This window comes from Streptomyces sp. MGP-P1, from assembly GCF_057766565.1.
On record NZ_JBYMEM010000007.1, the window covers coordinates 55377 to 169947 of the forward strand.

97 protein-coding genes, 1 tRNA gene, 7 pseudogenes, 1 CRISPR repeat array and 1 riboswitch (2 of these 107 only partly in view) are annotated in these 114571 nt (G+C 71.2%); of the genes and pseudogenes, 51 read left to right on the forward strand and 54 right to left on the reverse strand.

Annotated features, from left to right (window positions below; translation table 11 throughout):
* Positions 1-1234, forward strand: the 3' portion of a protein-coding gene (gene galK, locus AC3CH1_RS22010) for a galactokinase (protein ID WP_488464513.1). 5 nt of this gene lie to the left of the window's left edge; the window shows 1234 of its 1239 coding nt (coding positions 6-1239); the start codon falls outside the window, past its left edge; it ends in the stop codon at positions 1232-1234.
* 21 nt (positions 1235-1255) lie between these two features.
* Here galK and AC3CH1_RS22015 read toward each other — a convergent pair whose 3' ends face one another.
* Positions 1256-1696: a GNAT family N-acetyltransferase gene (locus tag AC3CH1_RS22015; protein WP_488464514.1), complete on the reverse strand. Its 441-nt coding sequence runs from the start codon at positions 1694-1696 to the stop codon at positions 1256-1258.
* A 246-nt stretch (positions 1697-1942) separates the two neighbouring features.
* Here AC3CH1_RS22015 and AC3CH1_RS22020 point away from each other — a divergent pair.
* A pseudogene (locus tag AC3CH1_RS22020) lies at positions 1943-2720 on the forward strand (helix-turn-helix transcriptional regulator).
* Here the strand turns inward: AC3CH1_RS22020 and AC3CH1_RS22025 are convergent.
* Positions 2682-3171 (reverse strand): annotated as a pseudogene (locus tag AC3CH1_RS22025) (MarR family winged helix-turn-helix transcriptional regulator); the annotation flags it as partial. The pseudogenes AC3CH1_RS22020 and AC3CH1_RS22025 sit on opposite strands and share 39 nt — an antisense overlap.
* Before the next feature lie 89 nt (positions 3172-3260).
* Between AC3CH1_RS22025 and AC3CH1_RS22030 the strand changes: the two are divergent.
* Positions 3261-4076: a trans-aconitate 2-methyltransferase gene (locus tag AC3CH1_RS22030; RefSeq protein WP_488464515.1), complete on the forward strand. Its 816-nt coding sequence runs from the start codon at positions 3261-3263 to the stop codon at positions 4074-4076.
* 10 nt (positions 4077-4086) lie between these two features.
* Here the strand turns inward: AC3CH1_RS22030 and AC3CH1_RS22035 are convergent, their stop codons facing one another.
* The 3 genes from AC3CH1_RS22035 to AC3CH1_RS22045 form a co-directional block, all read right to left on the reverse strand.
* Complete coding sequence (locus AC3CH1_RS22035) at positions 4087-4692, reverse strand: Uma2 family endonuclease (RefSeq protein ID WP_488466699.1); 606 nt, start codon at positions 4690-4692, stop codon at positions 4087-4089.
* A 102-nt stretch (positions 4693-4794) separates the two neighbouring features.
* Positions 4795-5481 carry a TetR family transcriptional regulator gene (locus tag AC3CH1_RS22040; RefSeq protein WP_488464516.1) on the reverse strand — a complete coding sequence of 229 codons (687 nt, stop codon included), beginning with the start codon at positions 5479-5481 and terminating at the stop codon, positions 4795-4797.
* On the reverse strand, positions 5478-6464 hold the full coding sequence (locus AC3CH1_RS22045) for an acyl-CoA desaturase (RefSeq protein ID WP_488464517.1): 987 nt from the start codon (positions 6462-6464) through the stop codon (positions 5478-5480). The genes AC3CH1_RS22040 and AC3CH1_RS22045 overlap by 4 nt, the downstream gene beginning before the upstream one ends.
* A gap of 399 nt (positions 6465-6863) precedes the next feature.
* Here AC3CH1_RS22045 and ppc point away from each other — a divergent pair, with 399 nt between their 5' ends.
* Positions 6864-9593, forward strand: coding sequence for a phosphoenolpyruvate carboxylase (ppc, locus tag AC3CH1_RS22050; RefSeq protein ID WP_488464518.1), 2730 nt, complete (start codon positions 6864-6866; stop codon positions 9591-9593).
* 44 nt (positions 9594-9637) lie between these two features.
* Here the strand turns inward: ppc and AC3CH1_RS22055 are convergent, their stop codons facing one another.
* The 6 genes from AC3CH1_RS22055 to AC3CH1_RS22080 all read right to left on the reverse strand — a co-directional run bounded on the left by AC3CH1_RS22055 (position 9638) and on the right by AC3CH1_RS22080 (position 15419).
* On the reverse strand, positions 9638-10108 hold the full coding sequence (locus AC3CH1_RS22055) for a hypothetical protein (RefSeq protein ID WP_488464519.1): 471 nt from the start codon (positions 10106-10108) through the stop codon (positions 9638-9640).
* Between the two features lie 104 nt (positions 10109-10212).
* Positions 10213-10806, reverse strand: a complete 594-nt coding sequence (pth, locus tag AC3CH1_RS22060; protein WP_488464520.1) for an aminoacyl-tRNA hydrolase — start codon at positions 10804-10806, stop codon at positions 10213-10215.
* A 209-nt stretch (positions 10807-11015) separates the two neighbouring features.
* On the reverse strand, positions 11016-11600 hold the full coding sequence (locus AC3CH1_RS22065; RefSeq protein WP_488464521.1) for a 50S ribosomal protein L25/general stress protein Ctc: 585 nt from the start codon (positions 11598-11600) through the stop codon (positions 11016-11018).
* Positions 11601-11806: 206 nt separating this feature from the next.
* Complete coding sequence (locus tag AC3CH1_RS22070) at positions 11807-12784, reverse strand: ribose-phosphate diphosphokinase (RefSeq protein WP_015609053.1); 978 nt, start codon at positions 12782-12784, stop codon at positions 11807-11809.
* Positions 12785-12903: 119 nt separating this feature from the next.
* Positions 12904-14352: a bifunctional UDP-N-acetylglucosamine diphosphorylase/glucosamine-1-phosphate N-acetyltransferase GlmU gene (glmU, locus tag AC3CH1_RS22075; protein ID WP_488464522.1), complete on the reverse strand. Its 1449-nt coding sequence runs from the start codon at positions 14350-14352 to the stop codon at positions 12904-12906.
* A gap of 182 nt (positions 14353-14534) precedes the next feature.
* Positions 14535-15419, reverse strand: coding sequence for a hypothetical protein (locus AC3CH1_RS22080; protein ID WP_488464523.1), 885 nt, complete (start codon positions 15417-15419; stop codon positions 14535-14537).
* 156 nt (positions 15420-15575) lie between these two features.
* Between AC3CH1_RS22080 and AC3CH1_RS22085 the strand changes: the two genes are divergently transcribed.
* The gene (locus AC3CH1_RS22085) at positions 15576-16901 is read left to right on the forward strand and encodes a sensor histidine kinase (RefSeq protein WP_488464524.1); all 1326 of its coding nucleotides are present in this window, start codon (positions 15576-15578) and stop codon (positions 16899-16901) included.
* A gap of 810 nt (positions 16902-17711) precedes the next feature.
* On the opposite strand, the gene AC3CH1_RS22090 is transcribed toward AC3CH1_RS22085, so the two are convergent.
* Positions 17712-18212, reverse strand: coding sequence for an SUKH-3 domain-containing protein (locus AC3CH1_RS22090; RefSeq protein WP_488464525.1), 501 nt, complete (start codon positions 18210-18212; stop codon positions 17712-17714).
* 10 nt (positions 18213-18222) lie between these two features.
* The gene (locus AC3CH1_RS22095) at positions 18223-18747 is read right to left on the reverse strand and encodes a YwqJ-related putative deaminase (protein WP_073805023.1); all 525 of its coding nucleotides are present in this window, start codon (positions 18745-18747) and stop codon (positions 18223-18225) included.
* Between the two features lie 235 nt (positions 18748-18982).
* Between AC3CH1_RS22095 and AC3CH1_RS22100 the strand changes: the two genes are divergently transcribed.
* The 4 genes from AC3CH1_RS22100 (at position 18983) to AC3CH1_RS22115 (ending at position 25083) form a co-directional block, all read left to right on the forward strand.
* Positions 18983-19960, forward strand: coding sequence for an SMI1/KNR4 family protein (locus AC3CH1_RS22100; RefSeq protein WP_361878199.1), 978 nt, complete (start codon positions 18983-18985; stop codon positions 19958-19960).
* A 5-nt stretch (positions 19961-19965) separates the two neighbouring features.
* Positions 19966-22545, forward strand: coding sequence for an SUKH-4 family immunity protein (locus AC3CH1_RS22105; protein WP_488464526.1), 2580 nt, complete (start codon positions 19966-19968; stop codon positions 22543-22545).
* A gap of 271 nt (positions 22546-22816) precedes the next feature.
* On the forward strand, positions 22817-23707 hold the full coding sequence (locus AC3CH1_RS22110) for a cellulose-binding protein (RefSeq protein WP_488464527.1): 891 nt from the start codon (positions 22817-22819) through the stop codon (positions 23705-23707).
* Between the two features lie 224 nt (positions 23708-23931).
* A complete protein-coding gene (locus tag AC3CH1_RS22115) occupies positions 23932-25083 on the forward strand; it encodes a cytochrome P450 (RefSeq protein ID WP_488466700.1) in 1152 nt (383 codons plus the stop codon).
* A gap of 136 nt (positions 25084-25219) precedes the next feature.
* On the opposite strand, the pseudogene AC3CH1_RS22120 reads toward AC3CH1_RS22115, so the two are convergent.
* From AC3CH1_RS22120 to AC3CH1_RS22170, 11 genes and pseudogenes are all read right to left on the reverse strand, one after another.
* Positions 25220-26070 (reverse strand): annotated as a pseudogene (locus AC3CH1_RS22120) (IS5 family transposase).
* A gap of 41 nt (positions 26071-26111) precedes the next feature.
* Complete coding sequence (locus tag AC3CH1_RS22125; RefSeq protein ID WP_488464528.1) at positions 26112-27413, reverse strand: cytochrome P450; 1302 nt, start codon at positions 27411-27413, stop codon at positions 26112-26114.
* Entirely contained in the window at positions 27410-28024 is a 615-nt protein-coding gene (locus AC3CH1_RS22130; RefSeq protein WP_488464529.1) for a GTP-binding protein, read from the reverse strand. Before AC3CH1_RS22130 ends, AC3CH1_RS22125 begins: the two co-directional genes overlap by 4 nt.
* The gene (locus tag AC3CH1_RS22135) at positions 28005-28361 is read right to left on the reverse strand and encodes a DUF742 domain-containing protein (RefSeq protein ID WP_488464530.1); all 357 of its coding nucleotides are present in this window, start codon (positions 28359-28361) and stop codon (positions 28005-28007) included. Before AC3CH1_RS22135 ends, AC3CH1_RS22130 begins: the two co-directional genes overlap by 20 nt.
* Positions 28358-28774, reverse strand: a complete 417-nt coding sequence (locus AC3CH1_RS22140) for a roadblock/LC7 domain-containing protein (RefSeq protein ID WP_007447032.1) — start codon at positions 28772-28774, stop codon at positions 28358-28360. The genes AC3CH1_RS22135 and AC3CH1_RS22140 overlap by 4 nt, the downstream gene beginning before the upstream one ends.
* 113 nt (positions 28775-28887) lie before the next feature.
* Entirely contained in the window at positions 28888-31005 is a 2118-nt protein-coding gene (locus AC3CH1_RS22145; protein WP_488464531.1) for an ATP-binding protein, read from the reverse strand.
* A 535-nt stretch (positions 31006-31540) separates the two neighbouring features.
* Entirely contained in the window at positions 31541-31759 is a 219-nt protein-coding gene (locus AC3CH1_RS22150; RefSeq protein ID WP_488464532.1) for a hypothetical protein, read from the reverse strand.
* 99 nt (positions 31760-31858) lie between these two features.
* Complete coding sequence (locus AC3CH1_RS22155; protein ID WP_488464533.1) at positions 31859-32047, reverse strand: DUF433 domain-containing protein; 189 nt, start codon at positions 32045-32047, stop codon at positions 31859-31861.
* Positions 31965-32516 carry a hypothetical protein gene (locus AC3CH1_RS22160; protein WP_488464534.1) on the reverse strand — a complete coding sequence of 184 codons (552 nt, stop codon included), beginning with the start codon at positions 32514-32516 and terminating at the stop codon, positions 31965-31967. The genes AC3CH1_RS22155 and AC3CH1_RS22160 overlap by 83 nt, the downstream gene beginning before the upstream one ends.
* A gap of 70 nt (positions 32517-32586) precedes the next feature.
* Complete coding sequence (locus AC3CH1_RS22165; protein ID WP_488464535.1) at positions 32587-32712, reverse strand: DUF397 domain-containing protein; 126 nt, start codon at positions 32710-32712, stop codon at positions 32587-32589.
* Entirely contained in the window at positions 32669-33583 is a 915-nt protein-coding gene (locus tag AC3CH1_RS22170; protein WP_488466701.1) for a helix-turn-helix domain-containing protein, read from the reverse strand. Before AC3CH1_RS22170 ends, AC3CH1_RS22165 begins: the two co-directional genes overlap by 44 nt.
* Positions 33584-33750: 167 nt before the next feature.
* Here AC3CH1_RS22170 and AC3CH1_RS22175 point away from each other — a divergent pair, with 167 nt between their 5' ends.
* A complete protein-coding gene (locus AC3CH1_RS22175) occupies positions 33751-34293 on the forward strand; it encodes an ATP-binding protein (protein ID WP_488464536.1) in 543 nt (180 codons plus the stop codon).
* A gap of 11 nt (positions 34294-34304) precedes the next feature.
* Here the strand turns inward: AC3CH1_RS22175 and AC3CH1_RS22180 are convergent, their stop codons facing one another.
* The 4 genes from AC3CH1_RS22180 to AC3CH1_RS22195 all read right to left on the reverse strand — a co-directional run bounded on the left by AC3CH1_RS22180 (position 34305) and on the right by AC3CH1_RS22195 (position 39610).
* Positions 34305-34694, reverse strand: coding sequence for a VOC family protein (locus tag AC3CH1_RS22180; protein WP_488464537.1), 390 nt, complete (start codon positions 34692-34694; stop codon positions 34305-34307).
* Positions 34691-34993, reverse strand: coding sequence for an ArsR/SmtB family transcription factor (locus AC3CH1_RS22185; protein WP_488464538.1), 303 nt, complete (start codon positions 34991-34993; stop codon positions 34691-34693). Before AC3CH1_RS22185 ends, AC3CH1_RS22180 begins: the two co-directional genes overlap by 4 nt.
* Before the next feature lie 219 nt (positions 34994-35212).
* A CRISPR array of direct repeats spans positions 35213-35973; the repeat unit is 29 nt; unit sequence GGGACCACCCCCGCGTGCGCGGGGACCAC.
* Positions 35974-36268: 295 nt separating this feature from the next.
* Positions 36269-37378, reverse strand: coding sequence for a MarR family transcriptional regulator (locus tag AC3CH1_RS22190; RefSeq protein ID WP_488464539.1), 1110 nt, complete (start codon positions 37376-37378; stop codon positions 36269-36271).
* Between the two features lie 429 nt (positions 37379-37807).
* The gene (locus tag AC3CH1_RS22195; RefSeq protein WP_488464540.1) at positions 37808-39610 is read right to left on the reverse strand and encodes an MFS transporter; all 1803 of its coding nucleotides are present in this window, start codon (positions 39608-39610) and stop codon (positions 37808-37810) included.
* Between the two features lie 483 nt (positions 39611-40093).
* Between AC3CH1_RS22195 and AC3CH1_RS22200 the strand changes: the two genes are divergently transcribed.
* Positions 40094-40882: an ABC transporter ATP-binding protein gene (locus AC3CH1_RS22200; protein ID WP_488464541.1), complete on the forward strand. Its 789-nt coding sequence runs from the start codon at positions 40094-40096 to the stop codon at positions 40880-40882.
* Entirely contained in the window at positions 40879-43464 is a 2586-nt protein-coding gene (locus AC3CH1_RS22205; RefSeq protein ID WP_488464542.1) for an ABC transporter permease, read from the forward strand. The genes AC3CH1_RS22200 and AC3CH1_RS22205 overlap by 4 nt, the downstream gene beginning before the upstream one ends.
* 255 nt (positions 43465-43719) lie before the next feature.
* Here the strand turns inward: AC3CH1_RS22205 and AC3CH1_RS22210 are convergent, their stop codons facing one another.
* Complete coding sequence (locus AC3CH1_RS22210) at positions 43720-44397, reverse strand: helix-turn-helix transcriptional regulator (protein ID WP_488464543.1); 678 nt, start codon at positions 44395-44397, stop codon at positions 43720-43722.
* 684 nt (positions 44398-45081) lie between these two features.
* Between AC3CH1_RS22210 and mfd the strand changes: the two genes are divergently transcribed.
* Positions 45082-48615, forward strand: coding sequence for a transcription-repair coupling factor (gene mfd, locus AC3CH1_RS22215; RefSeq protein ID WP_488464544.1), 3534 nt, complete (start codon positions 45082-45084; stop codon positions 48613-48615).
* A gap of 304 nt (positions 48616-48919) precedes the next feature.
* On the opposite strand, the gene AC3CH1_RS22220 is transcribed toward mfd, so the two are convergent.
* From AC3CH1_RS22220 to AC3CH1_RS22230, 3 genes are all read right to left on the reverse strand, one after another.
* A complete protein-coding gene (locus AC3CH1_RS22220) occupies positions 48920-49684 on the reverse strand; it encodes a hypothetical protein (protein ID WP_488464545.1) in 765 nt (254 codons plus the stop codon).
* Positions 49685-49886: 202 nt separating this feature from the next.
* The gene (locus tag AC3CH1_RS22225) at positions 49887-50756 is read right to left on the reverse strand and encodes a nucleotidyltransferase domain-containing protein (protein ID WP_488464546.1); all 870 of its coding nucleotides are present in this window, start codon (positions 50754-50756) and stop codon (positions 49887-49889) included.
* A 203-nt stretch (positions 50757-50959) separates the two neighbouring features.
* Positions 50960-51547 (reverse strand): TetR/AcrR family transcriptional regulator, encoded by a 588-nt coding sequence (locus AC3CH1_RS22230; RefSeq protein WP_488464547.1) that lies wholly within the window; start codon positions 51545-51547, stop codon positions 50960-50962.
* A 114-nt stretch (positions 51548-51661) separates the two neighbouring features.
* On the opposite strand from AC3CH1_RS22230, the gene AC3CH1_RS22235 reads away from it, so the two are divergent.
* Positions 51662-52531, forward strand: coding sequence for an SCO6745 family protein (locus AC3CH1_RS22235; RefSeq protein ID WP_488464548.1), 870 nt, complete (start codon positions 51662-51664; stop codon positions 52529-52531).
* Positions 52532-52704: 173 nt separating this feature from the next.
* Positions 52705-53514 (forward strand): HNH endonuclease family protein, encoded by an 810-nt coding sequence (locus tag AC3CH1_RS22240; protein WP_488464549.1) that lies wholly within the window; start codon positions 52705-52707, stop codon positions 53512-53514.
* Between the two features lie 45 nt (positions 53515-53559).
* On the opposite strand, the gene AC3CH1_RS22245 is transcribed toward AC3CH1_RS22240, so the two are convergent.
* Together AC3CH1_RS22245 and AC3CH1_RS22250 are read right to left on the reverse strand one after the other, a co-directional pair.
* Positions 53560-54222 carry a hypothetical protein gene (locus tag AC3CH1_RS22245; RefSeq protein WP_488464550.1) on the reverse strand — a complete coding sequence of 221 codons (663 nt, stop codon included), beginning with the start codon at positions 54220-54222 and terminating at the stop codon, positions 53560-53562.
* 97 nt (positions 54223-54319) lie between these two features.
* Entirely contained in the window at positions 54320-54877 is a 558-nt protein-coding gene (locus AC3CH1_RS22250; RefSeq protein WP_488464551.1) for a GNAT family N-acetyltransferase, read from the reverse strand.
* Between the two features lie 111 nt (positions 54878-54988).
* Between AC3CH1_RS22250 and AC3CH1_RS22255 the strand changes: the two genes are divergently transcribed.
* The 16 genes and pseudogenes from AC3CH1_RS22255 (at position 54989) to AC3CH1_RS22330 (ending at position 73688) form a co-directional block, all read left to right on the forward strand.
* Positions 54989-55735: an N-acetyltransferase gene (locus tag AC3CH1_RS22255; protein ID WP_488464552.1), complete on the forward strand. Its 747-nt coding sequence runs from the start codon at positions 54989-54991 to the stop codon at positions 55733-55735.
* A gap of 95 nt (positions 55736-55830) precedes the next feature.
* On the forward strand, positions 55831-56361 hold the full coding sequence (locus AC3CH1_RS22260; RefSeq protein ID WP_488466702.1) for a cysteine hydrolase family protein: 531 nt from the start codon (positions 55831-55833) through the stop codon (positions 56359-56361).
* A 124-nt stretch (positions 56362-56485) separates the two neighbouring features.
* Positions 56486-57115: a hypothetical protein gene (locus AC3CH1_RS22265; RefSeq protein WP_488464553.1), complete on the forward strand. Its 630-nt coding sequence runs from the start codon at positions 56486-56488 to the stop codon at positions 57113-57115.
* Entirely contained in the window at positions 57112-58752 is a 1641-nt protein-coding gene (locus AC3CH1_RS22270; RefSeq protein WP_488464554.1) for a protein kinase domain-containing protein, read from the forward strand. Before AC3CH1_RS22265 ends, AC3CH1_RS22270 begins: the two co-directional genes overlap by 4 nt.
* 173 nt (positions 58753-58925) lie before the next feature.
* A complete protein-coding gene (locus AC3CH1_RS22275) occupies positions 58926-59582 on the forward strand; it encodes a SurA N-terminal domain-containing protein (protein ID WP_488464555.1) in 657 nt (218 codons plus the stop codon).
* A gap of 107 nt (positions 59583-59689) precedes the next feature.
* On the forward strand, positions 59690-60685 hold the full coding sequence (locus tag AC3CH1_RS22280) for a nucleoside triphosphate pyrophosphohydrolase (RefSeq protein ID WP_488464556.1): 996 nt from the start codon (positions 59690-59692) through the stop codon (positions 60683-60685).
* Positions 60686-60726: 41 nt separating this feature from the next.
* Entirely contained in the window at positions 60727-62673 is a 1947-nt protein-coding gene (locus tag AC3CH1_RS22285) for a tetratricopeptide repeat protein (protein WP_488464557.1), read from the forward strand.
* Positions 62670-63995: a cytochrome P450 family protein gene (locus AC3CH1_RS22290; protein ID WP_488464558.1), complete on the forward strand. Its 1326-nt coding sequence runs from the start codon at positions 62670-62672 to the stop codon at positions 63993-63995. Before AC3CH1_RS22285 ends, AC3CH1_RS22290 begins: the two co-directional genes overlap by 4 nt.
* A 175-nt stretch (positions 63996-64170) precedes the next feature.
* Positions 64171-65216, forward strand: a pseudogene (locus tag AC3CH1_RS22295) (transglycosylase family protein).
* A gap of 289 nt (positions 65217-65505) precedes the next feature.
* A riboswitch (cyclic di-AMP (ydaO/yuaA leader) is annotated at positions 65506-65688 on the forward strand.
* A gap of 5 nt (positions 65689-65693) precedes the next feature.
* Positions 65694-66413: a transglycosylase family protein gene (locus AC3CH1_RS22300; protein ID WP_488464559.1), complete on the forward strand. Its 720-nt coding sequence runs from the start codon at positions 65694-65696 to the stop codon at positions 66411-66413.
* A 322-nt stretch (positions 66414-66735) separates the two neighbouring features.
* Positions 66736-68016 (forward strand): phosphopyruvate hydratase, encoded by a 1281-nt coding sequence (gene eno / locus AC3CH1_RS22305; protein ID WP_007456034.1) that lies wholly within the window; start codon positions 66736-66738, stop codon positions 68014-68016.
* 93 nt (positions 68017-68109) lie between these two features.
* Positions 68110-68592 carry an FtsB family cell division protein gene (locus AC3CH1_RS22310; RefSeq protein ID WP_488464560.1) on the forward strand — a complete coding sequence of 161 codons (483 nt, stop codon included), beginning with the start codon at positions 68110-68112 and terminating at the stop codon, positions 68590-68592.
* 65 nt (positions 68593-68657) lie between these two features.
* A complete protein-coding gene (locus AC3CH1_RS22315) occupies positions 68658-69272 on the forward strand; it encodes a DUF501 domain-containing protein (protein ID WP_488464561.1) in 615 nt (204 codons plus the stop codon).
* Positions 69269-70210 (forward strand): Ppx/GppA phosphatase family protein, encoded by a 942-nt coding sequence (locus tag AC3CH1_RS22320; protein WP_488464562.1) that lies wholly within the window; start codon positions 69269-69271, stop codon positions 70208-70210. The genes AC3CH1_RS22315 and AC3CH1_RS22320 overlap by 4 nt, the downstream gene beginning before the upstream one ends.
* 443 nt (positions 70211-70653) lie before the next feature.
* Positions 70654-72039: an NAD(P)/FAD-dependent oxidoreductase gene (locus AC3CH1_RS22325; RefSeq protein ID WP_488464563.1), complete on the forward strand. Its 1386-nt coding sequence runs from the start codon at positions 70654-70656 to the stop codon at positions 72037-72039.
* A 335-nt stretch (positions 72040-72374) separates the two neighbouring features.
* Positions 72375-73688: a class I SAM-dependent methyltransferase gene (locus AC3CH1_RS22330; protein ID WP_488464564.1), complete on the forward strand. Its 1314-nt coding sequence runs from the start codon at positions 72375-72377 to the stop codon at positions 73686-73688.
* A 138-nt stretch (positions 73689-73826) separates the two neighbouring features.
* Here AC3CH1_RS22330 and AC3CH1_RS22335 read toward each other — a convergent pair whose 3' ends face one another.
* Together AC3CH1_RS22335 and AC3CH1_RS22340 are read right to left on the reverse strand one after the other, a co-directional pair.
* Positions 73827-76361, reverse strand: coding sequence for an ABC transporter permease (locus tag AC3CH1_RS22335; RefSeq protein WP_488464565.1), 2535 nt, complete (start codon positions 76359-76361; stop codon positions 73827-73829).
* A gap of 120 nt (positions 76362-76481) precedes the next feature.
* On the reverse strand, positions 76482-77252 hold the full coding sequence (locus AC3CH1_RS22340) for an ABC transporter ATP-binding protein (protein ID WP_097867229.1): 771 nt from the start codon (positions 77250-77252) through the stop codon (positions 76482-76484).
* A gap of 577 nt (positions 77253-77829) precedes the next feature.
* On the opposite strand from AC3CH1_RS22340, the gene AC3CH1_RS22345 reads away from it, so the two are divergent.
* From AC3CH1_RS22345 to AC3CH1_RS22355, 3 genes are all read left to right on the forward strand, one after another.
* Positions 77830-77915 (forward strand) — tRNA-Leu (locus tag AC3CH1_RS22345).
* A 205-nt stretch (positions 77916-78120) separates the two neighbouring features.
* A complete protein-coding gene (locus AC3CH1_RS22350; protein ID WP_018961323.1) occupies positions 78121-79002 on the forward strand; it encodes a Bax inhibitor-1/YccA family protein in 882 nt (293 codons plus the stop codon).
* 140 nt (positions 79003-79142) lie between these two features.
* A complete protein-coding gene (locus AC3CH1_RS22355) occupies positions 79143-79460 on the forward strand; it encodes a hypothetical protein (RefSeq protein WP_488464566.1) in 318 nt (105 codons plus the stop codon).
* A gap of 27 nt (positions 79461-79487) precedes the next feature.
* On the opposite strand, the gene AC3CH1_RS22360 is transcribed toward AC3CH1_RS22355, so the two are convergent.
* The 3 genes from AC3CH1_RS22360 to AC3CH1_RS22370 all read right to left on the reverse strand — a co-directional run bounded on the left by AC3CH1_RS22360 (position 79488) and on the right by AC3CH1_RS22370 (position 83076).
* On the reverse strand, positions 79488-80339 hold the full coding sequence (locus AC3CH1_RS22360) for a hypothetical protein (RefSeq protein ID WP_488466703.1): 852 nt from the start codon (positions 80337-80339) through the stop codon (positions 79488-79490).
* Positions 80340-80665: 326 nt separating this feature from the next.
* Entirely contained in the window at positions 80666-81886 is a 1221-nt protein-coding gene (locus tag AC3CH1_RS22365; RefSeq protein ID WP_488464567.1) for an acetyl-CoA C-acetyltransferase, read from the reverse strand.
* Positions 81887-82074: 188 nt separating this feature from the next.
* Positions 82075-83076 (reverse strand): SGNH/GDSL hydrolase family protein, encoded by a 1002-nt coding sequence (locus AC3CH1_RS22370; protein ID WP_488466704.1) that lies wholly within the window; start codon positions 83074-83076, stop codon positions 82075-82077.
* A gap of 159 nt (positions 83077-83235) precedes the next feature.
* Here AC3CH1_RS22370 and AC3CH1_RS22375 point away from each other — a divergent pair, with 159 nt between their 5' ends.
* Entirely contained in the window at positions 83236-84642 is a 1407-nt protein-coding gene (locus tag AC3CH1_RS22375; protein WP_488464568.1) for a cystathionine beta-synthase, read from the forward strand.
* Between the two features lie 473 nt (positions 84643-85115).
* Here the strand turns inward: AC3CH1_RS22375 and AC3CH1_RS22380 are convergent, their stop codons facing one another.
* Complete coding sequence (locus AC3CH1_RS22380; RefSeq protein WP_488464569.1) at positions 85116-85532, reverse strand: hypothetical protein; 417 nt, start codon at positions 85530-85532, stop codon at positions 85116-85118.
* A 200-nt stretch (positions 85533-85732) separates the two neighbouring features.
* On the opposite strand from AC3CH1_RS22380, the gene AC3CH1_RS22385 reads away from it, so the two are divergent.
* Together AC3CH1_RS22385 and AC3CH1_RS22390 are read left to right on the forward strand one after the other, a co-directional pair.
* Complete coding sequence (locus AC3CH1_RS22385) at positions 85733-86578, forward strand: MurR/RpiR family transcriptional regulator (RefSeq protein ID WP_361881704.1); 846 nt, start codon at positions 85733-85735, stop codon at positions 86576-86578.
* 168 nt (positions 86579-86746) lie between these two features.
* Entirely contained in the window at positions 86747-87316 is a 570-nt protein-coding gene (locus AC3CH1_RS22390) for a hypothetical protein (protein ID WP_488464570.1), read from the forward strand.
* A 58-nt stretch (positions 87317-87374) separates the two neighbouring features.
* On the opposite strand, the gene AC3CH1_RS22395 is transcribed toward AC3CH1_RS22390, so the two are convergent.
* From AC3CH1_RS22395 to AC3CH1_RS22415, 5 genes are all read right to left on the reverse strand, one after another.
* Positions 87375-87749, reverse strand: a complete 375-nt coding sequence (locus tag AC3CH1_RS22395) for a hypothetical protein (RefSeq protein WP_265601215.1) — start codon at positions 87747-87749, stop codon at positions 87375-87377.
* Positions 87750-87896: 147 nt separating this feature from the next.
* Complete coding sequence (locus AC3CH1_RS22400; RefSeq protein WP_488464571.1) at positions 87897-88361, reverse strand: roadblock/LC7 domain-containing protein; 465 nt, start codon at positions 88359-88361, stop codon at positions 87897-87899.
* 38 nt (positions 88362-88399) lie between these two features.
* Positions 88400-89209, reverse strand: coding sequence for a helix-turn-helix domain-containing protein (locus AC3CH1_RS22405; RefSeq protein WP_488464572.1), 810 nt, complete (start codon positions 89207-89209; stop codon positions 88400-88402).
* A complete protein-coding gene (locus AC3CH1_RS22410; protein WP_488464573.1) occupies positions 89206-89619 on the reverse strand; it encodes a hypothetical protein in 414 nt (137 codons plus the stop codon). The genes AC3CH1_RS22405 and AC3CH1_RS22410 overlap by 4 nt, the downstream gene beginning before the upstream one ends.
* Before the next feature lie 158 nt (positions 89620-89777).
* Complete coding sequence (locus tag AC3CH1_RS22415; RefSeq protein ID WP_488464574.1) at positions 89778-91160, reverse strand: APC family permease; 1383 nt, start codon at positions 91158-91160, stop codon at positions 89778-89780.
* A 135-nt stretch (positions 91161-91295) separates the two neighbouring features.
* Here AC3CH1_RS22415 and hutU point away from each other — a divergent pair.
* From hutU to hutI, 4 genes and pseudogenes are all read left to right on the forward strand, one after another.
* A pseudogene (hutU, locus tag AC3CH1_RS22420) lies at positions 91296-92953 on the forward strand (urocanate hydratase).
* A 230-nt stretch (positions 92954-93183) separates the two neighbouring features.
* Positions 93184-94392 carry an allantoate amidohydrolase gene (locus AC3CH1_RS22425; protein WP_488466705.1) on the forward strand — a complete coding sequence of 403 codons (1209 nt, stop codon included), beginning with the start codon at positions 93184-93186 and terminating at the stop codon, positions 94390-94392.
* Positions 94383-95749, forward strand: a pseudogene (locus AC3CH1_RS22430) (formimidoylglutamate deiminase). Before AC3CH1_RS22425 ends, AC3CH1_RS22430 begins: the two are co-directional and overlap by 10 nt.
* 302 nt (positions 95750-96051) lie before the next feature.
* Positions 96052-97223, forward strand: a pseudogene (gene hutI, locus AC3CH1_RS22435) (imidazolonepropionase).
* 37 nt (positions 97224-97260) lie between these two features.
* Here hutI and AC3CH1_RS22440 read toward each other — a convergent pair.
* Complete coding sequence (locus tag AC3CH1_RS22440) at positions 97261-97500, reverse strand: hypothetical protein (RefSeq protein WP_488464575.1); 240 nt, start codon at positions 97498-97500, stop codon at positions 97261-97263.
* A gap of 169 nt (positions 97501-97669) precedes the next feature.
* A complete protein-coding gene (locus AC3CH1_RS22445; RefSeq protein ID WP_488464576.1) occupies positions 97670-98662 on the reverse strand; it encodes an RNA polymerase sigma factor SigF in 993 nt (330 codons plus the stop codon).
* 285 nt (positions 98663-98947) lie between these two features.
* Between AC3CH1_RS22445 and AC3CH1_RS22450 the strand changes: the two genes are divergently transcribed.
* From AC3CH1_RS22450 to AC3CH1_RS22460, 3 genes are all read left to right on the forward strand, one after another.
* Complete coding sequence (locus AC3CH1_RS22450; protein ID WP_488464577.1) at positions 98948-99316, forward strand: STAS domain-containing protein; 369 nt, start codon at positions 98948-98950, stop codon at positions 99314-99316.
* A 202-nt stretch (positions 99317-99518) separates the two neighbouring features.
* Positions 99519-100010, forward strand: coding sequence for an ATP-binding protein (locus AC3CH1_RS22455; RefSeq protein WP_488464578.1), 492 nt, complete (start codon positions 99519-99521; stop codon positions 100008-100010).
* Positions 100011-100145: 135 nt separating this feature from the next.
* Positions 100146-100337: a hypothetical protein gene (locus AC3CH1_RS22460; protein ID WP_488466824.1), complete on the forward strand. Its 192-nt coding sequence runs from the start codon at positions 100146-100148 to the stop codon at positions 100335-100337.
* Between the two features lie 125 nt (positions 100338-100462).
* Here AC3CH1_RS22460 and AC3CH1_RS22465 read toward each other — a convergent pair whose 3' ends face one another.
* Entirely contained in the window at positions 100463-101947 is a 1485-nt protein-coding gene (locus AC3CH1_RS22465) for an oligopeptide:H+ symporter (protein ID WP_488464579.1), read from the reverse strand.
* A 487-nt stretch (positions 101948-102434) separates the two neighbouring features.
* On the opposite strand from AC3CH1_RS22465, the gene AC3CH1_RS22470 reads away from it, so the two are divergent.
* Both AC3CH1_RS22470 and AC3CH1_RS22475 read left to right on the forward strand, forming a co-directional pair.
* A complete protein-coding gene (locus AC3CH1_RS22470; RefSeq protein ID WP_381757842.1) occupies positions 102435-103112 on the forward strand; it encodes a response regulator transcription factor in 678 nt (225 codons plus the stop codon).
* 125 nt (positions 103113-103237) lie between these two features.
* On the forward strand, positions 103238-104503 hold the full coding sequence (locus AC3CH1_RS22475; RefSeq protein WP_488464580.1) for an ATP-binding protein: 1266 nt from the start codon (positions 103238-103240) through the stop codon (positions 104501-104503).
* Between the two features lie 220 nt (positions 104504-104723).
* On the opposite strand, the gene AC3CH1_RS22480 is transcribed toward AC3CH1_RS22475, so the two are convergent.
* The gene (locus AC3CH1_RS22480; protein ID WP_488464581.1) at positions 104724-105245 is read right to left on the reverse strand and encodes a GtrA family protein; all 522 of its coding nucleotides are present in this window, start codon (positions 105243-105245) and stop codon (positions 104724-104726) included.
* A gap of 178 nt (positions 105246-105423) precedes the next feature.
* Here AC3CH1_RS22480 and AC3CH1_RS22485 point away from each other — a divergent pair, with 178 nt between their 5' ends.
* Genes AC3CH1_RS22485 through AC3CH1_RS22495 form a run of 3 tightly spaced genes read left to right on the forward strand, consistent with a single transcriptional unit; the run spans position 105424 to position 108330 of the window.
* Complete coding sequence (locus AC3CH1_RS22485) at positions 105424-106575, forward strand: 5-(carboxyamino)imidazole ribonucleotide synthase (protein WP_488464582.1); 1152 nt, start codon at positions 105424-105426, stop codon at positions 106573-106575.
* Positions 106572-107120, forward strand: a complete 549-nt coding sequence (gene purE / locus AC3CH1_RS22490; RefSeq protein ID WP_329156157.1) for a 5-(carboxyamino)imidazole ribonucleotide mutase — start codon at positions 106572-106574, stop codon at positions 107118-107120. The genes AC3CH1_RS22485 and purE overlap by 4 nt, the downstream gene beginning before the upstream one ends.
* A 10-nt stretch (positions 107121-107130) precedes the next feature.
* Complete coding sequence (locus AC3CH1_RS22495) at positions 107131-108330, forward strand: dipeptidase (RefSeq protein ID WP_488464583.1); 1200 nt, start codon at positions 107131-107133, stop codon at positions 108328-108330.
* 127 nt (positions 108331-108457) lie between these two features.
* On the opposite strand, the gene AC3CH1_RS22500 is transcribed toward AC3CH1_RS22495, so the two are convergent.
* The gene (locus tag AC3CH1_RS22500; RefSeq protein WP_488464584.1) at positions 108458-109801 is read right to left on the reverse strand and encodes a UDP-glucose dehydrogenase family protein; all 1344 of its coding nucleotides are present in this window, start codon (positions 109799-109801) and stop codon (positions 108458-108460) included.
* Positions 109802-110008: 207 nt separating this feature from the next.
* Between AC3CH1_RS22500 and AC3CH1_RS22505 the strand changes: the two genes are divergently transcribed.
* The gene (locus tag AC3CH1_RS22505) at positions 110009-111166 is read left to right on the forward strand and encodes an acyl-CoA dehydrogenase (protein WP_488466706.1); all 1158 of its coding nucleotides are present in this window, start codon (positions 110009-110011) and stop codon (positions 111164-111166) included.
* A 199-nt stretch (positions 111167-111365) separates the two neighbouring features.
* Here AC3CH1_RS22505 and AC3CH1_RS22510 read toward each other — a convergent pair whose 3' ends face one another.
* From AC3CH1_RS22510 to AC3CH1_RS22525, 4 genes are all read right to left on the reverse strand, one after another.
* Positions 111366-111506, reverse strand: coding sequence for a hypothetical protein (locus AC3CH1_RS22510; protein ID WP_488464585.1), 141 nt, complete (start codon positions 111504-111506; stop codon positions 111366-111368).
* 19 nt (positions 111507-111525) lie between these two features.
* The gene (locus AC3CH1_RS22515; protein ID WP_488464586.1) at positions 111526-112188 is read right to left on the reverse strand and encodes a tyrosine-type recombinase/integrase; all 663 of its coding nucleotides are present in this window, start codon (positions 112186-112188) and stop codon (positions 111526-111528) included.
* 458 nt (positions 112189-112646) lie between these two features.
* On the reverse strand, positions 112647-113276 hold the full coding sequence (locus AC3CH1_RS22520; protein ID WP_488464587.1) for a class I SAM-dependent methyltransferase: 630 nt from the start codon (positions 113274-113276) through the stop codon (positions 112647-112649).
* Positions 113277-113350: 74 nt separating this feature from the next.
* Positions 113351-113851: a glycine-rich domain-containing protein gene (locus AC3CH1_RS22525; protein WP_488464588.1), complete on the reverse strand. Its 501-nt coding sequence runs from the start codon at positions 113849-113851 to the stop codon at positions 113351-113353.
* Positions 113852-114172: 321 nt separating this feature from the next.
* Between AC3CH1_RS22525 and AC3CH1_RS22530 the strand changes: the two genes are divergently transcribed.
* Positions 114173-114571, forward strand: partial view of a helix-turn-helix domain-containing protein gene (locus tag AC3CH1_RS22530; RefSeq protein ID WP_488464589.1) — the 5' portion only. It continues 375 nt past the right edge of the window; only the first 399 of its 774 coding nucleotides appear in the window; the start codon lies at positions 114173-114175; the stop codon falls past the right edge of the window.

Here is a 114571-nt window from a genome sequence, read left to right on the forward strand (position 1 = left end):
CGAGACCACCGCCCCGTCCACGCCCCTCGCGGAGCCGGACGGGACCGACCCGGCTGTCACCTTCGCCGAGCCGGACGGGACCGATCCCGCCGCCACCTTCTCCGAGCTGTACGGGGGCGAGCCCGACGGCGTCTGGGCGGCACCCGGACGAGTGAACCTGATCGGCGAGTACACCGACTTCAACGACGGCTTCGTCATGCCGCTCGCCCTCCCGCACACCGCCGTCGCGGCCGTATCCCGCCGCGACGACGGCGTCCTGCGCCTGTACTCCTCCGACGTCCCCGGCGGCGTCGTCTCGCTGCGCGTCGACGAACTCGCCCCGCACTCCGGCCACGGCTGGGCCGCCTACCCCGCAGGGGTGCTCTGGGCGCTGCGCGAGGCGGGGCACCCGGTCACCGGGGCGGACATCGCACTGACCTCCACCGTGCCCACGGGCGCCGGGCTCTCCTCATCCGCCGCCCTCGAAGTCGTCACCGCGCTGGCCCTGAACGACCTCTTCCACCTCGGCCTCACCGGACCCGAACTCGCCGTCGTCGGCCGCCGCGCCGAGAACGACTTCGTCGGCGTGCCCTGCGGGATCATGGACCAGATGGCCTCGGCCTGCTGCGTCGAGGGCCACGCCCTCCACCTGGACACCCGCGACCTCTCCCTGCGTCAGGTCCCCTTCGACCTGGCCGCCCAGGGCCTGACGCTGCTCGTCGTCGACACCCGGGTCAAGCACGCCCTCGGCGACGGGGCGTACGCGGAGCGCCGGGCCGGCTGCGAGGAGGGCGCCCGGCTGCTCGGAATACCGATGCTGCGCGACCTGCGTCACGAGAACCTCGCCGCGGCCCTCACCACGCTCGCCGACGCCGGGGCGGACGAGTCCGTGATCCGCTACGTACGCCATGTCGTCGGCGACAACCGCCGGGTCGAGCAGGTCATCGCGCTGCTCGACGCGGGCGACGTCCGCGCCGCGGGTCCCGTCCTCTACGAGGGCCACCGCTCGCTCCGCGACGATCTGCGGGTCTCCTGCCCCGAACTGGACCTGGTGGTCGAGGCGGCGAACGAGGCCGGGGCGCTCGGTGCCCGGATGACCGGCGGCGGCTTCGGAGGCTCGGCGGTCGTCCTGGTGGAGGCGGCGGCGGCCGGCACCGTGGCCAAGGCCGTCAGCGAGGCGTTCGCGGCGGCCGGACACACGGCCCCGGGGATCTTCGACGCCATCCCGTCGGCCGGGGCGCGCCGACTGCGCTGACCCCGCCGCGGAGCCCCGCGTTCACAGGTCCTTGACCAGGATGAACTCGGTGACGCCCGGCGGGTAGTCCGCGACCCGGCCGATCTCCTCGTACCCCTGTGCGCGGTAGAAGCCGGGGGCCTGGAAGTCCCAGGTCTCCAACCGCGAACGGGTGCAGGCACGCTCGGTGCGGGCGGTCCGTTCGGCCTCGGCGAGCAGACGCGCGCCGAGGCCGGAGCCCCGGTGCGGGGCGTCGACCCAGAGCAGATCGACATGCAGCCAGTACGCCCAGGTCCGCCCGGTCAGCCCACCGGCCAGGGCCCCGTGCTCGTCCAACGCCCAGACCTCCAGCGGAACTTCGTGCTCGGCGGGGGTGGAGAGCAGCGCACGCAGGCCGGCCGCGGCCGCGATGTTGTCCTCGTGCAGACGCCCGCTCAGCAGAATACGACGTTCTCTGTCCACTTCTGTCTCAAGACGGAACATGAAGCACACCCTAAACACCCTGGGCAACCAGTTCGGTGAATCGCCTTCCCCCCGTGGCCCCCACCCGTACGCTGATGCTCAGCACCGGTGGGGGCCGGTGCCGATTCAGGGGAGCGAGAGAGCCGGGTACGGCGCCCGGGGGCGGGGCGGCAGGCGGTGCGAAGGCGGCGGCCGGAGCACAGCGGGCCGTGCCGAGCCCTTCGGGCGCCGTACCCGCAGCTGTCCGCCCCCATCGATGGGGGTTCTGTGGCGCGTATCCGGGTTCTGGTGGTCGACGACCACCGCATCTTCGCCGAGTCGCTCGCGGCGGCCCTGGCGGCCGAGCCCGACGTGGACGTGTCCGCGGCGGGCAGCGGCCCGGCCGCGCTGCGCGCCCTGGAGCGGGCCGCCGCCGAGGGGCGTGGTTACGACGTGCTGCTGGTGGACGCCGAGTTGGGCGCCGTGACGGCCGGCGGCGCGCACCCCGTCCCCGTGCCCCGGCAGGAGGAGACGGGCGTCGTCGACGGCATCTCCCTGGTCGCCGGGGTCAGTTCGGGCCGGCCCGCCGTCCGGTCGGTGGTGCTCGCCGAGAAGGACGATCCGCGGGCCGCCGCACGGGCGCTCCAGGCGGGCGCCTCGGGCTGGGTGGCCAAGGACTGCTCGTTGCAGCGGCTGCTGGCGGTGATACGGGGCGTGCTGCGCGACGAGACGCATCTGCCGCCCGCGCTGCTCACCGGCGTGCTGCGGGAGCTGACCGCCGCCCGCAAGCACCGCACCGAGAGCGAGCGGCTGGTGGAGTCGCTGACGCCCCGGGAGCGGGAGGTGCTGCGCTGCATGGTGGCGGGACTCGGCCGCAAGGCGGTCGCCGAGCGGCTGTTCCTCTCCCCGCACACGGTGCGCACCCATATGCAGAACGTGCTGGGCAAGCTCGGGGTCCACTCCACGCTGGCCGCGGTGGCGCTGGCCCGCCGGGCGGGGGTCGGACCCGCCGAAGCGCCCCTGAAGTGGGAATGTTGTCGAACGGGGCGGTCAACTGGCGCAGTAGCCCGGCCAGTTCGCCGCGCTGGTGGCGGGAGAGTTCGCCGAGGATGGCGCGTTCCTGGTCGAGGAGTCCGGCCAGCGACTGGTCGGCCTTGTCCCGCCCCTCGGCCGTGAGCCGGACGAGGACGCCGCGCCGGTCGTTCGGGTCGGGCAGCCGCTCGACGAGGTTCTTCTTGGTCAGCCGGTCGATGCGGTTCGTCATCGTGCCCGAGGTGACCAGGGTCTGGGTGAGCAGTTGCCCGGGGGAGAGCTGGTAGGGCGCCGGCCCGGCGCAACGACGTCAGCACGTCGAACTCCCACGGCTCCAGGTTGTGCTCGGAGAAGGCTATGCGGCGGGCCCGGTCGAGGTGGCGTGCCAGGCGGGAGACGCGGCTGAGCACCTCGAGTGGTTCCACGTCGAGGTCGGGGCGCTCTCGGCGCCATGCAGCGACCAGTCGGTCGACCTCGTCCTCCATAGCGATCAGTGTAGAGGGTCCCTCGACATGAAGTCTCTTGAATTCAAGTGTCTTGACATCAAGAGATTCTCGGCGTGATCCTGTTCCCCATGACCGCACCCGACCAGCCCTCCTGGGACCCGCAGCAGTACCTGCGCCACGCTGACCACCGCACCCGCCCCTTCCGCGACCTCCTGGCCCGCATCGGCGACCTCCCCGGCCACCCCGCACCCCGCATCGCCGACCTCGGCTGCGGCGCGGGCAACGTCACCGCCCTCCTCGCGGACCGCTGGCCGGACGCCCGGATCACCGGCTACGACACCTCGCGCGAGATGCTCGCCGAAGCCGCCGCCCACGCCCGGCCGCCCCTGCTCGACTTCGCCGAGGCCGACGCCGCGACCTGGACGCCCACCGAGACGTACGGCCTGATCGTCTCCACCTCCGCACTCCAGTGGATCCCCGGCCACGCCGAACACTTCCCCCGCTGGCTCGACGCCCTCGCCCCCGGCGGCACCCTCGCCTTCCAGCTCCCCGGCAACTTCACCGCCCCCAGCCACACCCTCCTGGCCGCCCTCCGCGCATCCGACCGCTGGCGCCCCCTGCTCCACGGCATCGGCGACCGCACCGCCTCCGCCCTGGACCCCGCCGACTACCTCACCCGCCTCCGCGACCTGGGCTGCACGGCCGACGTCTGGGAGACCACCTACCTCCAGACCCTCCACGGCGACGACGCGGTCCTCGACTGGGTCAAGGGCACCGCACTGCGCCCCGTCCTCACCGCCCTGGCCGACGATCCGGCGGCCCGCGACACGTTCCTCACCGAATACCGCGACCTGCTCCGCAAGGCCTACCCGCCCGGCCCGTACGGCACGGTCTTCCCGTTCCGCCGCATCTTCGCCGTCGCCCGCAAGAAGCCGGAGGCGTGACCGGCGGGCCCTACAGCTCCTTGAGCGCGTCCGCCGAGACGTCGATGTCCACCGCGAACGGCACACCCGTCTTCAGCCGGTCGTGATGGATCCCGGTCAGCGCGTACGCCTTCGTCACCGGGTCCAGCTCGTAGACCCGCACGACAGGGTGCTGATCGGTGCCGACCATCTCCACCAGCCAGAAGTGCGGGATCCCCGCCGTCGCGTACTTGTGCGGCTTGGCCTCACGGTCGCGGGCCTCGGAGTCGGGGGAGACGACCTCCACGGCGAGGAGGATGTCGGCGGCGGCGTACGACGTCTGCTCCATCCCCTTGGCGTCAGCCTCTCTGCGAACGACGGAGATATCCGGCTCCGGCCCGTTGCGCCGGTCCAGCACCACGGTCATCTCGCGGCGGACCTTCACCTCCGGTGGCGCTGTACTGCGCAGCCCTGCCACCAGCAAATCGATCACCATGCTGTGGAACTTGCGCTGCGGACTCACGAAAACCAGGCTCCCGTCGATCAGCTCTGTGTGCGGCGGGAGATCGGGCAGCGTGAACAGATCGTCCACGGTGTATCCGTCCTGCGGGGGCACCGGCCAGCGGGAGCTGTGCGCGGTGGTCGGCTCGGCGGTCATGGTTCCTCCCATGGACGAATCCTCTGCCCTCCCGACCACCCTACGGCGGGAAATCCGCATCCGTCATCACAACGGGTGACGACGTACGGAAGGGTCGCGCGATCAGCTCTTCCGGTGCCCTATCAGCCGGGGCTTCGCCTCCAGGTTCTCCAGCCCGTGCCAGCACAGATTCACCAGATGGGCGGCCACCTCGGCCTTCTTCGGCTTGCGCACGTCCAGCCACCACTGGCCCGTCAGCGCCACCATCCCCACCAGCGCCTGCGCGTACAGCGGGGCCAGCTTCGGATCGAAGCCCCGGGCCTTGAACTCCAGGCCCAGGATGTCCTCCACCTGCGTGGCGATGTCACTGATCAGCGACGCGAACGTGCCCGTCGACTGCGCCACCGGCGAATCCCGCACCAGGATCCGGAAACCGTCCGTGTACGACTCGATGTAGTCCAGCAGCGCGAACGCCGCCTGCTCCAGCAGCTCGCGAGGGTGGCCCGCCGTGAGCGCCCCGTTGACCATGTCCAGCAGCTGACGCATCTCGCGGTCGACCACCACCGCGTACAGGCCCTCCTTGCCGCCGAAGTGCTCGTACACCACCGGCTTGGACACCCCGGCACGCGCCGCGATCTCCTCCACCGAAGTGCCCTCGAAACCCTTGTCGGCGAAGAGGGCGCGCCCGATGTCCAGCAGCTGCTCGCGGCGCTCCTTGCCCGTCATCCGGACCCGCCGGGCCCGGCGGGAGGGGGAGGTCCTGCTCTTCTCGCTGCTCGTGCTGCCGTCGGTCGCCACGTCGTCAATCATGCCGCGTCGGCCGGAACGGACGTGCGCCGGGAGTCGATACGCTCGGCATCCGGCCACCGCACATCCGTGGCCCAGCCCAGCATCTCGAACCAGCGGATCAGCCGGGCACTGGAGTCGATCTGCCCCTTCATCACACCGTGCCGGGCACTCGTCGGGTCCGCGTGGTGCAGGTTGTGCCACGACTCGCCACACGACAGCACCGCCAGCCACCACACGTTCCCCGACCGGTCACGGGACTTGAAGGGCCGCTTGCCCACCGCGTGGCAGATCGAGTTGATCGACCAGGTCACGTGGTGCAGCAGCGCCACCCGCACCAGCGAACCCCAGAAGAACGCCGTCGCCGCACCCCACCACGACATCGTCACCAGACCGCCGACCAGCGGCGGAATCGCCAGCGAGACGATCGTGAAGGAGAGGAAGTGACGCGAGATGCCCCGGAGCGCCGGATCCTTGATCAGGTCGGGGGCGTACTTCTGCTGCGGCGTCCGCTCCTCGTCGAACATCCACCCGATGTGCGCCCACCACAGCCCCTTCATCAGAGCCGGCAGGCTCTCCCCGAACCGCCAAGGCGAATGCGGATCACCCTCCGCGTCCGAGAACCGGTGGTGCTTGCGGTGATCGGCCACCCACCGCACCAGAGGCCCCTCCACCGCCAGCGAACCCATCACGGCCAGCGCGATCCGCAACGGCCGCTTCGCCTTGAACGAACCGTGCGTGAAATACCGGTGGAAGCCGATCGTGATCCCGTGACAACCGATGAAGTACATCGCCACCAGCAACCCCAGATCCAGCCAGCTCACCCCCCGACCCCACGCCAACGGCACCGCCGCGACCAGGGCCACGAACGGCACCACGATGAACGCCAGCAGCGCGAACTGCTCGACCGACCGCTTCCTGTCGCCGCCCAGCGTGCCGGGGGGCAACGAGGCCCCGGCCGCCCCGGAGGACTCGCTCTCGTCGATCACATAAGGGGTGCTCGGCATGGGGGGATACCTCTGAGGGTGAGGGAGACGGCGCGGACGGCCGTGGCTACGCCTCCGTAACCTACGGCTTGGTAAGTATGACAGTGACGGGCACCACAACACGAGAGGGCGCTCCCACCCGTCACGCGCGATACCCCGCCCGCCCACTGGGTAAGGGGATAGGGACCCGGGTGTCCCGGGCGGCGACCGTCACCCCGTCGGGGCAACGGACACGCCGCCTGCGACGACACCTATCCTGGGAGCGTCGGACAGCGCGGTCCGCACCCGCTCGTCGGGGCGTGGCGACAGCACCGCTGCCAGCCGCAGGGCCCCGGACCCCGCCACCCGCCCCCCACCACCACCCATGGGGGGACGGCGAAGCGAACGCACCTCCTCATTCACTGCAAGGAGCCGCACACTGTGAGCAGTGCCGACCAGACCCCTGCCGCCAGCCCCGCGCTGCGCGCCGACATCCGCCGCCTCGGCGACCTCCTCGGCGAGACCCTCGTCCGCCAGGAGGGCCAGGAGCTCCTCGACCTCGTCGAGCGGGTCCGCGCCCTGACCCGCACCGACGGCGAAGCCGCCGCCGAACTCCTCGGCGACACGGACCTGGAGACCGCGGCACAGCTCGTGCGCGCCTTCTCCACCTACTTCCACCTCGCCAACGTCACCGAGCAGGTCCACCGCGCCCACGAGATGCGCGACCGCCGCGCGGCCGAGGGCGGCCTGCTCGCCCGCACCGCCGACCGGCTCAAGGACGCCGACCCCGAGCACCTCCGCGAAACGGTCAAGAACCTCAACGTCCGGCCCGTCTTCACCGCACACCCCACCGAAGCCGCCCGCCGCTCGGTCCTCAACAAGCTCCGCCGCATCGGGGCCCTCCTGGAGACCCCGGTCATCGAGGCCGACCGCCGCCGCCTGGACCTCCGCCTCGCCGAGAACATCGACCTCATCTGGCAGACCGACGAACTCCGCGTCGTCCGCCCGGAACCCGCCGACGAGGCCCGCAACGCCATCTACTACCTCGACGAACTCCACGCGGGCGCCGTCGGGGACGTCCTGGAGGACCTCGCCGCCGAACTGGAGCGCGTCGGCGTCGAACTGCCCGCCGGCACCCGCCCCCTCACCTTCGGCACCTGGATCGGCGGCGACCGCGACGGCAACCCCAACGTGACCCCCGCCGTCACCTGGGACGTCCTGATCCTCCAGCACGAGCACGGCATCACCGACGCCCTGGAGATGATCGACCACCTCCGCGGCCTCCTCTCCAACTCCATCCGCTACGCCGGAGCCACCGAGGAACTCCTCACCTCCCTCCAGACCGACCTGGAGAACCTCCCCGGCATCAGCCCCCGCTACAAGCGGCTGAACGCCGAAGAGCCCTACCGCCTCAAGGCCACCTGCATCCGCCAGAAGCTCGTCAACACCCGCGAGCGCCTCGCCGAAGGCACCCCCCACCGCCCCGGCTGCGACTACCTCGGCACCGCCCAACTCATCGCCGACCTGGAACTCATCCAGACCTCCCTGCGCGCACACAAGGGCGGCCTCTTCGCCGACGGCCGGATGGACCGCACCATCCGCACCCTCGGCGCCTTCGGCCTCCAGCTCGCCACCATGGACGTACGCGAACACGCCGACGCCCACCACCACGCCCTCGGCCAGCTCTTCGACCGGCTCGGCGAGGAGTCCTGGCGCTACACCGACATGCCCCGCGACTACCGGCAGAAGCTCCTCGCCAAGGAACTGCGCTCCCGCCGACCGCTCGCCCCCACCCCCGCCCCGCTCGACGCGGCCGGCGAGAAGACCCTCGGCGTCTTCCACACCATCAAGCAGGCCTTCGAACGCTTCGGCCCCGAAGTCATCGAGTCCTACATCATCTCCATGTGCCAGGGAGCCGACGACGTCTTCGCCGCCGCCGTCCTCGCCCGCGAGGCCGGACTCGTCGACCTCCACGCCGGCTGGGCCAAGATCGGCATCGTCCCGCTCCTGGAGACCACCGACGAACTCAAGGCCGCCGACGTCATCCTCGACGCCATGCTCGCCGACCCCTCCTACCGCCGCCTCGTCTCCCTGCGCGGCGACGTCCAGGAGGTCATGCTCGGCTACAGCGACTCCTCCAAGTTCGGCGGCATCACCACCTCCCAGTGGGAGATCCACCGCGCCCAGCGACGCCTCCGCGACGTCGCCCACCGCTACGGCGTACGCCTGCGCCTCTTCCACGGCCGAGGCGGCACCGTCGGCCGAGGCGGCGGCCCCTCCCACGACGCGATCCTCGCCCAACCCTGGGGCACCCTCGAGGGCGAGATCAAGGTCACCGAGCAGGGCGAGGTCATCTCCGACAAGTACCTCATCCCCGCCCTCGCCCGCGAGAACCTCGAACTGACCGTCGCGGCCACCCTCCAGGCCTCCGCCCTGCACACCGCACCCCGCCAGTCCGACGAAGCCCTCGCCCGCTGGGACGCGGCCATGGACACCGTCTCCGACGCGGCCCACGACGCCTACCGCAAGCTCGTCGAGGACCCCGACCTGCCCGCGTACTTCCTCGCCTCCACCCCCGTCGACCAGCTCGCCGACCTGCACCTGGGCTCACGGCCCTCCCGCCGCCCCGGCTCCGGCGTCTCCCTCGACGGCCTGCGAGCCATCCCGTGGGTCTTCGGCTGGACCCAGTCACGCCAGATCGTGCCCGGCTGGTACGGCGTCGGCTCCGGCCTCAAGGCCCTGCGCGAAGCCGGACTCGACACCGTCCTCGACGAGATGCACGAGCACTGGCACTTCTTCCGGAACTTCCTCTCCAACGTGGAGATGACGCTCGCCAAGACCGACCTGCGCATCGCCCGCCACTACGTCGACACCCTCGTCCCCGACGAACTGAAGCACGTCTTCGACGCCATCGAGGCCGAGCACGCCCTGACCGTACGAGAAGTCCTCAAGGTCACCGGCTCCACCGAACTGCTCGGCACCAGCCCGGTACTCCAGCAGACCTTCGCCATCCGCGACGCCTACCTGGACCCGATCTCCTACCTCCAGGTCTCCCTGCTCGCCCGCCAGCGCCAGGCGGCCGAGCGCGGCGAGGAAGCCGACCCGCTGCTCGCCCGCGCCCTGCTGCTCACCGTCAACGGCGTCGCGGCAGGACTCCGCAACACCGGCTGACCGTACGGACGTACGACGTACGGAAGGGCCCCGGGGCGGTCCTGCTACAGCGCGACGAACGTCGCCACCAGCAGGGCCGCCCCCGCCGTACCGACACCCCACGCCGCCCGCGACATCCGCAGCCCCCCGCCGATCACGAACGCGGCCAGCACCATCGCCCCGCCCAACGGCACCCACGCATGCAGGAAGCCCGGCACCCCCGTGCGGACCACCGCATCGGAACCGGGCTTCACCACTACGGGGAAACGATCCCCCTCCCGCGCCGCGACGGACCGGCCCACGCTCACCCGCGGACGCTCTCCCGACACCGCGTCCGGCTCGAACGCACCGGTGCACGCCTCCTCGCCACACCCCGTCACCGTCACCGTGCCGTGGTCACGCCCCTTGGCCAGAACGATGTGGTGCGCCGTGTTCCACGACGACCACGCACCGGCGACCAGCAGCACCAGGACGACCAGCCCCATGGCCACCCGACGTCCCGCGAGCGCCGCACGCTGGGAAGAGCTCCGTTTCATGGGGGCCGATCCTTGGCCAGACCCGCACCCCCGGTCAACCTGTGGCCGAAAAACGCCCCACCAGGGAAGGGAATGTCAGGAGTTGTGGAGGGAGGCAGGGCACCTCAGGAGTTGTACGCGCTCTGCGCCCGCTCCAGCCCCTCCGCCAGCAGACACTCCACCGCGTCCGCCGACCGGTCCACCAGGAACGCCAACTCCTTGCGCTCGGTCGACGAGAAGTCCTTCAGCACGAAATCCGCGACCTGCATCCGCCCCGGCGGCCGCCCGATCCCGAACCGCACCCGGTGATAGTCCGGACCCATCGCCTTCGTCATCGACTTCAACCCGTTGTGCCCGTTGTCACCGCCGCCCAGCTTCAGCCGCAACATCCCGTAATCGACGTCCAGCTCGTCATGGACCGCCACGACATGATCCGTCGGCACCTTGTAGAAGTCCCGCAGCGCCGTCACCGGCCCGCCCGACAGATTCATGTACGACATCGGCTTCACCAGGACCACCCGGCGGCTCCCCGGACCCGGCGGACCCATCCGCCCCTCGACGACCTGCGCCTGCGCCTTCTGCGCCCGCTTGAACTTCCCGCCGATCCGCGACGCCAGCAGATCGGCGACCATGAACCCGACGTTGTGCCGGTTCGCCGCGTAGTCGGGGCCGGGATTGCCCAGGCCCACGATGAGCCAGGGGTCGGTGGCGTCGGACATCAGCGCTCGGTCTCCTCGCACGCAGGGGGATGGCAGGGCTAGCAAGATGGCACGCATGGCACGCATGGCACGCATGGCACGCATGGCGCGCGTTGCACGTATGGCACGTATGGCACGCGCTGCACGTATGGCAGGCAAACGGGGCGGCGGCTCCCGGAAGGGAACCACCACCCCGTCAGTCAAGCAGGTGGAACGGTGAGCGGTACGACTCAGGCCTCGGCGGCTTCGCCGGCCTCGTCCGCGGACGGCTCCTCGGCCTGCGCGGCGACGACCTGGATCACGATGGCGTCCTCGTCACCGGCGAGCACGGAGCCCTTCGGCAGCGCGATGTCCTTCGCCTGGATCGAGTCACCGGCGTCCAGACCCGCGACGGAGACCGTCACGGACTCGGGGATGTGAGTGGCCTCGGCCTCGACGAGCAGCGTGTTCAGCACGAACTCGAGCAGGTTGGCGCCCGGCGCCAGGTCGCCCTCGGCGTGCACCGCGATCTCGACCTCGACCTTCTCGCCGCGCTTCACGGTCAGCAGGTCGACGTGCTCGATGGTGCTGCGGAGGGGGTGACGCTGCACAGCCTTGGGGATGACCAGCGCGTCCTTGCCGTCGATCTCCAGACCGATCAGGACGTTGGCCGTACGCAGCGCCAGCTGAAGCGCGTGGCCCGGCAGCGTGACGTGGACCGGCTCGGCGCCGTGACCGTAGACGACCGCGGGAACGCGGTTGGCGCGACGCACGCGGCGGGCGGCGCCCTTGCCGAACTCGGTACGGACCTCGGTGGCGAGCTTGATCTCAGCCATGGTTGCACTCCTCGTCAGGTGGGTGAGCCGTCGGGAGACGGAACACGAACGGTCACCCGGCCCACGACAGGCCTGCTACGAAGAGCGCGTCGATAACGGACCGCCGTACACACAGGTACGGCCTCCCTCGCCGAGCAACTCGCTGAGTCTACCCGGCGGGGAGGCCGCCCCCAAAGTGGATCACCACAGGGTGATCGTCACCGCTGTCAGCCCTGCTCCTCGAAGAGGCTCGTCACCGAACCGTCCTCGAACACCTCACGCACCGCACGCGCGATCGTCGGCGCGATCGACAACACCGTGATCTTGTCCAGCTCCAGCTCACCCGGGGTCGGCAGCGTGTCCGTGAACACGAACTCGCTCACCTTCGAGTTCTTCAGCCGGTCCGCCGCCGGCCCCGACAGCACCCCGTGCGTCGCCGTCACGATGACGTCCTCCGCACCGTGCGCGAACAGCGCGTCCGCGGCGGCGCAGATCGTGCCACCGGTGTCGATCATGTCGTCGACCAGCACACAGACCCGGCCCTCGACGTTGCCCACGACCTCGTGGACCGAGACCTGGTTCGGCACGTCCTTGTCACGACGCTTGTGCACGATCGCCAGCGGCGCGTCCAGCCGGTCGCACCAGCGGTCCGCGACCCGCACCCGGCCCGCGTCCGGCGACACGATCGTCAGCTTGGAACGGTCGACCTTCGCACCCACGTAGTCCGCCAGGATCGGCAGCGCGAACAGGTGGTCCACCGGGCCGTCGAAGAAGCCCTGGATCTGGTCCGTGTGCAGATCGACGGTGAGGATCCGGTCCGCACCCGCCGTCGCCATCAGATCCGCCACCATGCGCGCCGAGATCGGCTCACGGCCACGGTGCTTCTTGTCCTGACGGGCATAGCCGTAGAACGGCACGATCACCGTGATGGAGCGGGCCGAAGCGCGCTTCAGCGCGTCCAGCATGATCAACTGCTCCATGATCCACTTGTTGATCGGAGCCGTGTGGCTCTGGATCAGGAAGCAGTCCGCGCCACGTGCCGACTCCTGGAATCGCACATAGATCTCACCGTTGGCGAAATCGAAGGCCTTCGTCGGCACGAGACCGACTCCCAGCTGATGGGCGACCTCCTCGGCAAGCTCGGGGTGGGCGCGGCCGGAGAAGAGCATCAGTTTCTTCTCGCCGGTCGTCTTGATCCCGGTCACAGCACAGTCTCCTCAGACGTGTATCTGGCGCTGCACGCATAGGTCCCGATGTGCAACGAGCCAGCCGAAATGGGTGAGCATCTATCACGGTACGCCGTCACCGGCGCACCTGTTTCCGGTCAGCTTTGCCCGTCGGTCTCCCGCGACGACGCCTGAGCGGCCTGCGCGGCAGCGCTGCCCGGCCGCTTGCGGGCCACCCAACCCTCGATATTCCGCTGCTGGCCCCGCGCCACGGCCAGCGAACCGGCGGGCACGTCCTTGGTGATGACCGACCCGGCGGCGGTGTAGACCCCGTCCCCGACCGTGACGGGCGCCACAAACATATTGTCCGAACCGGTACGGCAGTGAGAACCGATCGTCGTGTGGTGCTTCGCGACACCGTCGTAGTTCACGAAGACGCTCGCCGCACCGATGTTGGTGTGGTCACCGATCGTCGCGTCACCGACGTAACTCAGATGCGGGACCTTGGTCCCCTCCCCGATCGTCGCGTTCTTCATCTCCACGTACGTACCGGCCTTGGCCTTCGTCCCCAGCCGGGTGCCCGGCCGCAGATAGGCGTACGGGCCGACGAGCGCCCCCGCCCCGATCTCCGCCGAGTGCGTCACGGAGTTGTCCACCCGGGCGCCGGACCCGACGACGGTGCTCTCGATCCGCGAGTTCGGCCCCACCTCGCTGTCCTCCGCGAGGTGCGTGGTCCCCAGCAGCTGGGTCCCCGGGTGCACGACCGCGTCCCGCTCGTACGTCACCGTCGCGTCGATCAGCGTGGACGACGGGTCCACCACGGTCACGCCCGCGAGCATCGCCCGCTCCAGCAGCCGCTCGTTGAGCAGCCGGCGCGCCTGCGCCAACTGGAGCCGGTTGTTGATGCCGAGGATCTCCCGGTGGTCGCCCGCCACGGAGGCCCCGACCCGGTGCCCGGCCTCGCGCAGGATGGACAGCACGTCGGTGAGGTACTCCTCGCCCTGACTGTTGTCGGTGCGCACCTTGCCCAGCGCGTCGCCCAACAGCCGCCCGTCGAACGCGAACACCCCGGAGTTGATCTCCCGGATCGCCCGCTGCTCGTCGGTGGCGTCCTTGTGCTCGACGATCTCGGTGACCGCACCGGTGGCGGGGTCGCGCACGATGCGCCCGTAGCCGGTGGAGTCGGGGACCTCGGCGCTCAGGACGGTGACCGCGTTGGCGTCGGCGGCGTGGGTGGCGGCGAGCGCGCCGAGCGTCTCACCGGACAGCAGGGGGGTGTCGCCGCAGACGACGATCACGGTGCCCTCGACGCCGCCGCCCAGCTCCTCGAGACCCATGCGGACGGCGTGCCCGGTCCCGTTCTGCTCGGCCTGGAAGGCGGTGCGCACGGGGGCGTCGCCGGCGTCGAGGTGCGCGGTGACCTGCTCGCTGGCATGTCCGACGACCACGACGAGGTGCTGGGGGTCCAGCTCACGGGCGGCGGCGACGACATGTCCGACGAGCGAGCGCCCGGAGATCTCGTGCAGAACCTTGGGTGTCTTCGACTTCATGCGGGTGCCCTCACCCGCTGCGAGGACGACGACGGCTGCCGGGCTGGTTGCGCTCACGGATGTGCCCTTCGGCTTCGGGTGGTGGTCATCCGCAGGATACCGGGGGTGTTTCCGGTGGAAACGGGGGCGGGCCCCGACCGGTGAGGTCGGGGCCCGCGTGCCGAAGCTCCCCCACCAGGATTTGAACCTGGACATACGAGACCAAAACTCGCAGTGCTGCCTGATTACACCATGGGGGATCAATTCCGACTAAACCGGACATTGTGTCGGTTCGCCGGATCGGCACCCAACACTATGCCGTACCAAGCACCTTCTACGCGACGATAGAGCTCGGCACTCTTGGTCACGTAGATGACGAGGCAGCCGCGGTAAGCCTCGCCGGTGTTCTTGCGGTTGGTCTTCGGGGTGTGCTTCTTGAGTGTTGCCTTCATGAACTCGCTGTGAGGTACCCCTGTGAGCTCCGACCAGAAGCTCTCTGCCTCCGCCACATCTGCGGTCTCGTGAATGCTGACGCGAACGTGCAGGCGCCCGCGTGCGACGCCGAGCAGGTCGAGCCAGCGCAGGTAGAGCTTGATCACGTTTGGGTCGCTGTTGATGAAGAGCAGGCTCTCCCGGCGGCTGTACGGCTTGTCCTTCATGCCCTCGGCCCAGTAAAGAGTGACTCCCGCGATAAATAGTTCCCGGTCGGAGAGGTCGCCCACCGACTCGCGCGCGACGCGCTTCGTTTCCTGTCGCTCCTGGTCCTGGCTTGTGCGCAGAGCAGTCAGGCCGGCCTGCATGCGGGCAAGACGTTCCTCTTCCGTGAAGCGTGGTTTCGGCTTCGGCAGGTCCCGTACCCACAGCGAGATCGAACTCTTCGAGCACCCCAGCTCGACCTGGATCTGGTCGTAGGTCAGACCTTGGAGCCGTAGCTCCCGGGCCCTCTCTCGGACGTCGTCCTTGGCGTTCGGGCGCTTCGTCCACTCGGGGGCGGGCTCGCCCTGGAGGAGCCGATTGAGGATGTCGTTGTTGTCGACGTGGAGCCGGTCGCGGATCTGGCGGCGGCTGAGCCCCTCCCGGCGCAGCGCCACCGCCTGCTCGCGCAGGCCCTCGAAGTCGGCGTACTTGCTTGTGGTTTCCGTCATACGGGGATCGTCGTCCGGAATGCGAACGTCCGGGTCGAAAGTGCGGTCGATTCGCCATTTCAGGCGATCGGCATGTGTTTCGTGCGTGTTCGAACGCGGAACGTGCTGTTGCCGGTCGCCCGAAAATGGGATGCGTCCGCCCGTAGGCTGGATGCCATGACCGCAACGGGGGCAGACCGGGAAGCGGCGGGAACGACCACCCGCGGCTACTGGTGGTGGGAGCGGCGACGCAGTGTCGCCCTGGACGTGGGACTGGCGCTGGTGTCGGCGCTGGAGTGTGGCCTGGAGGGGGTGGAGTTCGCCCGGAACACCGGGATGCCGGTGCCGGTGGGCGTGGTGTTCGGACTGCTGGCGGGTTCGGTGCTGCTGGTGCGCCGGCGGTGGCCGATCGCCGTGGTGCTCGTGACGATCGCGATGACGCCCGCCGAGATGGGCTTCCTGATGGCCCTCGTGGGCCTCTACACGCTGGCGGCGTCCGAGGTGCCGCGCCGGATCACCGTCGTGCTGGCGGGGATGGCGTTGGTGGGGACGTTCATCGTCACCTGGGTGCGGTTGCGGCAGAGCGTGGCCGAGCAGGCCGACTTCGGGCCGGGGGACTGGTACGTCCCGCTGATGTCCGGCTTCATGGCGGTGGGCCTCACGGCGCCGTCCGTGCTGTTCGGCCTGTACATAGGGGCCAGACGCCGTCTGATGGAGAGCCTGCGGGAGCGGGCCGATTCGCTGGAGCGGGAGCTGTCGCTGCTCGCGGACCGGGCCGAGGAGCGGGCCGAGTGGGCGCGTACGGAGGAGCGGACCCGGATCGCCCGGGAGATGCACGACGTGGTGGCGCATCGGGTGAGCCTGATGGTGGTCCACGCCGCGGCTCTCCAGGCCGTCGCGCCGAAGGATCCGGCGAAGGCCGTGCGTAATGCGGCGTTGGTCGGGGACATGGGCCGGCAGGCGCTGACGGAGTTGCGCGAGATGCTCGGGGTGTTGCGCACCGGGGACGCGTTGACCGCGCCGGCCGCCGCGGGGGCGGTTCCGCTGGCGTCGGTGAGGAAGGCGGCTGTCGCGGCCGCCGCCGCCGTAGCGTCCGAGGAGGGGCCCCGGCTGCATGAGCTGGAGGCGTTGGTGGCGCAGTCGCGGCAGGCGGGGATGGTCGTGGAGCTGTCGGTGGACGGTGCGGCGCGGCCGTATCCGCCGGAGGTCGAGCAGACGGCGTTCCGGGTGGTGCAGGAGGCGCTGACGAACGTGCACAAGCACGCGGCGGGCGCGAAGACGTGGGTGCGGCTCGCGCATCGGGAGGCCGAGGTCGCGATGCAGGTGGAGAACGGTCCTTCGGACTCGGCGGCGGCGGACGCGGGGCTGCCGAGCGGGGGGAACGGGCTGGTGGGGATGCGGGAGCGGGTGCTGGGGCTGGGGGGTGTGTTCGTGTCCGGTCCCACGGACGCGGGGGGCTTCCGGGTTTCGGCGGTGCTCCCGGACGCGTTGGGCGACGCCTGAAGCCGAGGTGAGGGCGGCCGGTTTCAGCTGTCCGGTGGGGGCTGCGTAACTTGGGCTTGCGTGCGTGGGGGCCGCCGATGTCAGCCCTTGCGGTGTGGGCTGCGTACTTGGGCCTGCGCGCGTGGGGGCGGTGCCTTTCAGCCCGTGCGGTGCGGGCTGCCTACTTGGGCCTGGTTGCGTGGGGGCCGCCCGTTTCAGCCCGTCCGGCGTGGGCTGCCTACTTGGGCCTGGTTGCGTAGGGGCCGCCCCTTTCAGCCCGTCCGGCGTTTGAGGACGGAACCCTGGGCGCGGGGAGCGGCGACCCTTCCGGGGCCGGGAAGTGATAGTGCCTCTCCGGGGCCGTGAAGCGGTGGCGCCTGTCCGTGTCCCGGAAGCGATGGTGCCCGTTCTTCCTGGGCGACGGTTCCGTCCTCAAACGCCGGACGGGCTGGAGTGGGTGGCCGGTTCCGTCCTCGCGCCTGCGGACGGGCTGGAGTGGGTGGCCGGTTCCGTCCTCGCGCCTGCGGACGGGCTGGAGTGGGTGGCCGGTTCCGTCCTCGCGCCTGCGGACGGGCTGGAGTGGGTGGCCGGTTCCGTCCTCGCGCCTGCGGACGGGCTGGACGGGGCCGGGGGCGTCCTCAAGTGGCGGACGGGCTGGGAGGGGGTGGCCGGGTCCTCGTCGGGCGTCCGACGGGCTGGAGTGGGTGAGCGGTTTTGTCCTCGCGCGGCGGACGGGCTGGAGCGCGCGGCCGGGGTCGTCGTCGGGCGTCCGACGGGCCGGAGGACCGGCCGGGGCCGTTCTCGTACGTCGGGTCGGCCCGGTGCGGGGGATCAGGGTGACGAGGTCAGGCGGGCCGGTTGGGTGCCGGTGACCAGGGTGGCCAGGGCCTCGTCGATGTCCTGGCCCAGGAACCAGTCCCCCGTGTGGTCGATGCTGTACACCCGGCCGTCCGTGTCGATCGCCAGGACCGCCTGCTCCTCGCCCTCCGCCCCGAGCGGGCTGACCTCCGTCTCCAGGGCGCGGCCGAGGTCCGCGAGCGTCCGCGCCAGGTGGAGGCCGCTGAGCGGGTCGATGCGCACCGCGGCGGGCGCGATCTGCCGGCCGGGTGCGGACGCGGTGATGTGGAGGCCGCCGAACTCCGCCCAGGCCTCGACCGCGGCCGGGAAGACCGCGTGCTGGTGGCCGGCCGGGGAGGCGTGGGAGCGCAGGGCGTCGGCCCATTCCTCGGCCTGGCGGATGTCCCAGCGTCCGGGCTGCCAGCCCGCTTCGCGCAGGGCGGCGTCGACGGCGACGGGGAATCGGGTGGAGGAGTGCTGCTGGCGGTCGTGCATCGGTGGGCGGTCAGCCCTTCTCGGCGGTGGTCGCGGCGCCGGTGGAGGTCAGGTCGACGGGGCGTACGCCGAAGTGGGACAGGAGTGCGGAGCAGGACCGGCAGGGTGGTGCGTAGCTGCCGTGGAGGGGGTCGCCGTCCTCGCGGATGCGGCGGGCGGTGAGCCGGGAGTGTTTGAGCGCGCGGCGCGCTTCCCCGTTGGTCAGGGGTTTTCGCTGGGCGCGTTTGGAGCGCCCGCTCTCGGCGGCGGTGAGTTGGCGGGAGAGCAGTATGGCTTCGGGGCAGCGGCCGGTGAAGCGTTCGCGCTGGCCGCTGGTGAGGGTGTCGAGGAAGTCCTGGACGAGCGGGTGCAGCACCGGTGGCTGGTCCCCCTTGCCGGCGGTGCAGGTCAGCGTCTCGCCGCGTACGGACAGGGCGGCGGCCACGGCGGGGAGAATCCCGTCGCGGCGGTGGATCAGTCGGGGCGTACGGCTGGTCTCGGTGCTGCTCCAGCTGAGGCGCGGATCCCCTGATGTGACGGTTTGTGTGGAATGCATCGTGCTGACGTCCCTCCCTGCAATCCCCCGAGTTGCGGGGACAGCCTGCCAAATGTGCCAGGTGGTGGGGAAGCTGGGTCGGAGAAACGTGTCCGCGTGTCGCCCGAAGGTGCGGGACTGCCGCCTCACCGTCACGCGAATGTGACCGTTCGTGACGGTTCCGGCGGGACGGGATCGCCTGTCGCCCCACCGCTTAGGCTGTGCGGAACACCGGACGCAGCAGGGGGCAACAGCCATGACGACAGGTCGGCTCGGGCAGCAAGCCGCGCCACCGAACGCCGCCTACGCCGGGCAGGTCGTGAACTTCCCGGACCCGGTCCGGGCGTCCCGTCACCCCAGAGGGGTGCGGATGGACGGGAGCGGCCACCCGGTTCTTTCGCCGTACGCGCGAGCCGCCGCCGAGATCGCCGATCCGCCTCCGGGGTTCGGTATCGATGAGCTGCGCCTCACCGACTACGTGTCGGCGAACGCGGCGTTGGCGGCGAGCGGTCACGACCTGTGGGACACGATTCCCGCGGTGGCGACCCCGCACGGCTGGACCTGGCATCACGTGCCGGGCGGCCGGCGGATGGAGCTGGTGCCGGTCGAGGTGAAGGCGCTGCTGCGTCATCACGGCGGTCTGGCGGGCACGGACGTGGATCAGGACCGGCGTGGTACCCGCCCGTTGCAGGAGACCCGCCCGGCGCACTTCCGGCTGCCCAGGGGTGCGGCCGCGGTGAGCGAGCAGCAGGTCCAGGGTGTGGAGGAGGACCTCGGCTACCGGCTGCCGGGTGCGTACCGCTCGTTCCTGAAGGCGGCGGGCGGTTCGGCCCCGGTGGGCGCGGCGTTGGACGCGGAGCTGGGGCTGCTGGTGGACCAGCCGTTCTTCACGGTGCGTGACGAGGCCGCGGTGAACGATCTGGTGTACGTGAACAAGTGTCTGCGGGACCACTTCACCAAGGATTTCCTGGGCGTCGCGTTCGTCCAGGGCGGGATTCTCGCCGTGAAGGTGCGTGGCCAGGACCCTGGTTCGGTGTGGTTCTGCCCGTACGACGACGCCCGGGACCAGGACGGCTGGAGTGTCCAGGAGCGTGTGGAGCGGCTGTTGCTGCCCTGCGGTGCGGACTTCGACGCCTTCCTCCAGCGGTTGGCGGGTAATCCGCCGGAGCTGGAGACCGTGGCGAACCTGATGGTGGACGGTGGCTTCGCGCGCGCCGTCCCGGTGGAGGGGTGAGCGCGGTGGTGACTTTCGCGCAGGCGCAGGAGCGGGCGGACGAGTGGGTCAACGGTGACGTGCCCGCGTATCAGCACCGTGAGGTGCGGGTCCGTGAGTTCGAGCTGGGTTTCGTGGTGTGGGCCGAGGACCGGGCGGAGGGCCCCGTGTCGGACGGGGGCCGTCAGCGGTTGGTGATCGCGCGGGACAGCGGTGAGGCGACGTTGTGGCCGGGGTTGCCGGTGGGTGAGGTGATCCGGCGGTACGAGGAGGAGTACGGGACTCCGGCCGGTGCGCCTCTCGCGGCTCCCGAGCCGCCGCAGCGGGTGGATCTGAATCAGACGTCGTTCCTGTTGACGCCGCCGGAGTGGCTCCAGGAGGCGGCGGACAAGTTGGGGATTCCGGATCATCGTGCGGAGCGCCGGGAGTCGGCGGAGGCGGCCGCGGCCGCCTCCGGTGCGCCCGCCGCCCCTGCCGCTTCCGTTCCCGCGCCCGCTTCCGTTCCCGCGCCCGCTTCCCCTCCCGTTTCCGAGCGCGGGCCCGTTTCGGAGCGCGGGCCCCTGTCCTCCTCCGCCGCGGACGCGTCGTCGCCGCCTTCCTCGCCCGCTTCCGCCGGGGGTTCCGCCGCTTCGTGGCCCGCCGCCGGTGGTGGCGACGCCCACGAGCCCACGGCCTCCGACGGTGTGCCCGCGGGGGCGACCCCCTGGGCGGGTACGGACACCAACTCGGACTCCGACGACAGGGCGGTTCCGCTGCCCGCGACGGTGTTCGCGCCGCCGCTGTCGGGCACGGACGACGAGGAGGCCCCGCCGCCGGTCGTCCCGGCGGAGGCGCCCACGGCCTTGATGTCCGGGGGCAGTCAACTGCCGCGTACGCAGGTGGCGCAGGCGCTCCGCCCGGACCAGGGCCCCCCGGGTGGGGCCGGTGACATCGCGGACGCGGCCACCAGCAAGGCGGTCGTGCCGCCGCGCGGGGCTCGCGGGGCCGGTTCGTCGACCCCGCCGCCGCCCGGCGCCCCGGGGGTTCCCGGGATGCCGCCCGGTGCGACGCCGCCGCCTTCGGGTCCGGGTGCGCCCGGTGCTCCGGCGGGCGGGTACCTCCCGACGCAGCTCGTGTCCCAGCTCGGCCCGCCCGGTGCCACCCCGCCGCCGGGTGCCACCCCGCCTCCGGGACCTCCCGGTCCTCCTGGGCCTCCCGGTCCTCCTGGTTCCACGCCGCCTCCGGGTGGGGGGATGCACCATGCGGCGACGTTGTTCGCCGACGGGAGCAGCCTCGGTGCGGGCGTCGCGGGTGCGCCCAGGCCGCCGGGTCCGCCCGGCGCCCCGGGGGTCCCGCAGCCTCCCGGCCCGCCCGGTGTTCCGGGTGCGCCGCAGCCTCCCGGTCCGCCGGGTCCGCCGCCCGGTTCCACGCCGCCCGGTGGCGGGGTGCACCACGCGGAGACGATGTTCGCGAGCCCGGGGCAGGTGGGTCCGCCCAGCCCTCCCGGTCCTCCCGGTCCGCCCGGGGCTCCCGGTGCTTCGCCTGTCGGGGCCCCGGGTCCCGTACCGCAGCCGCCGGGCCCGCCCGGTCCGCCGCCCGGTGGGCACGCTCCGCCGCCGGCGGCGTACGGCTATCCGCAGCAGCCCACCGGTCAGCCGACCGTGGGCCCCGGCTACCAGGCCGTGCTGCGGTTCCGGGCTCCGGACGGCAGCGAGCAGCAGCTGATCCGCCGTTCGGCGCCGGGCACCCCGCACCCCGAGTGGCAGATGCTGCACGAGCTGCGGGCGATGAACGTGCCGCCGCAGCAGGTCATCGAGCTGCACACCGAGCTGGAGTCCTGTGAGCTGCCGGGCGGGTACTGCGCGCGGATGATCCGGGAGACCTGGCCGCAGGTGCGGATCACCAGCGTCGCCCCGTACGGCACGGATCACGCCAGCCGGCAGCAGGGGATGCAGCATCTGCTGACGCACCAGGGTGAGCTGCACCAGGTCGCGGACGGCCCGGCGCGGCCCGCGCCGGTGCGGGCGCCGCTGCCGCAGATGCCGCCCGCGCCCGCGCTGCCGCCGGAGGCGGTGGCCGAGGAGCTGGCGCAGGCGTTCGGTCCGCAGGGCATCCTGCGGTTCGACCAGCGGGCGGTGTCCCGTCAGGGGGTGCCGGAGATCGTCGCGCACACCTTGGTGTGGGCGGGGCTGCCCGCCGATTTCGGGCCGTTCTTCTGGGCGCAGCCGGGTCAGCCGGTGGTGCCGACGCTGGCCGAGCTGGCGGCGCAGCGTCAGGTGCGGGCCGCGCCGGACGCGGGGTCGTACCTGGTGATGGGCACGGACTTCGGCCGGGCGATCTGTGTGCAGTACGGGACGGCGAACATCGTGGCCGTGCCGGTGGAGGCGGGCCCCGGCGGGCAGTCGGTGCCGCCGCAGTTCGTGAACACCGGGCTGCCGGAATTCGTGCGGTCGATGGCGTTGCTGGGCCGGATGTGGCGGCTGCGATTCGGCCTGAACCCGGAGCAGGCGGGCCGCTGGACCGTCGATTTCCAGGCACAGCTGGTGGCGCTGGACCCGGCGGCGCTGGCGTCGCCGGAGAGCTGGTGGTCGGTGCTGCTGGAGCAGATGTGGGACGGCCTGATCTGAGCCGTACGCGGGGCTGAGCGGCGAGCGCGTACGAGGCGCCCGGACCCGAAAGGGCCCGGGCGCCTCTGTGCGTACCGGGGTGTGTACCGGTGCGTGCACCGGAACGCCTGGCCGATGATCACCTGTTCGCCCGGGTCTGTGATGCCGGTCGCTTCCGGCCTGAATGCGGCTGATCGATTCCGACTTCCGGCACCAATTGCCGCATCCTTGACGTACTACGGGTGTCGGAGCGTGGCAGGGCGTGTCGGCGGGTCGGAGAGAGGTTTCAGGGATGAGTGCTGGACCGGTGTCCGCGTACGACGTCGTCGGGGTGCGGGGGCGTGGTTACCGTCCGGAGCAGGTGGACCGGGCGACGGCCGCCCTGATCGCCGAGCGGGACGGGGCGCTCGACGAGCTCGCGCGGCTGACGGGCCGGGTGGAGGAGCTGCTCGCCGAGTCCGCCCGGCTGGCGCTGACCGTCGCGTCGCTGCCCGTGCAGGACTACGCGGAGCTGGGGGAGCGGGCCCAGCGGATCCTGGCGCTGGCCGAGAGCGAGGCGGAGGCGCTGCACGCCGATGCGGTCGCGGCGGGCCAGGCGCTGCGGGACGCGGCCGAGGCGGCGGGCCGGGCGGCCGGGGACGCGGCGCGCGAGGCGGCCGGCGAGGTGCGTGCGGCGGCGGACCGGGCGGCCGAGGAGCGGGTGGACGGGGCTGTCCGGGAGGCGGAGGGCCTGCTCGCCGCGGCCCGGCAGGACGCCGAGGAGGTGCGGGAGGCGGCCGCTTCCGCGATGGCGGCGACCCGTGACCGTACGGCGAGCGTGCTGGCCCACCAGGAGCAGGAGCACGCGGAGCGTCTCAAGGCGGCCGAGGCCGAGATGGCCGCCGCCGAGGCGGCGTCGGAGACCCGGTTCGCGGGGCTGACCGAGCGGGCGGAGGCGCTGCTCGCGGAGGCGGGCCGGGACCTCGCCGCCACGCAGGAGGCGGCCCGGCACGGCCAGGAGGACGCGGAGGCGCGGGCGGCGGAGCTGCTGGCCGAGGCCCGGGTCCGCGAGGAGCGGGTGGTGCGGGAGACGGAGCGGATCCTGCGGGAGCACGACGAGGGCCGCGAGGAGGCCCAGGCGCACATGGCGCATGTGCGCAGCTCGCTGGCGGCGCTGACGGGACGGGTGGCGTCGCAGGACTGAGGACTGAACGGGTCCCGGCAGGTCGCAACGTCCCGGCAGGTCGCAAAGTCCCGGCAGTCGCAACGGGTGGCAACTCTTGACGAACGCGTGTTCTCAGGAGGTGATGGAAGCGTTCAGTTCCCACGTATCCGTTCCCCGTTCAGCAGGGAGTGTGCATGTCGGTGCCAGCGCCGGACATTTTGTCACCGGAGTTCGAGAAAGATCCGTATAGGGCGTATCGCCTGATGCGTCAGGACACGCCTCTGATGTGGCACGAGGCCACCGGAAGTTACATCGTCTCGCGTTACGAGGACGTCGAGCGCGTCTTCAAGGACAAAGAAGGCGAATTCACCACGGAGAACTACGACTGGCAGATCGAGCCCGTGCACGGGCGGACGATCCTCCAGCTCAGTGGGCGCGAGCACGCCGTGCGTCGGGCCCTGGTCGCACCGGCCTTCCGGGGCAGCGACCTGCGCGAGAAGTTTTTACCGGTCATCGAGCGCAATTCGCGTGAACTGATCGACACGTTCCGCGATGCGGGTTCCGTTGATCTGGTCGCCGACTATGCCACCCGTTTTCCTGTCAACGTCATTGCCGACATGCTCGGACTGGACAAGTCCGACTATGAGCGCTTTCACGGCTGGTACACGGCCGTCATCGCGTTTCTCGGCAATCTCTCCGGTGATCCGGAGGTGACCCGGGCCGGTGAGCGTACGCGCGTCGAGTTCGCCGAGTACATGCTGCCGATCATCCGGAAGCGGCGGGAGGCGCCGGGCGACGATCTGCTGTCGACCCTGTGCACCGCGGAGGTCGACGGCGTCCGGATGGGCGACGAGGACATCAAGGCGTTCTGCAGTCTGCTGCTGGCCGCCGGGGGCGAGACCACTGACAAGGCCATCGCCGGCATCTTCACCAATCTGCTGAGCCACCCCGAGCAGTTGGAGGCGGTCCGCGCCGACCGCACCCTGATACCCCGGGCCTTCGCCGAGACGCTGCGCTACACACCGCCGGTCCACATGATCATGCGCAAGTCGGCGACGGAGGTGGCGCTCGGCGGCGGCACCGTGCCGGCGGGTTCCACCGTCACCTGTCTGATAGGCGCCGCCAACCGTGACGAGGACCGTTACCGGAACCCCGATGTCTTCGACATCTTCCGTGAGGACCTGACCGCCACGAACGCCTTCTCGGCCGCGGCCGACCATCTCGCCTTCGCGCTCGGCCGGCACTTCTGCGTCGGTGCTCTGCTGGCCAAGGCCGAAGTGGAGATCGGGGTGGGCCAGTTGCTGGACGCGATGCCGGACCTGCGGCTGGCCGAGGGCTTCGACCCGGTCGAGCGGGGTGTCTTCACCCGGGGGCCGCAGAGCCTGCCGGTCCGCTTCACGCCGGTGTCCGGCTGACCGGAACGCCGACTGTCCGGCTGTCCGGCTGACCGGAACGCCGACGTCGACCCGAGCGGCCGGATGATCCACGGACTCCGGCCGCTCGCACCGAAACGGTGCCGGCGGACCCGTCCTAGGGTCTGTCTTCAAAGGGTCATATCCACATCAGGAGTGACGCGATGGTGAGTGCCGCTTCGTAGGATTCTCGGGTTTTGTCGTAGCGGGTGGCGATGGCCCGGTACTGCTTCAACGCGTTGAAGCAGCGCTCGACGACGTTGCGCTGCTTGTAGCGCTCCTTGCCGAAAGCGGGCGGCCTGCCGCCGTTGCTGCCACGACGGCGGCGGTTCGCCTGCTGGTCCGAGCGTTCCGGGATCGTGTGCGGGATACGACGTTTTCGCAGGTAGTTGCGTATACCTCGGCTGCTGTATCCCTTGTCGCCCAGGAGATGGTCGGGCCGGTTGCGCGGTCGGCCCGGGCCCGGACGGCGAACCCTGATCTGCGCGAGGACCTGCTCGAACTGCGTGCAGTCGTTGATGTTGCCGCCTGTGACGACAAAGCCGAGCGGACGGCCGCGGCCGTCGCAGGCGAGGTGAATCTTGGTCGTCAGTCCGCCACGGGATCGTCCGAGGGCGTGAGTGCGTGCCGCTTCTGCAGGGCTTGCCCCTTTTTACGGGCGCCGGCCGCGTGCTGATGAGCGCGGGTGATCGTGGAGTCCACCGACACTAGCCAGTCAACATCCCCAGCCGCTTCCTTTTGAGCCTGAACGGCTTCAAGCATCCGCGTGAACGTGCCATCGAGCGCCCACCTGCGGAAACGTGTGTACAACGTCCGCCAGGACCCGTATCTCTCCGGCGCATCACGCCAGGCCGAACCGGTCCGAAGCTTCCACGCGATCCCGTTCAGAACCACCCGATCGTCCCGCCGGGGCCGCCCCGCGCCCGTTCGCGGAAGCAGCCCCGACAGAACGTCCCACTCTTCGTCCGAGAGCTCATGTCGCCGCACCATGCGTAACATGATGCCCCATCAACAAGCTTTGAAGACAGGCCCTAGTGCGCCATCGGGCTGAACTGGACCGGCAGCGTCGACAGCCCGCGCATCCAGATCGAAGGACGCCAGGAGAGCTCCGCCGGGTCGACCGCCAGCATCAGGTCCGGCAGCTGTTCCAGCAGCGTTTCCACCGCCGTACGGGCCATCACGTCGGCCAGCAGCGGCGCGGGGTAGGGGCAGCGGTGTTCACCGCCGCTGAACGACAGGTGCGCGGAGTTCTCGGCGCCGACGTAACTCTCCGGCCAGATCTCCGGGTCGGTGTTGGCCGCGGCGAGCCCGAGGACCAGGCAGTCGCCCGCCCGGATGTGCCGGCCGCCGAGCTGGGTGTCCCGTACGGCCCAGCGGCCGATGAAGTTCTGCGTCGGGGTGTCGAGCCACAGCACCTCGTTGAGCGCCTCGCCGACGCTGAGCCGCCCACCGGAGACGTTCAGCGCGAAGCGTTCGTCCGTCAGGAGCAGCCGCAGCGTGTTGCAGATCCAGTTCGCGGTGGGCTGCTGGGCGGCGGCGATCACCGAGATCAGGTCCTGGACGATCTCCTCGTCCGTGAGGCCGGCCCCGTGCGTCACCATGCGGGAGGTGACGTCGGTGCCGGGTGCCGCCCGCTTGTCCTTGACCAGTTGGCGCAGCCGGTCGCCGACGCGTCCGTAGGCCGCCACCGGGTCGTCGCCCTCGCCGGCGTCGAGCGAGATGCGCAGGTCGTCCACCAACTGCTGGGTGTCGGCGCCCGACACCGGCATGCCGCACATCTGGACCACGGCCCGCATCGGCAGGGCGTGGACGTAACTGCTCATCAGTTCCGTCCGGCCGCTTCCGGCGAACTCCGCGATGAGCCGGTCGGCGATGCGCCGGCAGTCCCGTGCCAGCTCGAACTGGTCGATGCCTTCGAGGGCTTCGGTGATGACGCCGGCCCTGCGCCGGTGCTCGTCGCCCTCGGTGAAGAGCACCGACGGCTGGTAGCCGACGAACGGCATCAGCGGCCAGTCAGGGGGGATGGTCTCCCACTGGTTCCAGCGGCGCGAGTCCCTCGCGAACAGCTCGTCGTGCGTGGTGACGTAGGACAGTTCGGCGTAGCCGAGGACCAGCCAGGCCGGAACGTCACCGTCGAGCAGGACCGGCGCCACCGCCCCGTGCTCCCGTCGCAGCGAGCGGTAGAGCTCCGTGGGCGTCTGCTGGTAGGACGCTCCGGACAGCCGCACCGCGCCGGCGTCGCCACCGGCACCGACCGGGCAGCCGGAGGTGCCCTGGGGGTCGAAGGAGGGACTGGAGGGACTGGAGGGGCTGGCGGGGTTGGAGGTGCTCATGGTGTCGTCTCCCGGGCGATGGCCATCGTGCGCAGATGGTCGACGAGCGTGATCAGTACGTTCTTGCTGGACCGCCGGACCCGGGCGTCGCAGTCGATCATCGGGATGTGCTCGGGCAGCGCCAGGGCCTGACGGATCTCGTCGAGGGGGTGGGCGAGGTCGTCGTCGAAGCGGTTGACCGCCACCACGAACGGGGTGCCGTGGTGTTCCAGCCGGTCGATCGCGTACCAGGAGTCGTTCATGCGGCGGGTGTCCACGAGGACCACGGCGCCGAGCGTGCCGGAGAACAGGCGGTCCCACAGGAACCAGAAGCGCTCCTGGCCCGGTGCGCCGAACAGGTAGAGCACGATGCGCTCGTTGAGGCTGATGCGTCCGAAGTCGAAGGCGACCGTGGTGGTCGTCTTGCCGTCGACGCCGTCCGTCTCGTCGACGCCGACGCCCGCCTGCGTCATCACCTCTTCGGTGTTCAGCGGCCGGATCTCGCTCACCGAGTGGACGAGCGTGGTCTTGCCGACGCCGAACCCTCCGACGACGACTATCTTCAGGCCGGTTTCCGCGGCGTCGGCCAGCGGCGTGCGCCGGTCCGGCAGCTCATAGCTTCCGGAGTCCATGGAGCACCTCCTTCAGCAGGTCGGAGTCGGGGAGCGCGTTGGGCGACGCGGCCGTGCGCGGGTGGCGGGCGGTGATACGGCCCATGTCGTGGAGGTCGTCGAGCAGGATGCGCACCACGGTGACGGGGAGCGAGAGTTCGGCGGCGATCTCGACGACGGCGGTCGGGTGGCGGCACAGGTCGAGGATCCGCGCGTGCTCCGACTGCATTCCGGCGGTGGGCCGGCACTCGCTGACGACCAGGGTCACCAGGTCGAAGGAGTCCGCGGAGCGGCTCCGTCCGCCGGTGACCGTGTAGAGCCGGTCGGGAGCTCCGGTGTCGACGGGGCGAAGGGTCATGACGCGCTCCTCGGCACCTCGCCGCGTGGTGCGGCGCGCAGGTGCTCGCCGATCTGCTCGACCATCTCCGTCATCTGGTGGCCCACCACGCTGGGGTCGGCCTCCTCCGTGGCGACGACGGCCAGATGCGCGCCCTCACCGGCTTCGACGATGAAGAGCAGGCCGCCGTGGAACTCGGTCATCGAGTGCCGGACGCCTCCGGTGCTGTCGCCGAACTCGATGGAGGCGCCCTGTGCGAGCGCCTGCATGCCCGAGCAGATGGCCGCGAGTTGATCGGCCTGGTCGAGGGTGAGGTGCTCGGTCCAGCAGAGCTTGAGCCCGTCGCGTGACAGGGCCAGGGCGTGCCGGGTGCCGGGGGTCTGCTCGAGGAGCCTCTGCAGGAGCCAGGTGAGGCTGTTGTCTGTGGTCTGCATGACGAGTGACGGGACCGCGACGCCGGGGGAGCGGCGAGGGCCCGCACCTCCAATCTCGGGTGTTCGAGCGAGCGCGTCCGGTGACCGGACACCGAACGGATGGGCGTTCCGGGTTACGGAGCGGTGGTCGGCGGTACGGTCCCGCCGTCGGGTCCTTCGGCTCTGCCGTCGGGGTCTCCGGCCGCCCTGCCTTCGGGATGTGCGGGAGCGATTCCGGGACCGCCCTGGGGATGTCCGGGAGCGCCTCCGGGACCGCCCTGGGGATGTCCGGGAGCGCCTCCGGGGCCGCCTCCGGGCTTGGTGCCGCGCCGGAAGGCGCCGAACTGCTGTCCCGCGCTGGGTGGCGGTGAGGTCCGCGGCGCGTTGCCGCGCGGGTCCCCGGGAGCGGCGGGCGCGGGCGAGCCTCGGTGGCGGCCTCGCTCCCGGTCCGCCTCCGCCATGGTGCGACCGGGGGTCCGTACCGGCAGGCCGCCGGGGGTGGAGCTCACCGCCGGTCCGGCGGCCTCCCGCCGGTGCTCGCGCGGACGGACCACGAGGTGGTCCTCCGCCGGTGCGGGCGCCGGAGGCGTTACGGCGGCGGGCGCGTCCGCTCCGGGCACGGAGGGCGCCAGGGGCGTGGGGGTCGCGGGCGGCGGCGTGTAGGACGGTGACGGCTGTACGGGCGTGGGCTCGGGTGCGGGCGGAGGCGTCGGGTAATCCGGTGCGGCGGGAGGCGTCTGGTATGCCGGTGCGGCCGGTGCCGGGGAGGCGGACGCGGGCTGCGCGGGCGCGGGCGGCGTCGGGGCGGGCGCCTGTGCGGATGAGGCGGGCGTGGCGGCCGCCCGCTGAACCGGAGCCGGGTGGTTCTCCCGGGGCTCCTGCGCGATCAGATGCCGGGGCAGCAGGACGACGACGCCGGTGCCGCCGCGCGAGGACGGGCGGTAGTTGACGCTGATCCGGTGCTTGAGCGCGAGCCGTCCCACGACGGCGAGGCCGAGCCGGGTGCCCTGGAGCGTCGCGAGGTCCGTCGTCCGGCCGGCGACGGAGTCCGCCGCCCGTCGCATCGCCGCGTCGGCCATCTTCAGACCGCTGTCCTCGATGGTCACGACGATGCCGGTGCCGCGTTCCTCGACGTAGACGTGCACCTCGTCGATGGGTGGGGAGAAGTTGGCGGCGTTGTCCATCAGTTCGGCGAGCAGGTGCATGACGCCTTCGGCGGCGAAGCCGGAGATGGAGACGTTGGAGGAGCAGTGCAGCCGTACGCGCTGGTAGGCGGCGATGCGGCCGACCGCGCCGCGCAGGATGCTCTCCATGACGATCGGCCTGTTCCAGGCGCGGCTCGGCCGGCCGCCCATCAGCAGCGCCAGCCGGTCGGTCATCAGGCCGAGCTGCGAGGTGCTGTGGTCCAGCCTCAGCAGGTCCCCGAACACCTCTTCGCCGTGACGTTCCTGCATGTTCCGCAGATCGGCGAGCATGCTGACGGACTTCGCCTGGACCCGGCTGAGCGCCTTGGCAGAAGCGGTCGTCGCCGCGAGAGCGCGGCGCTCGCTCAGGGCGAGCTCCCGGAGCACCGCCTCGACCGACGCGCGCAGCAGCGGCTGCTCCGGCAGGTACACCTCGGACTGCACGGTGGCGCCGGACTCGCCGTCACGGAGCCTGGCGACCACGCCGGGGAGCGTCTCACGCGTGAACCGGTCCACCTCGGAGGTCAGCGCGTGCAGCTCCTCGCGGAGCCGTGCGTTCTCCGCTCCCAGCTCGTCGTGGACCCGGGTGCTGTCCGTCCGCAGCGCGGCGGTCTGCTGCGCCTGCCCTTCGACCGTGGTCGCGAGGACGTGCAGCAATTTGCGCTGACGCGGGCTGCGCGGCAGCGGGACCCGGCCGAGGGCGTCGGCGGCCTTCACTCCGCCGCGTACCAGCTGGATCAACGCGGGCAGCGCCACGTCGGCGGTGTGCGCCGTGTCCGTTTCGAGAGCAGCCAGCGAGGCCTTGAGCTGTTCGGCCTCCGCGCCCTTGGCCGAGGCCGAGCGCCGGGCCCGCCGGGTGACGCCGTGAGCGGTGGCGAGCGTGACAGCCAGGGCCACCCAGGCGGTGAGCACCACCGCCACGACCCAGCCGCGGGCCTCCGAGGGCGCCAGAGTCGCTGCCACGGCTCCGGCTACGGCACACGCCGACAACACGGCCACGAGCGGGGCTATCGCGGCCCTCGGCGCTTTCCTCGGCCGGTGCTGACTGGCTGGTGCGGGTTTCGGCATGGATGCGGTTCCCTCAGTTCTACCGGGCAGAAGGTATGCGCCGCTCCGAGAAGGTGCAGATCACCTTGGTGCATCGGAGGAAAGCGGAAGCGGTCTTTCCTGTCAGGGGTTGACCACATCGTAGACATGCTTGTGCGGCGGATGATCCGGTCTGCGGCATAGTCCGTGGGCAGAGTGATTTTGTCGAGAAGTGGCCAGCGCGCTCCAGGTGTTGTGGTACTCGGGGGCTGATGCGCCGTACGGAGGGGTGGCGGCGTGGAAGGTGCCTGGGGAATGGTCGGGGCATATGCGCGTTACGCCCGCCGAACGACCCCGGCACAGGCCGTGATCTGGTTATTTACCTGCGGCCAATGAATTCTTTTCGGCCAATCTGGAAAGCTTTGCTGCATCGTATCGACCGAGGCTGTGGGACCGGTAAATCCGGGATAGCACCGGTACGTGCTCAGTGACACCAGTAAATGGGCCTTGTCGCCTGCCGATGGTCAGTCCGACCACGGTGAGGCCGAACCCCGCCCGTCCCCCGTGAGGGGCCGGCCTACGGCCACGTTGGTTCGGCGCGATCGTGTCGAACGGCATAGGCGGATGGGCCGCCCTTCTCGATCGCCTCGTACATCGCTGAGCGGTGAGTGTTCAGCCGTTCGACCACCTGGATGCTGGAGAGCTGCTGGTTGTTCAGGTGGAAGAACACGGCAGCGTGATCCCGGACCGGCCTGATCTCGGCGTCGCGGGTCTTGATGCGACCGTTCTTGGACAACGGGACCCGTGGAAAGAGTCCTCGATGGGGTGGACGATCCATCCGCGTGCTCGTAACTCGTCCGCCACCTGGCGTCCGAGGTTGCGATCGAGGAAGAATTCAGGCGGCAAGCCGCACCACGGCTTCGCATAGCGCGCCCACCTGCTTGGGGGTCATGTCGAAGTCGTAGGCGATGTCCTCGACGGTCTCTCCGGCTTCCCACAGGTCAGTGACCGCCTGGACCGGGACGCGATGGGCGGCGATCACGGGCAGACCGCGACCGAACCGTGGGTCGATCACCACCGGCACCGCTTCCGCGTACTGGCTGAGCTGCAGACTCGACGGGAAGTCGTCGTCCGCCTCCCACGTCAGGTAGCGAAAGGTAGTGCGCCACGACCTCCTGGATGGGGGCTTGGCCGTCCCTGGCCCGGCGGAGGTCCCCGAGACCGTGCTCGACGAAGATGTCAACGCCGTCCGTGGCGATGCGCTTGGAGACGAGGCCGTACGGGGTGTCGCAGGCCTCCCGTACGGCTGCCGCCGCCTCCCTGATCTCGCTCATCCGCAGTCCCAAGGTCCGCAGGGATCGCAGCACGTGGGCTTCGGCCACCGCGATGAACGGTAGGGAGGGCTGCCTCGTGCGCGTCGGCTCGACGGCGTGGACGAGCGGGGCCCCAGCCGCCTTTTCGTCCAGCCAGCTCTTGAGGGTCGTGTAGGGGATCTCAAGGTACGAGGACGTCTCCGTGGGTGTCAGGAGCCCATCAGTAAATCTGTCGACCATGATCCACCTACCGTATGCGGCTCCGCATCGTCGCACGCAACCTTGGCGGGGCCCGGCTGCGGACTCATGTTCAGTGAGCGGCGACCGCTTCGACGAAAGCGGTCCAGGCGGCGGCCGGGAGGACGAGGGCGGGGCCGTGGGGGTTCTTGCTGTCACGGACGGGGACCACGCCGGGGAATCCGTCCGCCACCTGCACGCAGTCGCCGCCCTCCTCGTTGCTGTAGCTGCTGCTGCGCCAAGCGGCGGCGGTCAGATCGGGACGGGATGCTCCCTGCACGGTAATCAACCTCCAGCACGGATCGGATCAGGTCGAGCGACATCAGCGGCGGCAGCGCCATCGCCCTGAGTTGATCGTATGTCAGCGCGAACTGTTCGACCTCGTCCGGTTCCTCGGTCAACTGGCCGTGGTGCGCTCCTTCCGTGTAGGCGATCTTGGTGCCGTCCGGCATGACCAGCACGGTCAGGGAACCGGCTAGCGCGCCGTGCGCGCCCTGGTCGAAAGGCAGTACCTGAACGGTGATGTTGGGCTCCTCGGCCATCCTGAGCAGCTTCTCCAGCTGGCCGCGCATCACCGCCGATCCGCCGACCGGACGTCGGAGCACGGCCTCGTCGAGGACGATCCACAGCTCCGGCCGGTCCGGGCCGGTCAGCCGCACCTGGCGGTCGAGGCGGGCCGCGACGCGCTCCTCCAGGTGCTCGGCGTCGCGCAGCGAGTGGCCCATGCTCAGCAGGGCCCGCGCGTACTCCGGGGTCTGCAGCAGACCGGGCACGGCATGCGAGGAGTACTGGCGGATCATCGTCGCGCGGGCGGAGTGGGCGATGAACGCCCGCGACCAGTCCGGGTACGCCTCCCGGTACACGTACGGCCAGAGGTCGATCAGCAGGTCGTCCGCGACCAGCTCCCTGTCCAGGGCCCTGGTCAGCTCCAGCGTCGGTTTCGCCCCGGTCGCGCGCTCGATCTGGGCGATACGGCTGCCGACCACATGCGTGAGCGCGCCCACGTCGGTCTGGGTCAGTCCGGCCGCCGTACGTAACTTGCGTACACGCGAACCGAAGAGCGCGGCCATGGAGGACTGAGGGTCAATGGGTTTGGTCACGGCGCTGCTTCCGTTCCTTACGGCCTGCGAGGTAAGGCGCTGTCACCTTCCGAGGCTAGGCCGCGCTGCCGACTCTTGAGTACGGAACGTCACGGAACTCGCACGTGTGGGTGACGTGAGGAGAGTCGAGCGAACGGATGGTCGGCATGACCGGCAAGAGGACGACCACGGCGGAGCAGGCGGAGCAAGAGGAGAGGGCCGATACGCGGGAAACGGTCCCGCCCGTTCCGCGCGGCTTCGGGCTGACCGCCAACGGCTACGGCTCGCTGTCCCGGCAGTTCCCTTCCACACCTCGGGGTGCGCGGCTCGCCCGCCTCTCCGTGGTGCGGCAGTTGGGCCACTGGGGGTACGGGCCGATGACGGACGCGACGTGCTCGGTGGCCCTCGTGGTGGCGGAGCTGGCCGCCAACGCGGTGTGCCACGGGCGGCTGCGGGGGCGGAACTTCCATGTGCGGGTGGACTACGAAGGTCCCGCGAGCCGCTTCCGTATCGAGGTCTCGGACGCCGTGCTCGGCCGGACGCCCGAGGACCCGAAGCTGCCGGCGGACGATCAGGAGTCGGGGCGCGGCCTGTTCCTGGTGGAGTGCCTGGCGTCGCGGTGGGGGTGGGAGCCCCGGAACCCGATCGGGAAGACGGTGTGGGCGGAGGTGGCAGCTGTGAGGCCTCCGAGTGGCGAGTGAAGTCGCTCGCCTTACGGGGTGTGCATGATCTGGATCAGGTTGCCGACGGTGTCGTCCAGGACCGCCGTGGTGACGGAACCCATCTCCGCCGGCTCCTGGGTGAACCGGACCCCGAGCTTGCTCAGCCGCTCGAACTCCGCCTGTACGTCGTCCACGGCGAAGGCGGTGGCCGGGATGCCGTCCTCGACCAGGGCCGTCGTGTACGGCCGCACGGCGGGGTGCTTGTTCGGCTCCAGGAGGAGTTCGACGCCGTCGGGGTCCTCCGGCGAGACCAGGGTCAGCCAGCGGTCCTCGCCGCCGAGCGGGACGTCGTGCTTCTTCCGGAAGCCCAGGACGTCCGTGTAGAAGCGCATGGCCTTCTCCTGGTCTTCGACGAAGACGCTGGTCAGGTTGATCCTCATGGGGTGCTCTCCGGTGTCTTTGGTGGCTTCGGCCCGAGCCATCGGCCGACGATGTGCTCGAGGGGTTCGGTGTCGAGGTCGTGGAACTTGTAGCGGCCCTGGCGGCGTGCGACGACCAGCCCCGCCGCTTCCAGGACGGCCAGGTGCTGGCTGACCGCCTGACGGGACAGACCCAGGCCGTGTCTGGTGGCCAGCCGCGCGCATATCTCGAACAGCGTCTGGCCGTTCCGTTCCGTCAGCTCGTCGAGGATGCGCCGCCGGGTGGGGTCGGCCAGGGCCTTGAAGACATCGTCCGCCATGGCCCCACGATAGGCAAGTAGCGACTTGCCTATCAAGGGGGGTCGGGTTGCCGGGCTCGGTTGTCGACGACTCGCGGAGGGTCGGCCATGGAGGGGGCCGTAGGAGGAGCGCCACGGTGTGCGGGGACCCCCCGTCGCTCAGAACGACGTGTCTCCCCGTGGGCCCCCCCGCATGCGCGGGGACCGCCAGCGCCGGACGATGCCCGGCCTCGCCGAGTGGGGGCCACCCCCGCACGGGCGGGGACCACATATAGGAGCGTCCTAGCTCACTCCGCTACCCGGGACCACCCCCGCGTGCGGGGGGACTACAAGGTGATGCCGCCGTTTTCGGTGGGCGGCATGGGACCACCCCCGCGTGCGCGGGGACCACATCGAGGGGTTCGAGAACGTGGCGTCGCAGGCGGAACCACCCCCGCGTGCGCGGGGACCATCTGATTCGGGACAACGGCATCCCGACGGCCCGGGGGCCACCCCCGCGTGCGCGGGGATCACGCCTCGTGTTGCGGGGTCCACGGCGGGGGCAGGGGACCACCCCCGCGGGCGCGGGGACCACGCCGTTTTCGACGGGTGGTCGAACAGCGTCCTGGGACCACCCCCGCGTGCGCGGGGACCACACATAGGAGCGTCCTAGCTCACTCCGCTACCCCGGGACCACCCCCGCGTGCGCGGGGACCACCCGTCGGCCCGGCGGATCATGAACCCGATGATGGGACCACCCCCGCGTGCGCGGGGACCACGTCGCACCCGAGGACGCCGCCCGCCACGCCCGGGGACCACCCCCGCGTGCGCGGGGACCACCCCCTGACCTGCGGTGTGGCGGCGTGGCGGACGGGACCACCCCCGCGTGCGCGGGGACCACGATCCCCCCTGCGGTTCACCGCGTTCGACCCGGGACCACCCCCGCGTGCGCGGGGACCACTCTCAAGGTCGCCGCTGCGATGCCGGTCCCCGGGGACCACCCCCGCGTGCGCGGGGACCACCGTTCGTGACCTGCGGGTTTATGCGCCCGCAGAGCTGTTTTTACCCACTTCTTGAGAAACGGACATACCTCCTCGATGTGGCAAACCGTCCTAGCCTGAAGTTGGGCATGCACAGGGGTGATTCTGCCCTTTGCCGGTCGCGTGCGGTATCTCGTCTCTGCAAGAGGAAGGGCGTTCGTCGTGTTCGGGATCTCGCGGAGGTGCATGGCTGCCATGCGCGGGGTTCGGTGACCTGCCGTGCGCTTGCCCGTGGCTTCTGTCGGTCGTGGGTACGAGTTGATCGTGGCGCTCGTGTTCAGACGGGTTTGAGCAGGTCGCGGAGATTGCTCATGTGGGCTTTGACGTCGGCGATCTCGGCAGGGTGGGGCGGGGTCTCGTCTGCCGCCGAGTGGGCGGTGCGGCAGGGGCGGCAGAGGCCGTCGGGGAGGGCTTCCGGCTGGCCGGGGCGTCCGCAGTCGGTGCACTCCATGAGGAGGCGGCGGGTTGGGGCGGGCGTGGCGGATCGGGCGTTTTCGGTGGGGAGTTGGGGTGGGATTTTGTCGGTGAGGCGGCGACGTAGGAAGCCGAGAGGGCTGTCGACCTGGGCGGGTAGTCCTGCGGTCAGGGCGCTGGTGAGGTAGTCGACGCTCACGCCTCGGGCGAGCCATTCCGTCGCGTGTGGTTCGAGGGTGGCGCAGTCGTCGGCGGAGAGAGCCAGCCGGTGGTCGTCGCGGCCGAGGCGGGCCAGGGCGAGATAGGCGGAGGACTGGCCGGCTCCGGGCGCTCGGGGAGCCGTGGGAGCCGTGCCCTGGGCGGGCGGTGCGGGCGGCTCGGGCTCGGCGTCCGGAGTCTGGGCCGGGGTGCGCTGGTGCGGTACGGCGTTGGGCTCGGGGGCCGGTCCCGTACCGCGTCCCTCCGGGGCGGGCAGCGGCGGCGGTTCCTCGGCCGGGGTCCACGGTGGCGGCGGTGCCGTGTCGAGCACGGACGACGACGGCGCGGGGGCTGCGGCCAGCGCGGCCTGCTCGGTGGCGAGGTAGGTGTTCCACCACTCGTTGTCGCGGGCGGTGCGGGACCAGAAGGTGCGGAAGACCCAGCGGGTCTCGTCGCCCGCACCGACGACGGCCGCGCAGCGGACGCGCCGCAGGTGCCCGGCGACGGACAGGGCGGTCAGCGCGGTGGAGATGGCCTGCTGGCCGTAGAGCGGGAGCTGCTTCGCCAGCGTCTTCACGCTCATCGCCGCGCCCTCGGGGAGGTGGTCGACGAACCCGGCGACATACCGTTCTCGCGTCGGCAGGAGGGCGAAATCGTCGCGCGTACGCGGGCGTTGGTCGGGTGCGGAGCGTTTGCCGTAGCCGGGCTTGGCCATCGGGTACGCGGCGGGGCGTGCGGGAGCGGGCAGGGCGGAGCTAGGGTGCTGAGTAGCCACGGGATCGTCTTTCTAGGGTATCGATCTTGCGGTAAGACCCCGGCCTGGTGCGTCCAACACCGTGTCGGGGTCGTTTGGTTCTCGCACCGTAAGCAGTCGTGACGCTGTGCCGCAAGCTGTCACGATTAGTCATACTTGCTGACCGTTACGGGGTAGGGAGGTGGGGGAGGTTTTCCCAACCCCCTTCTTCTGTCTGCCGGTTAAAAGAAGGCGCTCGAACCTCGGGTCCCGTATCCCGACGCCCGAGTCCCGGCACCCGAGCTTCGGGCCGGGGACCCACTCACGTACCCCCGGAAGAGTGACCCGACCGCACCGAAGCCCGGGGCCCGGGGCCCGAGTTTCGGGGGCTGCGTCCGGTCCAGGCCGGTCGCGTACCAGGTGCGCGCTTCAACTGATCGAGCGCGCGGGCAGCGCATTGGCAGTCCGCGTCTAGGAGGGAGTGCCCTGCCGGCCGGCCGCCTCCGTGGCTCCGGAGGCGGCGGCGGTCTCGGTGATGACCGGGAAGCGGCGCGGGGCCAGCGTGATCAGGGCGAGCAGGGCCAGGGCCGCGGCTCCGGCGGCTCCGATGTAGACATGGTCCACCGCAGCGTCGACCGCCCGGCGCAGGTAGTCCGTCGCCGCTGCGGAGAGGGTGCCCGGGTCCTCCAGGGCGCGGGCGACGGCGTCCAGGTCATCGGGGAGGCCGGCCACCGGGGCGTCGAGGAGGCGGGCGGCCAGGACGCCGTTGGCGACGGCCCCGAAGACCGCCGCGCCGATGCTCTGGCCGACCTGGCGGCAGAAGAGGACGGACGCCGTCGTCGTACCGCGCTCCGCCCAGCCGACCGTCGACTGGACGCCCACGATCAGCGGGAGTTGGAAGAGGCCGAGGGCCGCGCCGAGCAGGAGCATGAGCAGCGCCGGGTGCCAGGGCTCGCCGGGGTAGGGGAGCAGGGGGAAGGCCAGCAGGACCAGCAGGGCCGCGCCGATGCCGATGATCGCGGTGAGGCGGAAGCCGATGCGGTTGTAGACCCGGTCGGACAGTGCCGCCGTGACGGGCCAGCTCAGCGTCATCACGGAGAGCACGAACCCGGCCGCTATCGGGCCGAGACCCAGCACCGACTGGGCGTACGTGGGGAGGAAGACGGTCGGCGCGACCATCAGCAGGCCCAACGCGCCGAGCGCCAGGTTGACCGAGGCGATGGTGCGCCGACGCCACACCCAGCCCGGGATGATCGGCTCCGCCGCCCGCCGCTCGATGACGACGGTGAGCAGCGCCAGCACCGCGCTCGCCCCGAACAGGCCGAGCGAGGGCGCCGAGAGCCAGGGCCAGGCGACACCGCCCTGTACGAGCGCGGTGAGCAGCAGGGCACCGGTCGCGAAGACGGCGAGCGCGCCCGCCCAGTCGACGCGGGGCCGGACGGTGGGGCGGGGGCGGGCGGGTTCATGGAGGTGGCGGACCACCAGCCAGAGGGCGACCGCCCCGACCGGGAGGTTGATCAGGAAGATCCACCGCCAGTCGGCGTACCCGGCGAGCAGCCCGCCGACCACGGGCCCGGCGACCGCGGAAGTGGCCCACACCGTCGACAGTTTGGCCTGGATGCGCGGGCGTTCCTTCAGTGGGTAGAGGTCGGCCGCGATGGTCTGGACGGTGCCCTGGAGCGCGCCGCCGCCCAGGCCCTGGACGATGCGGAACGCGATGAGCGCGCCCATGTTCCAGGCGGCCGCGCAGAGGATCGAGCCGATCAGGAACAGGATGATCCCGGCTATCAGGACCGGTTTGCGGCCGAAGGTGTCGGAGAGCTTCCCGTACAGGGGGAGCGTGACGGTGACGGCCAGCAGATAGCCGGAGAAGAGCCAGGAGAAGACGGTGAACCCGCCGAGGTCCCCGACGATCTGGGGGACGGCGGTGGACACGATGGTGCCGTCGATGGCCGCCAGCGCCATGCCGAGCATGAGCGCCGCCACGACGGGGCGGCGGCCCCGGGGGGTGGTGAGGGCGGGCGGCCCGCCGGTGCCGTCCCTGCCCGTGCCGTCCCTGCCCGGGCCGTCCTTGCCCGTGCCGTCCCCGCCCGGGCCGGGGCCCGCACCCGCGCCTGCGCCCGAAGCCGTACTCGTATTCGCACCCGCGCCGGGACCCGTACCTGTACCCGCACCCGCGCCGGGACCCGTACCTGTACCCGCACCCGCGCCGGGGGCGGAGTTCGCCGTTGTGCCGTCCGCGCCCACGTCGCTCTTGTCGTCCGTGCCGCTCACCGGGTTTCCTTCCCTATGCACGTATCTCCCGGGGCACTGTCTCATCCGGGAGCGCCGTACGGGGCGGGACGAGGAGAACGGTCGAGGGTTCGGCGGGAGGAAGGGCAGAGGAAAGGGCAGGGGAAAGGCAGGGTGGGCAAGGGGGGCGCGGGCGGACCCTTCCGCTCCGCTTGGGTGACCGCCCCGCCCGCGGTCCCGCCGGGGCGAACGGTGCCCCTGACCTCGCCTCCCCCTGGGGGGCGAGTCCCCTAGGGGGTGCCCCTCATAGTGGCCAGGGCCCGTTCCTCCCGGCGGAGGACGTGGTGCCGGGGGCGTTTCCTTAACCTGTTCTTACGTCGCCGCTAGGGCCCGTCGGAGGGGGGAGGGTGGGGAAAACCCCACCTGAAGACTGCGCTGGGCACCATCGCGCCGGACACCGTCCAGAACCCAGACTCGGACCGTACCCAATGGCGTCCAGTCATCGACCGACATAGGAGAAATACCGTGACAACGGCTGTGACCATTCCCAGGCACGGGGGCACTGGAGGGCGTACGGCCGTCGCGGCGCGAGCGCGGCAGGTCGTGAAGGCGTACGGGACCGGGGAGACCCGGGTCGTCGCGCTCGACCACGTCGATGTGGACATCGCCCGCGGGCAGTTCACGGCGATCATGGGCCCGTCCGGCTCCGGCAAGTCGACCCTGATGCACTGCCTGGCCGGCCTCGACACGGTGACGTCGGGCGAGATCTATCTCGACGAGACCGAGATCACCAAGCTCAAGGACAAGAAGCTCACCCAGCTCCGGCGCGACCGGATCGGGTTCATCTTCCAGGCGTTCAACCTGCTCCCGACGCTCAACGCGATCGAGAACATCACGCTGCCGATGGACATCGCGGGCCGCAAGCCCGACGCCGCCTGGCTCCAGCAGGTCGTGGACACGGTCGGGCTCTCCGAGCGCCTCAAGCACCGCCCCACCCAGCTCTCGGGCGGTCAGCAGCAGCGTGTCGCCGTCGCCAGGGCGCTGGCCGCCCGGCCGGAGATCATCTTCGGTGACGAGCCCACCGGAAACCTGGACTCCCGCGCCGGGGCCGAAGTCCTGGACTTCCTCCGCAAGTCGGTCGACGAGCTGGGCCAGACCATCGTCATGGTCACCCACGACCCCGTCGCCGCCTCCTACGCGGACCGGGTGCTGTATCTCGCCGACGGTTCCATCGTCGACGAGATGCTCAACCCGACCGCGGACCAGGTCCTCGACCGCATGAAGCACTTCGACGCACGTGGGCGGACGTCATGACTGTCTGGAAGACCTCGGTGCGCAACTTCCTCGCGCACAAGGGCCGGATGGCCCTCTCCGCCGTGGCGGTGCTGCTGTCCGTGGCGTTCGTCTGCGGCACGCTCGTCTTCACCGACACGATGAACACCACCTTCGACAAGCTCTTCGCGGTGACCTCGCCCGACGTCACCGTCAGCCCGAAGGCGGCCGGCGGGGCCGACGAGCAGCCCGACAACGGCAAGCCCGCCTCACTGCCCGCCTCCGTCGTCCAGGAGGTTGCGAAGGCCGACGGCGTGAAGAAGGCGGAGGGCTCCGCCCTCTCCATGGCGGTCACCGTCGTCAACAGTGAGAACAAGAACATGGGCTCCGAGACCGGAGCCCCCACCATCGCGAGCAACTGGACCGAGAACGACCTGCGTTCGATGGAGATCACCTCCGGAAACGCACCCCGCGGCCCCACCGAGGTGATGGTCGACGCCGACACCGCGAAGAAGCACAAGCTCGAGATCGGGGACGAGCTGCGCATCATCGCCGCCACCGGTGACATCGGGGCGAAGATCAGCGGCATCGCGTCCTTCACCGTCACCAACCCGGGCGCGGCCATCGTCTACCTCGACACCGCCACCGCCCAGAAGCAACTGCTCGGCGCCCCCGACGTCTTCAGCCAGATCCTGGTGAGCGCGGAGAGCGGCGTCAGCGACACCCAGCTGAAGAAGAACATCGCCACCGCCCTCGACGGCTCGGGCGCGTACAAGCTCCAGACCCAGCAGGAGGCCTCGGAGGCCAACAAGGACTCCATGGGCGCTTTCCTGGACGTCATGAAGTACGCGATGCTCGGCTTCGCCGGAATCGCCTTCCTCGTCGGCATCTTCCTCATCGTCAACACCTTCTCGATGCTGGTCGCCCAGCGGACCCGCGAGATCGGTCTCATGCGGGCCATCGGCTCCAGCCGCAAGCAGGTCAACCGTTCCGTGCTGGTGGAGGCGGTCCTCCTCGGCATCGTCGGCTCCCTGCTCGGCGTCGCGGCCGGCGTCGGCCTCGCCGTCGGCCTGATGAAGGCGATGGGCGCGGTGGGCATGGAGCTGTCCACCGGCGACCTCACCGTCGCCTGGACGACCCCGGTGGTCGGCCTCGTGCTCGGCGTCGTCGTCACCGTCCTCGCCGCGTACATCCCCGCCCGCCGGGCCGGCAAGGTCTCGCCGATGGCCGCGCTGCGCGACGCCGGGACCCCCGCTGACGGCAAGTCCGGCTGGATCAGGGCCGGTATCGGCCTGTTCCTGACGGCGGCCGGCGGTGCGGCCCTGTGGGCGACGAGCCAGGCGGACAAGGCCACCGAAGGCTCGATGTTCCTCGCCATCGGCGTGCTGCTGACCCTGATCGGCTTCATCGTGATCGGCCCGCTCCTGGCCGGTGTGGTGGTGCGCGCCCTGAGCGTCGTCGTCCTGCGGCTCTTCGGCCCGGTCGGCCGACTGGCCGAGCGCAACGCCCTGCGCAACCCCCGGCGTACGGGAGCGACCGGAGCCGCCCTGATGATCGGGCTCGCCCTGGTGGCCTGCCTCTCCGTCGTCGGGTCCTCCATGGTGGCCTCGGCCACCGAAGAGCTCGACAAGTCCGTCGGAGCGGACTTCATCGTCCAGGACAGCGGAGCCGGGCGGCCGATCGTGCCCCAGGCCGCCGAGGCCCTGAACGCCGTGCCGCACCTGGAGCACATGACGAGCTACACCTACGTCGAGGCGAAGATCACCGCCCCCAACGGAAAGACGGAGGACGACGGGGTCACCGCCGCCGACCCGACGTACCAGCAGGACGTCCGGCGCACCGCGCTCTCCGGCGACCTCTCGAAGGCGTACGACAAGAACGCCATGTCCGTCGGCGAGGACTACGCCGCGAAGCACGGGGTCAAGGTCGGCGACACCCTCACCGTCGCGTTCAAGGCGGGGGAGACGGCGAAGCTGAAGGTCGTCGCCATCACCTCCGACGACACCAACATCGACCGTGGCGCGATGTACGTCGCCCTCACGACGGCGAAGTCCTACGTCCCTGCCGACCGGATGCCGCAGAACGTGGCCATGTTCGGCAAGGCGGAGGAGGGCAAGGAGAAGGAGGCGTACGCGGCCCTGAAGAGCGTGATGGCCGAGTACCCCGTCTACAAGGTGCAGAACCAGGCCGACTTCAAGGAAGACCTGAAGGACCAGATCGGCCAGTTGCTGAACATCGTGTACGGCCTGCTCGCCCTGGCGATCATCGTCGCGGTGCTCGGTGTGGTGAACACCCTCGCCCTGTCCGTGGTCGAACGGACCCGCGAGATCGGCCTGATGCGCGCCATCGGGCTCTCCCGACGCCAGCTGCGCCGCATGATCCGGCTGGAGTCCGTGGTCATCGCCCTCTTCGGGGCGCTGCTCGGACTCGGACTGGGGATGGGCTGGGGCACCGCGGCCCAGAAGCTGCTGGCGCTGGAGGGGCTGGAGGTCCTGGAGATCCCGTGGCCGACGATCCTCACGGTCTTCGCCTGCTCCGCCCTCGTCGGACTGTTCGCCGCTCTCGTCCCGGCCTTCCGGGCAGGCCGGATGAACGTCCTGAACGCCATCGCGACGGACGGATGAGCCGGCGTCCTCCCGGCTCCGGTGACCCTCCGGGCGTCACCGTAGGATGACCCGCAGGCCCCGGGACGTTCCTCCAAACGTCCCGGGGCCGAGCGCGTTTCCGCCTCCGTCCCGCACCGCGTTCCTCGTACTCCGCTTCCCGCACCGCGTTCGTTCCCGCACCGCGTTGCCCACCCCGCCGAGGCCTTCGGGCCTCCTGCCTCCGCCCTCCTGGCCTTCGGGCCACCGGCCTCCTGGCCTTCGGGCTTTCGGGCCTCAGATCCAACCGCGTTCCCGGGCCAGCAGCGCGGCCTGCGCCCGGCTGGCCGCGCCGAGCGTCTGCATCAGATCGGCGACGTGCCGTCGATAGGTCCGCACCGACACTCCCAGCTCCCGCGCGCCCGCCTCGTCCTTGCCCACCGTGCACATCGACACCAGCACCCGTCGCTCAATGCCGGAAGGGCGAGGGGCGGCAGCGCCCTCGCCGCTCTCCGTGCCGTCGCCCGCCCGGGACGGATCGTCGGCCGCCTGGTCCCAGATCCGTTCGCACAGGGAGACGATGCTGGAGACCAGGTCGCTGCGGCGGGCCAGGAGCGCGCCCCGCGAGGTGCCGGGAGGGGGAGCAGGTGCCCCCTGCTCCGCGCGTAGACCGTCAATGACGTGCCGCGACCGGGTGACGCGCTGGAGCTCCTGATGGAGCGTGTGCAGCCGGATGTCCACCAGTCGGGTGAGAGCCACCTCGGGATCCGTCGGGAAGATCCGCCGCTCGCCGTCCTCGGCGCGCAGCAGCCCCAGCTCCTGGAGCCGGGAGATCCGGGCGGGCGCCTCCCGGGGGCGGGAGTGCGACAGGGGGCGGAGGTCGTCGGCGCGGGTGCCGGGGTTGCGCAGGAAGTGCCGGTAGATCTCTTCCTCGGCCTCCGGGACCCCGAAAGCAGACAGCTCGTTCTCGCCCACGTACGCCCCCGATGCCTGGTGCCGTGGAGGCGTACGCCGAGGGGATCGCCCCGCGCCGCCCGTCCCGGCCGCTGCTCGCTCCGCCCGTGCCCCGTGCTGTTGACCGTGCCCTGTGCCCTGTGCCCTGTGCCCTGTGCCCCGTGCCCCGTGCCCCGTGCCGTTGACCGTGCCCCGTGCCCCGTGCCGTTGACCGTGCCCCGTACCGCATGGGTGGCGCGCCGGTCGATGTACCCGTCCGCGTGTCCGTGCAATGGTCGGGCAAAGACTAGACGCTGGGAACACTCCTGTGAGGATCCCCGGCAGAACTGCGCGCGGGACGGAGACGAACGGTGCACGACCGTCGACGAGCGGCGGTGCCGCCGCGACGGGCGGCGGGCCGGGTGTGACCGGGCGGCCCGGATCGGCCGTGAACCGGGCCGCCCGGTCGGGGATACGGGCGGCCCGGTTCGGGAAGCGGGCGGCGGGGGCGGGGATGCGGGCGGCGGGGGCGGCACGGACCGCGGGCTCGCCGGTTGCGGGCGCGACTGTCGCCCCCGGGTCGTACTCTGGAAGTCACCCCGGCCCCCGGGGGTGCCCGGCGGTTCAGGCATCCCTGACGTGTCGGGCCCTTCGCGTTGCCCCGGTAGCAGCCGGCTGCCGGTGAACCCTGAGCCGCACCTGATCTGAACCCCGGACGGAAACTTCATGAGCCTGCACGGTCTGCTGGATGTCGTCGTTACGGACCCGGCGCTCGCCGAGGCGGTGAAGGCCGCCGGGGACGGGCACCGGGCACACGTCGACCTGGTGGGCCCGCCCGGCGCGCGGCCGTTCGCCGTGGCCGCGCTGGCCCGGCAGACCGGCCGGACCGTGCTGGCCGTCACCGCGACGGGCCGGGAGGCCGAGGACCTGGCCGCCGCCCTGCGCACGCTGCTGCCGCCGGACACCATCGCCGAGTACCCGTCCTGGGAGACCCTGCCCCACGAGCGGCTCTCGCCCCGCTCGGACACCGTGGGCCGCCGCCTCGCCGTGCTGCGGCGCCTGGCTCATCCCCGCGAGGACGACCCGGAGACGGGCCCGGTCTCCGTCGTCGTCGCGCCGATCCGCTCCGTGCTCCAGCCGCAGGTCAAGGGGCTCGGCGAGCTGGAGCCCGTGGCGCTGGCCGGCGGGCAGAGCGCGGATATGGGGGAGGTCGTGGAAGCGCTGGCGGCCGCAGCGTACTCCCGGGTCGAACTGGTCGAGAAGCGCGGCGAGTTCGCCGTGCGCGGCGGAATCCTGGACGTCTTCCCGCCGACCGAGGAACACCCCCTTCGGGTGGAGTTCTGGGGCGACGAGGTCGAGGAGATCCGCTACTTCAAGATCGCCGACCAGCGGTCCCTGGAGGTCGCCGCGCACGGGCTGTGGGCCCCGCCCTGCCGCGAGCTGCTGCTGACCGACCAGGTGCGGGAGCGGGCCGCCGCGCTGGCGGAGGCCCACCCGGAGCTGGGTGAGCTGCTCGGCAAGATCGCGGAGGGCATCGCGGTCGAGGGCATGGAGTCCCTGGCCCCGGTCCTGGTCGACGACATGGAGCTGCTGCTCGACGTCCTGCCGCGGGACGCGATGGCGATCGTCTGCGACCCGGAGCGGGTCCGCACCAGGGCGGCCGACCTGGTCGCCACGAGCCAGGAGTTCCTCCAGGCGTCGTGGGCGGCTAGCGCGGGCGGCGGCGAGGCCCCCATCGACGTGGGCGCGGCCTCGCTGTGGGGCATCGCGGACGTCCGGGACCGGGCCCGCGAGCTGGACATGATGTGGTGGTCGATCTCGCCGTTCGCGGCCGACGCCGCCGACCACGACGACGACACCCTCCAGCTCTCCATGCACGCCCCCGAGGCGTACCGGGGCGACACCGCCCGTGCGCTCGCCGACACCAAGGGCTGGCTGGCCGACGGCTGGCGCACGGTGTACGTCACGGAGGGCCAGGGCCTCGCCACCCGTACGGTCGAGGTGCTGGGCGGCGAGGGCATCGCGGCCCGCCTCGACGCGGACCTGGCCGAGCTGACCCCGTCCCTGGTGCACGTCTCCTGCGGGGCCATCGAGCAGGGGTTCGTCGACCCGGCGCTGAAGCTCGCCGTGCTCACCGAGACGGACCTGACCGGTCAGCGCACCGCCACCAAGGACCTGGGCCGGATGCCGGCCCGCCGCCGCAAGACGATCGACCCCCTGACGCTGGAGGTCGGCGACTACATCGTCCACGAGCAGCACGGTGTGGGCCGGTACGTGGAGATGGTGCAGCGCACGGTCCAGGGCGCGACCCGCGAGTATCTGCTCGTCGAGTACGCCCCCGCCAAGCGCGGCCAGCCGGGTGACCGCCTCTACATCCCGACCGACCAGCTGGAGCAGGTCACCAAGTACGTCGGCGGCGAGGCCCCGACGCTGCACCGGCTCGGCGGCGCGGACTGGACGAAGACGAAGCAGCGGGCGAAGAAGGCGGTCAAGGAGATCGCCGCCGACCTGATCAAGCTCTACTCCGCCCGGATGGCGGCCCCCGGCCACGCCTTCGGCGCGGACACCCCCTGGCAGCGCGAGCTGGAGGACGCCTTCCCGTACGCGGAGACGCCCGACCAGCTGTCCACGATCGCCGAGGTCAAGGAGGACATGGAGAAGACGGTCCCGATGGACCGGCTGATCTGCGGCGACGTCGGCTACGGCAAGACGGAGATCGCGGTCCGGGCGGCGTTCAAGGCGGTCCAGGACGGCAAGCAGGTGGCGGTCCTGGTCCCCACGACCCTCCTGGTCCAGCAGCACTTCGGCACGTTCACCGAGCGCTACTCCCAGTTCCCGGTCAACGTCCGCGCCCTGAGCCGCTTCCAGTCGGACACCGAGTCCAAGGCCACCCTCGAAGGCCTCAGGGACGGGGCGGTCGACCTGGTCATCGGCACCCACCGCCTCTTCTCCTCCGAGACCAGGTTCAAGGACCTCGGCCTGGTCATCGTGGACGAGGAGCAGCGGTTCGGCGTCGAGCACAAGGAGCAGCTCAAGAAGCTCCGCGCCAACGTGGACGTGCTCACGATGTCCGCGACCCCCATCCCCCGTACGCTCGAGATGGCGGTCACCGGCATCCGCGAGATGTCCACGATCACCACCCCGCCGGAGGAGCGCCACCCGGTCCTCACCTTCGTCGGCCCGTACGAGGAGAAGCAGATCGGCGCGGCGGTCCGCCGTGAACTCCTGCGCGAGGGCCAGGTCTTCTACATCCACAACCGGGTCGAGTCCATCGACCGGGCCGCCGCCCGTCTCCGCGAGATCATCCCGGAGGCCAGGATCGCCACGGCCCACGGCCAGATGTCGGAGGCGTCCCTGGAACAGGTGGTGGTGGACTTCTGGGAGAAGAAGTTCGACGTCCTGGTCTCCACGACGATCGTCGAGTCCGGTATCGACATCTCCAACGCGAACACCCTGATCGTGGAGCGCGGCGACAACTTCGGCCTCTCCCAACTGCACCAGCTGCGCGGCCGGGTGGGCCGAGGCCGCGACCGGGGCTACGCCTACTTCCTCTACCCCCCCGAGAAGCCCCTGACGGAGACGGCCCACGAGCGCCTGGCCACCATCGCCCAGCACACGGAGATGGGCGCGGGCATGTACGTGGCGATGAAGGACCTGGAGATCCGCGGCGCGGGCAATCTGCTCGGCGGCGAGCAGTCCGGCCACATCGCGGGCGTCGGCTTCGACCTGTACGTCCGCATGGTCGGCGAGGCGGTCGCCGACTACCGGGCCCAGATGGAGGGCGGCGAGCAGGAGGAGCCCCCGCTGGAGGTCAAGATCGAGCTCCCGGTCGACGCCCACGTCCCGCACGACTACGCCCCCGGCGAGCGGCTGCGCCTCCAGGCCTACCGCTCGATCGCCGCGGCCTCCTCGGAGGACGACATCCGCGCGGTCCGCGAGGAGTTGACCGACCGCTACGGCCCCCTGCCCGAACCGGTAGAGAACCTCCTCCTGGTCGCCGGCCTGCGCATGCTGGCCCGCGCCTGCGGCGTCGGAGAGATCGTCCTCCAGGGCTCCAACATCCGCTTCGCGCCGGTGCAGTTGCGCGAGTCCCAGGAACTTCGCCTGAAGCGCCTGCACCCCAAGACGGTCATCAAGCCGGCCGCCCACCAGATCCTGGTCCCGCGCCCGACGACCGGAAGGATCGGCGGCAAGCCGGTCATCGGCCGCGAACTGCTGGCGTGGACCGGGGAGTTCCTGACGACGATCCTGGGGTCGTAGACCCGCGTACCGAGTGAACGACGGGCCCCGCCGGGCTGACCGGCGGGGCCCGATGCGTCTGGCCCCGGAGCCGCTACGGCGTCGCGGGCCGCTTGAACGCGGCTCGGTACTCCCCGGAAGGAGCGCACGCCCGGTTGCACCAGTCGGCGCTGCGGTTGGAGTCGCGGAGAACCGGGGGCCCGGGCGTCGACGGGGCCGCGTCGACGCCCGGGCGGAGCAAGGCCGTTGTCATCCCCCGGCGGCGGTCTCCCGGCTCGGCGGACCGAGCGCCTGGGCCGTCACCGGCCTGTCGGCACGGCGGGCGTCACTTCACCACGACGTTGTCCCCGGACGACGTCGACGCACCGGTGGTGGTGTTGCCGTAGTACGCCCAGCGCCACGTACCCGTCTTGGAGGCCTTCACGGTCGTCTTGAGCTTGCCCGAGCCGTCCGCGTACACCTTCTTGACCGTGCTGTAGGAGGCCGAGCCGGAAGGCTTGAACTGCAAGCTCACGTGGCGGCCACCGTAGTTGGCGTACTTCCTGGTCTCCCAGTTGGCCCGCGTGACCTTGCCGGTCACGGTGATGGTCCTGCCCTTGGCCACCGGTTCCGGTGAGGCGTCGACGGTCAGACGGGAGTTGCGCTGGACGTAGACCGTCATGCCCTTGTCGTCGACGTCGCCGCTGCCGTCCTTGAAACGCACCTCGGCCCCGACCCTCCAGGCCCCGGCCTCGCTGTTACGCATGTCCCACACGCTCGGGTCGAAGTACATCGTCTCGTTGATGTCACAGGCGCCGACCTGGTTGGGGCAGTCGTTCGTCTCGATCGAGTGCCACAGCTGCTCCTCCCCACTGTTGCGGTGGAGGAACACCAACCCCGGCGCCTTCCACGGCTTCGTGGTCGTCATCCGGAAGGAGGCGGGCACCGCGACCTCCTTCGTCGTCCCGATGACGATCGGCTTGCCGCCGTTCACCTGGACACGGCTGAACGAGGCCCCGCCCTCGGCCGCCCCGGCCGGCACCGCGGCCACCGCCGTGAACACCGCCGCCGCACCGCCGGCCACGACGGCTCTCCAGACCTGCTTCCCCACCTGATCTCCGATCTCCGTACGAATGGCGCCGAAGGATCGTCCCTCCGGCGCCTTACAGACGGCCGGCATCCATCCAGGGTTGTGCATCCCGCGCATCACGATGGGGCATCGGCCCTGCGGACGCGGCCGACCGGGGCGGCGGCGGCCGATGGAACGCCGTCCGGACGGTCCTGCGGACAACTCCGTGCTCGACCGGCCGAGGTCACTCGGCCGGGGCCAGCGCCTCCGCGATCTCCTCGTGCAGCCCCAGGGGCAGTCGCGTCCCCCACCGGTCCGCCGCCCCGGCCGCCAGTTCCCGGCTCCACCGCCAACTGTTCGCCGCCGCCGTGCGGAGGGCTGCCGGGGGCAGGGGCCCGGTGACCGTGGCGTACCGCTCGACGTCCGCCGGCGGCAGGTCCGCCTCCAGGGCGCGGCTCGGGGTGAGCCAGTGGGTGGTCGAACCGCGCAGCAGGCGGCAGAGCTTGAGCTGGAGCGGGGCGATCACGGCGTGCAGCAGGTTGTGGGCGCGGGCGTACTCGCCCCGGGCCTGGACGTGGGCCAGCATCAGGGTCCAGTTGGCCAGTTCGTCCGTGAGCTGCTGGGCGGTGGCCACCGGCTCCGGCGGGCGGAAGGCGGCCAGTTCGCGGGCGGCTGCCGTGAGGTCGCCGGTGCGGTCCAGCAGGACGGCCGCTTCGGGGCGGGGGAAGTGGACCTGCCCGCGCCAGGTGGGGATCTCCGCGATGCCGGGGCCGGTGGGCTCGACGTGGAACTCCCCCCGCATCAGGTCGTCGAAGACCACGGCGAGGATGCCGTACATGTTGGTGTACGCCAGTTTCAGCGGGGCCAGCCGCTCCACGAACTCCCGCCCGTCGAAGGCGTCGACGTCCTCCTCCCGTACGTAGAGGTAGGCGTCCAGGTCCGAGTGGGCGTCGGCCTCGCCGAGCGTCCACGAGCCGTAGAGGAGGACGCCCTCCACCCGTGGATCGGCCTCGGCCGTCGCGCGCAGCAGCTCGATGCGGCGGGCCAGTGCCGGGGCTTCGGCGGGCAGGGGTGTGCGGGCCTCACGGGCGTGGGCGGGCGGGGTGTGCGGCATGGCCGGGTCTCCTGAGTGGGGTGCGGGGGCATACGAACGAGGCCCGGCTGTCGACGCCGGGCTGCTTCCGGTCCCGGTGCGGGACCTCGTCCGTGGCTCAGGAGAAAACGCCCATGAGGGGCAGCCTAGGCCCTGTCGTCGAACTCCCGTCGCCCGGAGGGCGGCGACGGGAGTTCGACGACAGGGCCTCGGGGACGCCCGCGTCAGCTGTCGCGGCCTTTCTCCGGCGTGAAGATCAACGCCGTGAGTGACCGGAACGCCTCCTCCGGATCCCGGCCCTCCATCGCGTCGGCCAGGTTGCCGCTGAGCAGCAGCGTCGCGAAGCCGTGGGCCAGGGACCACGCGGCCACCCCCGCGAGGCGGTCGTCCTCGCCCCGGCCGGTCGGCGGGAGGTCCGCGACGCCCGCGCGCAGGGCCTCGGTCGCCCGGGCGCGGGCGGCCAGGAGGTCCGGGTCGTCGGTGCGGTGCAGGTCCGGCTGGAACATCACCTGGAAGTGCGCGGGGTGCGTCGCCGCGAACCGTACGTACGCCACGCCCCGCTCCCGGAGGTCCGGCGCTCCGGCCAGTGCGTCGGCGAACAGGGCGTAACCCTCGGCGGCCACGGCGGTCAGCAGGCCCGTGCGGTCCTTGAAGTGGTGCGCCGGCGCGGCGTGCGAGACGTCGGCCCGCCGGGCCAGGTCACGCAGGCTCAGGGCGCCGGGGCCGTTCGTCGCGATGACGTCGAGGGCGGCGTCCAGGATCACGCGCCGCAGGTCGCCGTGGTGGTAGGTGCGCTCGCGCTCGCTGCTCATGGCAGCACCCTACCCGGCATCTTGTCATTGACAAGTTCCATCGGCGCGCGCATGCTGGAGTCCTGATCTAGTCACTGGCAAGATTTGTGATTCCCGTTCGGGAAGGTGGAGATCATGACCGGAGAACCGGCCCGCGTGCGGCAGATGTGGCACCTCCTGGAGCCCCTGCACGCCGTTCTGTACTACGCCCCCGAGGCCTTCGAGGAGGCCGCCGCGCTGGGGTACGACACCGAGGAGCGCTGGGCGAGCTACTTCGCCTGGCGGGCGGCTCCGCTGGGGGCGGTGGGCGCCCGGGAGGCGGTGCGGACGTTCCACAGCTTCGCCCCGGCGATGGTGGAGCGTCACGTTCCGGGCGTCTGGGCGACCGCCGCCCCCGAGGCCGTGCTCGCGGCCCGACTGCGGGCGGTCGACCGGTCCTACCGGGCCCTGTTCGGGGACCGCGTGGAGGGACCGGAGTTCGCCGAGGCCGCCGCCCTGGCCCGCCGCGCGGCGCAGGCGGCGGGCCCGGGGACCCCCGGCGGCCTCGGGGCCGCCAACTCCGCGCTGCCCTGGCCCGACGCCCCGCACCTGGTGCTCTGGCAGGCGGCGACCGTTCTGCGCGAGCACCGGGGGGACGGGCACATCGCCGCCCTCGTCGGGGCCGGCCTCGACCCGGCCGAGTCGCTGGTCTCCTTCGCGGCGGTCGGCGCGGCGCCCCCGGAGGTGTTCGCGAGCCGGGAATGGGGCCCGGAGGAGTGGGGAGCGGCCCGGCGGCGGCTGCGGGAGCGCGGGCTGCTGACCGCGGACGGCACGGCCACGGACGAAGGGCGCGAGCTGCGCGCGAAGGTGGAGCTGCGTACCGACGAGGAGGCCGCCGGGCCGTGGCGGGCGCTGGGGGAGCAGGGGCGCGAGCGGCTGGTGGAGCTGCTGGGGGAGCCCTGGCTGGAGGTCATCGGGTCGGGGATGCTGCCCGCCGAGAACACCCTGGGCATCGGGAAGGTGTGACCGGGCCGGGGCGCTCCCGCTCCACCACCACCGCCCCGCCGCAGCAGACCACCCCCACCGAACCCGCGCGGGGCGTACCGCGTGCTGAAGCGCCGTCATGGAAACCCCTCCGGCGGGGAAGACGCCCATAGGATTCTCGGCGTTCGGCTCTCTCCCCGTCAGGACGGCTTCACGTGATAGCTCCCCGTACGCACCGCCGCCGTACGCACCGGGCGTCGGCCCTGCCCGCCGTCGGCGCTCTCGTCGCGGTCGCCCTGGTGGGCGGCTGCGGCCCCGACGGGTTGACGGGCGACGGCGGCGGAGCCGGTCCGAGCGGCGGGACCAAGGGCGGCGCGCGGTCCGCCGAGGGCTACGGCGCCAGCCCGTTGGACAACCCCGACGGTACGAAGCCGGGCCTGGCCCCCCTCACCACCGACGCGGACCGGGCCACCGCCCGGAAGATCATCGAGAAGGTGACCACCAAGGGGCGCGGCCCGAAGACCGGCTACGAGCGGAAGAAGTTCGGCTACGCCTGGAAGGACGGGATCGACGGCATCCCGCTCGCCCGCAACGGCTGCGACACCCGCAACGACCTGCTCGCCCGGGACGGCGAGGACATCGAGCACAAGGCGGGATCCGACTGCGTCGTCATGTCGATGACGCTCCAGGACCCCTACACCGGCGAGAGCATCGACTGGCGCAAGCAGCGGGCCGCCGAGGTGCAGATCGACCATGTGATGCCGCTGTCCTACAACTGGCAGATGGGCGCCGCCCGCTGGAACGAGGCCAAGCGCGAGCGGATCGCCAACGACCCGCTCAACCTCGTCCCGGTGGACGGCCCGGCCAACAACGCCAAACGGGACTCCGGCCCCGCCTCCTGGCTGCCGCCGTACAAGCCGATCCGCTGCTCCTACGCCGTACGGTTCGCCCAGGTCTCGCTGAAGTACGAACTCCCGGTCACGGCCGCCGACAAGCGGACCATGCTCACCCAGTGCGGCGGCTGAGCCGGCTGCCGGGCGGCAGCCACCGCAGCGGGGAGCGGGCGGATCTCAGACCTTGCCGCCGCAGATGACGTCGTAGGGCCGGCCGATCGCCATCATCAGCTGCATCGGCTCCGTGGTCGCCGCCGGGCACTCCTTCTTCTCCTTGACGAGGCCGAGGACCTTGAAGGCGTCCGCCCCGGCCGAGGCGCAGGCGATCTCCTCGGCCGTCGCCGAGATGCAGTCGCCCTCGACCAGCTGGCCGCCGCCGGCGCCCGCGTCGCCGGGGTGGTCGCCCGTCAGGTTGCGACCGCAGACCGTGTTGGTCGGGATGCCGCCGCCCTTCTTGCCGTCGCCGGAGCCGAAGACCCGGGAGACCTGGATGATCAGGTCCGTTCCGGCCGGGCACTGGATCGCGTCGGGCATGATGCTCGCGCTCTTGATCGCCAGCGCCTCGAAGGTCGCTCCCGACTCGTCGCAGTCGAAGGCGCGGTAGCCGTCCGGCTTGTTCTCCGGGTCGGGACCTCCGCAGTCACCGATCTCCCACGAGCCGCCCTTGCCGTCCGACGCGGACGAGGACGAGGGCGACTTGGAGTACTTGTTCGAGGAGTCGTCACCGAAGACCTTGAAGGCCCCGTAGCCCAGGCCGAGGATCACCGCGAGCACCACCAGGCTCTGGAGGCACCCGGCGGCTCTCCGGGGGCGGGGCGGTGCGGTGGCGGGCTGGGTCATGGTTCTGCTCCTCGACGAGTGGCGCCCCGGGTGCGAAGTCACGGGTACGAAGTCACGGGTGGGGACGCGGCATGAACACCTCATGGTTCCGGCCGGATCACGCCGGTCCGGGAGGGGCTCCGCCGAGGTCCTTGACCAGGAAGCGGGCCGGATCCGCGACCTCCTGCCGGACCCCGTCGGCGTCGAGGAACGCGTACCGGTCCAGGTAGCGGCAGCCGGTCTCGCGGTAGCCGATCCGCAGGTAGAGCGCGGCCGCCCGGCGGTTGTCGTCGTCCACGCCCAGGCCGATCAGGGCGTGATCGGCGGCACGGACCCGCTCCTCCGCCGCCTGGACCAGCGCCGTGCCGATGCCCCGGGAGCGCAGCCCCGGTGGCCAGATCCCGAGCCCGTTCAGCTCGGGGCAGCCCGGGAAACGGGCCTGGACCTCCGGGGCGGCGCAGCCCTGCCACAGGATCTGCGCCGACCCGACGGGTACGTCGTCGGCCCAGGCGGTCAGAAAGGTGTTGAGTCCCCGCTCCTGCCGGTCGAACCGGGCGGCGTGCCGCCGGGTCCGGCCGGGCGAGGGCAGGTGCCGCTCCAGGAGTCCGAGATCCGTCGCGCGGCAGGGCCGGATCAGTACGGGACCGACGCGGTCGGAGGGAGGTGTCGTCGTCATGCGGCGTGACGGTAGCCGGGCGGCGGCGCGGGCGCGCGGCCCCGGCGTGCGCCGTGGTGCCGAGACGATATTCGCTGGTCGGAGACGCTACGGCTGTTTAGGGTCGCGCGTATGGACCTGAACATCACCACTCTCGCCGAGCGTCCGGAGCTGGCCGACGCCCTCGACCGGATGCCGGACACCTGGCCGGAGTTCATGCTGGAGGACCTCGTCGGCTGGGCGAACTTCCCCCGGATCGCCGTCGAGTTCCCCCAGTACGTGCTGGTCGCCACCGACCCCGAGGGCGTCGTGGTCGCGCGCGCGTTCAGCGTGCCCTTCCTGCTGGACACCCCGGGGCGCGGCGAACTGCCCGTCGGCGGCTGGGACCAGGTGATGCTGTGGGCGTTCTCGGACCTGCGGCGCGGGAACACCCCCGACACGGTCAGCGCCATCGACATCACGGTGGCCACCGGCCATCTGGGCAAGGGGATATCGGGCCGGATGCTCGCCGCGCTGCGCGACAACGCGCGACGGCTCGGCTTCGGGCTGGTCGTCGCCCCGGTGCGGCCGAACGGCAAGCACCTGCGTTCCGGAGTGCCGATGGAGGAGTACGCCCGGCTGACCCGCCCCGAGGACGGCCTGCCGGAGGACCCCTGGCTGCGGGTCCACGCCCGGGCGGGCGGCAAGGTGGACTCGGTCGCCACGGTGTCGATGACGGTGAGCGGTTCGCTCGCGCGGTGGCGGGAGTGGACCGGGCTGCCGTTCGACACGGACGGTCCGGTGGAGGTCCCGGGGGCGCTCGTCCCGGTGCACTGCGCGCTCGCACACGGTTACGCGGTCTACGTCGAGCCCAACGTCTGGGTGCGGCACCAGCTGTGACGCCCGGGCCGGAAGATCCGGGCACGGTGCCGACCGCGATACCAGCCCGTCCGGGCACGGCTCCCGCGCACGCCCCCGCCCTCCTCGTCATCGACATGCAGAACGCCCTGGTGGCGATGGCGTACCGGGCGTCCGCCACCGTCGAGGCCATCGCCGGCCTCCAGGCGCGAGCCAGGGCCGCCGGCGCTCCGGTGATGTTCGCGCAGCAGGGGGACGAGGAGCTGGAGCCCGGGACCGGGGGCTGGCGGATCGTGCCCGAACTGGCCCCCGCCCCCGGTGAGACGGTCGTGCCCAAGGCGGCCCCGGACAGCTTCCTCGACACGGAACTGCACGCGGTCCTGCGCGCCCGGGGGGTCACCGAGGTCGTCGTCACCGGGTTCGCCACCGAGATCTGCGTCGAGTCCACCGCCCGGCAGGCGCTGAGCCGGGGGTACGACGTGGTGCTCGTCGCGGACGGCCACACCACGTCCGTCCGGCCGGGCCCCGGCCCGTACGCCGCACCGGAGGCGTCCGTCGCGCACCACAACGAGATCTACCGCAACCTCCGCTTCCCCGGCCGCCGGGTGCGCGTACTACCGGCGGCCGAGGTGGACTTCACGGGCGGAGCCCCGGCGCCGGCCGGGTGACGGGGGCCTGCGGGGCCGCGCGCCGGGCGAAGCGCAACGGTTGGGTACAACCCGGGGTCGGCCGGTCGGTGGAGGTGTATACGCTCACCCCACACGTCCGACATACGCGTCCCAGGAGCAGCACATGCACGGCTACGGCCCGACGCCGCAGCAGCAGACGACATCCCGGCCGTCCTCGGCGACGCTCACGGCGGTGCGCGTGATCCTCGTGACGGTGACCGTGCTGAGCTGCGGTCTGCTGGGCTGGGTGGCGATGCTGCGGCTCGCGATCGTCACCCGCAGGCCGCGGGACTGGTTCCTGCTCGCGGTCGTGATCGTCCTCAACGTCGCGCTGTTCGCCTTCATCATGGCCACCCCGGACGACCCCGACGCCATGTCGGACGCGTCGGTGCTGTTGATGCTGGTCTGGATCGTCGCCCTGCTGGCCGGGGTGATCACCTATTACCTGTACGCGGAGATCCGCCACTACGGCTCCCTCGGCTCCCCGGCCCCGTACACCGCTCCCGGGCACCCCGCACCGCTGCCGTACCAGCAGCACCCCGCACAGCAGCGGCACCGGAGTCACCACCAGCAGGGTCACCACCACCAGCAGGGTCAGCACCAGCAGCAGCACCCGCAGCCCAACCCGTACACCGTGCCGACCCCGCCGCCCACGCCCACCCCCGCACCCCAGCGCCTCGACCAGGTCCGCGCCGAGCTGGACGAGCTGAGCGACTACCTCCGCAAGGAGAACCGGGAGGGCGGGGGCCGGTGAGCGGGCGGATCATCGCCGACCGGTACGAACTGGCGACCATCCTCGGCCAGGGCGGCATGGGCCAGGTGTGGACGGCCTACGACCGGCGGCTGGACCGCCGCGTCGCCGTGAAGCTGCTCCGCCCGGACCGGGTCGCCGGGCCCTCCGGCAGCGACGCCGCGGACGAACTGCGCCGCCGGTTCGTCCGCGAGTGCCGGGTCACCGCGCAGGTCGACCACCCCGGCCTGGTCACCGTCCACGACGCGGGCAGGGAGGACGACGACCTCTACCTCGTCATGCAGTACATCGAGGGCGCCGACCTCGCCGACCACCTGGCCGAGCGGAACCCGTACCCCTGGCCGTGGGCCGTCGCGGTCGCCGCCCAGCTCTGCGCCGTCCTCTGCGCGGTGCACGCGGTGCCGATCGTCCACCGCGACCTCAAGCCCCGGAACGTGATGGTCCGGCCCGACGGCACCGTCACCGTTCTCGACCTCGGCGTCGCCTCCGTCCTCGACACGGACACCACCCGCCTCACCCACACCGGTTCACCCATCGGCTCCCCGGCCTACATGGCCCCCGAGCAGGCGATGGGCGGCGCGGTCGGCCCGTACACCGACCTGTACGCCCTCGGGGTGCTCCTGCACGAACTCCTCAGCGGTGACGTGCCGTTCGCCGGGTCCACCGCGCTCGGCGTGCTGCACCGCCACCTCTACGAGCCCCCGCTCCCCGTCCGGAAGACCCGCCCCGAGGTCCCCGTCGCGCTGGAGGCCCTCGTGCTGCGGCTCCTCGCCAAGGACCCCCAGGACCGGCCGGCCTCCGCCCAGGAGGTGTACGAGGCCCTCGCCCCGCTGCTGCCCAAGCACGGGACCCCCGCCGAGCCGCTCGACCCGACGCGTCCGTTCCTGCGCCCGCACGCCCCCTGGCCGGACCGGGCGGCCACCCCGGCCTCCGTGCCAGCGCCCGCCACCTTCGCCGCGATGCCCTCCTCCCTCGGCGCCCCGCCGTCCTTCACCCCGCCCCCGGCCGCCGCACCGACCCCCGCGCGCCCCGCCCACCTGCCGTCGAGCACCCCGCCGCCGCCCGCGCGGCCGGACGTCGCGCGGGCCGTGGACGAGGTCAAGAAGCTGCTCGGCGAGGGCCGGATCACCCAGGCCGTGGACGTCCTCGGCGCCACGCTCCCGGCGGCCGCCGCCGAGCACGGTGAGCACTCACCGGTCGTCCGCATCCTGCGCAAGCAGTACGCCGCGACCCTGATGGACGACGGGCAGTACCGCCGCGCCCTACCCGAGCTGCGCCGCCTCGCCGAGGACCGCGCCGCCGAAGCCGGCCGGACCGACGCCCAGGGGCTCCAGTTCCGCTACGACGCCGCCCAGTGCCTGGAACAGCTCGGCGAGGCCGGGGCCGCGCTGGTCGAGTACCGCGCGATCCTCCCGTACTACGAGAACGCCTACGGGCCGATCTCCTCCGACCCCGGCCGCGCACTCGACATCCGTCACCGCATCGGGCAACTGCTCCTGGCGGTCGGCGACCACACCGCGGGCCGGGCACAGCTCCAGGCCCTGCTGTACGACGCCGAGCGCACCTACGGGCCGCACCACCCGCTGCCGATGGACCTGCGCCGTCTGCTCAGCCACCAACGGGACGTCCGCGGGGGCTGACAGCGTCCCCGCACCGCCCCCACCGGAGCACATTCCCGGCCATCTCCCCGACCACATCCCCAACTCCTCCCGAATCGTTGGTCGAATCAGTGGCACCGGCCACCTCCACTGCCTAACATCGATCACCGCAAGGCTTTGTGCACTGATGCACAAACTCTCCCCGGGAGGCTCCTTTGCACCGCCGTCGTCGCACCGCGTTCGCCGTCCTCGCCGCGACACTCGTCGCCGCGCCACTCCTTTCGGCCTGCGGCAACCAGTCCCACCCCGGCGCCGCGGCCGTCGTGGGCGGCGAGCGGATCGAGGTGTCGACGGTCCAGGGCCGGGCCGCGGACGTCCGCAGCGCCCAGGAGAGCTCCCCGGAGGCCGTCCAGCTGGTGAACAAGTCGGGCCAGCTCAACCGCGCCAAACTGCACGGGTTGATCTTCGGCCGGATCCTCGACCGCGCCGCCGCCGACGCGGGGGTCACGGTCACCCGCAAGGAGATCCAGGAGATGCGGAAGGCCAGCGGAGCCCAGCAGGGCGGCGAGAAGCGGTTCGAGGCGATGATGCTCCAGCAGCGCTGGGTCGCCCCGGACCAGATCGACGCCGACATGCGCCAGGAGGTCCAGCTCCCGAAGCTGGCCGAGGCGCTCGGCGCGGACCTCGGCGCACCGGCCGGCCAGAAGGTCGTCGGCGAGGCCCTCACCAAGGCGTCGAAGGCCCTCGACATCGACGTCAACCCGCGCTTCGGCACCTGGGACGACCAGAAGATGCAGCTCGGCAACTACAGCGCGCCCTGGATCACCCAGGTCACCGAGTTCGCACCGAAGGAATCCCCGGCCGGCGCCTGAGCCGACGGGCGCCCGAAGCGACGGGCGCCCGAAGCGACGGGCGCCAGAACCCTCGGGCGTCAGAACCGGCGGACCGGGGGCCCCTGGGCCGGGGGTAGGTTCGCAGGGTGAACGCCGAAGCCCCCGACGCCCCCGTCGAGACCCCCGCCGACCCCGGCCGCATCGTCCTGCTCACCGCCAGCCACCGGGTCGCGCCCGGCCTGCTCTCCTGGCCGGCCTGGCAGACGCTGCACGCGGCCGACCGGGTCCTCGTCGCCGGCCCGGACCACCCGCAGCTCCCCTACCTCCGCGAGGCGGGCGTAGACGTCGAGCACGCCACGCCCTCCGCCGACGAACTGGTCGCCGACTGCGCGGGCGGCCGGACCGTCGTCGTCCTGGTCGGCGGCGAGGGCGACAGCCGCCTGACGGACGGCCTGGCCCGGCTCGGCGGCTCGGGCCGGGTGGCCATGCCGGACCTGGAACTGCTCCCCGGCTCCTACGACCTGCCCGGGGCCCGCCTGCTGGACCTGGTCCAGATCATGGACCGGATCCGCCGCGAGTGCGTCTGGACCTCAAGGAAGACGCACCGGGGCCTCGCCAAGTACGCCATCGAGGAGGCGTACGAACTGGTCGAGGCGATCGAGGACGGCGACCGGGACGAACTGCGCGAGGAGCTCGGCGACGTCCTGCTCCAGGTCGTCTTCCACGCCAGGATCGCCGAGGAGGATGCCGAGGAGCCCTTCGCCATCGACGACGTCGCGGGCGGCCTCGTCGAGAAGCTGATCCACCGCCACCCGCACGTCTTCGGCGACGAGAGCGCCGAGACCCCCGAGGACGTCCACGCGCACTGGCTGCGCACCAAGGCGATCGAGAAGCAGCGGACCTCGGTCACCGAAGGCGTCCCCCTGGGCCAGCCCGGCCTGGCCCTCGCCGCGAAGCTCGCGAGCCGCGTCCGTACGGCGGACCTCGACGTCCCCCTCCCCACCGGCGACACCATCGGCTACGAACTGCTCGCCCTCGCCGTATCCGCCGAGGCGAACGGAACCGACCCGGAGGCCGCCCTGCGCGCGGCGGCCCGCGCCTACCGCGACGCGATCCTGGCGGCGGAGGGGGACGCGGGTTAGTACGCTGACATCAGCGGCTGCACGAGGGGCGGGGGACGGGCGTGGACAGCGAACTGGAAGCGCTGGCAGATGAGTTGACCGCGGTGGTGATGAGCCGCGAGCCGGATCCCCTCGAAGCGGTGAAGGCGTGCTTGCGACGGCGTCCCATCCGCTTCCAGGCGGCACGTCTGGACAGGATGCACGCCATGTACCACGGCCGCATTCCGGGAGGCCAGGACGGTGCCCGAGGCGTGCTGCTGGCCATCCTGAGCGACGTGAGACGGGTCAACCCCGCCGGGTTCGCGAAGCTGAACGCGGGGGCCGCGGCCTTCATGCGGCCCAGCACCCCGACGAACACGCGGAAGCGCCCCTCCCCGGTCGCGCGGAAGTCCCCCTCCCCGGTCGCGCGGAAGAACGCCTTCCAGGCCGCGAGGGAGAGCACCCCCACGGCGGTCGTCGCTTCTACGGCAGAGGCCTCGGCGCGCGCCGCGCACAACACCGTTTCCGGGGGCGTCCTGCACGGCCCGGTCGTCCAGGCAGGCGCGGTCACCGGCGGCGTGCACACCTACTACACGCAACCTCCGCACCCACCCGCGCCGCCGGTCTCCGCGTGGCTCCGGCTGGACGCGGCCGACCCGATCGGCCTCGGCGTGTGGAGGCCCCGGAGCCTGCCCGGCGAGCCGTTGCTGCCGCCCTACGTGGCACGCCACTGCGACCGCGAGCTGGACGAACGGGTCCGTGAGGCGGCCAGGTCGGGCGGTCTCGTGGTGGTGACGGGCGCGCCGCTCTCGGGCAAGACCAGGACGCTGTGGGCCGCCCTGTCCACCAATCTGCCGGGGGCGACGCGGGTCCTCGCCCCGGAGCACGGGACGGACCTGCGGGGGCTCCCGGCGCTGGTGCGCGGGCGGACCGAGGAGAGCCACATTTTGTGGCTGGACCGCCTGGAGGGTCATCTCGGCGAACACGGACTGACCCCGGCCGTCCTCGCCGAGCTCGTCCGGCTGCGCGTGCCCGTCCTCGCCACGATGGACGACGAGGCGTACGACGCCCGCCGCTTCGGTACGTCGGACCGCGCCCGGGTGCTCGACGGGATCGAGCCCGTCGAACTGAACCGGGTGTGGAGCGACCGTGAGATGCGGCACCTCGACGCCCTGGACGGGGACTCCCGCCTGCGGGACCCCGGCCTCCGCCGCGGTGCGCACACCGTGCCCGCGTACCTGGCCGTCGGGCCCGACCTGGTCGAGGAGTGGCGGCGGGCGGGCAGGCTGGGCCGCCACCCGCGCGGCCACCTCCTGGTGCGCGCCGCGGTCGACCTGACCCTGTGCGGAGTGCCCGTCGGCGGGATCACCGGCGACCTGCTCCACACGGTCGAGGGTTGCTACTCACGCGAGCTCGCGGCGGCGTCCCGGGTGGAGTTGTTCGACGACGGGCTCGCCTGGGCCGTCGCGCCTCGGCACGGGGTGAGCGGGCTTCTGCAACCCGGAGAGGAGGAGGACACGTGGGACGTCTTCGGCGCCCTGCCCGCCGACGCGGTCGACCGGGCGGACCACCCGCCGGTTCCGCTCTCCATGTGGACGATTGCTCTCACGGCGACGAGGTCGGAGGACGTGCGTGCGACGATTCGCTCGAACGCCCATGCGCACCTGGCGGACCGGGCCGAGAACGAACCGGAGGCTGCGTACGTCCTCGGCCAGGTCAACGGCTTGACCGGGGAGATAGGACCCGCCGAGTTCTGGCACCGCAAGGCGGCGGACGCGGGGCACATCGATTCGGCGGCGATCATGGGGCAGACGCTGATCACGCACAGCCCGGCCGAGGCGATCCGGTACCTGGAGACAGCCGCGGAGGGCGGCCTGGTCAAGGCGCAGTTCCTGCTGGGCATGGTGCTGGCCGATCGGGCGCAGCACTGGGTGGCCCGGGCGGCCGACAAGGGGTACCGCCCCGCGCGGCAGGCCCTCCCCGCACTGCGCGCAGCCGCCGGGACCCCGCCCGATAACGTCGAGGCGTGAACGACAGCCCCGCCCCCCGCACCCCCGAGCCCTCCGCCTGCCCCCATAGCGGGGCCACCCCGGCCGCCCCCGAACTCTTCACCTGGGAGTTCGCCACCGACCCCTACCCCGCCTACGCCTGGCTCCGAGAGCACCGCCCCGTGCACCGCACCGCGCTGCCCAGCGGGGTCGAGGCCTGGCTCGTGACCCGGTACGGGGACGCCAAGGAGGCGCTCGCCGACGCGCGGCTCTCCAAGAACCCGGCCAACCACGCCGAGTCGCCGCACGCCAAGGGGAAGACGGGGATCCCGGGGGAGCGCAAGGCGGAGCTGATGACGCATCTGCTCAATATCGACCCGCCGGACCACACCCGGCTGCGCCGGCTCGTGTCCAAGGCGTTCACCCCGCGCCGGGTCGCGGAGTTCGCGCCCCGCGTGCAGGAGCTGACGGACCGGCTCATCGACGACTTCGTGGAGAAGGGGAACGCCGACCTCATCCACGACTTCGCCTTCCCGCTCCCCATCTACGCCATCTGCGACCTGCTCGGCGTCCCCGAGGAGGACCAGGACGACTTCCGGGACTGGGCGGGCATGATGATCCGGCACGGCGGCGGGCCGCGCGGCGGGGTCGCCCGGTCGGTGAAGAAGATGCGCGGCTACCTCGCCGAACTCATCCACCGCAAGAGGGAGAACCCGGGCGACGACCTGATCTCCGGGCTGATCCGGGCCAGCGACCACGGCGAGCACCTCACCGAGAACGAGGCGGCGGCGATGGCGTTCATCCTTCTCTTCGCCGGGTTCGAGACGACGGTCAACCTCATCGGGAACGGGACCTACGCGCTCCTGCGCCACCCCGAGCAGCGCGCCCGGCTGGAGGCCTCCCTGGCGGCGGGGGAGGACGCGCTGCTGGCCACCGGCATCGAGGAGCTGCTCCGGTACGACGGACCGGTCGAGATGGCGACCTGGCGGTACGCCACCGAGCCGCTGACCCTGGGCGGCGAGGAGATCGCCGCCGGGGACCCCGTACTCGTGGTGCTGGCGGCGGCCGACCGCGACCCGGAGCGGTTCACGGATCCGGACACCCTGGACCTTGCACGGCGTGACAATCAGCACCTCGGCTACGGGCACGGCATCCACTACTGCCTGGGGGCGCCGCTGGCCCGGCTGGAGGGGCAGACCGCACTGACCACCCTGTTGAGGCGCCTTCCTGACCTGCGACTTGCGGGAGAACCTGGCGATTTGCGCTGGCGCGGCGGACTCATCATGCGTGGACTGCGCACCCTTCCGGTCGAGTTCGAACCGGATAGTCGATCCGGAAAAAGTGACACAGCGTCAACTCCGTGACTTGCACGTGATCTGCGCTGCATCGACTTGTGACACACGTTCGAGTCCCGCTAGGTTCACGGTTCGACGCGTCGGTCGCACCTTGCTCACGCGTCACTTGGGCGCCGAAGCAGGCACGGAATCCGCTGTGCGGCGCTCAGGCCACTCGCTTGTCAGTCGCACGGAAGGCATACCCATGGGCTCCGCGAACGGCAGACACCGCCGCCCTCGTCAGGCACCCGCCATCATCGTCGCCGCGGGCGTGACGGGATCGGCCATCGCCATCCCGCTGCTCGGCGCCGGAGGCGCGCACGCGGCCGAGGCCACCACCTGGGACCGGGTCGCCGAGTGCGAGAGCGGCGGCATGTGGAGCGCCGATCTCGGCAACGGCTACTACGGCGGGCTCCAGTTCTCGCAGGAGACCTGGTCGGCGTACGGCGGCACGGCGTTCGCGCCCCGCGCCGACCTCGCCAGCCGCTCGCAGCAGATCTCCGTCGCCGAGAAGGTCCTGGACGACCAGGGCCCGAAGGCTTGGCCCAGCTGTGCGGTGATCTCCGGCCTCGCGGTGGGCGGCGGTCTGCCCGGCGTCGACCCGGGCGCCTCGCCGTCCGCGGATCCGTCCGCCGATCCGTCGGCGGACCCCTCGGCCGACCCGACCTCCACCCCGGCCGACGAAGCGGACGCAACCGGTGAATCGCGCGAAGCGGGCAAGAGGGAGAAGGGTGATGAGGCGGACAAGGGCGGTAGAGGTGGCGCGGAGAAGGGGAGCGGGACTCCCGACTCCTCGGTGACGCCCTCCGCCCCGCCCGCCTCCGACGCCCCCGACGCCTCGGACCCCTCCACCGCCCCCGACGCCTCGGCGGACGAGGACGGCCAGGGGGGCAAGCACCGGGGCGCCCCGCGCCCGAGGAGGTCGACGCGGACCGGAAGGACGACCCCCGTGAGTCCGGCCGGCACGCCTCGCGCGGCGAAGGCGGCGCGCGGGACGGTGGCGCGGCGGCCGCCGACGGGTACACCGTGCGGCCCGGGGACAACCTCTGGGCGATCGCCGACGCCCAGGAGATCCCCGGCGGCTGGACCGGCCTGTACGAGACGAACAAGGGCCTCCTGGGTGCCGACCCGGACCTGATCCTGCCCGGCCAGAACCTGGATCTGGGCCTGGATCAGGATGCGGGCAAGGGTGTGGACCGGGCCGCCCCGGAGGGTGCCGAGACGGCCGCCGAGGCTCCCGCCGCCAACTGATCGAACCCGGCGAAACACCCCGAAAATCGGGGCAGTTAAGAGACCTATGTCCACTTTTGTGTAAGTGAGACATGGGTCTCTTTGCTTCAACTGGTGCTTTTCGACCGGCCGGTCCGGGCGTATCGCCTCCCACCTGCGGAAACGGCCCACCGGCTACGGCGAGTTCGGGCCGAATGCCCCCTATGTCCGTCTTTGAATGTCGGGGTTGCCTGTGTTTACGGTCGGAACCGCTCGCACCGCGGGCCCCGTCGACCGTCACGCCGAATCCTGCCGTCGGTCGAAGGGAACAGACGCGTAAGCGCCGTAGGCAGGAGCGGGGGACCCAGGTAAGCCGCCGGGTCCGGACGCCTCGTCGAACCGACGGGGACGTACGGGACCGGCTAGGGGTGAAGTCGCGAGCAGCACCGCGCGACCGGGCAACTCATCAGCCCGAACCCGACAGCTCACCTCGTAGGCGTCGGTGAGGAGATTCGTTCCATGCTGCTGAACAGCAAGGGCAAGCACCGCCGCCCGTCCAAGGCCACCCGTATCGCCACCCTCGCGGGTGTCACCGGTGCCGCCGTCGCCATCCCGCTGATGGGCGCGACCAACGCTTCCGCCGCCTCCGTCGAGACCTGGGACGCCGTCGCCCAGTGCGAGTCCGGCGGCAACTGGTCCATCAACACCGGCAACGGCTACTACGGCGGACTGCAGTTCTCGCAGTCCAGCTGGGCCGCCGCCGGCGGTACGCAGTACGCCTCCCGTGCAGACCTGGCCTCCAAGGACCAGCAGATCGCCACCGCCGAGAAGCTCCTCGACCTCCAGGGCCCGGGTGCCTGGGCCTGCGCCGGCGCCGGCGGCCTCACCAACGACGGTGTGGACCCGGGCGTGAACACCGGCTCCGGCTCCGGCGAGAGCAAGCCCGAGCAGGCGCAGCCCGAGCGTCAGGCCGAGCAGCCCACCACGCGCTCCGAGCAGCGCGAGGCCCCCAAGGCCGAGAGCGAGAAGGCCGAGAGCAAGAAGACCGTCACCACCCCGACCGGCGAGAAGGTCCAGAAGGGCGACGGCGAGTACAAGGTCAAGACCGGCGACACCCTGAGCACCATCGCCGACGCGGAGGACGTCAAGGGCGGCTGGAGCAAGATCTTCAAGCTCAACGACGACATCGTCAAGGACGCCGACCTGATCTTCCCGGGTCAGCAGCTCCACCTGAAGTAATCGCCGTCTCTCCTCCCCGGAGGAGAAGCGTCCGGCGGCACTTCTCCTCGCACGGCTCCCCGGCCCGGCGCGCTCGTCCCCCCAGCGCGCCGGGCCGGGTTCTTCTTGGGCGGCGGGCGCCGAAGGCCCGCATGCGTTCACCTCTTGTCGTTACCACTCAGTAGATTTCTAGAGTTTTGTCCCATGATGCAGGCCCTTGGGACCTTTTTCGTCCCAGGACGCGGGCGGTCGGCCGACCGACGCGGCCGGGCCCGATAGGCTCGTGCCGCAGGGCCACAGTGACCCCGCACAACCAGTGTCAGATCCCAGAAGGAGATGCCTCGTGCCGTCCATCGACGTCGTCGTAGCCAGGGAAATCCTCGACTCCCGGGGCAACCCCACGGTCGAGGTCGAGGTTGGCCTCGACGACGGCAGCACGGGCCGTGCTGCTGTTCCGTCCGGTGCCTCCACCGGTGCGTTCGAGGCCATCGAGCTTCGCGACGGTGACCCCAACCGCTACATGGGCAAGGGCGTCGAGAAGGCCGTCCTCGCCGTCATCGAGCAGATCGGCCCGGAGCTCGTCGGGTACGACGCCACCGAGCAGCGCCTCATCGACCAGGCGATGTTCGACCTCGACGCCACCGAGAACAAGGCGTCGCTCGGTGCGAACGCCATCCTCGGCGTCTCGCTGGCCGTCGCGCACGCCGCCTCCGAGGCGTCCGACCTGCCGCTCTTCCGCTACCTCGGCGGCCCGAACGCGCACCTGCTGCCCGTTCCGATGATGAACATCCTGAACGGCGGCTCGCACGCCGACTCCAACGTGGACGTCCAGGAGTTCATGATCGCCCCGATCGGCGCGGAGTCCTTCTCCGAGGCCCTGCGCTGGGGCGCGGAGGTCTACCACACGCTGAAGAAGGTCCTCAAGACCAAGGGCCTGTCCACCGGACTCGGCGACGAGGGCGGCTTCGCCCCGAACCTGGAGTCCAACCGCGCCGCCCTGGACCTCATCGTCGAGGCCATCAAGGAGGCCGGTTACGTCCCGGGCCGCGACATCGCGCTCGCGCTCGACGTCGCCGCGTCCGAGTTCTACAAGGACGGCGTCTACGAGTTCGAGGGCAAGTCCCGCTCGGCCGCCGAGATGACCGAGTACTACGAGGAGCTCGTCTCCGCGTACCCGCTGGTCTCCATCGAGGACCCGCTGTACGAGGACGACTGGGCCGGCTGGAAGGTCATCACCGACCGCATCGGCGCCAAGGTGCAGATCGTCGGCGACGACCTCTTCGTCACCAACCCCGAGCGTCTGGCCCGCGGCATCGAGGAGGGCTCCGCCAACGCCCTGCTCGTGAAGGTCAACCAGATCGGTTCGCTGACCGAGACCCTGGACGCCGTCGAGCTGGCCCAGCGCAACGGCTTCAAGTGCATGATGTCGCACCGCTCCGGCGAGACCGAGGACGTCACCATCGCCGACCTCGCCGTCGCCGTGAACTGCGGCCAGATCAAGACCGGCGCCCCGGCCCGCTCGGACCGCGTCGCCAAGTACAACCAGCTGCTGCGCATCGAGGAGATCCTCGACGACGCCGCGGTGTACGCGGGCCGTTCCGCCTTCCCGCGCTTCAAGGGCTGACCCGTAGCGTCAAGACGGTAGCCTCCGTCCGTCCCCGCACCCGGTCCCGTACCGTGTGCGGGGACGGACGTGCGTGATGGGGAGGCGGGAGACATGGCCGGCAAGGACCGCGACCGGTTCTCCACCGCGACCAGGCTGCGCCTGCTCGGCGAGCAGACCGCGGCCCGCGTGTACCGATCCCAGAACCGCCGGCAGGCCCGCCGCTCCCGGCTCACCGGCCGGGCCGCGTTCCTGGCGCTGGTGGTCTGCTCCATGGTGGTGGCGCTCGCCTACCCGATGCGGCAGTACGTCTCCCAGCGCGACGAGATCGCCGAGCAGGAGCGGCTCTCGCAGCAGGCGGAGCGGCGCACCGAGGAGCTGCGGGACGAGAAGGCGCGGCTCCAGGACGACGCGTACATCATGCGGCTGGCCCGCCAGCACCTCCACTACGTCCTCCCCGGGGAGATCGGCTACACCGTGTCCGACCCCGACGCGGCCCGGGACCGCCGCGGCGAGTCGGGTGCGAGCGACCGGCCGTGGCACTCGAACCTCTGGGACGGCGTGGACAGCGCCGACCGCGACGACGACCGCGACTGACACCGACCCCGTACGTTCTTCCGTACGTCCACCTCCACGAGCTTCCGAGCAGAACCAAGGCAGGCATGGAAACGCCCCCTCCGCAGACCGAGTCCACCAAGCCCACCGACGCGGACATCGCCGCGTTCGAGCAGCAGCTCGGCCGCCCGCCGCGCGGTCTGCGCGCCATCGCGCACCGCTGCCCGTGCGGCAACCCGGACGTGGTGGAGACCCAGCCCCGTCTGGAGGACGGCACGCCGTTCCCGACGACGTACTACCTGACCTGCCCCCGGGCGGCCTCGGCGATCGGCACGCTGGAGGCCAACGGGGTCATGAAGGAGATGACGGCCCGTCTGGAGACCGATCCGGAGCTGGCCGACGCCTACCGGGCCGCGCACGAGGACTACATCACCCGCCGCGACGCCATCGAGGTCCTGGAGGGCTTCCCGAGCGCGGGCGGCATGCCGGACCGGGTGAAGTGCCTGCACGTCCTGGTCGGCCACTCGCTGGCCGCCGGCCCCGGGGTGAACCCGCTGGGCGACGAGGCCATCGCGATGCTGCCCGAGTGGTGGGCCAAGGGCCCCTGCGTCACGCCCTGCGCGACGCCGGACGAGGGCGAGGGCTGGACGGTGGACGAGGGCGACGGAGGCCACTTCGCCTTCCGCCCCCTCGACGGCCCCGCCGACGGGCCGGGCGCATGACCCGGGTCGCCGCCGTCGACTGCGGCACGAACTCCATCCGGCTCCTCGTCGCCGACGTGGACCCCGCCACCGGCTCCTTCACCGAGCTGGACCGGCGCATGACCATCGTCCGCCTCGGCCAGGGCGTGGACAGGACCGGCCGGCTCGCCCCCGAGGCGCTGGAGCGGACGTTCGCCGCCTGCCGTGAGTACGCGGCGGTCATCGAGGAGCTGGGCGCGACCCGGATCCGCTTCGTCGCCACCTCCGCCTCCCGGGACGCCGAGAACAGCGCCGACTTCGTGGCCGGGGTCCGGGACATCCTCGGCGTCGAGCCCGAGGTGATCACCGGCGACCAGGAGGCGCAGCTCTCCTTCGACGGGGCCACCAAGGAGCTGGTGGGCAGCGACCACCTGGAGAAGCCGTATCTGGTCGTCGACATCGGCGGAGGCTCCACGGAGTTCGTCCTCGGTTCGGACCGGGTGGAGGCGGCCCGGTCCGTCGACATCGGCTGCGTACGGATGACGGAGCGTCATCTGATCGTGGACGGGGCCGTCATGGACCCGCCCAGCCACGAGCGGGCCGCGGCGATCCGCGCGGACGTCGACGCCGCACTGGACCTCGCCGGGCAGACCGTGGAGCTCAAGGGGGCCGGTACCCTCGTCGGTCTGGCGGGCACCGTCACGACGATCGCCGGAATCGCGCTGGAACTGCCGGCGTACGACTCCGGGGCCATCCACCACTCACGGGTCACCCGGGGCCAGGTCCGCGCGATCACCGAGCACCTGCTCCGCTCCACCCACGAGGAGCGCGCCGCGATCCCCGTGATGCACCCGGGCCGGGTCGACGTGATCGGCGCGGGGGCGCTCGTCCTGCTCGCCGTGATGGAGCGGACGGGAGCCCACGAGGTCGTCGTCAGCGAGCACGACATCCTCGACGGCATCGCCTGGAGCGCCGCGTAGCCCTGCGGTCAGCCCCTCCCGCCGCCCGCTCAATCGCATCGCCACCTGCACCGTTGAGCCCCGGACCGGCTCCTCCGGGCCGTCCGGGGGCCCCTCCGAGGGCGCGCCGCCGGAAACTTCGTGAACTTCTTCACAAGGAATGGGGCCCTGTTGGTCGTGGTTGGGGCCCATCAGGCCGGAACTGGTCGCCCGGGAGGGTATGCGGAAGTGTCGCGCACGCGTTCCGGGAGCGTTGCGGCCGTATGAAGGGGAGGGGTGGTCCACCCGCTCCGGAGGGTCAATGGCCAGCTCACAGGTGGTGAACAACGTTTCCCGTGGTGCTGTGGTTCCCTTTCGTGCCCATGACCTGGGTCACGTGGGCGGCGAAGTGTAGCAGAGGGTCGCCCAATCCTTGTGAAGGGGCTCACGAGCACCCCCCTGGGGAGGGGTGGATACTCGATGGCATGAGCACCACGGAGCGTCCCAGGATCCTCGTTGTAGGCGGTGGGTACGTAGGCCTGTACGCAGCTCGTCGCATTCTGAAGAAGATGCGATACGGAGAGGCGACCGTCACGGTCGTCGACCCGCGGTCGTACATGACGTACCAGCCCTTCCTCCCCGAAGCTGCCGCAGGCAGCATCTCGCCTCGGCATGTCGTCGTCCCGCTGCGACGCGTGCTGCCCAAGGCTGAGGTTCTCACCGGTCGTGTCACGACCATCGACCAGGACCGCAAGGTCGCCACGGTCGCGCCGCTCGTCGGCGAGGCCTACGAGCTGCCCTTCGACTACCTGGTCATCGCGATGGGCGCGATCTCCCGTACCTTCCCGATCCCCGGCCTCGCCGAGCAGGGCATCGGCATGAAGGGCGTCGAGGAGGCCATCGGCCTGCGCAACCACGTGCTGGAGCAGCTGGACAAGGCTGACTCCACCACCGACGAGGACGTCCGCCGCAAGGCGCTGACGTTCGTCTTCGTGGGCGGCGGTTTCGCCGGCGCGGAGACCATCGGCGAGGTCGAGGACATGGCCCGCGACGCGGCGAAGTACTACACGAACGTGAAGCGCGAGGACATGCGCTTCATCCTCGTCGACGCCGCCGACAAGATCCTTCCCGAGGTCGGCCCGAAGCTGGGCACCTATGGCAAGGAGCACCTGGAGAGCCGCGGCGTGGAGATCTACCTCTCCACCTCGATGGACTCCTGCGTCGACGGCCGCGTGGTGCTGAAGAACGGCCTGGAGGTCGACTCCAGCACCATCGTGTGGACCGCCGGTGTGAAGCCGAACCCGGCGCTGGCGCGCTTCGGCCTGCCGCTCGGCCCCCGCGGCCACGTGGACACCTCGGAGAAGCTCCAGGTGCAGGGCACCGACTACATCTGGGCCGCGGGCGACAACGCCCAGGTGCCGGACATGGTCGGCCGCCGCGCCGGCAACCCGAACGCCTGGTGCCCGCCCAACGCCCAGCACGCGCTGCGTCAGGCGAAGGTCCTCGGCGACAACGTGATCTCCGGTATGCGGGGCTTCCCGCAGAAGGAGTACAGCCACGCCAACAAGGGTGCGGTCGCCGGTCTCGGCCTGCACAAGGGCGTCGCGATGATCGTCATGGGCAAGGTGAAGATCAAGCTCAAGGGCCGTCTCGCCTGGTACATGCACCGCGGCTACCACGGCATGGCCATGCCGACCTGGAACCGCAAGATCCGGATCTTCGCCGACTGGACGCTGGCGATGTTCCTCAAGCGCGAGGTCGTCTCGCTCGGTGCCATGGAGACGCCGCGCGAGGAGTTCTACGAGGCCGCCAAGCCGGCCCCGGCTCCGGCCGCCGCCAAGTCCGAGGGCGAGAAGGCCAAGGCCTCCTGACCCCCCGGTGAAGCGCTCCGCGGGGAGCGCGCCGTACGACGCCCGAAGGGGCCGTCCGCCATCCGTGGTGCGGACGGCCCCTTCGGCGTATCCGGGCGGGGGCGTGACCCGCGCCGGACGGCGGGCCGTGGCCTGTTCCCGCCCATGTGAATGGCGAATACACGCGTTTTGCCGTTTCGTTGCCCGGTAGCGGGATGACGGAGCGTGCGAGGACAGTTGACGCAGGTGTACCTCGCCACGCCACAGGGGTGTCGCGGCGGGGCTACGAGCATGTCTGTTCGCCTTGCTCGTCGTGCTTGTCGTGCTTGTCGGGAAACACCACGGAGGTGTGCGCCATGGCAGACGCCGCGTCGCGGCTGACCGCTCTTGCCGAGGAGTTGCTCTCGGAACCCCTGCCGGTCCGTATCCGGGCCTGGGACGGTAGCGAGTCGGGGCCGCCCGGGGCCCCGGTCCTCGTGATCCGCCACCGCCGCGCCCTGCGGCGGCTCCTGTGGAAGCCGGGCGAACTGGGCATGGCCCGCGCCTGGGTGGCGGGGGAGATCGACATCGAGGGCGACCTGTACGAAGCGCTCGGCCATCTGGCCGGGCTGCTCTGGGACCGGGGCGCCGACGCCAAGGACTCCGTCCACCCGGTCCGCGACCCCAAGGTCCGCGCCTTCGCCCGGGGCCTCCTCGACCTCGCCGGCCCCTGGCCGCCCCCGGCCCCGCCCAAGGAGGAGGTGCGCCGCCGCACCGGCCCGCTGCACACCAGACGCCGCGACAAAGAGGCCATCAGCCACCACTACGACGTCGGGAACGACTTCTACGCCCTGGTGCTCGGCCCCTCCATGGTCTACTCCTGCGCCTACTGGCAGGACGGGGGAACCCTGGAGGAAGCCCAGCGCGACAAGCTCGACCTGGTCTGCCGCAAGCTCGGCCTGAAGGAGGGCGACCGGCTCCTGGACGTCGGCTGCGGCTGGGGCTCCCTGGCCATCCACGCCGCCCGTGCGTACGGGGCGCAGGTCACCGGCGTCACCCTCTCCCAGGAGCAGGCCGCCCATGCCCGCAAGCGCATCGCCGAGGAGGGTCTGACCGACCGGATCGAGATCCGGGTCCAGGACTACCGGGACGTCCGCGACGGCCCGTACGACGCGATCTCCTCGATCGGCATGGCCGAGCACGTCGGATCGGTCCGCTACCGGGAGTACGCGGACGATCTCTACGCCCTCCTGAAGCCCGGCGGACGCCTCCTGAACCACCAGATCGCCCGCCGCCCCGAGAAGGACGAGGACGCCTACCGCATCGACGCGTTCATCGACGCCTACGTCTTCCCCGACGGCGAACTGGCCCCGCTCGGCCGCACCCTGACCATCCTGGAGGAGGCCGGCTTCGAGGCCCGGGACGTTGAGACGCTGCGCGAGCACTACGCGCTGACCCTGCGCCGGTGGGTGGCCAACCTGGAGCGGCACTGGGAGCGGGCGGTACGCGCCACCTCCCCGGGCCGGGCCAGGGTCTGGCGGCTGTACATGGCCGCCTCGGCCCTCTCCTTCGAGCGCAACAAGATCGGCGTCAACCAGATCCTCGCGGTGCGCCCGCTGGACGGCGGCGGCTCCCGGATGCCGCTGCGCGCCCGCACCTGGACGGAGTCCGCGGAGGACGGGGAGGCCTGACCCGTACCCGTAACGCGTACCTGTACCCGTCTCGTACGGCAACGGGCGAGGGGCCGGTGCACCGCTCCGCAGCGGTGCACCGGCCCCTCACCCATAGACGTACCCCCGCCCCGGTCTCCCGGGATCCCCGGGCCCGGGCTACTCGGTCTTGATCGCCGTCAGCATGTTGAGCTTCGCCGCGCTGCGGGCAGGCCACAGCGAGGCGAGGACGCCCACCAGGGCGGCGAGGAGCAGGAAGAGGCCGAGCCGGTCCCACGGGATGACCAGGGCGTAGCCGGGGATGTCGGCGGACAGCGTCCGGCCGATCGCCCAGCCGAGGAAGACCCCGAGGCCGACCCCGATCACCGCGCCGAAGAGCGAGATGACGACGGCCTCCAGACGGATCATCCGCTTGACGCGGCCCCGGTCGAGGCCGATCGCACGGAGCATGCCGATCTCCTGCTGCCGCTCGAACACCGACATCGCGAGGGTGTTGACGACCCCGAGGACCGCGATCAGGAGGGCCATGGCGAGCAGCCCGTACATGATGTTCAGGGCGGTGTTGATGAAGCCGCCGAACATGTCACGGATGTCCTGCCGGTCCATGACGCTCATCGCCGGGTTGTCGCCGAGCGCGTCCACGATCGACTGCTCGTTGGCCTTGCTCGCGCCGCCGTCCGCCTTGATCCAGATCTCGCGGATGTCGGGGCGGGAGGCCGCGCTGTGCTGGTCCGCGAGCTCCTTCGGGATGAGGAAGGGCGAGAGGAACTCGTTCTCCTCGTAGAGCGCCCCGATCTTCACCTCGCCCTTCTTCTCGTCGTCGAACGTCACCGGGAGGGTGTCGCCGGTCTTCCAGCCGTGGGTCTTGGCGGTCTTGGAGCCGACCGCGACCTGCCCGTCCTCGAGCGAGCCGAGCGAACCGGAGACGGTCGTCAGCGAGAAGACCTTCTCCACGTCGCCCGGGGTGACGCCGGAGGCCGAGTAGCCCCCACCGTCGACCTCGAGCCAGGCCGCCTGCTGCGGGGAGAGCGCGGCGACGCCGTCGGCCTTCGCCAGGGCCTTGAGCGCGGACTCGTCGAGCGCGTCGCCGCTGGCCATCGAGACCATGTAGTCGGCCTTGATGTTGTCCGTGGTCATCTTGTCGATGGCCTGGCCGAGCGTGACGCCCAGCACCGAGATGCCGGTGACCAGGGTCAGCCCGATGGCCAGGGCGGAGGCGGTGGCTCCGGTACGCCGCGGGTTGCGGACCGCGTTCTGCGAGGCCAGCTTCCCGGAGACGCCGAACAGCTTCTTCAGCAGCGGCCGGACCAGCGCGATGACCGGGCGCGACAGCAGCGGGATCAGGATGATGACGCCGATCAGGGCGAAGAACGCGCCACCCGCGACCAGCTGCCTGCCGGACGTGCCGCCGGCCGCCGCGCCGCCGACGATGCCCGCGGCGCCGAGGAGGGCGATCACGCCGCCGATGGAGTTCCGTACGACCAGCGACTTCGTGGAGGCGGTGGCGTGCACGCTGCTCATCGCGGCCACCGGGGCGATCTTCGCGGCCCGGCGGGCGGGCAGCCAGGCGGCCAGCACGGTGATCAGGACGCCGACGGCGAAGGCGGAGAGGACGGCGGTCGGCGAGACGATGAGCGGCCCGGCGGGGATCTTGCCGCCCAGGAGGCCCATCGCGGAGCGCAGACCGGTGGCGAGGCCGAGACCGAGGGCGAAGCCGATGACGGAGGCGAGCGTGCCGACGACGGCCGCTTCCAGCAGCACCGAGCGCTTGATCTGGCGGCGGGTGGCTCCGATGGCCCGCATCAGGGCCAGTTCACGGGTCCGCTGGGCGATCAGCATGGTGAAGGTGTTGGCGATGAGGAAGATGCCGACGAACAGCGCGATGCCCGCGAAGGCCAGCAGCATGCCGTTGAGGCCGGCCATCCCGTTCTCGATGTCCTTCGCCTGCTGGTCCGCCAGCGCCTCGCCGGTCCGGGCGGTGGCGTCCTTCGGCAGCAGGGGCTCGACCGCGTCCAGCAGCTTCTGGTCGGAGACGCCGCCCGCGGCGGAGACGGTGGCGTTCTGGAAGACGCCGGGCTTCAGGTAGAGCTTCTGGGCGGTCGGGGTGTCGAACAGCACCAGGCTGCCGCCCGCGTTGACCGCGCCGTCCTCGGTGGTGAAGATCCCCGAGAGGGTGTACTCCTCCACCGGGCCGTTGGTCGCGACCCGCACCGGGTCGCCGACGCGGTACTCGCCCTTGCTCGCGGTGTCCTTGTCGAGCGCGATCGTGCCGTTCTTCGCCGGGCCCGAGCCGTCGGTGAAGACGTAGCTCGCGTCCTTGCCGTCCTTGCCGGGGGCGAAGTTCGCGCCGGTGTTGGACCAGCCGTTGCCGATCAGCTTGCCGTCGGGGTCGGCGACCCCGGCGAAGCCGTTGACCCGGCCGGTGGCGGAGGCCACGCCGTCCAGGCCCCGGATCTTCTCCAGGGTGGCCTCGTCGATGCCGGGGGTCTTCTCGTCGTGCCCGCCGGCGTACGTCTCCACGGCGACGGCGACGTTGTCGTAGCTCTTGGCGGACTGGTTGCGGAAGGCGTTGCCGAGGGTGTCGGTGAAGACCAGGGTGCCGGAGACGAACGCTACGCCGAGCATGACGGCGAGCACGGTCATCAGCAGCCTGGCCTTGTGCGCGAGCACATTGCGCAGGGCGGTACGGAACATGTCTGTGTGTCCTGGGATGGGTTCCGGAAGGGGGGCGGGGGCGCGCGGGGCGGCGGCCGGGGTTCGGCGGGCGCCCGCGTCAGCCGGTGCGGCGGCCCTGTGGGCGGGCCGCCGACGGCGTCAGCTCGTGCGGCCCTTCGCGTCGAACGCCTTCATCCGGTCGAGGACCCCGTCGGCGGTCGGGTGCATCATCTGGTCGACGACCGCGCCGTCCGCGAGGAAGATGACCCGGTCCGCGTAGGAGGCGGCGACCGGGTCGTGCGTCACCATCACCACGGTCTGGCCCAGCTCGCGCACCGAGTTGCGCAGGAAGCCGAGGACCTCGGCGCCGGAGCGGGAGTCCAGGTTCCCGGTCGGCTCGTCACCGAAGATGATCTCGGGCTGCGAGGCCAGGGCGCGGGCCACGGCGACGCGCTGCTGCTGACCGCCGGAGAGCTCGGTCGGGCGGTGCTTCAGCCGGTCCGAGAGCCCGACCATGTCGATCACCTTCTGGAGCCACGCGGCGTCCGGCTTACGGCCGGCGATGTCCATCGGCAGGGTGATGTTCTCCAGGGCGGTGAGCGTCGGCAGCAGGTTGAACGCCTGGAAGATGAAGCCGATCTTGTCCCGGCGCAACTGCGTGAGCTGCTTGTCCTTCAGCGTGGAGAGCTCGGTCTCGCCGATGCGCACCGAACCGCTGCTGAAGCTGTCGAGTCCGGCGACGCAGTGCATCAGCGTCGACTTGCCGGAGCCCGAGGGGCCCATGATCGCGGTGAACTCGCCCTGCGGGAAGTCCACGGTCACCCGGTCCAGGGCGACGACCTGCGTCTCGCCCTCGCCGTAGACCTTCGACAGCTCCGTGGCGCGGGCAGCCACCGCGGTGGCGCGGTGAACGGTGGGGGTGGTGGTCACAGGGACGCTCCTGGTTCGGGTGATGCGGATGCACGGGCCGTGCTGAGGCGAGGGCCGACGCCATGCCTCGGGGACTTACTCCATCGTTACGTCCCGATCGGCCCCGGTCGTCACTCCCGATGCCCGTTCCCGGGGCCGTCTTGAGTCGCATCGAGGGCGTGGATCCGTCCTCCTCGGGTATGACACCGACCCTGACCGGAGGCGCGGCCCCCGCTTCGTGGTCACCCACCGTGAGCGCGACGGGACGCCGGGGGGAGCGGGGCCCGCGGTGGGCCGGCCCTTACGGAGCGGTGCCGGGCCCGAGCCCGGGGCGGAGCCGAACCCGAGGGTGGCGGAGGCCCTGGCGAAGCCTGGCGCGGACCTGGCGCGTTGGGCCGTACGAGTGCGGCGACTTTCCGTCATTCCCGTGCCGGGCACGGACCGCCCATGATCGGCCGAGGGTGTGTGATCAGCCCGGCCAGATGACCTGACGGACCCTCAAGCGGTCAATAAAATAGGACAACATCGCGCCACTGTTCCGCTGATCGAGGGATGCCCCCGGATAGGGTCGGTAGCCAAACGCGGAGCCGCGCGGCACGCCCGGATGGTGGAACGTAGACACGGCGAGCTTAAACCTCGCTGCCCCTCGGGGGCGTGCCGGTTCGAGTCCGGCTCCGGGCACCACGCACCGCACTGTGCGTGACCCGAACGGCCCAGACCGTGACCGATGCCCGGTCCGTGATCCCGGCCCCGCACGACAGCTCTCCCAAGGCCTCGGCGGGCACCGCTCCGGGCTGCCGCAAAGATCCTCCCCTGGCACTAGGGTGATTCTTTTGCCTACCCATTACTCTTGTGGCAAGGCCACGCAGTGTGGCCATGGAGGAGTGAGATGAGGAGCAGCAACCCGGTCTTCTCGCGACGGGGGTTCAGCCGCGACAACGGCCACGCGGGCTTCAACGCGACGCCGCAGGCCGGGGCCCCCGCGACGGGCAACCCGTACGCGCAGGGCACCGCCGCCAACCCGTACGCCACCAACCCCTACGCGCAGACGGACATCCAGGGCGCCCCGCAGGCGCCCGCCCGTCCCGACGTGATGACCATCGACGACGTGGTGACACGTACGGCGATGACGCTCGGCACCGTGATCGTCGCCGCGACCGCCGCCTGGTGGACGCTGCCGGTCGACAAGGCGAACGTCGGCACGGCGATCGGCGTCGCCATCGGCGCCGCGATCATCGGCTTCGTGCTGTCGCTGGTGAACTCGTTCAAGCGCCGGCCCTCGCCGCCGCTGATCCTGACGTACGCGGCGTTCGAGGGTGTCTTCCTCGGCGTCATCAGCAACATCGTCAGTGTCTACTGGGCTCCCGGCGCCGCGATGCAGGCGGTGATCGGCACCATGGCGGTCTTCGCCGGTGTGCTGATCGCCTACCGCACCGGACTGATCCGGGTCACGCGCCGCTTCTACGGCTTCGTGATGGCGGCCGCCATCGGCTTCACGCTGCTGATGATGGTCAACCTCCTGTTCGCCGTGTTCGGCGGCGGTGACGGCCTCGGCTTCCGCAGCGGTGCGCTCGGCATCATCTTCGGCATCGTGGCCATCGTCATCGGCGCGTGCATCCTCGCCCTGAACTTCAAGCAGGTCGAGGACGGCATCGCGTACGGCGCTCCGCGCGAGGAGTCCTGGCTGGCGGCCTTCGGCCTCACCGTGACCCTGGTGTGGATCTACATCGAGATGCTGCGCCTGGTCGCGATCCTCAGCGGCGACGACTGACCGGCCGTGGAGCACCCGTAACACCCGCAGTACCCGCGACACCGGAACGGCCCGCAGGCATCGTGCCTGCGGGCCGTTCCGCGTTCCGTGCGTTCCGGGGCGTTGGCGGCCGGGCGGGAGGGCCGCGTAGGGTCGGCCGGGTGCTCGATACGACGCCCCTGATCCTGGCCGTGGACCGTTTCGCCGACCGGCTGCGCTCGGCCCCGCAGAGCCGCCTCCAGCGCGGCGCGGCCGCCGAGGCGCTGGCCGCGGCCCGCGAACTCGCGGCCCGGGCCCAGCGCCTGGAGAACCCGGACGCCGAGCCGCGTGAGCTGCCGGACGCCGGGATGTTCGCCGTGGGCGACCAACTCGCCGTCGCCGGGCGGGACCTGGCCGTGGCACTGGAAACGGCCCCGTCCCAGGAGCTGGACGAGGCCGTGCGGTATGTCGGGGAAGCGGCGGCGCGGGCGTTCGCGTGATGCGTGCGAGGGGCCCGCGCCCGGCGGTCAGAGCGAGGCGATGACGCGGTCGGCGAGGATGTACACGTTGTCCTCGCCGCAGGAGAAGGTCAGCGCGTAGGCGCCCGAGACTCCCGAACCGCCCAGCAGCACCGGCTGCCGGCCCGCCCGCAGGGCGTCAGCAAGGCGCTCGGCGGTCTCGCGGTGGCCGGGGGTCATGCAGAGCGTGGTGCCGTCGGCGAAGACGTACACGTCGAGCGTGCCCAGCGGGCCGGGCCGCACGTCGGTCAGCTCGGTCGCCGTGTCGGCCAGCTCCTCCAGCCGGTTCACGGTGCGCTCGTGGTCGGTGACCACAGGTGTCTGTGCGGGGATGAAGTCCGGGTGCGAGGGGTGGCGCCGGCGGGCGGCGGCCAGCTCGGGGGAGTCCTCGGGGAACTCCGCGATCTCCGGGAGGTCGGTCAGCTCGCCGATCTCGTGCTCCGCGAGGGTCCGCTCGCTCAGCTCCGCGAGCTCCTCCATCGCCTCGGCCGCCTCCAGGTCCATCGACTCCAGGCCGGCGAAGTCGGCCTGCCGGGGCAGGTAGTACGGGGCGTCGTCGCCGAGGCCGGACAGGCCGCCCAGCAGGGACGGGGCGTCGGCGGCGTCACGGGCCTCCTGGGCGGCCCAGAACGCGCGCGCCTCGGCCAGCTCGCGCTCGCGCTCCTCGGCTAGCGCTTCGGCGACGGCCGCGCGTATCTCCTCGGCGGGAGTGGCCGTACCGCGGCTCTGTGGTGGCACGGAAGCCTGGAGGGCGTGACCGGCGGCCAGCTCCGTGCGCAGCGCCGCGACCTGCTTGCGCAGCCCGTGAGCGGCGTGCAGTGCGGCGGCGCCGACGGCCGTGGCAGCGGCGGTGGTCAGCAACAGGGCAAATGACATGGCGCTCACTGACATACTCCCGGTTTCTATCGATACCCCCGACTTCCTACATCAGCTTGGCCTGTACCGGTACGTGCTGTCAGTGCATTACGTCACGAAATGGACAGGTCTTTCGGTCCGATGTTTAGCCTCAAAGCGGTGCTGACCTGCGGAAACGAATCTCCCCCGGGACGCAGATCACATCCTGGGGGAGATTCGGTCACGGTCGGGGCTCGGTGGGGTTCGAAACCCCCGGGGCGCGGGAGGCCCCGGGCCTCGGCTCAGCCGCTCGTGCTGGTGATCGAGCGGCTGGGCTTCGCCTCCGCTGCGGCTCAGCTCAGCCGCTCGATCACCATCGCCATGCCCTGGCCGCCGCCCACGCACATCGTCTCCAGGCCCCACTGCTTGTCGTGGAACTGAAGGCTGTTGATCAGCGTGCCGGTGATGCGGGCGCCGGTCATGCCGAAGGGGTGGCCGACGGCGATCGCGCCGCCGTTGACGTTGACCTTGTCCAGCGGCAGGCCGAGGTCCCGGTAGGAAGGGATGACCTGAGCGGCGAACGCCTCGTTGATCTCGGCGAGGTCGATGTCGTCGATGGTCAGGCCGGCCCGCTTCAGCGCCTGCCTGCTGGCCTCGACCGGGCCGTACCCCATGATCTCGGGGGAGAGGCCGCTGACGCCGGTGGAGACGATCCGGGCCAGCGGGGTCAGGCCCAGCTCGCGCGCCTTGGTGTCGGACATGATCACCAGGGCCGCGGCGCCGTCATTGAGCGGGCAGCAGTTGGCCGCGGTGACCAGGCCGTCGGGGCGGAAGACCGGCTTCAGGCCCTGCACGCCCTCCATGGTGACGCCCGCGCGCGGGCCGTCGTCCTTGGCGACCACGGTGCCGTCGGGGGTGGTGACCGGGGTGATCTCCCGCTCCCAGAAGCCGTTCTTCAGGGCTTCCTCGGCGAGGTTCTGCGACCGTACGCCGAACTCGTCCATCTCCTGGCGGGTGACGCCCTTGGACCGGGCCAGGTTCTCCGCCGTCTGCCCCATCGAGATGTACGCGTCCGGCACGAGGCCGTCCTCGCGCGGGTCGTGCCAGCTCGCGCCGGACTCCTCGGCGCGGGCGGCGGTGCGGGCCTCGGCGTCGGCGAACAGCGGGTTGTGCGTGTCCGGGAGGCTGTCGGAGTTGCCCTTGGCGAAGCGGGACACCATCTCGACACCGGCCGAGATGAAGACGTCGCCCTCGCCCGCCTTGATCGCGTGCAGCGCCATCCGGCTCGTCTGCAACGAGGAGGAGCAGTAGCGGGTGACCGTACAGCCGGGAAGGTGGTCCATCCCCATCTGCACGGCGATGATGCGGCCGAGGTTGTTGCCCTGCTCGCCGCCGGGCAGACCGCAGCCCAGCATCAGGTCGTCGATGTCCTTCGGGTCCAGCTCCGGGACCTTGGCCAGCGCGGTCTGGATGATCGTGGCGGTCAGGTCGTCCGAGCGCAGGTCCTTGAGGGACCCCTTGAAGGCGCGGCCGATCGGCGAACGGGCGGCAGAGACGATCACGGCTTCGGGCATCACGCGGCTCCAAGGGGGCTGGAAGGCTGTGTGGACGGACGGAACTCCTCTGGAAGTTACCCGGACGTATCGTCGGGGTCACCCGGCAGGCCGTGTGATGCGGGACTCTTTTCTAAGCGCTTGCTCAGGATGTCCTGCCCAAGCTCTGCCCACGTCCTGCCGAGGTCCTGCCGGGCGGTGACGACCCCTTACGCGTGCCCGTGGGCGGCGTCCGGGTGCGGGTGCGGAGCGGGTTCCGTGGAGGCGGGCAGACGCCGTCGCCGACGGTGCTTGAGGAGGGCCCAGGGAGCGCGCGCCCCCGTGACCTCCGTACCGGCCTCCCGGGCCGCCTGGGACGCGGCCTTCGCCACCGGGAGGATGTCCTCGCGGCGGGCGCCGTCCAGCCGGTCGGACTCCGGCCACAGGCCCAGCACCGCGCACAGCGTGGGCAGCACCGCCATGGCCGCCGTGGCGTAGCCCTCGGCGGAAGGGTGGTAGTTGTCCGGGCCGAACAGCTCGCGCGGGTTCGCCGCGAACTCCGGGCCCAGCAGGTCGCCCAGCGACACCGTGCGCCCGCCCTGCTCCACCGTGCCGATGGTCTGCGCGGCCGCCAGCTGCCGGCTCACCCGCCGGGCCACCCAGCGCAACGGCTGGTAGACCGGCTCGATCGTGCCCAGGTCCGGGCAGGTCCCGACGACCACCTCCGCCCCCGCCGTCCGCAGCCTGCGCACCGCCGTCGTCAGACAGCGCACCGACTGGGTCGCGGGCATCCGGTGCGTGACGTCGTTCGCCCCGATCATGATCACGCAGACGTCCGGAACCCGTGCCGGGTCCGCCAGCAGCAGCGACACCTGCCGCTCCAGATCGTCCGACCTGGCCCCCGGCAGGGCCACGTTCCGCAGGTCCACCGGCCGCTCGGCCACCGCCGCGAGCCCCGAGGCCAGCAGCGCGCCCGGGGTCTGCCCGGCCCGCCGCACGCCCTGGCCCGCGGCCGTCGAGTCCCCGAGCATCCCGAGCCGCATCGGGTCGTTCGGCCCGGCGAACGCCACTCCGTACCGCCCGTCCGCGCTCGGCGGGACCGGAGCCGTCCCGCCGCCCACCTGCCTCTTCGCGAGCTGGACCTCCGCCAGGAACACGCCCACGGCCGCCGCACCGATCAATCCGATGCTGCCACCGCCGTAGGCCGCGCCCGCCGCGATCCGCCGTGCCACCCTTGCTCTCGACACAGTCCGGTCCACCTCCTCCTCGCCGTACAGCCGTACACGTACCTACTTGCCCCACTGGGGGCTCGGTGTACTCCTTCCCGTACGCAGAGTGGGGCCTGTACGCATACTCTGGGCCGGACCATCTCGGAGATCCCGGAGTACACGGTGCAATTCCACGATTCGATGATCAGTCTTGTCGGCAACACCCCGCTGGTGAGGCTGCGCAACGTCACGGCAGGTATCCAGGCGACGGTCCTGGCCAAGGTCGAGTACTTCAACCCCGGCGGGTCGGTGAAGGACCGCATCGCGCTGCGCATGATCGAGGCGGCCGAGCAGAGCGGGGAGCTGAAGCCCGGCGGCACGATCGTCGAGCCGACCAGCGGCAACACGGGCGTCGGCCTCGCCATCGTCGCCCAGCAGAAGGGCTACAAGTGCATCTTCGTCTGCCCGGACAAGGTGTCCACGGACAAGATCAACGTGTTGCGCGCGTACGGCGCGGAGGTCGTCGTCTGCCCCACCGCCGTTGACCCCGAGCACCCGGACTCGTACTACAACGTCTCCGACCGGCTGGTCACCGAGACGCCGGGGGCCTGGAAGCCCGACCAGTACTCCAACCCGAACAACCCGCGCTCGCACTACGAGACCACCGGTCCCGAACTGTGGGAGCAGACGGAGGGGAAGATCACCCACTTCGTCGCGGGCGTCGGCACCGGCGGCACGATCAGCGGCACCGGGCGCTACCTCAAGGAGATCAGCGAGGGCGCTGTCCAGGTCATCGGCGCGGACCCGGAGGGTTCGGTCTACTCCGGCGGCTCCGGGCGGCCGTATCTGGTCGAGGGCGTCGGCGAGGACTTCTGGCCGAGCGCCTACGACCGCACCGTCACCGACGAGATCGTCGCGGTGTCCGACAAGGACTCCTTCCAGATGACGCGGCGGCTCGCCAAGGAGGAGGGGCTGCTCGTCGGCGGCTCCTGCGGCATGGCGGTCGTCGGGGCCCTGGAGGTCGCCAGGCGGCTCGGCCCCGAGGACGTCGTCGTGGTGCTGCTCCCCGACAGCGGGCGCGGCTACCTGAGCAAGATCTTCAACGACGAGTGGATGGCCGACTACGGCTTCCTGGAGAACACCGGCACCTCCGCCAACGTCGGCGCGGTCCTGGACTTCAAGGAGGGCCCGATGCCCTCCCTGGTCCACATGCACCCGGAGGAGACGGTCGGCGAGGCCATCGAGGTGCTCCGCGAGTACGGCGTCTCCCAGATGCCGATCGTGAAGCCGGGCGCCGGTCACCCGGACGTGATGGCCGCCGAGGTCATCGGATCGGTCGTGGAGCGGCAGCTGCTGGACGCGCTGTTCACCCAGCGCGCCTCGCTGGCCGACCCGCTGGAGAAGCACATGTCGGCCCCGCTGCCGCAGGTCGGCTCCGGCGAACCGGTCGAGGACCTGATGGCCGTGCTCAGCGGCGCGGACGGCGCCGACGCGGCGATCGTGCTCGTCGAGGGCAAGCCCAAGGGTGTCGTGAGCAGGCAGGACCTGCTGGCGTTCCTCGCCAAGGACGCGGGCACGGCGAAGGCCTGACGGCCCGGCGGCGGGCCCGGTCCGAGGCCTGACGGGCCGGAAGCGGGGCCCCGGCCGGGGCGCGTGTCGGCCCGGCGGCGGGCCTTCGCGAAAACGGTACGAGCGCGTCACGTCCGCGCAGCACCCGCTTAACACGGCTCCGGCACATTGGTGGGTGTCGGCAGGGAAACCCGCCGGCACCCAGAACGGCGACACCGGACTACGGAGCGGCTCCCGGACCTCCACCGTCGCCCGGACGCGGGCAACCGGCCCTGACCCGGACCGCGTCCCTCGCGGGGACCGCCGTCGTCCCGCCCCCCGGGTGACCGGGGGTGCGGCGGTCCCCGCGACGGACTTCGCAGACTTCGCAGACTTCGCAGACTTCGCAGACGACAGCGCGGCCGGACTCCCCGTGGGCCCGGTCGCGCTGTCATGCCCGGGCCTCGGCCGGGCTCCGGGAGGCTCGCGCCCGTCGTGGATGATCGTGGCGGCGCTCAGTCCCTCCAGTCGGACGGCGCGCGTTCCTCCCGGCGGCGGAACAGACCGCCGTACCGCGCCGCCTGGAACGCGTTGACGCCGACGATGCCGAGCCAGGCCACGACGAGCCCCTCGATCCCGGCGTTCGCGACGCCGATCGCGGACAGCGGAATGGCCAGGATCAGCGAGACGATCCCCAGACCGTGCCGCTCCCCGAAGCTCCCCGGCTCCGCGGGACGCGCCCCCCGGGCGACGGACATCCGCTGCTCGGCGAGGTGACGGCGGACCCGGCGGTCGAGGGTGGTGTCGAGCCGCTGCTCGACCTTCTCCAGGAACGAGTCGATGAGCGCGCTCTCGTACTCCGCGCCCAGCTCGCCACGGGCCTGGAGGGTGGCGGCGAGCTCCTTCTTGAGCTCGTGGTCACGGGCTTCCATGCCTATGACGGTACGGAGCCGGGTTCCCGCCCGCAGTGGGGCTAGCCCCCAGGTTTCGTGGGGTTAACCCCCCTTGTCGGCGCCGCGCAGTCCTGCCCCCGCCCCGCGCTGCTCCTGCATATGGACATACAGCGACCTTCCTGGCTGAATAGAACGGTCGGCGCCGGTCGTGGCGCGACAGATCCAGCAAGGGGACAGGCATGAGTGGGAGCAGCCCCGCCGCACGGTTGCAGCGGCTCTTCGAGGGCCACCGGCTCACGCCCACCCAGCGGCGCATCGCGCACTGCATGGTCCGCAGGGCCGCCGACGCGCCGTTCCTCTCCAGCGTCGAGCTGGCCGAGCTGGCCGGGGTCAGCCAGCCCTCCGTCACCCGCTTTGCCGTCGCCCTCGGCTTCGACGGCTATCCGGCGCTGCGCAGGCACCTGCGCGAGGTCGCGCCCGCCGACGGGGAGCAGGACGACCCGGGGGAGACGTACAACGAGTACCAGCAGGCCGTCCGCGCCGAGATCGAGAACCTCCAGCACCTCTGTGACGTGCTCGCCGACCCCGCGCCCGTCGAGCGGGCCGGCCGACTGCTCGCCGGCTCCCGGCCGCTGCCGGTGCTGGGGCTGCGCGCCGCCTCCTCGCAGGCGCGCGGCTTCGGCTACTTCGCCGCCAAGGTGCACCCCGACGTCCGGGTCCTCGACGAGGGCGGCAGCATGCTGCCCGACCGCATCGACTCCGCCCGCCGGGCCGGGGCCACCGTCCTGATGTGCTTCGCGCTGCCGCGCCACTCCAAGGAGAGCGTGGACGCGCTCGCGTACGCCCGGGACCAGGGGCTGACCGTGGTGACGGTCGCCGACTCCGCCTTCGCGCCCGTCGCCAAGCACAGCGATCTGCTGCTCCCGGCCGCGATCGGCTCCGGGCTCTCCTTCGACACCGTCTGCGCGCCGATGCTGCTCGGCCGGGTGCTGCTGGAGGCGATGTGCGACGGACTCCCCGACGCCCAGGCCCGGTTGGAGGAGTTCGACGCCCGGGCGGCGGCGCGAGGGCTGTTCGTGGAGTGAGGGCCGCGCCCGGCCCTTCGCGGATTTCTCAGGCATCGCTCATCTGCGGCGGTTAATCTCCGCGCCCAGAAGCGCCGCGGCATCGGCGGTGCGCGGAATCATGGATCGCGGAAACCGGGAACTCGGGTTCGCGGCTTCGCGGCGTCGTGGAGTGAGAGGGGTACGGACGTGGGGCGCGGAGGGCAGTCGCTGGCGAGAGTGGCCGTGGCCGTACGGGCAGGGGCGGCGCCCCTGTGGTGGGCGGGCCTGGTTGCAGCGGCGACGGGGGCGCTCGTCCCGGGGCTGACCGGGCGTCGGATCGGGCTGCTGGCCGGGGCGGCGCTCTTCGTCGTCACCGTGGCCGTCGTGGCGTCGGCGCGCGGGAGGCGGTACGCGGAACTGGCCCGGAGCGCCTCCCGCGCCGGGCGGGGCGACTTCCTCCAGGACCGGGCCGTGACCGTACGGATGTGGCGGCGCGGGCGCGGGTGGTGGCTGCTGGGGGCGTTCGTCGTCGCGGTGGCGTCCTCGTTCGTGCTACCGGGGGCCGGCGGGCTGCTGCTCGCCGGCGCGGGTGCGGGGCTGTGGCTCAAGGCCGTGCGCATCGGACAGCGAGAGCGCCGTGACGACGTCCTGTACTGGGTGCGCACCGACTGGACCGGGCACGGGGGCCCGGCGGGCAAGCGGGTGAAGGCGTACCGGACGACGGGGCCGGAGGCGGGGGACGCCGCGCCGGGCGGGGCGCGGCGTCGCCACCGGTGAGACCGGATCTCCCGGGGGCCGGACCGAAGGCCTCGCCAGAGGTCGGGCCGTGCCCGCGTCAGACCTCCAGGCCCGCCTCGATCTTCTTCAGCTGGTGGCGGGCCATCGCCAGGTTCGCCCGGCTCGCGTCCAGCACCAGGTACAGGAACAGGCCGTTGTTGCCACGGGTCTTGAGTAGCCGGATCAAGTGGTACTGGGTGCCGAGGGTGATCAGGATGTCCTCGATCTCGTCCTTGATGCCCAGGTGCTCCATGGTGCGGAGCTTGGCGCGCACCACGTCGGTGTTGCCCGCGGCGGCGACCTCCAGGTTGAAGTCCTTGCCGCCGCCGAGCGTGCCCAGGGCCATCCCGCTCGTGTAGTCGACGAGGGCGACACCCGTGGCGCCCTCGATCGAGCTCATCGCGTCCTTCAGTGTCGCTTCGGTGTTCGCCATGGAGGCTCGTTTCCTTTCCCTGGCCGGTCGCGGTGACCGGGTCCGTTTCTGTGGTGGCTGCTGTGCGGGCCGGTGCGCGGGCTTCTGCGTGATGGCGTGAGTCCCGGTGGTGGTGGTGACGCGGCGGGTGGGGGGCGGGCCGCCCGCCTACGTGGGGCGTTGCGGCAGGGTGCGGCCGGGCGCGGTGGCGGGGCGCGGGGGCGCGGCGGTGGCGGGACGCTCCGTACGTGGCAGCGCGGCGTCGACGAGTTCGCCGATACGGGCGCCCGCGCGGCGGCCCTCCAGATGGAGCCGGCCGACGTTGATGCGGTCCTCGGCCAGCAGGGTCAGGACGGCGGAGGAGCCCGCGGCGTAGGTGGCGATGTAGCCGTTGTCGCCGCGGACCAGCAGTTCGCGGAAGCCGCCCCGGCCGGTCGCGTCGGTCATCCGGATGGAGACGCCGAGGGCGGCCGCGGTGAGGGCGGCGACGCCCTCCGCCTCGACGCCCGGGGTGTCGTGGGCCAGGACGAGGCCGTCGGTGGAGGCGGCCAGCGCCCCGGAGAGCAGCGGGACCCGGGCGCGTAACCGCTGGAGCTCGACGAGGACATCACGCACTTCGGCCTCGGGCACCATCAGCTGTCTCCTCCCGGCACGCTGTCTTAGCGCGCGTATCACAGGGCCTCCAATGCGTCTCGGAGCCGGCGCAACAGGGCGATGTCGGGGTCGGCCGTCACCTCGGGGAGTGCGATCCGGCCGCGTGGGGACGAGGCCGGCAGGGGCTGGGCGCGGACCGCCTCCACCAGGCCGGCCGCCGCCAGCCGCCGCAGGTCGACCAGGATGTGGAACGCCGAACGGCCCAGCGCCTGCGCGATGTCCGAGGCGGTACGGACCCCGTCGGCCAGCTCCAGGAGCCGACGCTGCCGGGCCGGGATCGGGGCGTCGGACGGATGCGCCGCCGTCCGCAGCAGTGGTGCGCCGTCGCAGGCGGGGTCGGGCCAGATCCGGTCCAGGAACTCCCGTCTGCGCAGCGTCTCGCGCTCCACGGCGGCCACCGGGACCGGCCGCACCGGACCGATCCAGTGCGCGACCCCGTAGCGGAAGCGGGCGGGCGTCCCGGTCGGGGCGAGCGCGAAGAACGCGGCGTCGTACAGCGCGCCGAGATGGCACAACTCCAGTGCGCCGCCAGGCACATGACCGCTGTCGACGAGATAGCGGCCGACCCGGCGGTGCGCCCCGGCCTGGGCCACGGCGTCCCACCAGCCCTCGTGCCGCAGGGTGCCGCCGACGGTGAGCAGGACGTCGATGCCGGGGGTGGCGGGGCTCTCGGCGTGCACCACCTGGCCGTCGGCGAGGTAGAGCGTGCCGCGGTCGCGCATCAGGGCGCCGGTGGCGCGCTCGGCGGCGAGGCGCTGGAGCATCGGGGAGAGCACCGGGAGGCGCTCGGTGCCGGGGGCGTCGGGGTCGGCGGCTATCGCGCTCATGCCAGCACCAGGCGCTCGGCCAGCTCGCCCAGGCGCATCCGGGCGAGCGCGAGATTGCCTTCGGAGCGGTCCAGCCACAGGTGCAGGAAGACGCTGCTGTCGAAGGCGGTCTCGACGAACCGGAGCATGTGGTACCCGTCGTGGGTGGTGACGATGACGTCCTCGACGGGGGTGCTCGGGGCCTGTCCGGGGTGCTGTGCGCCGTCGTCCGGGGCGAGGTGGGCGAAGGCCGGCTGCTCGGCGGTCATCCGGGCGACCTCCGCCGTCTCGGCGGCGGTCGCCTCGTGGTCGCCGTTGGGGGATTCCCCGATGGTGCCGAGGGCGAGACCGCTCGTCCAGTCGACCACCGAGGCGCCCCGGGCGCCGGGCAGCCTCATGACTTCGAGCAGGCACTCGTCGATTCCGGGCACGCGGATCTCCCCTCCCGACGTGGCGTACGGCTGTAACGCAGAGGCTACGCAACGTGCTTACGGCAGGCGGAGGTTCTGGCATTTTCCTTTGGTACATGCGGCTCGCGGTGTAAAGGAGCGGCCGGAACGCGGTGGCGGCGGCCCCGGGCGTCGTCCCGTCAGGCGTCCGGGGCGCCCGACTTCTCGCGGGCCGTCATCACCGCCTTGTTGACCACCCACAGCCCGATCCCGATCAGCAGCAGGATCCCGGCCCGGACGTACACGTCGGAGCCCCGGTCGGCCAGCGGGCTCGCCAGGATCAGCGAGGTGAGCGCGCCGAGCACCGGAAGCGCCGTGGGCGTACGGAAGTGGTGGTGGTCCACCCGGTCCTTGCGGAGCACCAGCACGGCGACGTTGACGACGGCGAAGACGCAGAGCAGCAGGAACGAGGTGGTGTCGCCGAGCCCCTCGATCTCGCCGGTGGAGACGAGGCCGATGGCCAGGAGGGAGACGAAGACGATGCCGACCCAGGGGGTGCGGCGGCCGGCCAGCACCTTGCCCATCGCGGGCGGCAGGATGCGCTCATTGGCCATGCCGTAGCAGAGCCGCGAGGCCATCATGATGTTGATCAGCGCCGAGTTGGTGACGGCGAACAGGGCGATCAGCGCGAAGAGTTTTGGCGGGAAGTCGACGCCCCCGGCCTTCACCACCTCCAGCAGCGGGCCGCTGGAGCCGGCCAGGGTGCGGGAGTCGACCAGGAGCGAGGAGACCAGGGCGACCAGGACGTAGACGGTGCCGGTGATGCCCACCCCGATGAAGATCGCGCGGGGGAAGGCGCGGGCGGGGTTCTTGGTCTCCTCGGCCATGTTGACCGAGTCCTCGAAGCCGACGAACGCGAAGAAGCCCAGGGCGGTGGCGCCGAGCACGCCGGTGAGCAGGGCGTACCCGGTGCCGCCGGTCTCGATCTGGGTCAGCCGGGAGGGCTCGCCGTCGCCGCTGAACACGGCGTACGCGCCGATCGCGAGGATCACCGCGAGTCCGCTGACCTCGACCAGGGTCAGGACGACGTTCGCCTTCACCGACTCGGCGACCCCGCGGAGGTTGATCGCGGCGAGGGCGAGGACGAACAGGATCGCGACAAGGGTCGGCGGCACCGCGTCGGTGAACTCCCCCAGATAGTCGCCGCTGAACGCCCGTGCCGCCGCGCTCGCCGAGGAGAGGCCCGAGCACATCACCATGAAGGCGACGACGAAGGTCAGGAACGGGACCTTGAACGCCTTCTGGGTGTAGAGCGCGGCCCCGGCCGCCTTCGGGTACTTGCCGACGAGTTCCACGTACGAGGCCGCCGTCAGCAGGGCGACAGCGAAACCGATCGCGAACGGCAGCCACAGCGCGCCGCCGACCTTGCCCGCCACGTTCCCCGTGGTCGCGTAGATGCCGGTGCCCAGGATGTCGCCGATGACGAACAGGATCAGCAGCTTGGTGCCGAGGGCGCGCTTGAGCGGCGGCGATCCTCCAGGGTTCGTGGGATCGCCGGTCGTGGGGGATTCGGCAGTGCTCATCGACGCCTCCGGGTCCATGCTGCGCATCACTGGCAGAACCTGTTCCCGGGCGCGGCGCGAACCGCACCTGTTGACTACGACTATTCAGAGCATCAGGATGTGAATAGATTTTCACCGTCGCGAGGAGGCACCGCCATGTCAGGACCCCGCCCCGTACGGGCACCGCGCGGCAGCGCGCTGACCGCCCTGGGATGGCAGCAGGAAGCCGCCCTGCGGATGCTCCAGAACAACCTCGACCCCGAGGTCGCCGAGCATCCCGACAAGCTCGTCGTCTACGGCGGCACCGGGAAGGCCGCCCGCGACTGGCGCTCGTTCGACGCGATGGTCCGAACGCTTCGGACGCTCAAGCAGGACGAGACGATGCTCGTCCAGTCCGGCCGACCGGTCGGCGTCATGCAGACCCACGAGTGGGCGCCGCGCGTGCTCATCGCCAACTCCAACCTGGTCGGCGACTGGGCCAACTGGGAGGAGTTCCGCCGCCTGGAGGCGCTCGGACTCACCATGTACGGCCAGATGACCGCCGGGTCCTGGATCTACATCGGCACCCAGGGCATCCTCCAGGGCACCTACGAGACCTTCGCCGCCGTCGCCGCGAAGAAGTTCGGCGGAACGCTGGCCGGGACGATCACCCTGACCGCCGGGCTCGGCGGCATGGGCGGCGCCCAGCCGCTCGCCGTGACCATGAACGACGGCGTCGCCATCTGCATCGACTGCGACCCGCGCGCCATCGAGCGCCGGATCGAGCACCGCTTCCTGGACGTGAGGGCGGACAACCTGGAGCACGCCCTCCAGCTCGCCGTCGAAGCCCGCGAAGCCCGCCGCCCGCTCTCCATCGGCCTCCTCGGCAACGCCGCCGAACTGCTGCCCCGCATGCTCGCCGAGAGCGCGCCCATCGACATCGTCACCGACCAGACCAGCGCCCACGACCCGCTGGCCTACCTGCCGCTCGGCGTCGACCTCGACGACATGGCCGACCTCGCGGCCGACAAGCCCGCCGACTTCACCCGGCGTGCCCGCGAGTCGATGGCCCGCCACGTCGAGGCCATGGTCGGCTTCATGATGTCGGCGCCGAGGTCTTCGACTACGGCAATTCCATCCGCGGCGAGGCCCGGCTCGCCGGGTACGACCGCGCCTTCGACTTCCCCGGCTTCGTCCCCGCCTACATCCGCCCCCTCTTCTGCGAGGGCAAGGGCCCCTTCCGCTGGGCCGCGCTCTCCGGTGAGGCCTCCGACATCCACAAGACCGACCAGGCGATGCTGGAGCTGTTCCCGGAGAACGAGTCGCTGCACCGCTGGATCAAGATGGCCGGCGAGCGCGTCCACTTCCAGGGACTGCCCGCCCGCATCTGCTGGCTCGGCTACGGCGAGCGCGACAAGGCCGGCGAGCGCTTCAACGACATGGTCGCGAGCGGCGAGCTGGCCGCCCCGCTGGCCATCGGCCGCGACCACCTCGACTGCGGCTCGGTCGCCTCCCCGTACCGCGAGACCGAGGCCATGCTCGACGGCTCCGACGCCATCGCCGACTGGCCGCTGCTCAACGCCATGGTCAACGTCGCCTCCGGCGCCTCCTGGGTCTCCCTCCACCACGGCGGCGGCGTCGGCATGGGCCGCTCCATCCACGCGGGCCAGGTCTCCGTCGCGGACGGCACGAAGCTCGCGGGCGAGAAGATCCGCCGCGTGCTGACGAACGACCCGGGCATGGGCGTCATCCGCCACGTGGACGCCGGGTACGACATCGCCGAGAACGTCGCCGCTGACCAAGGCGTCCGCGTCCCCATGACGGAGGGCAACTGATGCCGTCCGGCACGCCTGGGAACATCCCCGGCACGCCTGGGAACACCCCCGGTACGCGTGGGAGCACCCCCGGCACGGCCGGGAACACCTCCGGTGCGCCTGAGAACACCCCCGGTACGCCTGGGAACACCCTGGGTACGCCCGGGAACGCCTCCGGCACGCCTGGGGACGAGCTCGCCACCTCTCCCGGCACCCGGGGACGGTGGCGCGCGGGTGACTCCTTCCTCTCGATGTGGCGGGAACTGGCCCCCATCGGGCGCCACTCCGACAGCGGCGGCTACCGGCGCTACGCCTGGTCACCGGCGGACCTCGACTGCCGGGCCTGGTTCCGCGCGCAGGCCGAGGCGCGCGGTCTCGCGTACGAGGCCGACCGCAACGGCAACCAGTGGGCCTGGCTCGGCGACCCCCTGGCCGGGGACGCCGTCGTCACCGGGTCCCACCTGGACTCCGTCCCGGACGGCGGCGCCTTCGACGGCCCGCTCGGCGTGGTGTCCTCCTTCGCCGCGCTCGACGAACTCCACCGCAGGGGAGTGGAGTTCACCCGGCCGCTGGCGATCACCAACTTCGGTGACGAGGAGGGCGCCCGCTTCGGTCTGGCCTGCGCAGGGTCCCGGCTGGCCGCCGGACAGCTCGCCGTCGCCGACGCCCACCGGTTGCGCGACGCGGACGGGACCACCCTGCCCGCCGCCATGGAAGCCGCCGGATACGACCCCGGGACCATCGGCCCCGACCCGGAACGGCTCGCCCGGATCGGCGCGTTCGTCGAACTCCACGTCGAGCAGGGCCGCGCCCTCGACCTGACGGGCGACCCCGTCGGCATCGCCTCCGCCATCTGGCCGCACGGCCGCTGGCGGTTCGACTTCCGGGGCGAGGCCAACCACGCGGGCACCACCCGGCTCGCCGACCGCCGCGACCCGATGCTCACGTACGCCGAGACCGTGCTCGCCGCCCGCCGCGAAGCCGAACTGACCGGCGCTCTCGCCACCTTCGGCAAGATCGCGGTCGAGCCCAACGGCGTCAACGCCATCCCCTCCCTCGTACGCGGCTGGCTCGACTCCCGCGCCGCCGACCAGGCCACCCTCGACGCCGTCGTCACCGGAATCGAGCGGGCCGCCCGGGAGTACGCCGAGCGGGCCGGGATCGACCTCGACGTCGTCCGCGAGTCGTTCACACCCGTCGTCGCATTCGAGCACGCCCTGCGCGACGAGCTCGGCAAGATCCTGGAGGCGAGCGGCGACACGGGGCGCCCCCTGCCCGTCCTCGGCACCGGCGCGGGCCACGATGCGGGTATTTTGTCCGCCTCGGCGCCCACCGCCATGCTCTTCGTGCGCAACCCCACCGGCATCTCGCACTCACCCGCCGAGCACGCCACCGAGGACGACTGCACGGCCGGCGTCGAGGCACTCGCCGACGTACTGGAAGGTCTCGCGTGCAGCTGACACACCGGACGACGGGCGCACCCGTCACCGCGACGTACTGGATGGACCACGCCTGGCTCGGCACCCACGTCGAGCCGGGCGTCACCCTGGACGTCGCGGACGGCCGCATCGCCGGGATCAGGACCGGGGTCGAGACCCCGCCGCCCGGCGCGACCGCGCTGCGCGGCCTGACCCTCCCCGGCCTCGCCAACACCCACTCCCACGCCTTCCACCGGGCCCTGCGCGCCACCGTCCAGGTCGGCTCGGGCACCTTCTGGACGTGGCGCGAGCTGATGTACCGGACGGCCTCCCGGCTCACCCCGGACACCTACTTCGACCTGGCCCGTGCCACGTACGCCGAAATGGCCCTGGCCGGGATCACGGCCGTCGGCGAATTCCACTATCTGCACCACGCCCCCGGCGGCACCCCCTACGCCAACCCGAACGCCATGGGCGAAGCGCTGATCGCGGCCGCCGCCGAGGCCGGGATCCGGATCACCCTGCTGGACACCGCCTATCTGGCCGCCGGATTCGGCGAGAAGCCCAACCGGCACCAGCTGCGCTTCTCCGACACCACCGCCGAGGTTTGGGCGGAGCGCGCCTCCCTCCTCAAGGGCGACGACCACACCCTCATCGGCGCGGCCGTCCACTCCGTCCGGGCGGTCCCGGCCGGACAGCTGGCCACCGTCGCGCGGTGGGCCGAGGAGCGGAACGCCCCGCTCCACGTCCACCTCTCCGAGCAGACGGCGGAGAACGACGCCTGCCGGGCCGCCCACGGCCGCACCCCCACCCGGCTGCTGGCCGACCACGGGGTCCTCGGCCCGCGCACCACCGGCATCCACAACACGCACCTGACCGAGGCGGACATTGAGCTGCTCGGCTCCTCGGCCACCGGCACCTGCATGTGCCCCACCACCGAACGCGACCTGGCCGACGGCATCGGCCCCGCCGCCGCCCTCCAGAAGGCGGGCTCGCCGCTCTCGCTGGGCAGCGACAGCCACGCCGTGATCGACCTCTTCGAGGAGGCGCGCGCGATGGAGCTCAACGAGCGGCTGCGCACGCACATCCGGGGCCACTGGACGGCCGCCGCCCTGCTCCGGGCCGCCTCCGCCGACGGGCACTCCGCACTCGGCCGCCCCGACGCGGGCGTGCTGGAGCCGGGCGCCCCGCCGACCTGACCACCGTCGCGCTGGACTCCGTCAGGACGGCCGGGCCGGTGCCCCGACTTGCAGCGGAGACCGCCGTATTCGCCGCCTCCGCCGCTGATGTGCGGCACACGGTGGTGGCGGGCCGGCACATCGTCCGGGACGGCCGTCACACCCGGATCGAGGACGTGCCCCGGGCGCTCGCCGAGGCCGTGGCCGCCCTGCACCACTGACCCCGGCCCCGCCCGAGACCCTGGACGGGCCCCCGCCCGAGACCCTGGACGGGCCCCCGCCCGAGACCCCGGACCGGGACGCGCCCGAGACCCCGGCCCGGAACCCGCCCAAGACCCCGGCCCGGAACCCGCCCGAGACCCCGGGCCGGGCCCCGCCCGCAGGGCCGGACGGGAACCCGCCCGCAGAACCCGTCCGGCCCCCGGGCACAGGGCCGGACGGGAACCCGCCCGAGACCCCGGACCGGGCCCCGCCCGCAGAACCGGAACCGGACCCCCCGGAACGCAAGGAGAACACTCTCCAGATGACGACCACCGCCGTCACCCACATCGCCAGCCTGGTCACCAATGACCCCTCCCTCGGCAACGGGACCCCCCTGGGCCTGATCCAGGACGCGGCCGTCGTTATCGACGGCGACCGCATCGTCTGGACCGGTGAATCCAGCAAAGCACCCGCCACTGACAACGTCCTCGACGCGGCCGGCCGCGCGGTGATCCCGGGCTTCGTCGACTCCCACTCCCACCTGGTCTTCGCGGGCGACCGCACCCAGGAGTTCAACGCCCGCATGTCCGGGCAGCCCTACCGCGCCGGCGGCATCCGCACCACCGTCGCCGCCACCCGGGCCGCCTCCGACGAGGAGCTCTCCGCCAACGTCGCCCGCTACCTCGCCGAGGCCCTGCGCCAGGGCACCACCACCTTCGAGACCAAGTCCGGCTACGGCCTCACGGTCGAGGACGAGGCCCGCGCCCTGCGGATCGCGGCCCGCCACACCGACGAGGTCACCTACCTCGGCGCCCACATCGTCTCCCCCGACTACGCCGACGACCCCGCCGGGTACGTCGACCTGGTGACCGGCCCGATGCTGGAGGCCTGCGCCCCGCACGCCCGCTGGATCGACGTGTTCTGCGAGCAGGGCGCCTTCGACGGCGACCAGGCCCGCGCCATCCTCACGGCGGGCCGCGCCAAGGGGCTGCACCCCGGATCCACGCCAACCAGCTGACGTACGGCCCCGGCGTCCAGCTCGCCGTCGAACTCGACGCGGCGTCGGCCGACCACTGCACCCACCTCACCGACGCGGACGTCGACGCGCTCGGCCAGGGCGACACGGTGGCCACGCTGCTCCCGGGCGCGGAGTTCTCCACCCGCGCCACCTGGCCCGACGCCCGCCGGCTCCTCGACGCGGGAGCCACCGTCGCGCTCTCCACGGACTGCAACCCCGGCTCGTCGTTCACCTCGTCCATGCCGTTCTGTGTCGCGCTGGCCGTGCGCGACATGGGGATGACCCCGGACGAGGCGATCTGGTCGGCCACCGCGGGCGGGGCGGCGGCCCTGCGGCGCCCGGACATCGGCCGGATCACCGCCGGCGCCCGCGCCGACCTGGTCCTCCTCGACGCCCCGAGCCACGTCCACCTCGCCTACCGGCCGGGCGTCCCGCTGGTCAGCGCGGTCTGGCGGAGCGGACAGCGGGTGGTGTGACGGGCGGTCAGCGGGTCGGCGTCGGGGCCCAGTAGGCCTACGGCCACGCGTACTCGTCGAAACCGGTGGGGAGCCTCCCGCAGCCCGCGTAGGCGCTGACGGCGTACGTTCCGGTCTCCCGGTACCAGTGCGCGTCCACGTGGTCTTCGTTGTCCGGGTTCCGGAAGCGGAAGCCGGGCCTGTCGACGCCGGTGTCGACGAGGGTCCAGCCTTCGCGTACCAGCCGCGCACGCATACGGTGCAGGCCGGACCGGGCGACGCCCTCCGGGACCGGCACCCGAGACGGGCTCGCATCCGAGGCAGGCCGGCACCCGGGGCAGGCCCGCAACCGGCACCGCGCTCCCGCACGCGGAAGGACCCGCTCCCGGCATCCGGGGCGGGTCCTTCCGCGGTGCTGCTCGAACGGCCGTGGAGCCCCATGGGCGGGACGGCGGGCCGCGTCGGGGTCACTCCTCCACGGTCAGACCCTTGCGGAGCTTGGCCAGCGTCCTGGAGAGCAGCCGGGACACGTGCATCTGCGAGATGTCGAGCTCCTCGCCGATCTCCGACTGCGTCATGTTGCTGACGAAACGGAGCGAGAGGATCATCCGGTCCCTGGAGGGCAGCGCGGCGATCAGCGGCTTCAGCGACTCGATGTACTCGATGCCTTCGAGACCGTGGTCCTCATAGCCGATGCGGTCCGCGAGGGCGCCCTCGTTGTCGTCCTCCTCGGGCTTGGCGTCCAGCGAGCTCGCGGTGTACGCGTTGCTCGCGGACATGCCCTCGACGACCTCCTCCGGGCTGATGCCGAGGAGCTCGGCCAGCTCCGCCACGGTGGGCGCGCGGTCCAGCCGCTGGGAGAGCTCGTCGCCGGCCTTCGCCAGGTCGATGCGCAGCTCCTGGAGGCGGCGCGGTACGCGCACGGACCAGCTGGTGTCACGGAAGAAGCGCTTGATCTCGCCGACGATCGTCGGCATCGCGAACGTGGGGAACTCCACGCCGCGGCTCAGCTCGAACCGGTCGATCGCCTTGATCAGGCCGATGGTGCCGACCTGGACGATGTCCTCCATCGGCTCGCTGCGGGAGCGGAACCGGGAGGCGGCGAACTTGACGAGCGCGAGGTTGAGCTCGACGAGGGTGTTACGGACGTAGCTGTACTCGTGGGTGCCCTCTTCGAGGCACTCCAGCCGCTCGAAGAGCGTCTTCGACAGGGCCCTGGCGTCCAGAGCGCCCACTTCGGCGTAGGGCGGGATCTCGGGAAGCCCTTCGAGTCCCTCGCCGGCCGCGCCGGAGAAGTCTGAGGTGGTGCCGGTCATGCCAGTGGCGGTGCCGGTGGTGCCGGTGGTGCTGGTGCGCGGGCCGGGAACGGCGCTCGCGGCGGGGGAGTCGGAATTGGTCGGTCCCTGAGGACATGCCGACGGCGCGTGGTGGGTACGCGCTTCGTCGAGCCGGGGTGACATGGGTCTCCTCCATCGTTCTCGGCATATGGCTGCCGATGCCCATACGTGTTCCTGCGGTGAAGCGGCGCCTCCAAAGCCGGTCGTGTTTCTGGTGTCCCTCTACCCATACCCGGTCCTGGCCAGCAGTGACAAGCGCCAATTACTGCTATATGTCCGGTTTGTTGAGGTCTCCGACTACCGCGTGGCGAACGGAACGCGTACTCTTTTAGGCACGTCGGCGGCAGCTATGCATGAAGCCGCACAGGCGGTGACGCGCACAGTGACGAACGGCGAAGAGGGTCAGGCATGGACCGCGGGACGGTCGGCAGTGCTAACCGGGGTCGACTTCAGGTCGAGGCCCGGACCGAGGGGCGCAGCGAGGTCGTGACGCCGGTGGGTGAGCTCGACCACCACACCGCCGATCTGCTGCGCGAGCCGCTGGAGAACGCGGTCGAGCAGGGGCGGTCACGCCTCGTGGTCGACTGCTCTCGGCTGGATTTCTGCGATTCCACCGGGCTGAACGTCCTGCTCGGCGCCCGCCTCAAGGCGGAGGCGGTCGGCGGAGGGGTTCATCTGGCCGGAATGCTGCCCGTCGTGGCGAGGGTGTTCGAGATCACCGGCGCGGAGGCGGTCTTCACCGTCCACGCCACGCTCGAAGAGGCCCTGGTCACCTGACCCGGCATGAGCGTGCGGCCGCGGGCGTCTCCGATATCGGCTGTGTCACGCGATCGTGTGCCTCAAGTGGGTGTTGTTGCGACACGGCAGGGCAGGAGACACCCCGGCGGCGCCCCGCAAGGGCTCCGGCACACTCGGTAACTGACCATTATCTGTTGAACGGCGACATGGCGACATGGCGAATCGGTGAGGTGAAGCGCTGATGAGCACCACCCGGCAGCATCCGCCGGGCGACCTCGGTCGCGAGCCGGACGGAGCGGGCGCAGCCCCGACCGTCCCGGTCGAGCGGCAGTGGCGCACGCTCTCACTCGGGCAGGCCAGCGGCATTGTTCCGACGGCCCGTGACTTCGCACGGCAGGCGTTGCACGACTGGGGCTGGCTCCCGGCGTCCACCGCGGACCGCAGGGCCGCCGCCGAGGACGTCCTGCTGGTCGTCTCCGAGCTGGTGACGAACGCCTGTCTGCACGCGGAGGGCCCCGAGGAGCTCCGGATCGGCCACACGCCCAAAGTGCTGCGGGTGGAGGTCGTCGACCGGGGAGCCGGTCAGCCCGCCCCCCGTACGCCGCACCGCGCCGGTCGGCCCGGTGGGCACGGCATGTTCATCGTGCAGCGCCTCTGCCTCGACTGGGGCGTCCTGCGTACTACGGACGCACCCGGCAAGACCGTCTGGGCGGAGCTCGCCGCCCCCGCCTAGCCGCACTCCTCACCCGTACAACTACAGGTGCGCCCCGGGCTCACCTCTCATCTGCACCGACAGGAGCGCGCCGGATCGGCGCGCTCTTTGTCTTCCCTCCATCAGGCCTCGGGCGTACCTTGAGCGTCAAATCTGATGCTCTGTCAGCAGTGTGCGCCCGTACGGGTCGTGGCGCGCGGCACGGACTCCGGTGGCGGCCTGGCCGCCACCGGGGCCGAGGGCGACGGTGCGCTGAGGGCGCGCGGCCTGGTCGCCGGCACGGCGATCCTGCTGGGCGGCGCGGAGTTCACGTTCACCCCGTGGCGGAGGCTGCGCGGCACCCGCTGAGCCCGGGGTGTCTGGGCTCCCCGGGCCCGGAGCCACGGCACGAGCACGAGGAAGGGCCGCCGCACCGGAGCCCGGTGGGGCGGCCCTTCCTCGTACGTACGCCGTGCGGCGCTATGGGGCGTCCGTCAGCGGACGTCGCCCATGAGTTGCTTGACCTTGCCGCGGTACATGAAGATCGCGATACCGGCCGCCACGGCGAGCGTCGCCTCCAGGGCGACCACCCCGGTGCCGTTCAGCTCCACGCCGGCCAGCGAGAGCAGGCCGGTGGTGCAGTCGCCGGCGGTGACGGCGAGGAACCAGACACCCATCATCTGGCTCGCGTACTTCGCCGGAGCCATCTTCGTCGTGACGGAGAGGCCGACCGGCGAGAGCGTCAGTTCGGCGACGGTCTGGATGAAGTAGATCGCGACCAGCCACATCGCGGCGGCCTTGTGGCCGTCACCCGCGATGGTCAGCGGCATCAGGAAGACGAAGAACGACGCGCCGACCAGTACCAGACCGGAGCTGAACTTGACGATCGTGCTCGGTTCCTTGCCGCGCCGGTTCAGCGCCAGCCAGAAGGTGGCGAAGACCGGTGCGAGCGCCATGATCAGGACCGGGTTGACCGACTGGTACCAGGAGACCGGGAAGTCCCAGCCGAAGACGCTGTTCTCGGCCGAGGACTCGGCGAAGATCGCGAGCGTCGAACCGCCCTGGTCGTAGATCATCCAGAAGATGGCGGCGGCCACGAAGAACCAGATGTATCCGGACATCTTCGACTGCTCGGTGGCGCTGAGCTCCTTGTCGCGCTTGATGCGCACCAGGACCATCACCGGGATGACGAGACCCGCGAGGGTGATCGGGACCAGCAGCCAGTTCAGCGTGTAGACGCCGGTGACGACCGTGCCGATGTAGAAGACGGCCGCGATGCCGAGCCAGATCATCGACTTGCGCAGCGTGGCGGCGCGCTCGTCCTTGGAGAGCGGCTTCGGGACGACGAGGCTGCGCTCGTTCAGGTGGCGGGTGCCGAGCAGGAACTGGACCACGCCGAGGCCCATGCCGAGGGCGGCGAGGGCGAAGCCGAGGTGCCAGTTGACGTTCTCGCCGATGGTGCCGATCACCAAGGGGGCCGCGAAGGCGCCCATGTTGATGCCCATGTAGAAGATGGTGAAGCCACCGTCGCGGCGCGGGTCGTCCGGACCGTCGTAGAGGTGTCCGACCATCGTCGAGATGTTGGACTTCAGCAGCCCGGAGCCTATGGCCACGAGGCCGAGGCCGGCGAAGAACGTGCCCTCGGAGGGCAGAGCCAGGACCAGGTGGCCGAGCATGATGATGCCGCCGGCGATGGCGACGGTCTTGCGCGGACCCCAGACCCGGTCGCCGAACCAGCCGCCGGGCATGGCGAGCAGGTACACCAGCGACAGGTAGACCGAGTAGATCGCGGTCGCCGTGGCGGGCTTCATGTCGAGGCCGCCGGGCGCGATCAGGTAGAGCGGGAGCAGTGCCCGCATGCCGTAGTAGCTGAAGCGCTCCCACATCTCGGTCATGAAGAGAGTGGCCAGGCCGCGGGGGTGGCCGAAGAAGGTCTTCTCGTCGGAACTCGGCGAGTCCTTCGTCAGGCTGGACGCCATGGTCGATCCTTGCTGGTCGGGACGCGACGCCTCGTGAGCTGTACGCGCCCGGTGGGGGGCAGCCGGCACCGGCGCGGCGTACCCCATCCCCACGCCTCGGGGGGACGTGCTCCGTGCGTCCGGGCTCCTGACGGAGATACGGCGGCGGAGCGGGGAAGAACCGCGTCGGGATCCACGCCCGTCGCGCGTCCTCGCGCTCCGGGCCCGGCTCACAGGTCATTCACTCAGGAGCCGGCGGGAACCGGCCCCGCACACAAAAGAGACCCTTGGCGCTCATGGCTGCCCAAAGGTCCTTGAGTGGTGCAACAGGCGTTGGGACACCATACGACACGACACGGCAGGATATGGAAGGACTTGAGACATGGATCACAGGTCTTGATGGAACCACACTCCCATATTCAAAGGTCACCGTCCGCTTTGTGGCGCTGACCCGCAGGTGACGTCGTGGGCCTCACCTCGGGCCCCCCGTCCGGACTACCATCAGTCCATGACCCGTGTACTGCTCGCCGAGGACGACGCATCCATCTCGGAGCCACTGGCCCGCGCACTGCGTCGGGAGGGCTACGAGGTCGAGGTCCGCCAGGACGGTCCGACCGCGCTCGACGCCGGCCTCCAGGGCGGCGTCGACCTGGTCGTCCTCGACCTGGGGCTGCCCGGAATGGACGGTCTCGAAGTCGCCCGCAGGCTCCGGGCCGGCGGCCACACCATCCCGATCCTGGTCCTGACGGCCCGCGCCGACGAGGTCGACACGGTGGTCGGCCTGGACGCGGGCGCCGACGACTACGTCACCAAGCCGTTCCGGCTCGCCGAGCTGCTCGCCCGGGTCCGCGCCCTGCTGCGCCGCGGGGCCTCCGAGCCCGTGCCGCAGCCCGCCACCCACGGGGTCAGGATCGACGTCGAGTCGCACCGGGCCTGGATGGGCGAGGAGGAACTCCAGCTCACCGCCAAGGAGTTCGACCTGCTGCGGGTCCTGGTCCGGGACGCCGGCCGGGTCGTCACCCGCGACCAGCTGATGCGCGAGGTCTGGGACACCACCTGGTGGTCCTCCACCAAGACCCTCGACATGCACATCTCCTGGCTGCGCAAGAAGCTCGGCGACGACGCAGCCAATCCGCGCTACATCGCCACTGTCCGGGGCGTCGGCTTCCGGTTCGAGAAGAGCTGACGTACGAAACCCCCATGCACCCGAAACCCCCCTGCACCCGAAACCCCCATGCACGCTGAAGACCGCTCCGGACACCACCCCGACGCGGGTGGCCACGTTCGTCCCGACGACCTGAAGAGGCGGGTATGCGCCGCCGGCTGATCAACTCCACGCTCGCCGTGGTGCTCGTCGTCATCGCCGTCTTCGGCGTCTCGCTGGTGATCGTCGAGACGCGCACCATCAGCGCCAGCGCCCAGGAGAGCGTCGAGTCCGAGGCGCTCCGGCTGATCAGCGTGGTCGACAGCCGGCTGCTGGGCGCGGAGCGGATCAATCCCGGGGTGCTGGCCGAGCAGATCGACCCCAAGCGGTACGCCGTGGTCGAGATTCCCGGCCGCGAGCCCATCGCCGTCGGCGAGCGTCCCGTCGGCAGCGTCCTGCGCGCCGTCGAGACCGGCGAGCAGGGCGAGACCGTCACCGTCGAGGAGTCCCGCTCGGCCGTCACCCGCGAGGTCGGCCGCACGCTCCTGATCATCTGTGCGGTGGCGCTCCTGGCGATCGTCTCGGCCGTGCTGCTCGCCGTACGCCAGGCGAACCGGCTGGCCTCCCCGCTCACCGACCTCGCCGAGACCGCGGAGCGCCTCGGCTCCGGGGACCCCCGCCCGCGCCACAAGCGGTACGGGGTGCCCGAGCTGGACCGGGTCGCCGACGTCCTGGACTCCTCGGCCGAGCGGATCGCCCGGATGCTGACCGCCGAACGCCGGCTCGCCGCGGACGCCTCGCACCAACTGCGGACGCCGCTGACCGCCCTCTCCATGCGGATCGAGGAGATCTCCGTCACCGACGACCCGGACACGGTGAAGGAGGAGGCGAACATCGCCCTCACCCAGGTCGAGCGCCTCACCGACGTCGTCGAACGGCTCCTGACGAACTCCCGCGACCCGCGCACCGGCTCCGCCGTCGTCTTCGACCTCGACGAGATCGTCAAACAGCAGATCGAGGAGTGGCGCCCCGCCTACCGCAGCGCCGGCCGCGCACTGGTCTGCTCCGGCAAGCACGGGCTGAAGGCCGTCGGCACCCCGGGCGCGGTCGCCCAGGTCCTGGCGGCGCTGATCGAGAACTCCCTCATGCACGGCGGCGGCACCGTCGCCCTGCGCACCCGGGTCACCGGCAACCAGGCGGTCATCGAGGTCACCGACGAGGGCCCCGGCGTCCCCGCCGAACTGGGGGCGCGGATCTTCGAGCGGACCATCAGCGGCCGCAACTCCACCGGCATCGGCCTGGCCGTCGCCCGCGATCTCTCGGAGGCGGACGGCGGCCGGCTGGAGCTGCTCCAGCAGCACCCGGCGGTCTTCGCGCTCTTCCTCAGCCGGGTCCCGGTCGACCGCAAAGCTCCTGAGCGCCCGTTGCGCTGAACAACGACGGAGGCGGCGAACCGGTTCCCGTACGGGCGCGGCGGGGCGGTTCCGCAGAGGTGCCGCGGGTCGGTTCCCCAGAGGTGCCGCGGGTCGGTTCCCCAGAGGTGCCGCGGGTCGGTTCTCAGAGGTGCCGCGGGTCGGTTCCGCAGAGGGACCGACCCGGGCCAGTTCCGTACGGGGTCGGGCCCGGGTCGGTTGCGTGTGGGTGTGCCGTGGGTCAGTTCCGTACGGCGTCGGGCGTTACCCGCTCCTCCGCCGGCCTGCGCTGCTCCAGAAACCGTTCCGCGTTGAGCACGGCCTCCTTGGCGGGCAGGGTCTTGAAGACCCAGGTCCGGTAGGACCAGAAGCGGAACAGGGTCGCGACCCCGATGCCGACGATCTTGAAGACATTGCTCTGGACCGGGGTGTTCCAGCCGAAGCCGTACGTCGCCAGGTACAGCACGCCCGTCTCGATCACCGCGCCCACCGCACTGAACAGAAGGAAGAGGGCCAGCTCACGGGTCCGGCCGGTCTTGTCGCGGTCCCGGTAGGTCCAGTAGCGGAAGCCCACGTAGTTGAAGAGGATCGCGACGAACGTCGCCACCACGCTCGCCCGGACCACCTGGAGGTCCGTCGTGTGCCGCAGCAGGTTGAAGACCGCGATGTTGACCAGCAGGCCGAAAGCGCCGACCGCGCCGAACTTGGCGACCTCCCGGGCCAGCAGCTCAAGCCGGGTCCGCAGTGCGCCCCGTTCGCTCATGGTGATCGCTGGTCCCGTCCGTCGGAAGGCGTCTGGAAGACGTGTCGACGCAAGCACGTCAACTCCGCCATGCTAACCAGCCCACCCGTGTGACGCCCCTGAGTCCGCGGGGGTCGTGGCCGCACGGCATCCGTACGGCCGTCCGGGAAGCACCGGCGTGGCGGATATCCTTGAGGACGTGACGTTCCCGGTAGTCGGCATGGTCGGCGGCGGTCAGCTCGCCCGCATGACCCACGAGGCGGGTATCCCCCTCGGCCTGAAATTCAAGCTGCTCAGTGACACCCCCCAGGATTCGGCGGCCCAGGTGGTGAGCGAGGTCGTCATCGGCGACTATCGCGACCTGGACACGCTGCGCGCCTTCGCGCGCGGCTGCGACGTGATCACCTTCGATCACGAGCACGTGCCGACCGAGCATCTGCGGGCCCTGGAGGCGGACGGCATCCCCGTGCGCCCCGGCCCCGATGCCCTGGTGCACGCCCAGGACAAGGGGGTGATGCGCGCCAAGCTCCTGGAGATCGGCGCCCCGTGCCCCCGCCACCGCATCGTGAGCGACCCGGCCGACGCCGCCGCGTTCGCGGAGGAGGTCGGGGGCTTCCCCGTCATCCTCAAGACCGTGCGCGGCGGCTACGACGGCAAGGGCGTGTGGGTGGTCCGCTCCGAGGCGGACGCCGCCGACCCGTTCCGCGCCGGGGTCCCGGTCCTCGCGGAGGAGAAGGTCGACTTCGTACGGGAGCTGGCGGCGAACATCGTCCGCTCGCCGCACGGCCAGGCCGTCGCCTACCCGGTCGTCGAGTCCATCCAGGTGGACGGCGTCTGCGACACGGTGATCGCCCCCGCCCCCGAACTGGACGAGGCCCTGGCCGGCGAGGCCCAGCAGCTCGCGCTGCGCATCGCCGCCGAGCTGGGCGTCGTCGGACACCTCGCGGTCGAGCTGTTCGAGACCCGCGGACCGGACGGGAAGCCCGGCATCCTGGTCAACGAGCTGGCGATGCGCCCGCACAACTCGGGCCACTGGACCATGGACGGCGCGATCACCTCCCAGTTCGCCAACCACGTGCGGGCGGTCCTCGACCTCCCCCTCGGCGACCCGCGCCCGCGCGCCTCCTGGACGGTCATGTGCAACGTCCTGGGCGGCGACTACCCGGACATGTACCAGGCGTATCTGCACTGCATGGCCCGCGACCCGCAGCTCAAGATCCACATGTACGGCAAGGACGTGAAGCCCGGCCGCAAGGTCGGACACGTCAACACCTACGGCGATGACCTGGCGGACGTGCGGGAGCGCGCCCGGCACGCGGCCGACTACCTGCGAGGAACGATCACCGAATGACTTCCCCCGGCACCGGATCCCCCGCCGCCCCTCTCGTCGGCATCGTCATGGGCTCGGACTCCGACTGGCCCGTCATGGAGGCCGCCGCCAAGGCGCTCGACGAGTTCGAGATCCCCTACGAGGTCGACGTCGTCTCCGCCCACCGCATGCCGCACGAGATGATCGCGTACGGCGAGCGGGCCGCGGGCCGCGGTCTGAAGGCGATCGTCGCGGGCGCGGGCGGGGCCGCCCACCTGCCCGGCATGCTGGCCTCGGTCACCCCGCTGCCGGTCATCGGCGTTCCGGTGCCGCTGAAGTACCTGGACGGCATGGACAGTCTGCTCTCCATCGTCCAGATGCCCGCCGGGGTGCCCGTCGCCACCGTCTCGGTCGGCGGCGCGCGCAACGCGGGCCTGCTGGCCGCGCGGATCCTCGCCGCGCACGACCCCGCGCTCCAGGAGCGGATGCGCGAGTTCCAGCAGGAGCTGAACGACCAGGCCACCGAGAAGGGCAAACGTCTGCGCGCCAAGGTCCAGGGCGCGGACTCCTTCGGCTTCGGAAAGTAGGGGGCGGCACATGAACGACGCCTACCTGCGGCGGGCCCGCGAGATCCTCGCCGTCCACCCCGTCGTCGACGGCCACAACGACCTCCCCTGGGCCCTGCGCGAACAGGTCGGCTACGACCTCGACGCCCGGGACATCGCCGCCGACCAGCGCGGCCTGCTCCACACCGACCTGAACCGGCTGCGGGCCGGCGGGGTCGGCGGCCAGTTCTGGTCGGTGTACGTCCGCACCGACCTGACCGGCGACGCGGCCGTCAGCGCCACCCTGGAACAGATCGACGTCGTCGGCGAGCTGATCGCCCGCTACCCGACGCACCTGCGCCGCGCGCTCACCGCCGACGACCTGGAGAAGGCCCGCGCCGAGGGCCGGATCGCCTCCCTGATGGGGGCCGAGGGCGGCCACTCCGTCAACAACTCGCTGGGCACCCTGCGCGCCCTGTACGACCTGGGCGTCCGCTACATGACGCTCACCCACAACGACAACATCGACTGGGCCGACAGCGCGACGGACCTGCCGCGCCTCGGCGGCCTCTCCGCCTTCGGCCACGAGGTCGTCCGCGAGATGAACCGCGTCGGCATGCTGGTCGACCTCAGCCACGTCGCGGACGGCGTCATGCGCGACGCGCTCGCCACCAGCACCGCGCCGGTGATCTTCTCGCACTCCTCGGCCCGCGCCGTCTGCGACCACCCGCGCAACATCCCCGACGACGTGCTCGCGGCCCTCCCGGCCAACGGCGGCGTCGCGATGGCGACCTTCGTCCCGAAGTTCGTGCTGCCCGAGGCGGTCGCCTGGACCCTGGCCGCGGACCGCAACATGCGCGAGCACGGACTGCACCACCTCGACACCACCCCGACCGCGATGCGCGTGCACGAGGACTTCGAGGCGTCCAACCCGCGCCCCGAGGCCACCGTCTCGACCATCGCGGACCACCTCGACCACATGCGCGCGGTCGCGGGCGTCGACCACATCGGCATCGGCGGCGACTACGACGGCACGGCGTTCACCCCGCGCGGCCTGGAGGACGTCTCCGGCTACCCGAACCTCATCGCGGAGCTGCTGCGGCGGAAGTGGTCCGAGGGCGACCTCGCCAAGCTGACCTGGCGCAACACCGTACGGGTGCTGCGCGACGCGGAGGCCGTGGCCCGCGACGAGCAGAGCCGGCGCGGCCCGTCCCACGCGACGATCGCGGAGCTGGACGGCCCGCTCGGCTGACGCCGGGAGGTCTCCGCGCCCAGCGGCCGTGAGGGTGAGCACCCGAAACGCTCGCCCTCACGGCGAAGCTACTGGGGCGGGTTTCGACAGTCCCGCCCTGGTAGCTTCGCTACTTTCGAAACCCGGCCTAGGCCTTCGGGCGGCCCATCGCCCGGTACGTCCACCCGGCCTCGCGCCACACCGCGCTGTCCAGGGCGTTGCGGCCGTCCAGGATGATCCGGCGGGCGGCCACCTCGCCCAGCTCCACCGGGTCCAGCTCGCGGAACTCGCGCCACTCCGTCAGGTGCAGCACCACGTCCGCCCCGCGCACCGCCTCCAGTGCGGAGTCCGCGTAGCCGAGCGTCGGGAACAGGCGGCGGGCGTTGTCCATCCCCTTCGGGTCGAACACGGTCACCTGGCCGCCCTGGAGGTGGATCTGCCCGGCGACGTTGAGCGCGGGGGAGTCGCGTACGTCGTCGGAGTCGGGCTTGAACGCCGCGCCCAGCACCGCCACCCGCTTGCCGAGGAACGAGTCGCCGCCCACCGCCTCCCGGGCCAGCTCCACCATGTGGCCGCGGCGGCGCATGTTGATGGAGTCGACCTCGCGGAGGAAGGTGAGGGCCTGGTCCGCGCCCAGCTCGCCGGCGCGCGCCATGAAGGCGCGGATGTCCTTGGGCAGGCAGCCGCCGCCGAAGCCGATCCCGGCCCGCAGGAACTTCTTCCCGATGCGGTCGTCGTGCCCGATGGCCTCCGCGAGCTTCACGACGTCCCCGTCGGCGGCCTCGCACACCTCGGCCATCGCGTTGATGAAGGAGATCTTGGTGGCCAGGAAGGAGTTGGCGGAGGTCTTCACCAGCTCGGCGGTCGGGAAGTCGGTCACCACGAACGGCGAGCCCTCGGCGACGGGCCCGGCGTACACCTCGCGCAGCAGCTTCTCGGCCCCCTCGCTCGTGACGCCGACGACGATCCGGTCGGGGTGCAGGGTGTCCTTCACGGCGAAGCCCTCGCGGAGGAACTCCGGGTTCCAGGCCAGCTCGGCGTTGGCGCCCGCCGGAGCGAGCTGGGCGAGGCGGGCGGCGAGGCGGGCGGCGGAGCCCACCGGGACGGTCGACTTGCCGACGACCAGGGCGGGCCGGGTCAGGTGCGGGGCCAGCGAGTCGAAGGCGCTGTCGACGTAGCTCATGTCGCAGGCGTACTCGCCGTGCTTCTGCGGGGTGTTCACACAGACGAAGTGGACGTCGCCGAACTCCCCGACCTCCTCCCAGGAGGTGGTGAAGCGCAGCCGCCCCGTGGATCCCTCGATGCCGGCGACGTGCCGCTGGAGCATCTCCTCGAGACCCGGCTCGTACATCGGCACGCGGCCGGTGGAGAGCAACTCGATCTTCTCCGGCACGACGTCGAGCCCCAGGACCTCGAAGCCCAGCTCGGCCATGGCCGCGGCATGGGTGGCGCCGAGATAGCCGGTGCCGATCACGGTGATCCTGAGGGCCATGGAGTGCTCCTGGGAGATGCGGACGGACGTGCGGACCGAGCATAGTCGGGCAGCGGAAGGCCGGAATTCACCGCTCCAGCTGTCCACTGCATCGCATATGTCCCACCCATGTCGGGAAGCTCACGTGCACGGCACGTATGCCGTCCGGCGGTAGGCGCACTAAAATTGAGTTACTTAACGGTAGTTAGCATCTGGGGAGTGAGCGTCTTGGCGGGTTCGACCGATTTCGACCTGTACCGTCCGGCCGAGGAGCACGACATGCTCCGCGAGACCATCCGCGCGCTCGCCGAGACGAAGATCGCCCCCTTCGCCGCCGCGGTCGACGAGGAGAGCCGCTTCCCGCAGGAGGCGCTGGACGCCCTGGTCGCCTCGGACCTGCACGCCGTCCACGTCCCGGAGGAGTACGGCGGCGCCGGCGCCGACGCGCTCGCCACGGTCATCGTGATCGAGGAGGTGGCCCGCGCCTGCGCCTCCTCCTCACTGATCCCGGCCGTCAACAAGCTCGGCTCGCTCCCGGTGATCCTCTCCGGCTCCGAGGAGCTGAAGCGCAAGTACCTGGTCCCGCTCGCCAAGGGCGACGCGATGTTCTCGTACGCCCTCTCCGAGCCGGACGCCGGCTCGGACGCGGCGGGCATGAAGACGAAGGCCGTGCGCGACGGCGACTTCTGGGTCCTCAACGGCGTGAAGCGCTGGATCACCAACGCGGGCGTCTCCGAGTACTACACGGTCATGGCCGTCACGGACCCGACCAAGCGCTCCAAGGGCATCTCCGCGTTCGTCGTCGAGAAGTCCGACGAGGGCGTCTCCTTCGGCGCCCCGGAGAAGAAGCTCGGCATCAAGGGCTCTCCGACCCGCGAGGTCTACTTCGACAACGTGCGCATCCCCGCCGACCGGATGATCGGCGAGGAGGGCACCGGCTTCGCCACCGCGATGAAGACCCTGGACCACACCCGCATCACCATCGCGGCCCAGGCCCTCGGCATCGCCCAGGGCGCGCTGGACTACGCCAAGGGGTACGTCCAGGAGCGCAAGCAGTTCGGCAAGCCGATCGCGGACTTCCAGGGCATCCAGTTCATGCTCGCCGACATGGCGATGAAGCTGGAGGCGGCCCGTCAGCTCACCTACTCGGCCGCCGCCAAGTCCCAGCGCGTCGACGGCGACCTCACGTTCTTCGGCGCCGCGGCCAAGTGCTTCGCCTCCGACGTCGCCATGGAGGTCACCACGGACGCCGTCCAGCTGCTCGGCGGCTACGGCTACACGCGGGACTACCCGGTGGAGCGCATGATGCGCGACGCCAAGATCACCCAGATCTACGAGGGCACGAACCAGGTCCAGCGCATCGTGATGGCGCGCAACCTGCCGTAGCAGGGTTCTCGCAGGTCAACCGCTTTTCCGGTGATACCGGAGCGGTGATCGGGTTCCGGCCCGTTCGGGTCCGTTCCGTGCCTCTCCTGGGCGTCATGCTGGGGGAACCCTGGGCGGACACTGGCCCCGGAACGGGTGCTGACCTGCATGAACGACAAGGCCCCCGGCGTGATGCCGGGGGCCTTTCGTATGGGCTGGGTCAGGCGACTTCGTCTCGCTCCGTGGGGTCGTCCGCATCGGGGGTCAGCATGGTGGCGATGGCTGCGCGGCCTCTCTGCTCGGCACCCTCGAAGAGGTAGTGATAGTGCTCGCGGAGCACGTCCGTGCTGCTGTGCCCCACCCAGTCGGCCACGTCGTTCTCAGGGACGCCCGCATAGAGCAGCCGGGACGCGTAGGACCTCGGCCTGGAAGTCGATCTGATCGCGTGAGACCGCCATGGCCTCGCCGATCCGGAGACCGCATCCCGCCATGAGCCAGAGCATCGCCCGATACCGGGGCGGGGCCCCGTTCAGCATGGCCAGCACTTCCCGAGTCGTCAGCCGCCGGGCGTTGCTCTTGTGCTCGCGTACTTCCTTGGCGCGGCTGCCTGCGTGCCTGATCTTCTTGCACGGATTGCGCCCGATGATCTCGTTGACTACGGCCCAATCCATCATCCCGGAGAAGAACGAGAACCGCTGCCGCCGGGTCCGGGCCGACAGCTTCCGGTCCTGGTCCATCCACAGCAACCATTGTTCGATGTCTGCGACCTTCAAGGACACGATGGAGCGAGCTTTGAAGAACGGTTCCAGGGTCGTTTTCTGAATCGAGCGGTACTGCTTCTTGGTGCTGTTATCCAACTTCCTTTGATTGGCCCACTGTTCCCGGACCGCTGTAACGGGCTGCCTGCCCAACCTGTCGTCCAGGTAGGTCCCGGCGTCTAGCTCCTGCTCCTTGTTCGCATTACCGAGGGGGCCACGTCTCCGAAGGCGAACCGTCAGCCCCTCAGCCTTGAGGACAAGGTCCGGGCCCGCATCGAACTGCACGGAGGCAGGGCCACGTCCTCACAGGTACTCCCGTACGTGGGAGCCACCGCCGGTGAGGTCAAGGTGCTTCCCGGCATCACGGTGACCGTGGAACGGTCGGGGAAGACAGGCCGACCCTCCACCGTCTTCACACTCGACGACGGCAGTTCCGCTCACGCTGTGCCCCAGCCGGCCAGCGCGGACCGTAAGCAGAACCGATGCGACGTTTCCCGTAGCCCTCTGTCGCGGCCGGCTGACCCGGAGCGTGATGAGAAGCGCGCCACGGTCGTACTGATCGACACTTACAGAACAGCACCGAAGCAGTCACCGGAGCCGATGCCAGTGAAGCAGCCGGAACCGGCCAGAGGTTTCCATACCTTCCACGCGCTCCTCTGATCACCCGAACAAAGCAAATGAACGCCCATGCCGAGAATGGCAGGGGCGTTCATTCGTTGGTCAGTGTTGCCGTACGCGCGCGGTCAGCGTGCCAGCGCGCGTACGAGCATCGTGCCCACGGTCCTGTCCTGCGGCGGATCGATAAGCGATGCTGACACTGCCGTGAATCCGTGGCTTGTGAGCAGACGCTCCCATGCGTCGAGGCTGTGATTGTGCCGCAACCCTGCCCCGCCTGGTTTTACGTCTTGGATTCCGGCGGGGAGGTGGGAGAACGCGAGAGTGCCGCCCGAAAACATGCGTGATCGGATCAGCGGTAGCAGGGTTCGCGGATCGACGAACCACACGGCACCAAAGATTGAGAGCACGACGTCAAACGTCTCGTCCGTCTCGGTCAAAAATGCCGTCACCTCTGCGGTGCGAAACTCAAGACCGGCCAGGCCAGCCCAACGCTCCTTCGCGACCGTTGCGCGGGCAGGTGCAACGTCCACTCCCAAGCCCGTCGCACCGAGCGTGACCAGGTGCGCCAGGTTGCTCCCGCTGCCTGAGCCGAGTTCCAGCACCCGACGTCCGGCGACGGATCCTAGAACGCTCTCGTTCGGTCCGTGATCGGCGTACTGAGTCCAGTTCAGCCACGTCGTATCGCCCGTGGCGTTCACTGCCCTGCGCGGCTTGCTTCCGACCGCGTATTTGTCCCAGGACTCAGCCAATGACATGCGGTGATCCTTTCCAGCAGAAGGGGCCTACTCCCAACGTACGGGGTAGGCCCCAACTCAACGGCTATGCAGTTCTACTTGGGTGAGTCGTGGCACCCGGCGTGGCACTGGTTGCAGTCGGCTGCACTCTCGATGCCCCACAGGTCGGGGTCGATCTCGAACCCGGCCGCCTTGATCGCCTTGATCGTCTGCTCCAGGACCAGCGGGCCGCCGGTCCTGGAGTCGTGCCCGTCCCGCGTCGCCTCGTCGTCGCTGAGACATTGGACCCCGGCCCTCGTTCCCGGAAGCTCGGGAACGTGGTGGATGTACCGGCCGAAGTGCCGGTTGGTGAAGTGGTGATAGGGGATCGAGTCGAGCATGAACGAGTGCCACGCCTCGTCCACCTGCTCGGACGGACCCATGAGAAGGTCCGGGTTCTCGCCGCACGTGACCAGGTAGGCGATGGCCTGCCCGAACTTGGCCTCCGCGAGTTCGCGGGTGTTCTCCGGGTTCCGGAGGAGGAGGGTAACCTCCCGCTCCCACACCTCCGGCGTGACGTACGTCTTCGGGTCGCTGATCACTACTGCCGTACTCATGCTGGCCTACCTCCACGTAGTTGGATGTCCGACGTGCTCCGTTCATGCCGCCCGCCTCTGCACCTCGGGTACAGGCACGGGGGCATAACGCCAGTCGCGAGGGGCGCTCCGCCCTCACCCTCGTACAGGGTTCGCGACTCGGTCTGCGTACCGTCGGCTCTCACCTTGTAGGCGCTGATGCGGATGGACATGTCGACCATGCTCCGGATTAACCTCGACCATTGCGGCGACGTTCGAGACGACCCTCCGGCGTCATCTCGACGTCGTTCCGAGGGCGTCAAACCGGTGTCATTGAAGGTCCCGCGTCGCTAGCCTCGGACCATGACGACTACGGCCGAGCGCGAGCGAGTTCCCAACGACGTCCTGGCCTCCGTACGCAAGTCGATGAATCTCAGCCAAGACGAGTTCGCCCAGGGATTACGTGGGGTGGGGGAAGAGCTGGGCGAACCGAACGATGCCTCCAAGCGACTTGTGCAGCGTTGGGAGTCCGGGATGACCAGGACGTGCCGCCCGCTGTACGCGAGAGCGCTAAAACAGTTCACTGGCCGCGCTCCCGAGTCACTAGGCTTTGCGATCCCCATGACACGCGTCCACTCAGACGGCGCAGGAGGCCACGATATGGAAGCTGGGGAAGTCGGCACGACCAGTGCCGTCACAAGTCCGGAGCCGGAGACGCAGGGAGAGTACGCAGGTATCTGGCTGTCTCGGTACGAGTTCTAC

What these genes read in the sequence shown, in the direction of transcription:
- AC3CH1_RS22015 (WP_488464514.1), bottom strand. Translation starts at nt 1,696, where the DNA reads ATGTTCCGTCTTGAGACAGAAGTGGACAGAGAACGTCGTATTCTGCTG.
- AC3CH1_RS22030 (WP_488464515.1), top strand. Translation starts at nt 3,261, where the DNA reads ATGACCGCACCCGACCAGCCCTCCTGGGACCCGCAGCAGTACCTGCGC.
- AC3CH1_RS22035 (WP_488466699.1), bottom strand. Translation starts at nt 4,692, where the DNA reads ATGACCGCCGAGCCGACCACCGCGCACAGCTCCCGCTGGCCGGTGCCC.
- AC3CH1_RS22040 (WP_488464516.1), bottom strand. Translation starts at nt 5,481, where the DNA reads ATGATTGACGACGTGGCGACCGACGGCAGCACGAGCAGCGAGAAGAGC.
- AC3CH1_RS22045 (WP_488464517.1), bottom strand. Translation starts at nt 6,464, where the DNA reads ATGCCGAGCACCCCTTATGTGATCGACGAGAGCGAGTCCTCCGGGGCG.
- AC3CH1_RS22055 (WP_488464519.1), bottom strand. Translation starts at nt 10,108, where the DNA reads ATGAAACGGAGCTCTTCCCAGCGTGCGGCGCTCGCGGGACGTCGGGTG.
- pth (WP_488464520.1), bottom strand. Translation starts at nt 10,806, where the DNA reads ATGTCCGACGCCACCGACCCCTGGCTCATCGTGGGCCTGGGCAATCCC.
- AC3CH1_RS22065 (WP_488464521.1), bottom strand. Translation starts at nt 11,600, where the DNA reads ATGGCTGAGATCAAGCTCGCCACCGAGGTCCGTACCGAGTTCGGCAAG.
- AC3CH1_RS22080 (WP_488464523.1), bottom strand. Translation starts at nt 15,419, where the DNA reads ATGACGGAAACCACAAGCAAGTACGCCGACTTCGAGGGCCTGCGCGAG.
- AC3CH1_RS22085 (WP_488464524.1), top strand. Translation starts at nt 15,576, where the DNA reads ATGACCGCAACGGGGGCAGACCGGGAAGCGGCGGGAACGACCACCCGC.
- AC3CH1_RS22090 (WP_488464525.1), bottom strand. Translation starts at nt 18,212, where the DNA reads ATGCACGACCGCCAGCAGCACTCCTCCACCCGATTCCCCGTCGCCGTC.
- AC3CH1_RS22095 (WP_073805023.1), bottom strand. Translation starts at nt 18,747, where the DNA reads ATGCATTCCACACAAACCGTCACATCAGGGGATCCGCGCCTCAGCTGG.
- AC3CH1_RS22100 (WP_361878199.1), top strand. Translation starts at nt 18,983, where the DNA reads ATGACGACAGGTCGGCTCGGGCAGCAAGCCGCGCCACCGAACGCCGCC.
- AC3CH1_RS22110 (WP_488464527.1), top strand. Translation starts at nt 22,817, where the DNA reads ATGAGTGCTGGACCGGTGTCCGCGTACGACGTCGTCGGGGTGCGGGGG.
- AC3CH1_RS22115 (WP_488466700.1), top strand. Translation starts at nt 23,932, where the DNA reads ATGCGTCAGGACACGCCTCTGATGTGGCACGAGGCCACCGGAAGTTAC.
- AC3CH1_RS22125 (WP_488464528.1), bottom strand. Translation starts at nt 27,413, where the DNA reads ATGAGCACCTCCAACCCCGCCAGCCCCTCCAGTCCCTCCAGTCCCTCC.
- AC3CH1_RS22130 (WP_488464529.1), bottom strand. Translation starts at nt 28,024, where the DNA reads ATGGACTCCGGAAGCTATGAGCTGCCGGACCGGCGCACGCCGCTGGCC.
- AC3CH1_RS22135 (WP_488464530.1), bottom strand. Translation starts at nt 28,361, where the DNA reads ATGACCCTTCGCCCCGTCGACACCGGAGCTCCCGACCGGCTCTACACG.
- AC3CH1_RS22140 (WP_007447032.1), bottom strand. Translation starts at nt 28,774, where the DNA reads ATGCAGACCACAGACAACAGCCTCACCTGGCTCCTGCAGAGGCTCCTC.
- AC3CH1_RS22145 (WP_488464531.1), bottom strand. Translation starts at nt 31,005, where the DNA reads ATGCCGAAACCCGCACCAGCCAGTCAGCACCGGCCGAGGAAAGCGCCG.
- AC3CH1_RS22160 (WP_488464534.1), bottom strand. Translation starts at nt 32,516, where the DNA reads ATGGTCGACAGATTTACTGATGGGCTCCTGACACCCACGGAGACGTCC.
- AC3CH1_RS22170 (WP_488466701.1), bottom strand. Translation starts at nt 33,583, where the DNA reads ATGGCCGCGCTCTTCGGTTCGCGTGTACGCAAGTTACGTACGGCGGCC.
- AC3CH1_RS22175 (WP_488464536.1), top strand. Translation starts at nt 33,751, where the DNA reads ATGGTCGGCATGACCGGCAAGAGGACGACCACGGCGGAGCAGGCGGAG.
- AC3CH1_RS22180 (WP_488464537.1), bottom strand. Translation starts at nt 34,694, where the DNA reads ATGAGGATCAACCTGACCAGCGTCTTCGTCGAAGACCAGGAGAAGGCC.
- AC3CH1_RS22185 (WP_488464538.1), bottom strand. Translation starts at nt 34,993, where the DNA reads ATGGCGGACGATGTCTTCAAGGCCCTGGCCGACCCCACCCGGCGGCGC.
- AC3CH1_RS22205 (WP_488464542.1), top strand. Translation starts at nt 40,879, where the DNA reads ATGACTGTCTGGAAGACCTCGGTGCGCAACTTCCTCGCGCACAAGGGC.
- mfd (WP_488464544.1), top strand. Translation starts at nt 45,082, where the DNA reads ATGAGCCTGCACGGTCTGCTGGATGTCGTCGTTACGGACCCGGCGCTC.
- AC3CH1_RS22225 (WP_488464546.1), bottom strand. Translation starts at nt 50,756, where the DNA reads ATGCCGCACACCCCGCCCGCCCACGCCCGTGAGGCCCGCACACCCCTG.
- AC3CH1_RS22230 (WP_488464547.1), bottom strand. Translation starts at nt 51,547, where the DNA reads ATGAGCAGCGAGCGCGAGCGCACCTACCACCACGGCGACCTGCGGCGC.
- AC3CH1_RS22235 (WP_488464548.1), top strand. Translation starts at nt 51,662, where the DNA reads ATGACCGGAGAACCGGCCCGCGTGCGGCAGATGTGGCACCTCCTGGAG.
- AC3CH1_RS22245 (WP_488464550.1), bottom strand. Translation starts at nt 54,222, where the DNA reads ATGACCCAGCCCGCCACCGCACCGCCCCGCCCCCGGAGAGCCGCCGGG.
- AC3CH1_RS22250 (WP_488464551.1), bottom strand. Translation starts at nt 54,877, where the DNA reads ATGACGACGACACCTCCCTCCGACCGCGTCGGTCCCGTACTGATCCGG.
- AC3CH1_RS22255 (WP_488464552.1), top strand. Translation starts at nt 54,989, where the DNA reads ATGGACCTGAACATCACCACTCTCGCCGAGCGTCCGGAGCTGGCCGAC.
- AC3CH1_RS22260 (WP_488466702.1), top strand. Translation starts at nt 55,831, where the DNA reads ATGCAGAACGCCCTGGTGGCGATGGCGTACCGGGCGTCCGCCACCGTC.
- AC3CH1_RS22265 (WP_488464553.1), top strand. Translation starts at nt 56,486, where the DNA reads ATGCACGGCTACGGCCCGACGCCGCAGCAGCAGACGACATCCCGGCCG.
- AC3CH1_RS22300 (WP_488464559.1), top strand. Translation starts at nt 65,694, where the DNA reads ATGCTGCTGAACAGCAAGGGCAAGCACCGCCGCCCGTCCAAGGCCACC.
- AC3CH1_RS22310 (WP_488464560.1), top strand. Translation starts at nt 68,110, where the DNA reads ATGGCCGGCAAGGACCGCGACCGGTTCTCCACCGCGACCAGGCTGCGC.
- AC3CH1_RS22315 (WP_488464561.1), top strand. Translation starts at nt 68,658, where the DNA reads ATGGAAACGCCCCCTCCGCAGACCGAGTCCACCAAGCCCACCGACGCG.
- AC3CH1_RS22320 (WP_488464562.1), top strand. Translation starts at nt 69,269, where the DNA reads ATGACCCGGGTCGCCGCCGTCGACTGCGGCACGAACTCCATCCGGCTC.
- AC3CH1_RS22325 (WP_488464563.1), top strand. Translation starts at nt 70,654, where the DNA reads ATGAGCACCACGGAGCGTCCCAGGATCCTCGTTGTAGGCGGTGGGTAC.
- AC3CH1_RS22330 (WP_488464564.1), top strand. Translation starts at nt 72,375, where the DNA reads ATGGCAGACGCCGCGTCGCGGCTGACCGCTCTTGCCGAGGAGTTGCTC.
- AC3CH1_RS22335 (WP_488464565.1), bottom strand. Translation starts at nt 76,361, where the DNA reads ATGTTCCGTACCGCCCTGCGCAATGTGCTCGCGCACAAGGCCAGGCTG.
- AC3CH1_RS22350 (WP_018961323.1), top strand. Translation starts at nt 78,121, where the DNA reads ATGAGGAGCAGCAACCCGGTCTTCTCGCGACGGGGGTTCAGCCGCGAC.
- AC3CH1_RS22365 (WP_488464567.1), bottom strand. Translation starts at nt 81,886, where the DNA reads ATGCCCGAAGCCGTGATCGTCTCTGCCGCCCGTTCGCCGATCGGCCGC.
- AC3CH1_RS22380 (WP_488464569.1), bottom strand. Translation starts at nt 85,532, where the DNA reads ATGGAAGCCCGTGACCACGAGCTCAAGAAGGAGCTCGCCGCCACCCTC.
- AC3CH1_RS22385 (WP_361881704.1), top strand. Translation starts at nt 85,733, where the DNA reads ATGAGTGGGAGCAGCCCCGCCGCACGGTTGCAGCGGCTCTTCGAGGGC.
- AC3CH1_RS22395 (WP_265601215.1), bottom strand. Translation starts at nt 87,749, where the DNA reads ATGGCGAACACCGAAGCGACACTGAAGGACGCGATGAGCTCGATCGAG.
- AC3CH1_RS22400 (WP_488464571.1), bottom strand. Translation starts at nt 88,361, where the DNA reads ATGGTGCCCGAGGCCGAAGTGCGTGATGTCCTCGTCGAGCTCCAGCGG.
- AC3CH1_RS22405 (WP_488464572.1), bottom strand. Translation starts at nt 89,209, where the DNA reads ATGAGCGCGATAGCCGCCGACCCCGACGCCCCCGGCACCGAGCGCCTC.
- AC3CH1_RS22415 (WP_488464574.1), bottom strand. Translation starts at nt 91,160, where the DNA reads ATGAGCACTGCCGAATCCCCCACGACCGGCGATCCCACGAACCCTGGA.
- AC3CH1_RS22425 (WP_488466705.1), top strand. Translation starts at nt 93,184, where the DNA reads ATGTGGCGGGAACTGGCCCCCATCGGGCGCCACTCCGACAGCGGCGGC.
- AC3CH1_RS22445 (WP_488464576.1), bottom strand. Translation starts at nt 98,662, where the DNA reads ATGTCACCCCGGCTCGACGAAGCGCGTACCCACCACGCGCCGTCGGCA.
- AC3CH1_RS22450 (WP_488464577.1), top strand. Translation starts at nt 98,948, where the DNA reads ATGGACCGCGGGACGGTCGGCAGTGCTAACCGGGGTCGACTTCAGGTC.
- AC3CH1_RS22455 (WP_488464578.1), top strand. Translation starts at nt 99,519, where the DNA reads ATGAGCACCACCCGGCAGCATCCGCCGGGCGACCTCGGTCGCGAGCCG.
- AC3CH1_RS22460 (WP_488466824.1), top strand. Translation starts at nt 100,146, where the DNA reads ATGCTCTGTCAGCAGTGTGCGCCCGTACGGGTCGTGGCGCGCGGCACG.
- AC3CH1_RS22465 (WP_488464579.1), bottom strand. Translation starts at nt 101,947, where the DNA reads ATGGCGTCCAGCCTGACGAAGGACTCGCCGAGTTCCGACGAGAAGACC.
- AC3CH1_RS22470 (WP_381757842.1), top strand. Translation starts at nt 102,435, where the DNA reads ATGACCCGTGTACTGCTCGCCGAGGACGACGCATCCATCTCGGAGCCA.
- AC3CH1_RS22475 (WP_488464580.1), top strand. Translation starts at nt 103,238, where the DNA reads ATGCGCCGCCGGCTGATCAACTCCACGCTCGCCGTGGTGCTCGTCGTC.
- AC3CH1_RS22480 (WP_488464581.1), bottom strand. Translation starts at nt 105,245, where the DNA reads ATGAGCGAACGGGGCGCACTGCGGACCCGGCTTGAGCTGCTGGCCCGG.
- purE (WP_329156157.1), top strand. Translation starts at nt 106,572, where the DNA reads ATGACTTCCCCCGGCACCGGATCCCCCGCCGCCCCTCTCGTCGGCATC.
- AC3CH1_RS22495 (WP_488464583.1), top strand. Translation starts at nt 107,131, where the DNA reads ATGAACGACGCCTACCTGCGGCGGGCCCGCGAGATCCTCGCCGTCCAC.
- AC3CH1_RS22500 (WP_488464584.1), bottom strand. Translation starts at nt 109,801, where the DNA reads ATGGCCCTCAGGATCACCGTGATCGGCACCGGCTATCTCGGCGCCACC.
- AC3CH1_RS22520 (WP_488464587.1), bottom strand. Translation starts at nt 113,276, where the DNA reads ATGTCATTGGCTGAGTCCTGGGACAAATACGCGGTCGGAAGCAAGCCG.
- AC3CH1_RS22525 (WP_488464588.1), bottom strand. Translation starts at nt 113,851, where the DNA reads ATGAGTACGGCAGTAGTGATCAGCGACCCGAAGACGTACGTCACGCCG.